This window comes from Sphingomonas sp. PAMC 26617, from assembly GCF_000242835.1.
In the GTDB taxonomy this organism is placed as follows: Bacteria; Pseudomonadota; Alphaproteobacteria; order Sphingomonadales; family Sphingomonadaceae; genus Sphingomonas.
On record NZ_JH594425.1, the window covers coordinates 1,584,286 to 1,697,749 of the forward strand.

Here is a 113,464-nt window from a genome sequence, read left to right on the forward strand (position 1 = left end):
TAGCAGCGCGACTGGACGCGCGCCTGATAGTAACCGGCCAAGGAGATCCGCCAGTCCAGCTGTCCGGCCTTGAGCAGATCAAGATCGGTCGGCCGAGCCTTGCGCTTAAGCAACGGATCGCGGGTGTCGGAGAGCTTCACGGTGGCGCTGTTCTGGAGGCGCTCAAAGCGGTCGGCAACGGGTACGAGGCCGCAGTGATTGGGTCGATCGCAGGGAAGGTCGAGCATAACCAATCTCGCCAAAGCCTTTTGGACATGTTCGTCCGCGAGCGGCTCGGCGAGCAGGCGAGGCCTGGCGCGCTCGGTCTCCGCCGACTTGCAGCGAATTTTCATTCAGTTTTGGCCTTCTCAATCTCCGAAAGCGCGTTTGATGAGCTAATGCTGGAGCATGTTGTCCCTGAGGCCGCGAGCTCCGCCCTGTTCGCGTCGGGCCTGCTAGTGCGCCATTCCGGGCGCGTTTCCTTTGCCCATGAAATACTCCAGCATGCCTGCGCCGCCCATGGCCTGGCGATATCTGTCGCGCGCGATCCGGCGACGTGGTCCGTACTCCTTGACACTCCGCCGTTTGAGGACATCGCTGGCGACGTCCTGTCGGTCGTTGAACATGCTGATGTTACGGGCGCCATTCTCAAGGCTTCAAGCCGGCCGGCGATGCTGCGCGCAGCCATGCTTGGCCTACACGGCGACATTGCGCAGGCAACGGCAGAATCGCTTCTCAATTTCGTCTATCAAGACTGTTTGGACGAGATTGGCGGTCTCTCGCTGGTCGTCCTACCAGGAGACAAAGTCAAAATCGACTGGGACCCGGACAGCTTGCGAGGCTGGACGTGTGAGGAGCAGGCAAGGCTCACGGCGCTAGGTCTCGACTTCTGTACCGATCGCGGCGTGGCGCGTCATCTCGCGCTCTGCAGCGCCATGGACTCGCGGCTCTATGGGGAGCGGCAACGCGTCTTCGAGGACGCCAAGGCTGCTGGTTGCCGCCGGCTGCGGAGCGCGGCGTTCGAACTGGCTTATTATGGTTTCGGCATGGAGACCGGGTTCGGTTGTATCTGCCGCGCTGTCCAACACGATATCGGCGACCCGCCCGAGGAGATTCGCCAGCGGCAGTTCGATGTTACCAGCCTCACCTCCGGCCAGCTGCTCTTCTATCTCGAGAAGCGTCATTCGCTGGTGCCGAAAAGCGGGCAAGAAGCCTTTGCCGAGCAACTAATTTACTGCCTTGAGCAGCGCTTCGCGATGGAGCCTTATCATGTCAGGCTGGCGATCCTGACCACCGCAGGGTTCGCACGCACAGCATCCGACGAGCTGACGAACCGCCTAATCAGCGCAGTTCAGGCGCTTGAAGTGGCTTTGGGCGACTTCGGGATAAATTCGGCTGTTGTTGAGGCCCTGCAGTTCCTTGGCGCGCTCGACGATCCGAGTGACGAATATCGCCACCAGGTCCAAGCGGAGATCATGTTTGCGATTGGCGGACAAGCCACGGCGGATTCCTGCGAAAAGGCGCTGATGCTAGCCGGGGCGCAATTCGACCATCCCTATGGCGAGATCTACTACGCCGAGATCGAAAAATTGCCCGAGGAGCAGCGCCGGTCACTCTATCGGCGCGCGCTGGCGGCCGACACGCGATATTGCGGCAATCTCGCCTGGATGGTGCGCCAAGTTGCCTCTTGGGGCGAAGTCACCGACGCGCCCCGTATGCAGGTGCTGGCTCAGCTCCCCGATTCTACCAATGTCATGCCGCAAGAAGAATGGAGTGCCTTTGTCGACGCGGTCCGGTTCTTGGGCCGCCACGCTATCCCACTGGAAGATGTTTGTGTCGAAAGCGATGCCGAGCAGTGCCTGGCCCAGGTTCGCGCACTGGTGCACGCCGCCGAGGATCGTGCGAACGGTGGCGCTGCTTCGGCGTCGGCCTGGTCAGTCCTGCGGAGAATGCCTGTTGGGCATGCGATAGGGGCGCTTGGCGAAGTCCAACGCGCGCTTCTCGACGCGCACTGGAGCGAGCACGTCCAGTCATTCGAGCATCTCGACCTCATCAAAACCTATCCCCAGCAGACTCTTCAGCTAGCGCGAGCGTTTCTGGATGCGAAAGCCGATGCAACCTACGCGCACCGAGTCGCCTTCCACGAGGTGGGACCGCAATTCGCCTTCAATTCGATCGCGAGCGGAGGAAATCGCAGCGATCTGGAGCGGTTGCGGGCGCACAGTTTCGGACCGCAGGCGCGCATTGCGATCGCGGCGCTGAAGAAGCTGGATCTTGTTGCCGCCTAAGAGCGCTCTTGGTCGCGAGGAGGTCGGGTTGGATTAGCCCTCAGTCGGTGGTGCCGGGCGGACTGCTCGATAGAGCGACATGCCGCTCTCAGTCGGGGTGAGATCCGTCGTAGTGCTCAGCTCCTCCTTGCCTCTGAAATCTGTCTCGCGGGCGACTGTATCGACTCGCCGCTCCAACATGCCGAGCGCCATCAGATGCTCGATTGACAGCCAGGCATCGTCGCCAAGTTCGGCGCGGACCGTTTTCCAGACGTCGTGCTCGGGCGTATATTTTGTGGTGCCTGGTCGTTCTTGGGCGAAATACCATTCAAAAACTTCGGCATCCTTGGGAGTGAAGCGCGACAGGGTTTCAAGATGCCTGCGATCGGCAGCGTCCTGGTCACCGGCGGCGGCGCGAACGAGGAGCCGGGCGAATAGCTGCTGGATCTCAGGCTCGTCCTGTTTGGTCGCTTCCTCAAACCATACAAGGGCATAGCGCTCGGGAATTCTGACGTGGTCGACATTTGGCCCGAAGGCCCCGATTTCGGCACTCACGGCCTTCTGGATCGTGGCGGCGTTGTCGATCCGCCACGCTGTGGCCCGATCACCGATAAGTGCCGTCCAACTTTCGCTAAGCGCCGCGCTAATTGTAGCCGGCGACAGTCGCGCAGGCGCTACGATGCCGGTTACATCCAGACCCCCGCCGGGCGGAAGCGCCGAGATGCTCGCCCTTGGCTTGAAGATAACGTCGGCGAAGCCCGCATTCAGTACCTGACCATAGTCTATCGGCAGCAAATCCATCCAGCTGATGACGTGCAGTAACGTAAGCAGACCAAGGCCGATGGCCGCGCCCTCGACATGTTCATCGCGCAAATAAGGGAAAAAGAAGGAACTGTAGAACAAGGATGCCTTAATACCGTCCGCATCCAACAGCGCCGATGGCGTGAACAGCAGATCGTCGCCGAGGATCACCAGATCAGGCGCAAAATCGCCGCCGATCTGAATGCCTCCCGCCTTGGTTGCGCCTTTTGCGAAAGCCGACTGCCGGGCGAAAACCACCCCAAAGAGTTCGTTTTTCAATTCGGGCAGGTAAGCTGGCAGGTGATCCCATTTCGGCCGCTGAAAGCGCTGCTGTTCCTTGTAATTCGGGTTTGGATTGGATCGCCGCTTTGCCGCGAGTGCCTTGGCGGCTCTGACCTGTTCGACCGCCTTAGCGAGCGCCGCGGACTTCTGTAGCGTCGCGCCGATTTCTACACGGTGTTTGCATTCGATGTACGCAAAGGCGGCCTCTACCGGCACCTTCTCCTTGATGGCGAAGTTGGGCGAAATGGAGGACCGCAAGGTAGGGAATGCCATGCGGTCGTAAATGATTAGGTCATCGCCCGCCTGTTCGCCCTCGAAAGTGACGAGCGAACCGCGACACACGCCGTAACGCGCTGGCAATATATCGGCCAGCACCTCGCACAGTGCGACCTCGTATTCGTCGCCAAGGTCGAAATTATATTGCGCCTCGATCATGGAAAGACGCGCAGTCACTTTCCGGCTCAGCTTCCCGGCAAAATCGTCATAGGCCTTGCCCACGCCTCGCTCCTTTTCGGCTCGTCTATTCAGTGGCTCATGCCTCAGTACGGATGCTCACAGCCTGAGAGGTTCTACTGCAGCGGCTGGCGCTTGCCAGAGCTGCAGGCGATTTGATTACCGCCGAAGCTCTTCACAGGGCGCAGCGACCATCGGCAGTCTGTTTCACCCTCACCTCGCTAGGAAGGCTCAGCGGGTGGAATGAGAGCCCGCAAATGCCCGAACGCCAGATGTGCGTCGATCGACCGTAGGATGGTCTGGAAATCGGCACCCATCTGATCCGGCCGATTGGCAATGCGCTCGGCATAGGAGCGGTGCATGATGACGCGCGAGCGGATTGTCGTCGACCGATGCGCGAACGCGACCTTGTCGGGGGAATCGAGCCCTTTGCGGATCGCAACCGAGAGAATTTCGAGCACAGCGGGATTGGCCGAGACCTTTTCGGCTTCCTCCAGGGCATGTTGGACCAACGCTGTAAGCGCGCCCGTGATCATGTAAAAACGCCGGTTCATCAGCCGAAGCACGAAGTCGCGCGACCGTTTGCAGGTTCTGATCCTGGCTTGGGTAACGCCGAGCGAAGCTTCGATCGACGCGAAAGGCGCGCCGGTCAGCCAGCCGCGCAGCGCTGGCTTGAGCAACGCCATTTCGGCGTCCGTGCTGTCACCGCCGGTCTTCTTGCCGCGCGTGACGGCCTTGACCGTCTCCACGTCGCCACCGAACAGCAGTCCATAACTGGCGCGGTCAGCAATCAGAAAGTCTACCAGCCAGTCGCACCATTCGATAACCGTCGTCGGCAATGCGTCGATCTCGGCCGCGATCTTGGCGGCGAGCGCGGTCAGCGGCTCCAATTGCATGCCGCTGAACGCGGCGATCTTTACAGTTACGACCTCGGCGGCCTGAGCGTCGGCGTCTAGCGCGCCCTTGAGCGATGCGAGCTTGGCGTCTAAAGCAACCTCGGCGCCGATCTTACGGGCTTGGAAGGCGGCGAAGGACCGGTTCATCATCTGGATCGGCCGTTCGGGATCGGCATCCTCGCCCTCGCCGGCCCGAAGTCGGCTGAGGAAATAGCGAACATCCGGGCTGCCGATATCGCCGAGCTGAATTCGATCGAGCAGCGCCGTCAGCGGATCGTCGATCATGACGCATTGGTCATTAGCGGGCAGGACTTTTGAAAGCATGGCGAACGCTTCGCCCGTCGGTGTCCAGTCCATCTTAAAGGATACTGGCGGCTCCGGAATGAGGAGGACGGTGCCGTTAGCGAGATGGCCGGCACGGCCCGCTCGGCCAGCGGCGTTCAGGATTTCGTGGCCCTTGAGCGGCTCGCGCCCGTCCTCGTCGTGGCGCATCGTGCCAGCAAGGATTGCAACCTCGGCCGGCAGGTTCATGCCTTGGGCGAGTGTCGGTGTTGCGACGATCACACTGGCGCCGTCACGCCGGCGGAACAGCGACTCGGCCAATCGGCGCTCGATCGAAATCATGTCGCCATTATGGGGCAGAGCAGGCGCAGTCGGATCGAGCAGCGAATGCTGCCCCCCTCCTAGCTCAGCGATGATGTCCTGCCAGAAGTCGTTCTCGATTTCAGTCAGCGCGCCAACGGCCGGGATCCCGGCCTTTATCTTCTTCGCGGTGGTCGGTGCGTGATCGGCCTGGTTGACGAACATGATCGTCTTGAGACCGGCGCGTGCCGCGCTCGCAGCAAAGGACGCGCCGACCGTGTTGGAGTTGGGCGTTGCACCGGTGAGGCCATAATTGAGCGGCACGGTGCCGTCAGAGAGCCGAATGATCCGGCGATCCGCCGGTGCGTTGCGCACCCAGGTGTTTTGCAGGCCAAACAAGGCGAAAGGCGTCAGATCGAGCGACGGCTTATTGGCCGGTAGGTCGTTCCGCTCCGCAAAGTTGGCTGCGCGGACAGTCGTGTGAGCCCAGTCGAGCTGATTCTTGGCGTAGATCACGACGCCGCGCGCCTGACGGCTAGGCTTCCACGGATCGAGGAAGCTGAGACAGCGCCGGCCGGAAAGCTGTTCGAGCCATTCGGCGACATCAGGGGCGTTCTGCAGCATCGCCGAGAGGAGCAAATAGTCGGCCTGCGGGGCACGGCGAAGCGCGTGGAGCAGGCATAACATGGCATCGACGCTACGCGCGCCGCCCCCTGCGGGGCTCAACAGGTGACATTCGTCAAAGACGATAAGACCGAGTTCGGAGACATCGGCGTCGGCGAAGCTGAGCACTGCTAGCAGGCGTTCGGGCGTCATCACCTCAATTGCGCCGAGTTCGGGGCCGGAGATGAACGCGACAAGGTCGCCATCGGCCGAAATCTCATAATTGGCGAGGCTTTTGGGGAAGCTGTCGGATAAATCGTCGCGAAGCTGGTCGACAAGCGCGAGCGTCGGCACGAGAAAGATCACCTTGCGGCCGGCGCTGAGAGTCGCAGCGATCTTGAGTTCCGAGAGAGTAGTCTTCCCCGCCCCTGTCGGAAGCACCAGCACCGCCGAGGTTCCGGCGTCGAGGAAGCCGGTCGCCACTGCCTCCCGGTGGTTGGGCCACAGCGTGGGCTTGGTCAGGGCGCGATGGCGTAGCCAGCGCCGCCAAGCGGGTTCCGCCGCTCCCGCTGGCGCTGACAGGTTCGCGATGCCGGCTCCTTCCAGGCCGTCGGCGACATGGCGCAGCAGGCGCGCAAGGTGGCGCGGGCCGGCATAGGCTGAGACCAGCCTCGCGCCGGCTCCGGCTGGCGCGACATCGGCAGTGGCTAGTTGGGTGACGCGGTCGAACAGCGCCTGCGGCGTCTCACGCAACGGATAGGCGAGCGCCGGTGGCGGCTGATCCAGCAAGCGGGCGACAAGGTGGATGAGACCCGCCCAGCAAAGGCCATACAGCCCCTGGGTCGCCTGTTCGGTCAGATCATCGTCGGGAGACGGCTGTAGCCGGCCAAGTCGCTCGGCGCGTTCGAGGATCGAAGTGAACCGTTCCTGCGCAAGGTCCTGGATGCTTTCGAGGAGGGCGCCACGATGGATATCCTCGAGACGGCCGACACCAAGCCCCCGAGCCGCTTCCCGGGCGTCGGGGCTTTGCTCGGCGATTAGAAACAGCAAGGGCGCGGCGATGCGTGGATGGATGGCGCCCGCGCTCAGGAAAGCAGCGCGATCAGGAGCGACCGGCATGACGCGGCCGAGGATCTGATATGCGGTGCCGGCAACGAAAGCAGCGGCCCGGCGGGTATCGCCCTCGATCGTGTCGTCGACCTGCGCCTCGTAGACTGCCGCAATCCGTGCGAGCCGTTCGACTTGGGCGAGGTAGTCGGGCGCGTCCGCGAGCTGGGTGGCGCGCAGGCGGAGGCCGGCGAGCTCGGCATAGATGGCGGTGAGTTCCTGCGGCAGGAACTGCGGGTCAACGCCGCGGAGCGGCGGTGCGGAGCGAATTAGTGCGGCGGTTTCAGCGTCGAACATCGAATGCCTCGATCTTCGCCCAGACGAGGGCGGCGAACCCCGCGAACCAGCTACGGACATCGTCGAGGGGCATCGTATTGCCGCCGCGCGTGACGATGTCGCCCGCGATCGCGTCATAGCCGGTGAAGAGCGCCAGTCGCTCGGCGGCGCCAAAGCCACTTGGTGCCACGGTCAGCGACGCCTGGAAGGCGAGAGGTCGGGCGCGAATCAACTGATCATAGGCGGCATTACGCTCGTCGCTGGTGAAGCCGAGTTCGATCAGCAGAGTGATGGCCGCTTGTGCGAGCTGATTGTCGCGTTCGCCCGAGACATATTCTCGGAAAGCCGCGAGCACGTCCTGGGAAAAGAGCTGTCGCCAGTTGGTGGTGCACTTATATTCATAAACGGTCGCACGAGTGAGCGTGCGCGTGATCGGGTCGACGGTCACCTTGAGACAATCGGTGCCCTGATTGGTCGCCTTCAGGTGGGGATCGGAGATGGCATCGTTGGGCGTAGCAGTCAGGCGTGCGGCAACCCAGCTGATGATCTCGAAGAGCAGCCCGTCGCGATGGTAGATCTTCGGATTGCTCACCGGATGGAGCTCGATCCGCAATTTCTCCTTGAGCGCGGCGCTAATAATCGGCGGTGTGCCGACCGGGTGGGAGCCGTCGAGGATCATGGCGGCATGGAGCGCACGACCGATCATGATCTGCGCACAGACCTCGGCGAGCGCATCGCCGTCGGCGACCATCCAGTCCGTGCCAAGGCATTGTGGGGGTGTCGCTGTGGGCAGGACTGTCAGTGTCATTCGCAGGCCTTGTCGGAGGGCGGCTGTTTGCGGCGACGCGCTGCCACCGCATCATCGACCAAATTGTTCAGGTTCACGCCGAGGCCAGCGATGTTCGGTTGGACCATGAACCAGCGCGACAGCGAGCTGATCCAGTCGAGCAGGCGGCTCGATTTGGGAACCGGGGTTCCAGCCGTGATCGCCGCCCGGGCACGTTCGATGGCGAGCTGGTATTTCACATTCTCAAGCGCGAAATATTGGCGGGCCGGTGTGACCGCCTTGAGCTTGGCGGCGGCATCGTCGAGCCGCGCGCCGTCGCGCAGCGCTATGGCGATCGCTGCATAAGCGATGGCGAAGTCGGCGCGCTCGGGCGGGTTCAGCACATCGAATTCGATCGATTCGATGGTCGCGAGCGCCTCCTCCTTTCGGCCCTGCATCAGGCGGCAGCTGGCCTCAAAGATCTGGTTGGCGGGATCACAGTCAAGTGCGAAGCCGGCGGCATAGGCCAGGGCGCCCTCTTCCCACTGCCCGCTGAGACGCAGAACGTCGCCGAGGCACCGGTAGAGATGACCGACGCCAGCGGGTGTAAAGTGATCAGTTCGCATCACGAGCGTTTTCAGGCGCCTCGCAGCTTCGACGAAGCACTCGCGGTCCGGTCGCGCGATCCCTGCCACTTCGAGCAATTTGCAGAACCACAATTCGACGTTCGGGCCGAAGGGTCGCTCATCTTCAGATTCCCGTCCGATCCGCAGCGCGGCATCGGTAGTCGCGATGGCGCCGGCTTTATCGCCGGCCAGCGTGAGCTCGACGCCCTTGGCCGCAGCATATTGAAAGCGCGCGCTGCGGGACTCGGTCAGCTCGAGAACGCGGTCATAGAGCTTGAGCTTGTCGACCAGCGCGATGGTCTCACCATTGAGGTCGATGTGCAGTTGCAGGAGTTCGAGGTCAGTCTCTTCCGAAGTGATCGAACCGAGCTTGGCGAGGTCACGGCGCGCGCCGGCGGTGTCGTCGAGCAGATGCGCCGTCATCGCCTGCTGGTAGGTCAGTTTCCGCTGCCAGCGAGGATCGTCGACGTTGGCGCGCAGCCGCTCGATCACCTGCGGAAATTCCGCAAGCCTTCCCAGCCGTGAATAGATGGCACTGAGGTGCTCAACCGAGTCGTTGAGAGCCTCGATGTCGATGCTCAGGATTTGGATTTGCTCGGGCGGGAGTCGGCGCATCATCGGCACCGTGTTGGTACGGTGATAGATTGTATATTGCGTCAGGTCAGCGCGAAGAGCGCGAAGCACCTTAGGCCATTGCTCCTTGCGCGCGGGTTCGCGCCAAGCGTCACCCATATCGTGACCCGGCAGATGGTCGCGACAGCATTCGCGAAACAACTTGCCCGATCCGCATAAGCACGGGTCGGTTCGGCGAGGGAGGGCAAGCCCCCGTGATCCTAGTGACGTCATATTCTCAATCGCCGCCGCCCTAGCTCGTCCACAGTTCGAACGCCGCCTGCACCTGGTCTACCCTCACGGACGCTTTCCTTCGATCCTCGACAGGCGCGTAAGTGATGGCCACCCCATTCATGGATTCTGGCTCGGCGGGAGCGGCGAGGAGCGTGACTTCCATCCACTGGCCATCGTCCGACACGCCATTTATAGTTTCGACGCCGAGGATGTCTCCAGAGGCAATCAGGAGTCCGAACCCCCAAACATCATTCGCCATTCGATCGATATACCAGACCGGCAGAATTTCAGTCATTCGGGCAGGGTCTGAGACCATGCCGATTTTTCGCTGCACCAACGCCAGCTGCTTACGCGACGTTTCGGTCGCGACCCATGCAATGCGCCCGCTCACGATCGCCACGATCAGCGAGGCTCCCGCAATTGCCAGAGTGACTATTTCATTGCCGGTCATTTCGGAGGTTTAATGGCTTTCTCAAGCCTGTAGTAGTCGTGATTTTTATGCAGCCTCCCTTTTTGAACATGCTCGCGACGGAACGAGTAAAACCGCGCCATCGCATTTGGCAGCCGCTTCCTCGGTGGAATGCGTGGCGGCACGCCACTATGGTCTGTTCATGAACTCAGAGACCATCGCCAAGCTCGCGATCGCGGAGCAATTATGACCCGACTCGCCCTCGGGGCGGCCGCGTCCCTTTGATTCAGCTTTTGGAGTTCTGGCATCGTTGATCGATCGTGGTTAGGCTTGGAGCGTGAACCCTGACGATGAAGCGAGAGCCTATCAAATCGCGCGCGAGCTGATCGCGAAGCATGGCGACGAAGTCGCGGCCGTTCTGCAAGCAAAGATCGACGAGCTGATGGCGTTGAAAGATCTTGAACAGCTGTCAGCCTGGTTTGTGATCAGAAACGCCGTCGCCCTCACTCTGGTATCTGACACGACGGTTCACTAGGTTAGGTGCTGATGATCGGATTGGACGCGTTCGCCTCCAGCAGCAAATCTGGAGACGGACATGAAATTCATTTTCGCTTGCGACGAATCCGGCGCCAAAGGTTATGCGGACCAGGATGAGCAATACCCAGGACAGGTCGGGGTATTCGCTGGACTGCTCGTCCCAGAGTCCGTCCTCGCCCAGACCGAAACTGCATTGGAAGCGGCGATCGCGCCGAACCGCGGGACCGACGGCAAGCTCCATATCACCGGCCTGCAGGCGGCAGCCCAAGCGGCCTTGCGGCACGATCTTTATGACGCGATCCGCCGGTGCCAACTGCCGTGCTTCTGGTATGCTATCCACGTCGCCGGCTTTCACGCCCATCACAACTGGATGGTGGGATTGCTCGATGATGCGGCCGAGCAGGCCCGCACCCTGGGGAACGGTGTGAAGACGGGATCGTCGCGCGAGAAGCCGGATTCCCTTCATGTCGAGCTGTTCCGGGCTCTATACGGGCATATGGTCGCCTTCATTGAGGAACGCTCTCCGGGTGAAGTCGAGATTGAGGCGCGCACCGATCGCGTGGATACGCCGATCGCGAAATCTTTCCGTCGCGAAGCTGACCGACTGCTCGACACGGCTCCGCGGAAGACTGTCGCCAGTGGGTTCGATCCCGTCGCGAACAAGGTCATCAAGCGCGAAATTCATTTCGACACGCATTGGCCAGAGGAGCTGCGTATCACCACGCAGGTGAAGTCTCTTGACCTCAAGATCGTCAGCGACACCGACCCCGTCGTGGTGGCGGCCGATGTGCTCGCGAACAGCCTTTACCACCACTTTCGCAATCGCGGACCCGATGAACTCTATGCGGAGCTCAATCGGCCGATCGCCGTGGCAGGCCATCCGCTAGCGGAGAGCCTGGATGCGTTTTGTAACTGGGGCGGCGGCGATCTGATCGGCGATCGAATGTTCCGGCATCCGAAGGCGAAACCAATTGCCGACTGAACGTCCGCAGGCTCAGGCTGCCGCCTCGGTCGAGAGCGATATGGGAAGCACCCAATCCTCGCCGACATAGGCGCCATACTTCCTGAGGATCGCGCGGACGATTCGAGACGTATCCCACACCAGCTTGTCGCCAGACAACACGCCGTTGAAATAGGTGCTGATCGCAGCGAGCTGCATGTCGATGACATCGTTGACCCGAAGATGCTCGGCCCGGCCGGTTTGGCGACCCTGCTGAACCCAGAGAATATAGTAGACCATCATGCACAGAGAGTAGCGGAAGCCGAACATCCCCCTCGCTTCGGTGACCTTTATACCCTTCCGATTGAGCGGCGCGTGATTATCCACGCAAAATCTGGCCGTCGTCTCTTTCAGCAGCCGAAAAAGCGTTTGCTGCGTGTCTTCGCTGACACCTTCGCCGGTCCGCAGCTGCTTGATCTGCAGCTGCTTAAACTCCCTGGTCATGCTGACCAGCGCATCTTCGAGGCCCTCCATCTGCTTCCCAAGCTCCGCGATCACATTGACCGCCTCCTCTTCGAGTTCGGTCATGCGCGCCTTCAGCCGATCGGGCGGCGGTAGCCTCATGAGGTCAGCCGAAATTTGGTCGAGCTCTATGCCGGCGTCATAGTCGAACAGCCGATCGACATCCGCGCTCGAGGTGATGTTCAACTCCAAAATTTCGTACGTCTTTTTCAAGACGAACACTTGAGTAGGGAACTGGGACGTTATCTGGAGAGACTCTCGCGAGGTAGAAACAGCGTTCCTCTTCCGCATCTCGATCAGGGTAAGGTCTGATAGCGCGATATGATGGTCGCGCGACGCGCGCAGATAAGCCTTGAGGTCGGGATTTCGTAGCGCGTTCGAGTCAGCGAGCAACATTGCCATGCGTCACCCGTAGAGGCTGCCGAACAAATTTGAAGCCGAGACCGGTCCCGCTCTATCCTACTCCGCCCATGGTGAGGTTTGACCAATCCGGGAAACGACCCCGGGCGGCGATCGCCTTGAGGATTTGGGCGACGAGCTTGTCGGCGTCGTTGAGATCGACCTTCGACTTCTTCGGCAATGTTCCTTCGTGCACGGCTTTTGACCGCGCATGGTAAAGCGCCTTGATGTCGCCGAAGATGGCGGCGCGCGCTTCAGCATCGTCGCCGAGCAGCCAGGCCGCCCGGCTGCCGATCTTGTGAGTGGTCTCAGTGTTGCTGGAACTGTCGCCGTGCATCAGCGCGATTTCGGCGGCGATCCCGAGTTCGAGTGCCTGATCGACGGGACTGCGCGCCATGCGGGCGCGGCCCAGCCGATCAATGGCGCGGACCAGGCTTTCGCTATCGGCGAAGCTGGCGAGTTGATCAAAGGCCAGCTTCACGGAAGCGGCCTCGGTCGGAAAGGAAACGACCGGATAGGCTGCAATCGGACGGGACGCGATATTTCCATCGCCACCGACGAACAGGGATCGGCGGTCGGGAACCTGCATGGAGATTGGGAGCGCGACCTCTCCCGTGCCAGCCAGCAGGCAGGCGAGTCTGACCTGCTGACGGATGTTGTCTCGGTCAGTCGCGGCCGGGCTGGTGGCCCCGGTCTTGTCGTTCACCGCGCGCTGCGTTCGGGTATCGAAAGCAGGTTCTACCCGGTAGGTTTGCGCGAGATAGGAGGTACCGGTGGGCAGGTTGGGAAGCGCCATCCAGCGGTGGATTGGATGCGGTTCCCACCATGGCGAGACCTCCGACGCGGGAACGATTCTGATGCCGTCGGCGAGTTCGCATTCGGCATCGATGTCCACGCCGAAGATTGGTGAAACGTCGAGATAGGTCGCCGAATTGCGCGCCGTCTCATCGTGGAGCGCCGCCAATATTGCATCGGGCATTTCGCCGGCCACGAGACGATCGACCGCCCAATCTCCAAAGCGTGTACTCGCAATAAGGCTGCCGCCATCACCGCTAAAAATGCGGGTTTCGGCATAGGCGTCGAAGGGAGGCAATGCGGAGAGCCCGCTCTCCAGACGCTGTACTGCATCCGGGCGCCACTGTGCGAAATGCTTTCCCCGATGGATGTCGCCCAATTCCTGGCGGATCGTCTCGAGCAGTTCGATTGCGGCAGTGCTAGTCACCATACCCCCAGACGTCGTTAATTCAGTCGACCGTGATAGCGAAATCGTACGCGTTATGCTCGTATCGTCGACGAGGGGCGGCGCTGATGCGACATCGTGCCCTAATGGTCATTGAATGGGATGTGGGAGTGAATGTGGGAGAGGCTAAAGTCCGGCGCGAGCAGTTGCGTCAAAAGATGCTGGTGGAGCTCGATCGGTGGATGACGCCGTCCTTGCCCGAGGAAGATGCGCTCAACGATGAGATCAGAAATCTTCGCTTTTACCGGGTCAATCGCGCCCCGCCGGACCAGCTCGCTTACATGCGGATGGAGCCACAGCAATGCCATCAGAATGCGGGAGCTTATGTGCGTCTCGATCCATCAGGGGAGAGCCGCCACGTGTCGGGATGGTGGAAGCGGGGCGCCATATTCTTCTTCCACTCGGTGATTCTGACGCAAACGAAATTGTTCTGCGTAACTCCGCATCATGACTCTTCACCGCTCGAGTTCGCGCCCGACTTCGAGATTGCGTGGATCGAAGCGGACGGCGTGATGAATTCAAACCGTCGGGGAAAGCCCGTGCCCTTTCTTGTGCGCGACTTTCCCGAACAGGTCATTCGCGAAGCGACCGCCGCTCGCGAGTCGCTTGTTGCGGGTGCTGACCCGCGGTCCATCAAGCTATTGATGTAACTGGCGCTTGCTGATGGATCGCGGCGCGGATTGCCACCAGCGTTCTCAACCAGGAACGGCGCCGCCTCAGCCAGCTGCCCGATGACATCCATTTCCACCTGTCGCCGGATTTTGCGCGGTCAGCGCGAGCGCTTCCGTCATGGCAGGTGAAAATTGGCGACGCGGTCCTCCGCTACACCGCTGGCGGGGTGACGGTATCCGACGGCCGATCACTCGATGCCATGCCATAATAAGCCGTCGTTGGAATGGACTGCTCGTCGGAGAGATGTTCGACCAGATTAAAGGGCTGCGGTCGACCATAACGCTTGGGTTCGATCGGTTCACTCATGCTGCAGCCGGTCCCATGCCGCGCTGTCTGATCGGCACATAGAGGTAGCGGGAGCGTCCGCCGGCACCGCCCAGATCGGAATAGTCCTGCCAGCGCAGGTCGTAGCTGCCCGACACGATCAGCGGTTCGGCGCGTCCCTTTGTTGTGCCGGCCCCTGCCGCCGCTGCCCAGCTGAGGGTGCCGGTCAGATTGGTGAGATCGGACAGAGCGAACGCGGCATCGATCGTGTCCGCCCGGCGCCGGCTCGACCAGTATGCGGGGTCGTTGGTCAGAACCAGAACTGCGGCGGGTGCGCCGAACCGCGCGGCGAAGCGCTCCATCCTGACGATGTCCTTGACGACGTCGTAGCGGCGGATGTCGTGCGCGCTCTGGTGCTTGAGCGCGAAGATTTCGTCGTCGATCGTCGTCTGCACCGAACGGCAGAGATATTTGAGCTCGAGGCCGAATTGCGCGGCGCCCTTGCGCAGCAGGATGTCGAGACTGGCGCGGCTGTCGATACCGATCGGATATTCGAGCCGCAGCGCAAGATCGGAATCATGCGCGCGGATTTCGTGCGCCAGCTCATGCTGGAGATCGGCCTCGCTGTGGAAGATCGGGCGGCGTTTACCGAGCGACGCCAGCACCGGTTCGATGGTGATCATGCTGGGCGTACTCCATCCACAAGCTTGGTCCTGCGGCGCCAGCGCGCGCTAACCAATCGCGATGCCGCACGGTAGAACACTAGCGCCGACGCCCCGACTTTAGCGCCCGCCGCTTTCGGGCAAGGGAGGTTTCGGGACCGTTAGGATAGAGCCGGTCGAAGATCGCACGGATCCCATCCCACCGCCCAACGGTCCGGAGGTGATCAATCGTTTCCGCCAAGCTGGTAGCGCGCGCCTTGTAGCGACCGACCAGTTGGGTCCGGACCATGGTGCCCGCGTCCAGCTTCGCGGGACAGGAGACAGGCGGATCGGCGGAGAAGCACCAATACGCAGCCATTGCGGCGAGTCCGGGCGGACCAAGCAGCGTGATCAGCTGGCGATCGAGCAGCATTGCGCAGCGATAGTAGACGTCCGATGCCAGGATCGCGTGACGCGGCCGCCAGTCCACGGTCCTGCCTTCGTTGACGGCGGGAAGAGAAACCTTCCATCGACCGACACGCTTGGGCCAGCGGTCGAGCGTGTCCATTAACGCCGCATCGGCGCGGAGAGCCGCAAGCTGTGCGTTCGCACGATTGGAGCGGTGCACGACGCAGTTCCGCGCGACATTGAAGAATTGCGCCATGCGGGCGAGGTCGACGATTGCGGTCGGGGCGATGCCGAAGATCGCGTCGAGACCATCCATGGCCGATGTGCCGTCGGCCGTCGCACCCTGCGCAGCGAGTCCCCCGCGGTCGAACTCCGCCCTTGCCCCGGTCAGAAAGTCCTCGAACGCGGCCGTGGCGCGCACCAAGCCTAGCTCGGCGAGAAAGCCGGCGGCGTCCTTGACCGGCGCCTCGAGGTTACGCCAGCGCGTTTCGCTGCCCCATGGCTAGCCGCCCGTCGGCAAGGCGAGCACGTCGCCAGCCGCGCCCGTCAGGGCTCGCTGGGAGACGGATTCGAGCGCGCCGAAGCTGATCTTGACGTTGCGGTTGAATGCGTTGTGAAATTCAACCAAGCGAACCGCGGGTTCGCTCAATGCATTGTCGATTTCCATCCATCCCCCCAATTGCCGAACGAGCGATCAGTTCGCCGACTGATAATATTCGAAACGGGCCGCCAGTCGGTCTCGATCCGGTCGATCGATGATGCGGCCCGGCATCAACAGCGTTTTACCGCGCATTGCCTTGATGCCCTGCTCGAGCATCGGCCCATCGTTCATCGCGAACAACTGTTCGGAAACGTGAATGCGATAGTCGGCGTCGATGCCGATCAGGTTGGCGTCGAACGCGGCATGATGCACTTTGGAAAGCGGTAGCCCATTGGCGACAATCGGTTGCCCGAGCGTTTCATCGCCGTCAGCGATGATATGCGCGGCATCGAGCAACCGGCGCTCTGGGAGCCGCGATATCGCGCAGCGGCCGTCATAGGCGGTCAACACCGCCTCGCGGAATGTTGCCTGGTGCAATCGTTGACTGACCAGTCGCAGTGCGTATCGACGCTCGGGCGCTGGCGGGAGCGCCGTTGCCGATGCTGCGATCGGCATGCCGAACCCGATCTTGGCGATCAGTTCGGATGCCGACCAACCCGCGATAAAGCTCGGGTAAATGGCGGTGTACCGGCCCGGTGCAATCCCCAGAAAGTACAGCACGGGAATCTGCGCTTCCATGGCTTCCTTTAACCATCGGTTGTCGGCAGCATCCGGATTGGTGCCCATAAAGGCATAGTCGACCAGTTCTTCACCGCGGTGGATCTGATCGTGCACGCGCCGCTGATCATCGTACCAGACCCGCGCGCCGGTACGGGGATAGACCGTCCGGATGCTGAGCAAATGCCGCATGACGCGCGGCTTGAAAATCCCACGCTGTGGATTGACGAGCGGGATGCGCTCGCCGCGAAAGAGGAAACCTGCGGCGAGATCCTCGGAACTGAGCGGCCGGCCGGCAGCGAGCCGATCGAGCTGAGCAACCGCGGCCTGTCGCATGGCGGCATCGACAGAATCGTCCCCGCTCATTCGAGACCCGGCGTCTTACGTTGCCACGGACAAACAACGAACCTGGGGCCGTCTTGGCAGTCACTCCTCGCGCTCGCGTCTTCCGCCCGAGGCACGGGCGTTCCGTGAATTGTGGCGCAGGAGGCGAGAACAATGGACACCGGGTTAGCTTCCACGGTGCGCCTCGCGAGAGCAAGCGCTGTTCTCCTGCGCTATCGAAATACTAATCGTCCGTGCTTGCCGCCAAATTGTTCTAATCGAACGAACGTCGGCGCGGTCAGGTGTCGAGGTTGCCCCATTCGTCGCCCAGAACCCAGCGGATCGCGCTCAGTTTTCCGCTCAGCTCGCCCCATTCGTAGTCCGACCACGGCCCCAGATTCTCGATGCCGATTTCCTCTTCTGTCCGTCGCGCAGCCTCGAGCGCGCCCGCCCAGATGGTGTCGAGAATTTCGTCCGGCTTGTAGGGGTCCCGAGAATACTCGCCTTCCGGCAAGACCTTGATGCGGCCGTCTTCGATGCGGTGCTGACGGCTTGTATGGCGGGTGTACCAGATTTGCCGTTCGAGCCGGGCTTCTGCTGCAAGCAGCTCCGACAGCTTGCGGGGTTCCCCCTCGTCCTCGAATTCCGCTCGGAGTTCTTCCAGCCAATCGGGCGCGATTTCGTTCAAGAGCGTCACGAGGTTGATCGCGTAGGTCGACCGGTCGCCATCGAAAAGTTCGGCGATATCGGCATGCGGTGCACGGTCGTCGCCACTGGCCGCGCTGAAATCGTGCTTATTGTGCGTGACGAATGCAAAAGCATCTTCTTCGCTCTCAGCACTGGCGAGGGCGTTGGCATAGAGTTCGATGATTACCGCGTCAGCCATGCTGTTCTTCGACTTGTGAAAAGGTGCCCGCTTGTCGATCGCGCGCTGCGCAGCGGCGATCAGCGCGGTGTCGTCGGCAGGCAAGACCTCGGCGCCCGCAAACAGCGCCTCGATGCGGCCGACCATCTCGTTCACCGCCTCGCCGAGGATTGCGATACGATGATCGACATCGCCGAGTTGCGCTAGGGCGGCATCCTTGCCTTCGGGCTTGCCGAACTGGTCGACCGCATCACGGACCCGGCGAAAGGTCGATGCGAGGCTTTGTCCGCTCTCGCGGATAATACGCTCCTTGTTGCGCGCAAATTCCGTGACGATCTGCTCTGGGATGAGGAGGTGAACGACGTCAGCCTTGATCAGCTCCTCAAGTGCCGCGATCGTGGGCCGTTGGCGATAGTCTTTCGCCAGATCGAACCACACGCAGGTGTCGATGAGCAACTTCAGCGTCCAGCTTTCTTCCGCTTGTGGCTCATCCTCGCCGATATCCATTGCCGTACGCCTGTTCCACATCATGCCTGTGTTGGGCTGCCTATCATCGATGCCGGCGCTGAGGAATCGCGGACGCCGCAACCATGCTCAACTTATCGCGTCGCGATCAATGACCGATCGGGCGGCAAAAGGCTGCCGATATGGAGGGCGGTTGGTCTGGCAATCATCGACCCAGCACTTGCTGCAGACTGACGCTCGATCCTACGCTAGCTTCAAAAACTATATCGAAGTCTGGCTCATGCTTGCCGCAGATTCTGGAGGGGGAATATCATGGCTTTGACTGCCGCGGCAGTGGCCGATCTGCGTTTCGGCCTGAGGTTCGTCGTCAATCGATACCGCAGCTACGCTAGGATGGAGGATGCGGCCGACAATGCCGGCTTATACATGACGCTCGCCGCTGAGCGGCAGGACGATGCGGACCTGGTCGATCGCGCGGCCAATGGAAGCGGACTGGCCCCGGGCGACCCGACGATCGGTGAGGATACGGCCGGACCACTGCTGGGGATGGGCGTGGGGGATCCCTATTCGCCCGCTTCCGCTGCCTATCGTGTTCAACGCGCCGAAAACACGCTGGAGCGCATGGCCGCGCAACTGCGGTCACTTGCGCCGAACGGGCGATTACGCGACGCCCTGACAAGCGTCCGCGACCATATCGACCGCCGCCGGGACGGCGTCCGCGCTGCACGCTATCGTGCCCAGATGCTCGACCGGGGCGGCCACGGTTTCGCGCGCATGATGGGTTCTGCCCCCGCCGACCTACAAGAGGTCGACGTCTGGTTCGGGACGAACCGCCAGCGCAACGCCCGCGGCCAATTTCCCGGCGAACGGTCGGACGATGTCACTTATGGCCGATGCCGTGTTTTCGTTCCCGAAGATCGGGCGATGGGATCGCTGGGCCGCGGCCTGTTCGGTCGCCTCACTAAAGGCGACAACCGAGTCAAGCTCCAGCACGTCGATGTGATCAGCGAACGCCAATTTTGGTCCCTTCTGGCGAATACGGTGACTACGCTCGATCCCGGCGACCAGCAGGGTCTGGTTTTCCTGCACGGGTTCAACACCAAGTTTGAGGACGCCGCGCGCCGGACAGCGCAGCTCAAGGTCGATCTCGCGCACAAAGGCCCGGCCGCGTTTTTTTCCTGGCCGTCGCTCGGCTATGGTGCGGGCTATGGCGGCGACGAGTCCGCGATCGATGGGAGCGAGCCGGCGATCCGCGCCTTCCTCGTCGATTTCGCTCAGCACTCGGGAGCGAGCGCGATGCATATCATCGCACATTCGATGGGCAATCGAGGCTTGTTGCGCGCGATGGACGCGATTGCCAGCGCCGCAGCATCGGCGGCACCGATCCGGTTCGGCCAGGTGTTTCTCGCCGCCCCGGACGTGGATGCGCAAGTCTTCCGCAATCTCGCGGCCGCCTACGGCCAGCTGTCCACTCGCACCACGCTGTACGTCACCAATAACGACAAGGCGATTGGGCTTTCACGCGAATTGCATCGTTACGCGCGGATCGGTCTCTCGCCCCCAGTCGCCGTGGTCCCCGGCGTCGATACGGTCGATGCTAGTCGCGTCAATCTTGGCCTGATAGGGCATGGTTATGCGGCGGAGATGCGCCCCGTGCTCGCCGACATTCACGAGCTGATCCAGGGCGATACTGCGCCTGACCGCCGCTTTGGTTTGCGCAAGGCGCTGGGTGGAACGGCCGACTATTGGGAGTTCAAGCGATGACGCCGAGACTGGCGCGCACGCGACTTGGCAGGGTTCGTTCGTCCGGCAGTGCTTGGAGGATAGGGCATGCGCCACGATGATATCCCCGACGACCTCAAGCGCCTGGCGTTCGATTTCTTCTATTGGTTCTCGCGCTTCGAATTCGCGCTGAAGGAAGCGCGGTACCTCAAATCGACGGACGAAGGCACGAAGGCCGAGGTGAGCTGGGACCGGTTCATCGAAAAGCACCGCGAAGCCTATCACCTTACGCCCGCCGGGCAGGCTCTGATCGACGCGAAGCCGCAGCGCCAGATCGTCGGCGATGGCGAACTCGCTTTCCGCGATGTCGGCTTCAATGCCGGTGCAACCGACCTTGAACGGGTGGTGCGGCTCGCGAACACCGTCCGCAATAACCTATTCCACGGCGGCAAGCATGGTAGCGACTATTGGGACGAGCCAGATCGTATGCGCGATTTGCTGACGACGACGATTAAGGCGGTCGACGACCTCGCTGCCCAAGCCGGGCTGCAGGGCGATTACGAACGATACTATTAGGGCGGCGGCGACGATGGCGAAAACACCGCGTGTGCCCGCACCGCCCTTCATCCCCGATCCCGATCGGCCCGCGGAACTGCCGCTTGACGACATGCATCTGCGGCTTGAGGAAGCGATCGAGAAGCTTAATCCGCCGCGCGTCCGGCATGCCTGCCGCAGCGCGCTTAATCACCTGCGCAAGGCATGGACGCTGCATCCGATTGACGCCGAAATGTCGCTGTTCCGCGCGATCACGGCCGAGGAGGAAGCGGCGACTGCGGTGATCCGTGCGCTCAATGTGCGAAAATATCCCAACGCCGAACGGCTGAAGGAGCGTCAGCATCCGCACAAGGCGGCGATCTGGCCGTTCATCACGGCGATCGCAGACAAGCTTGCCGAGAAGAACATCGCGATGCCGACCATGTCTCTGCGGGTCGAAGGCGAGCCGCGGATCGAGCTATCGATCGACATCGCCGGACAGGCGGGACTCGACCAGCCATTTTGGGGCACGCCCGATGAGCCGTTCAACTGGACATTCTGGTCGGATCGAACGGGACCGTTTAAGCCGCATGATTTTTCGGAGGAATTGGCCGCGCTCGCCAGTGAAAAGGGTGCTCGCGACATCGAGGCCTATATCGCGGATGAAGCCAATCGGCGGAACCAGCTGCTTTATGCCTCCGACCAGGGCATCCCGTCAGTGGCGTTTGCCGACAGCCTGTTGATTGGTCGGCGGCAACGCGTGACGGTGATGCTGGTGGTCACGATCGCGATCCTGCAGACGAAAATGCATCAGCTATTTCTCGTCCAATGTCTCGATGCGCTATTGCGGACGATCGCTCGCTTCGACGGTGACCCGCTTGATATGCCGACGCTCGATTCGACAGTGCCGCGTCTCGAGTTGGCCGAACAGCCCGATGGCTCAATGAAAGCGTCGATCATCCGGCCGGTGACGGGTTATGGCTTTCGCTAGTCGATCCGCCGCGAGGCGAGACCGCCAGTCTCCGTTCTCGAAAAGATCAACCTCTCGACTCCAAGCTATCGGGCAGTTGGCTATCCGCCGAGGCGGTCATTACCCGCCGTTGTCGAAAATGGCGGACGAGTCCCATTAACGGAAGTCGCGCGTTTTGACCTTGATCCCCTCGGTTGGCTGGCCGGGGATGATCCCCGAGCCCAGGCGCAGGTCAGGAATGTAAATCGTCCTGGCGTCGCGACCGAGATGCCGGTTCTCCGGATCACGCGGGTCGGGCGACATTGGACTCTTTACCACGTCGGCCCGGCTGACCCGGTAGATGTCGGCCACGTCGGCGCGCCGGCCCACACTCGTCAGCAAGCCCGAGAGATCGTCCAGGCGCTGGGCGACAATGTGGATGACATCGCCTTCGCGCTGCACCTGGCCGCGGACGCCCATCATGGAGGCGCCGAGAACAGTGCGCCGGTTCTTTTCAAAAACATTAGTCCAGACGACGAGATTGGCGACGTCGGTTTCGTCCTCCAGCGTGATGAACATAACCCCCTTTGCACTGCCCGGCTTCTGGCGGACGAGGACGAGGCCGGCGAGCTCTACCCATCGGCCATCTCGGATTGTCCTGAGCGCCTCGCAGGCAATCATCTTGCGCACCTTCAGCTCATCGCGAAGGAAGGCGAGCGGATGGGCACGCAGCGACAATCCTGACGCGCGGTAATCTTCGACCACCTCGGCGCCTTCGCCCATCGGCGTCAGCATGACAGTCGGTTCGAGGGCCTCCTGCCGCAATTTGCCGTCGCGCTGGTCGGCGGCCGCAAACAGCGGCAATGCTGCCGCCCCGAGACCTTTGACCTCCCACAGTCCAGCCCGTCGGTCCGCGCCTATCGATCCGAAGCCGTCGGCATCGCCGATACGGTCGAGTGCACCGCGGCCGACGCCGGCCCGACGCTGGATTTCCTCGATGCTCGTGAAGGGCAACTCACCTCGCGCTGTGACGATCGCGGCGCCATCGGCGTTCGAGAGATCACGCGCCATGCGCAGCCCAAGTCGCACGGCCTTGTGGCAGCCGCGGGCGGGTTCGAGCGTGCAATCCCAGCGACTGGCGTTCACGTCGATCGGCCGGACCTCGACGCCATGCTGGCGCGCGTCGCGCACGATCTGCGCCGGGGCATAGAACCCCATTGGCTGCGCGTTTAGGAGGGCGGCGCAGAAAGCATCGGGATGATGGCATTTCATCCAGCTGCTGGCGTACGCGATCAGCGCGAAGCTGGCCGCGTGGCTTTCGGGAAAACCGTAGGAGCCGAACCCTTCGATCTGCTTGAAGGTCTTTTCGGCAAACTCGTGATCGTAACCGCGATCGACCATGCCGTTGATGAGTTTATCGCGAAAATGCGAGACGCCGCCAGTCAATTTGAACGTCGCCATCGCGCGGCGCAGCAGGTCGGCTTCGCTTGCCGTGAACCCGGCGCATTCGATCGCGACCCGCATCGCCTGCTCCTGGAAGAGCGGCACGCCGAGCGTCTTTTCCAGAACGCGGCGGAGCTCCTCGGTCGGATAGGTGACGGCCTCTTCGCGGTTACGTCGCCGCCGATAGGGGTGAACCATATCGCCCTGGATCGGCCCCGGCCGCACTATCGCGACCTGGATGACGAGATCGTAGAAAGTCTTCGGCGCCATCAGCGGGATCGACGCCATTTGCGCGCGGGATTCGATCTGGAAGACACCGAGCGTGTCGGCCTTGCGGATCATCGCGTAGGTTGCGGGATCCTCGGCCGGGATCGTCGCGAGGTCGTGCTTGATGCCCTTGTCGTTCTCAAGAAACTCGAACGCCCGTCGCATGCAGCTGAGCATGCCGAGTGCCAAGATGTCGACTTTCATGAAGCCCAAGGCGTCTATGTCGTCCTTATCCCATTCGATCACCTGGCGATCGTCCATCGCGGCGGGCTCGATCGGGACAAGTCCGTCGAGCCGATCACGGGTCAGCACGAAGCCGCCAGGATGCTGGGACAGATGGCGAGGCGTGTTGATCAGGGTCCGCGCCAGTTCGAGCGTCAGCGCGAGCCGCTTATCGCCGAGGTCCAGATTGAGTTCCTCCGCGTGCTTCTCCTCAACTCCTTCCCGGCTGTAACCCCAGACGGCACCGGCCAGGCCAGCGGTAATGTCCTCGGACAACCCCAGCGCCTTCCCAACCTCGCGAACCGCGCCGCGCGAGCGATAGCGGGTGACGACGGCGGTGAGCGCCGAATGGGTACGGCCGTAGGTCTCGTAGATCCACTGGATCACTTCTTCGCGCCGCTCATGTTCGAAATCGACGTCGATATCGGGCGGCTCGCGCCGCTCCGCCGAGACGAAGCGCTCGAAGAGCAGCTCGGATCGTACTGGATCGATCGAGGTGACGCCGAGCACGTAGCAGACCGCGCTGTTCGCGGCCGATCCACGGCCCTGACAGAGAATCTCTCGCCGCCGGGCTTCGGCGACGATGGAATGCACGGTCAGAAAATATGGCGCATATTCCAGCTGGGCGATGAGGCGCAGCTCATGTTCGAGCTGCTCGCGCACCTTGCCATCGATCCCGTCTGGATAGCGTTCCGGCGCCTTCTCCCATGTCAGCCGCTCAAGTTCCTCCTGAGGGGTTCGGCCGGGCACCTTAATCTCGTCCGGATATTGATATTTAAGCTCGTCGAGGCTGAAGGTGCAGCGCGCGGCCAATTCGACGCTGCGCCAAACCGGACTTGGATCCTTGAGATAGCGGCGGAAAAGCCGCTCCGTTTCCTCGCCGGTCTTCAGATAGCGATCGGCGAAACGCTCGCGGGCGTTGCCGAGCGTATCGACGGTGCATTTCTCTCGGATGCACGTCACCACATCCTGCAACAGCCGCCGCTCGGGTGCATGATAGAGGACGTCGTTGGTCGCCACCGTCGGGACGCGCGCGGTGGCCGCGATTGCCGCGAGGTCGCGCAGGCGAATGGCGTCCCTCGGCCGGCGCCGGACGGACAGCGCCATATAGGCGCGGTCGCCGAAGATCCGCTTCACGCGCGCGAGCGCAGCCTGCGTCACATCGTCGGCACGATCGGGCACGAGCATCGCGATCAGGCCCTCATTCCACTCTTCGACATCGGCCCAGTCGAGATGGCAGGCGCCTTTGCCAGCCCGCTTCTTGCCGACGCTGAGCAGTCGGCACATCCTGCCATAGGCGGCCTTGTCGATCGGGTAGACCAGCAGCGCGGTGCCGTCGGTCAGATCGAGGCGACAGCCAACGATCGAGCGAACGCCCGTTGTTTTCTCTCCATCCCAAGCGCGCACGATGCCGGCGACCGAGTTGCGATCGACGATACCGAGCGCGGGCAGGCCCATCCGGGCCGCAGCGACGAACAATTCCTCGGGGCTGGACGCGCCGCGCAGGAAGCTGAAATGCGTGGTGACCTGGAGTTCAACGTAGATAGGTGCCGACTCGCTCATGCGAAGGCGCCATGAATGAACCAGCGCATCGATCCGGTTGACGGGTTTTCGCCATCGCCTGCCCGGAACAGCCAGTAGCGACCACCACTCACCGTCTCGACCTGATAATAGTCACGGACCGTGAACGGCTGCTCGCCTTCCACACCCGCATCCCGCCACCATTCGCCGTGCAGCCGTTCGGGGCCGTCTCCCTGGGTGACGCGGAAACGCTTGCCCCGCCAGACGAAGAGCCGAGGCGCGTCATCTGGCAGCAGCGCTATCACCTCGATCGGCTCGGGCCGCGCGAGCATCCGCGCCGGTCGCGGCAGATCGTCATCCCAACCAGCGCCGCGTGCTGTGACGAGCGCCGGCGACATCGCTGCAGACCGTTCCGGCATGATGCTGGCTTGCGGCGCCAGGCGGTGCAGGTTGCGCGCACCGAACCGATTGGCGAGCGCATCGACCAAAGCGGCAAGGTCCGGCCCACGGTTGCCGAGGCTTTCGAGGCTCTCTCCCTGCCGCGCCGCCATCGGCTCGATCAGCGACACCACGAGCGTCATCGCCTCGATCCCCAGCCCCGGCTCGACGGTTTCGATCTTCGCTGACAGCAGCTTCGACAAATGTTTGGTCTCGCGCGAGGGCGCTGCGGTCCCGACGCGAATGACCTGCGACTGCCCATCGACGCGATGGAAGTAGCAATCGAGCCGACGAGCGCCTTTGCCGACTCGGCCAAGCTGATCGACAGCATCGCTTACGAGATCACCGATCACCTGTGCGAACGCCTCGGGCGTCGCAATTGGCTCCATGAATCCGCGCCGCGCACGCGGCAGATGTTCCGGAAAAACGGGCTCGATCGGTTCGGGCGCATGTCCCAGCGCCTGGTCGAGCCGTCGATGGAGCGCACGCCCGAACCGCTTGGCGAGCGGACCGCGTGGCGTCCCGATCAGCTGCTCGATGCGCTCGAAGCCCAGTTTCTGCAGGCCGTCGACAATGCCGGCCTCGAGCCGCAGCGCGGCGATCGGCAATAGCGCGATCGCCTTGCGATGATCACCAGGTTCGATCGTGACCGGCCGGCCGGCCGGGACATGGCGCGCAACCGCGTGGGCGCAACCCGCCGTGTCGGCGACCGCGATCTGAACCGACACACCGAACGCGGCGACACGCCGGTGGAGATCCTTGAGCAACGCAGCCTCGGTGCTGAAGAGCGCAGCGCAGCCGGTGATATCCAGCCAGAGGCCATCGGGCGCGTTTGCGGCAACGATTGGCGAGTAGCGCTGGCCCGCCCACAGCGCGAGACGACGCAAGCCCTCGAAATCGGCGTCGGGTTGAGCATCGATAACGGCAAGCTCTGGCGCGAACGTCCGCGCCTTGGTGATTGTCATACCAGGCCTGATACCGAGCGCGCGCGCACCGGCATCGACCGCTGCAACGATGCGGCGCCCATGATCGGGGATCGCCGTCACCAACGGCGCCGTCGGGGAGAGAGCGTCGCCGCCGTCAGGCGGCGACTTGGCGGTCTTCCGCCGCAGCCGGTCGGTCGACCAGTGCGGAAGATAGACCGAGGCGACCCGTCGCATCGCACCCCTCCACGATCCAAGCGTGCGGGTTGCCGCCGCGTACCCTCTCCAAAGCTACTTGCCAGCGCGGTCGACCAAGGCTCGGAATGCCGAGATCCTCGCTCGGGCTCGCCGTTATGCGCCAGCGCGTCATTGCCGCCGTGCCTTCGACCGACTGCTCGGCCTTAGAAGCTCTACGAAAGACAAATGCCGCGACGCCTGACCCTTCGGCCGCGAGCTGCAGGCGCTTTGAGGCAGTCGTCGAATATTTGCCAATCTCACCGACCACGCCGCCGAGGCCCGGATGGCGCAGGCATTCCTCCATAGCGAGCATCACATTGGCATCGCTGCCCGCCTCGACGTATATCACGCGATCAGCGTGTAGCCCGGCGAGGTGAAGCGCTGGGGCGAACAGGTCACGCCAGCGCAGGCACCAGAAGACCGGACCGTCGATCCGGGCGAGAACACCCGCCAGGAAAATCGTGGCGCTGGCGTCGTCGGCAAGGTCGGGACTTCCCGCGACCTCATGTAGTGCGCCGGCAGCCAAGCCCCCTCCCGGAAGCCGCTGATCGATCGCATCCACGCCGAAGGGCAACACCGAATGGCGCACCCCAACGCCCTCGATCTCCGCAATTTGCGCACGCAGATTTTGAAGGACGACGGACTCACGCATAGCATTCAGGAGACTCGCAAATTGCCGAAAGGACCGTCTTGTTCGTCCCTATCGGGAGCCTGAGTCAATGACTTTGTTCGCTATATGTTCCGTGGTATAGTCTGGGCTCACCCGAGTCGGTTCGAGCGTTTGCCATGTCACGATCGCACAGCATCCAGGCGAGCATCACCGAGATTGCGAAGCATTTTGGCGTCGAGCCGGTTCCGGATCTCGAAGCCGCCAGCGAGATCGTGGAGGGTCTGCACGGGCTGGTGGTCATGGCCAAGGACGGGCGTCGGCTCCTCAAGTCGATGACATGGGGCTTCCCCCGACATACCCATGAGAGCCAGTTACGCGGCGAAACGCCGCAGCGGCTTGGCTTGGTCGCCAATCTTATCAACCCCATGTGGGACAAGCTGGTGGTCGATCCGCGCTATCGCTGCCTCATCGTACTCACCCATTTCGGCAATCCGGATGGCGACGAAGGATCGAAGACACGAACCTGGTTTTCGGTGAAGGACCAGCCGATCATTGCTTGGGCCGGCTTTTGCCGAAACACGCCTGAGTTCGGACCTTTTTATGCTGGCATGACGATGACGGCGAACGCGGCGATCCCGCCAACCAACGACCGCATGCCAGTTCTGCTCGGCCCACATGAATATGATCTTTGGCTGCAGGGTTCGATCCGGGACGTCATTCGCTTCCAGCACCGCGAACCTTTTGCCGCCGACCGAATGATAGTGGACCGGACCGAGGATCGGTGGCGCAGCGGTGCCGCACCGACCAAGCTCGCGCCGCAACTGGCACTCCTGTGACAATGGAAACTGCGTTGGCGCGCCCGATAAGGCCGGGTACGACCGATATCGTCATGACCGCCCGAACCCACTCAGCTTCCCGGACGATTCTCGCAACGCCGCGAGCGATCTTCCGGGCATTTGTGGATCCTGAGGTGGTCCCGAAATGGCGCGCGCCGGTCAACATGGAAGCCAGGCTCCTCTCGTTCGATCCGCGTGTCGGCGGCGGTTACCGAATGGAGCTCGTCTATCGCGATCCCGCGAATAGCGATCCCAAATCGACGGAGACGAGCGACATCGTCGAGGCAAGCTTCGTCGAATTGTTTCCCGATGAAAGGATCATTGAGACCGCTAAGTTCGAAAGCGACGATCCGCGCTTCGCCGGCACGATGACCCTCACCACGAATTTGAAGCCCGTGGCGGGCGGCACCAAGGTGAGATTCCTCGCCGAGAACGTGCCATCAGGGATCAGCGAAGCCGATCATGTCACGGGCATGGAGTCCACGCTCAAGAGTCTTGCCGATCTGCTCGAATAAATCGCTATGCGTGTTAGGATCGGGGCATGTGCAATCTGTATACGGAGAGGCTGAGTGCCGCAGAGGTCGCCGCCCATTTTGGCGCCGACAATCCGGTAGCCTCGAACGCCGGCGAAGAGGTTTATCCCGGCGCTGCCGGCTTGGTGGTCCGGGAGGTCGAAGGCCGTCGCATCATGCAGACGATGACTTGGGGCTGGCCTATGAAGTTCAAGGGCATGTCGGAGGCGGCGAAGCCGAAGCCCGTCAACAACATCGCCGACCTTCGCAAGTCGACTTGGATCGGCAACGCGCGGAAACCAGAATGGCGTTGCCTGATTCCGCTCACGGCCTTCGCTGAGGCCGAGGGGCCGAAGGGCGGAAAGACGCGAATTTGGTTCAACGTGAAGGACCAGCCGATCTTCGCCTGGGCGGGGCTATGGCGTGAGGATATGCAATATGGTTGGGGGCCGGTCTATTCGGGCGTGATGACCGACTGCAACGAGGCGATCCGGCCGGTTCATGACCGGATGCCCGTGCTTCTGCATCCTGACGAATATGATCAGTGGCTGCACGGCAGCTTTGACGAGGCGCTATCCTTCCAGCTGCGGTGCTATCCTAACGAACTCATCGAGATGACCCGGACCGACGAATATTGGGATAAGCGCAAGGGGCGGGTTGGCGATAGCGTTGTGTCTCCCTGATGTGGCGCCCTGTCCCGAAAACCGGAGACGCCGCCATTGGCGCTGTCATTTTGATCACCGGGGCTTGACTGCGCAAACGCCCTAGGCCTGGCTCCGTGTCAGCCACATTAACGAAAATTTGCTGCCGCCGGAGTCTTCCCGGCAGGGCTATTTAAGCTTCTGTGCAGCCGCGTTCAGCTTCTCACGATCGTTGCCGACCCGTTGGATGAGGCCATGCGCCTGATCTTTGATGATGCCGTGTTTCCGGACAAAGTAATTCACCTCATAGCCTTCGCCGCCCGCGACTTGGCGCCGATCAGCTGCGCCACGTTTCGATTTGTTGTCCGCCAATTCAGATCTTCCATACGAACAAAATCGGCAATGGCCAGTAGGGTTCCGCCAAAGGGCGTTGATCACATGCTCGGCGCGAATCGGTACGTCGGTTTCCCGCCGTAGCAGCGCGGTAACCGCACGGACGCCGCTGGCCAGCTGGCCTTTAGTCCAAGGCCGACCCACCCTTATCTAACCCGCTGCATCCGGTCCTACGATGGGCTCCGAAAGCTGTTGTTCCGGGCCGAAATTGCCATTCTTTACCTGTCTCCGAGGCCGTCGAAGCGGCTTCATCTCAGGAGACGGCCTCAGTGACCCAGCCTTCAGTCATTGTCCAAGCACGCGGCACGGCAATGCTGCGCAGCGCGTTGGGACCGGCGATCGGCGCGTGGCTTGACGATCCGCAAATTGCCGAAGTCATGCTCAATGCGGATGGCCGCCTTTGGGTCGATCGATTGTCGACGGGCATGGTCGAGACGCAAGAACGGTTGTCGGCGCCGCAAGCCGAGCGGATCATCAGGCTGGTCGCGCACCATGTCGGTGCTGAGGTCCATACGGCGAGCCCTCGTGTGTCGGCCGAGCTGCCCGAAAGTGGTGAGCGGTTCGAGGGGCTGCTGCCGCCGGTTGTGACGGCACCGATCTTCTCGATCCGGCGACCCGCAAGCCTGCCGCTGGCGCTGGCCGACTATGTCACGGCCGGCACGATGACCGCGACACAGGCAGCCTACCTCGCCGGTGGGGTCATGAACCGTGATAACATTTTGGTCGCGGGCGGTACGTCCACCGGCAAGACCACGCTCACCAACGCACTCCTCGCGGTTGCGGCCACGACCAACGACCGCATCATCCTGATCGAGGATACGCGTGAGCTGCGCTGTAACGCAGCCAATGTGCTGTATCTGAGGACCGCGCCCGGCATCACCATGGGTGATCTAGTGCGGTCGAGCTTGCGTCTGCGGCCCGACCGTATTCCGGTCGGGGAGGTACGTGGTGCCGAGGCGCTCGACCTTTTGAAGGCATGGGGCACCGGCCATCCCGGCGGAATCGGCACCATCCATGCTGGCTCGGCGATTGGTGCACTGCACCGACTCGAGCAACTGATCCTCGAAGCTGTCCCGAGCGTGCCCCGACCGCTGATCGCAGAGACCATCAACGTCATCGCCGTTCTGTCAGGCCGCGGCGCTCAGCGCCGCCTGTCTGAACTCGCGCGCGTCCAAGGGCTTCGCCCCAACGGTAGTTACGACCTCGTCCCCCTCACCAATCCGATCGGAGAATGATCATGCGCCTTTCCAAAGTCCGTCTGCTCGCCACCACCACGCACGATCGCCTGTGCGTCGCGGCTCTCGGAGCGTCAGCCACACTTCTTGCGGGCCCGGCCTACGCCGCAGGCTCCTCGATGCCGTGGGAGACGCCGCTTCAGTCGATCCTCGACTCGGTGCAAGGCCCGGTCGCCAAGGTGGTCGGCGTCATCATCATCGTGGTGACCGGCCTGACGCTCGCATTCGGCGACTCCAGCGGCGGCTTCCGACGGTTGGTTCAGATCGTGTTCGGACTATCGATCGCGTTCGCTGCTTCGAGCTTCTTCCTGTCGTTCTTCTCGTTCGGCGGTGGGGCATTGGTCTGATGGACCAGGATTTGCCCGGCTTCGTGGCGCCGGTTTACCGGGCGCTCGCAGAGCCGATCCTCCTTGCCGGAGCCCCGCGGGCACTCGCCATCGTCAACGGCACGCTTGCCGCTGCCGTCGGCATTGGCCTGCGCTTGTGGATCGTCGGCGTGACGATGGCGGTCGTCGGCCACGGCATCGCCGTGATCGTTGCCCGCCGCGACCCCCAGATCCTTCCCGTAGCGCGGCGCCATCTGGCGCTGCCGCACCGCTTCGAAAGCTGATCCCATGCTCTTTCTCGCCGAACATCGTTCTCGCGCCGCACGCCTATCCGATTATCTGCCCTGGGCGGCGATGGTCGCGCCCGGTGTCATCCTCAACAAGGACGGTAGCTTCCAGCGGACCGCGCGGTTCCGCGGCCCTGATCTCGATAGTGCAACGCAAGCCGAACTGATTGCGGTTTCCGCGCGGCTGAATTCCGCGCTCAAGCGGCTCGGCAGCGGTTGGGTGATCTATGTCGAGGCGCAGCGCCGGCCATCGCCGGGCTATCCGACCTCGGACGGCTTTGCCGATCGGCTGTCGATGCTGATCGACGAAGAGCGCCGCGATATGTTCGATGGCGACGGCAATATCGCCGAGCCTCACCTTACCAGCGGCTATTATCTGACGCTGCAATGGCTGCCGCCAGCTGACGATGCATCGCGCGCGCGCAGCTGGTTCTACGAAGGCGGCGCAGAAGGGATCGCGGCGGCGGCCGATCACTTGAGCGACTTCGAGCGTGACACCGGGCGTGTGCTTGACCTGATTGGCGGGGTGATGCCCGAGGCCAAGTGGCTCGGCGACACCGATACGCTGACCTACCTGCACTCAACCGTATCGACCCACGAACAGCGCATCGCGTTGCCGGCCGTGCCGATGCATCTTGATGCCCTGCTGGCCGACCAGTCGCTGATCGGCGGATTGGCACCTGAACTGGGCGGCCAGCATCTGCGTTCCTTGAGCGTTACGGGATTTCCCGCGGCGACGACGCCCGGCATGCTCGATGAGCTCAACCGGCTCGGATTTGCTTATCGCTGGACGACGCGCGCGATCTGCCTCGACAAGGTCTCGGCGCAGCGCATGCTGGTCCGCATCCGCCGCCTGTGGTTCGCCAAGCGCAAGAGCCTCGCTGCAATCGTCAAGGAAGTGATGACCAACGAGGCAAGCGTGCTCGTCGATACCGACGCCACGAACAAGTCGGCCGAGGCCGATCTGGCATTGCAGGATCTCGGTGCCGATCTCGCCGGCTTCGCCTATGTCACGACGACGATCACGGTCCTGGGCGATAGCCCACGCGATGCCGATCTGCGGCTTGCCGCGATCGAGAAGATTGTGCGCGGCCGTGACTTCGCCTGCATCGCCGAAGGGCTGAACGGGGTGGAGGCCTGGCTTGGCTCGCTTCCCGGCAATGCCTACGCCAATGTCCGACAGCCGCCGGTCTCGACGCTCAACCTTTCGCATATGATGCCGGTGTCGGCGGTCTGGGCCGGGCCCGACCGCGACCCGCATTTTTCCGCGGCACCGCTATTTCATGCGCGTACCGAAGGCTCGACTCCGTTCCGGTTCTCGCTCCACGTCGGCGATGTCGGCCACTGCCTGGTGGTCGGGCCGACGGGTGCGGGCAAGAGCGTGCTGCTGGCACTGATCGCGCTCCAGTTCCGGCGTTACGAGGGCGCGCAGATCTTTGCGTTCGATCACGGCGGCTCGATCCGAGCGGCGACGCTCGGGGTCGGCGGCGAATGGCACGATCTCGGCGGCGGCCTATCGGGCGACGCGCCGGCGATGGCGCTCCAGCCACTTGCGCGGATCGACCAGCCTGATGAACGCGCCTGGGCATCCGACTGGCTGGCCGCGATCCTGGCGCGCGAAGGCTTCGCGATCACGCCCGAGGTGAAGGAGTATCTCTGGACCGCGCTTGGCAGCTTGGCTGACGCGCCGGTCGAACAGCGCACGCTTTCCGGGCTCGCGGTGCTGATCCAGGCATCGGGACTGAAACGGGCCCTCGCGCCCTATACGCTCGCCGGCCCCTATGGCCGTCTGCTCGACGGCGACCATGAGGGGTTCGGAACGAGTGACGCGCAGGCGTTCGAGACCGAAGGGCTGATCGGTACAGCAGCGGCTCCCGCCGTGCTCGCCTATCTGTTCCACCGGATCGGCCGGCGGCTGGATGGCCGGCCGACCCTCATCCTGATCGATGAAGGCTGGCTTGCGCTCGACGATCCGATGTTCGGCCGCCAGCTCAAGGAATGGCTGAAGACGCTGCGCAAGAAGAATGCGAGCGTGGTGTTCGCGACCCAAAGTCTCGCCGATATCGAGGGATCGGCGATCGCACCGGCAATCATCGAGAGCTGCCCCACCCGCATCTTCCTCGCCAATGAGCGCGCGCTCGAGCCGCAGATCAGCGGGATCTATCGCCGCTTCGGGCTGAACGACCGCCAGATCGAGATTATCGCCTCGGCGACGCCGAAGCGGGATTATTACTGCCAGTCGGCGCTCGGCAACCGGCTGTTTGACCTTGGCCTGGGGCCGCTCGCGCTCGCGTTCACCGCGGCATCGTCTCGAACCGACATGACAGCGATCACCGCGCTTGTTGCCGAGCATGGCGCGGAAGGTTTCGCCGCCGCCTGGGCACGCCATCGGGGCCTCGATTGGGCCGCCGAGCTGCTCCGACCTGCAACCGATCTCACCCCCGAAGCAGAGGAAATGCTGCCATGATTCGTATCCGCTTATTGTCGCTCGTGACGGGCATGACCGCGCTGGCACTCGTCACCGCAACGCCAGCCGAAGCCCAGTTCGGCGGGATCGTCTATGATCCCACCAACTATGCCCAGAATGTGCTGACCGCGACCCGTTCGCTTCAGCAGATCAACAATCAGATCACCCAAATTCAGAACCAGGCGCAGAGCCTGATCAATCAGGCGCGCAACCTCGCCAACTTGCCCACGAACGTGCTCGCGCCTATCCAGCAGGACATCGATCGCACGCGCCAGCTGATCGGGCAGGCGCAGCAGATCGCCTACAAGGTCGAGAATATCGATCAGGTGTTCAGGCAGCGCTACCCTTCCGGATCGCTCGCCGGCACGAGCAACGGTGCGCTGGTCGGCAATGCCCAGACTCGCTGGACCGATGCGCTCGCCGCCTATCAGGATACGCTTCGTATCGGTGCGACCGCGACTGGCAACATTGATGGCACGCGCAATCAGATGGGCACATTGGTGACCGCGAGCCAGAGCGCGACCGGTGCCCTGCAGGCCGCGCAGGCTGGCAATCAGCTGATCGCGCTCGAAACCCGCCAGCTCGCCGACCTGACCGCGCTGGTGGCCGCGCAGTCACGCGCGCAAAGCATCGAATCCGCCCGCGCCGCTTCCGACGAGGCGCAAGGGCGCGAACAGACCCGCCGCTTTCTCACGCCCGGCAGCGGCTATTCGGCGCAGAGCGTGGCCCTGTTCCATGACTGAGCGCAGCGAAGAGGAAACGGCGGCAGCCGATGTGGGGGCGGACAGCCGGCGACCGGCCTCGTTCTGGGCGGGCAGCGGCCCGCGCAGTCTCGCGCTCGCTACGGCCATGCTCATTGGCGGAACCGCCGCGATCGTGGCGCTGCATGGGAACGCGTCGGAGGCGCCGCGCTACCGCGCGGTCGATGTGACGGGGTCGGAACAGCAGGCGAGCGCCGACCCGCTCATGGCAGAGCTGATCCGCTGCCGGGCACTGCCGCCGCAGGCGAGTGACCCATCGTGCCAGCGTGCGTGGGACGAGAACCGTCAGCGCTTCTTCGGCGAGGCTCGCGCGACCCCCTTCCCGGGCAATCCACTGCCCGGATTTGCCCCGATCCCGGCGCCCCCACCGGCGAACGCGTCAACGCTGTTCGCAACTGCACCGGCGTCGCCCGTGACGGAGGACCATTGAGCCATGGAAACCACCGGGGTCATCGACCGCTTCCTCGACCTGTTCTCGCGCTATATCGATTCAGGCTTCGGCCTGATCCGCGGCGATGTCGGGTTCCTCGCCAGCACGCTGATTGTCATCGATGTGACGCTGGCGTTCTTGTTCTATGCCTGGGGCGACGGCGACGACATCCTCGCCCGGCTGGTCAAGAAGACGCTGCAGGTAGGGTTCTTCGCGTTCCTGCTCTCCAACTGGAACGGCCTCGCCAAGATCATTTATCTGAGTTTCTCGGGGCTCGGTCTGAAGACGGCGGGCGCCGGCAGTGCCGATGACCTGCTGCATCCAGGCAAGATCGCGCAACTGGGGCTCGACGCGGGCAAACCCTTGCTCGATCAGGCGGCGGCGCTGATGGGATTCACCAGCTTCTTCGCCAATTTCGTGCAGATCGCAGTGCTGATGCTCGCCTGGGTGATCGTGTTGATCGCCTTCTTCATTATCGCGATCCAGATCTTCGTCACGCTGATCGAGTTCAAGCTCGTGACGCTCGCCGGCTTCGTGCTCGTGCCGTTCGGTTTGTTCGGACGCACCGCCTATCTCGCCGAACGCGTCCTCGGCAACATCGTCTCGACCGGCGTCAAGGTGCTGGTGCTCGCAATCATCATCGGCATCGGCACGACCATCTTTCGCGATTTCGTGGTCGATTTCGGCGCGACGCCGCCGACGCTCGAACAGGTCGCCTCGATCGCGCTGGCGAGCCTCACCCTGCTCGGCCTCGCCATCTTTGGCCCCGGCATCGCCAACGGCATCGTCTCGGGCGGCCCACAGCTTGGTGCGGGTGCCGCGATCGGCACCGGCGTTGCTGCTGCCGGTCTCGGTGTCGCGGCCGGTGCCGGTCTCGCCAGCGCCGCCGGCCTTGCCGCGCGCGGCGGGTCGGCCGCTGCTGCCATGCTCTCCCGATCCGCCGCTTCCCCCGGTGGTGGATCGTCCGGTGGACCGACTGCTCCCCTTGGTTCCACCGGCGGTGCGCCGTCCGCCCCTGGCGGCGCCCCGGGAGGCGGGAGTGGCGGTGGCAGTGCGTCCGCAGCCGGCGCGCCCGCCTGGGCCAAGCGCCTGCGGCGCCAGCAAGCCATGACCCAGGGCGCGACCATGGCCGCCCACAGCGTTCGCGCCGCCGACGGTGGTGGCGGTGCGACCCACGTTTCCTTGAGTGAGGACAAATGACATGAACCCGTTCCGCCGCAGTTCGCCGCGCTTCAGCCGCGAACCTCAACCCGAAACCCCCTACCAGCGCGCCGGCCAGGCATGGGACGACCGCATCGGCTCCGCCCGCGTGCAGGCCCGAAGCTGGCGCTATATGGCCTTCGGCGCCTCCACGCTGCTGGCGCTGAGCGTCACCGACAACCTGCGCTTGCGCTTCGGCACTCATATCGTGCCGTATGTCGTCGAGGTCGATCGGCTCGGGGCCGCGCGCAGCGTCGCGCCTGCGCTTGGTGGCTATCAGCCGACCGACCCGCAGATCGCGTGGCACCTCGCGCATTTCATCGAGAATATCCGCTCACGGCCAGCTGATCCGATCGTGCTCCGGCAGAATCTCGAAAGCGCCTACGCTTTTACGAGCGAACAGGGTGCCGCCGTGCTCAACGACTATGCGCGCGGCGCCGACCCGTTCGCGCATCTCGCCGACACGCAGGTCGCGGTCGATGTCCGCAATGTCGTGCGTGCATCCGCCGACAGCTTCCGCATCGCCTGGGATGAGCGGCGCTACGATCACGGCCAACTCGCGGGCACGACGCACTGGAGCGCCATCCTGACGATCGTCGTGCGCACGCCGACCGACGCGGCGACGCTCAGCCGCAACCCGCTCGGGCTCTATGTCCACAGTATCAACTGGTCCCAAAATCTCGGAGAATGATCATGCGTACATTTCTTCTCGCCACCGCGCTTGTCGCACCCGGTGCGGCTTCGGCGCATAGCCGGCCGGCAGTCAGGCCGGTCGCCGTCGCCACCGACGCTGCCCGGATCAGTCCGCGTCTCGCAGGCTGGCAGGGCGCGACCCAATTGTTCGTCTATGCGCCAGGCGGCCTCTATGTCGTGACCGCTGCGGTCGGCCAAGTCACCGACATCATGCTGCAGGAAGGCGAGATGCTGTCCGATACTGGCGCGGTGGCCGCCGGCGACACAGTACGGTGGGTCGTAGGGGAGGCCGCAAGCGGCGAAGGTCTCGCTCGCCGCACGCACATCCTGGTCAAGCCGACTGATCCGAGTCTCGCGACCAATCTCGTGATCAATACGAACAAGCGGACCTACCATGTCGAGCTCCGCTCGACCCCAAGCGTCTACATGGCGAGCGTCGGCTGGTCCTATCCGCAAGATGAGCTGATCGCGATCCAGCGTGCGCGCGACGCCGCGACTGCCAAGGCCGAAACCCAGGTACAGACCGGGATCAATCCGGCCCTGCTCGACTTTGCCTATCGGCTGTCTGGACCCGATGTCGCGTGGAAGCCGGCGCAGGTCTTTGATGACGGCGCCAAGACCTATGTGCTGATGCCGGCCGGCATCGCCCAGACCGAGCTTCCACCGCTTTTCTTACTCGGCGAGAAGAACAAGGCCGAGCTGGTCAATTATCGTGTCTCAGGCCGCTATCTGATCGTCGATCGGCTGTTCACGGTCGCCGAGCTTCGGCTCGGTGCCAAAAAGCAGCAAGTCGTTCGGATCACCCGCATGGCCAGCCGGGAGCGGCATTCGTGAGCGCCGTCGATATGGAGGCGGTCGAGCCAGCTGGTCCGCCGGTAGAGGCACGACTTGCCACGCGCGCCAAGCCGCCAACGCCGCGCCGCCTGTCGCGTCGCGTGCTTGCGCTGTCAGCGGGCGTAGGAGCCATCGCATTGGCAAGCGCGCTGGGGTTCGCGTTGACGTCGAGCAGTCATCACAGCAGCGATCCGGAGCCAGTCGCGGTCAACAATCGTCAGCTGAGCGATGCGCTTGCCACGGCGCCGAAAGATTATAGCGCCGCTCGGCTGGCCGAAGCGGCGAAGCTGCCGCCGCCGGGTCCAGCGTCCGCCAGCGTCGCGCCGACACCTTTGTCGGCGACGCCACAGCCGGCCGACCGAGATCCCGCACTTCAACAACGGCATCAGCGTCAGGAGAGTGCGCGGGCAAGCAAGCTGTTTGCGAGCGACACCAGCCGCGTAGCGCCGGCTGCAGAGGGGGTCGGCGGAACATCGACGCCGCAGCCAAATGCTGGCAGCGCCCCAGCGGCCCCTTCCAGCGCAGACGCTCAGGATCGTAAAGCCGCCTTCGTCACGGGAGGCAGCGGGACGACGCAGACCGTGAACAGCGGACGGCTTATGGCCCCCGCTGGCCGCTACACTTTGCAGGCTGGCGCAACGATCGCCGCAGCGCTGATCACAGGGTTGTCGTCGGACCTTCCCGGCGAGGTAGTGGCGCAGGTCACCGAGGACGTGTTCGATAGCGCGACGGGGCAGGCGCTGCTTGTACCGCAAGGCTCGCGCCTGATCGGCAGCTACGATGCGCATGTCAGTTTCGGCCAATCACGCGCGCTCGTGGCCTGGACGCGGCTGATCCTGCCGGATGGACGCAGTCTGGACCTGGATCGGTTGGTCGGCACCGACGGTTCCGGGCAATCTGGGTTTGCCGACCGCATGGATCATCATACCGGCAAACTGCTTGAGGCCGGGCTGCTCTCGACGTTGTTAGGGCTCGGCAGCAATCTCACGACCTCCGGCGGTGGCGCTAACAACGATATCGCCTTTGCTATCCGGGATAGCGCCGGTCAGTCGATCGAGCGGACCGGCGATAAGCTCGTTGGGCACCAACTTGATGTCCAGCCGACGATCACGATCCGCCCGGGCGCGCGAGTGCGCGTACTGGTCAGCCGCGATCTGATCCTGGCGCCATCGGCACAACCGGGGAAGTGATGCTCTGGGCAGCCTCGGCTTGACGGCGAAGGTGAAGGATCAGGCGGTGGCGCAAGGGATTGCTGTCCCCCGCCATCCAAAACGCCTCGACTGTCGCGCTTGCCTCGCGGTCACGGATGGGTCGGAACACAAGATCAGGATGTTGCACCATCGCGGACTCGAACATGATCGCGGCGCCGAGGCCAAGTCCGACCATCGCCAGGATCGCCTCTCGAGAGACCACGTGCTGCTCGCAATCGAGAGTCCGTCGCCCGATCCGCGATAATACGGCGCGGTACACGCTGTTCTCGCCCTGCCATGTTCGCATGAGGAGCTTCAGGGACGCAACTTCCGCCCAGCCAAGCGAACGACGATCGGCAAGAAGATGCGTCGCGGGCATCGCGACAAATAACCGTTCCTCCCAGAGCGGCAGGCGTACTATTGCGTCTGCGGTGTTGCGCGGCATGAAGGACGCAACCATCACATCGAGCGTGCCTTCATTGAGCTGACGGTGAAGCTCGCCCGGCAGCCCCTCGACCAGCTGCAATTCCACTCCCGGACTCTCCGCAAGGAACGCGCGCAATCCGTTCCGTAGAGGACCCGTTGTGATCCCGAGATAGAAGCCAATGGCGAGCCGACCGGCTCGGCTTTGTGCAGTGTCGATGGCGCGGCGCAGCTGTGTATCCACGGTCGCAAGCAGGTCGATCGCATACGGCTCGACGGAAGCCCCGATCGGTGTGAGCGCGAGCCGACGACCATGACCGCGCACGAACAGGTCACCGCCGAACACTTCCTCGAGCCGGGCGATCGTTTGGCTGACCGCCGGCTGGCTGCAGCCGAGCAACCGTGCCGCGCCGGTAAAGCTGCGTGCCTCTACGACCTTAAGAAACGTTTCGAGCTGGTGCAACTCGGGTCGTAGCACCCGAAGCCCTTTAGGTTGTTCTATCGGATCAAAGCGCATCGACCGTAGTCGATGCGCGGACGTTAGCGGACCGAACTACGGCGCGACCGAATACTGCTTCGGTGCTCCCCAGACGGGTACGTCGCCACTCTGTCGGCAACGGCGGCGATACCGCCACGTACCTGCGATCAGCAGTGCCAGCATGGGATAGCTCCACATGGCGAGCATCACGGCATAGGTGACACGGATCATATCGAGGTCGAGTAGGCGCGCGACGTGAGCGCCAACGGTGTCCAACTGAAGTGCTGCCAGGCCCATGGGCCAGCCGCGGTCGGCCTTGACGGCGACCGCGACCAGCACGATTAGCAAGAGTAGATCGACCACCAGCACGCCGGTTTCGACCTGAGCAAAGCGCGATGCTAACTGGCTGTAGCTCGCCAGCGTCGCCAAATAGGCCAGTGCCATCGCCAAGCCTGCAACGCGCTCCGCTCGACCGCCCCGCCACAATGCGTAACCGCAGGTGATGAGAAGCAGCGCGTCGAACGTAAAAATGCGCGTCATAGGGCGTGCACAGCGGCTGTGGGGCGCGCATCGCTATAAAGCCTCAAGCGGCGCGCTCGAACGGCACGATATCGCCGGTGACTGTGGTTGGCGGGCATGGCGAGCCATCGCCGAACATCCGCTCCAAGCCCAGTTCCTTGACGAGAGCAGGCGTCAGCGCATGCGCTTCGATGAAGAGTCTGCGCGCAGCTACGTTGGCGGTAAGCGCGGCGACAAGCTTGTCGAGCATGTCTTGGCCTGCTGCGATGGGTAGCTGCGCTTCCTGCCGAACGCGCAGCATCTCCGCGATGAGAGCCGCCGCATCCGCTGCAGCCTGGTCTGTGCCGGCTTCCGCCGTGCGGAATAGCGGTTGAATGGTGTAGAACGCTTGTTTCCTTTGGTGTCGCATCATCGTGTCTCCTTGTCCCGCGCGATGAGGCGCGTGGGATCATTGTCGGTGAGCTGAATCGGAGAGGTCGATATGCCGGGTTTGGAGCAGGCGCGTGATCACATCCGACACCTCGATCAAGGCGCCGGTGGCCGCCGCGACGCCGAACGCCAAGGCAACGATGATTCCGAGCCGGGCTAACGCACCCAGATGGTAGCGACTTCTTCGAACGACAACCGCCTCCTCAGACGGCGTCGCCTCAATACCTTCGGCGTGTTGGGACGTGGTTTCGATCCCGATTGGCTCGGTCCCAACTCGATTGGAATGTTCGTGCTTGGCAAGAAGCCGTGCGGCTTCCATTGTTCGCGCGACGCCGAGCGATCGTCGGGCAGCTCGCATGTGATCGTTGACCGTATGCGGCGAGATATGAAGCATCTGCGCAATCTGCTTGGCTTCGTAATTTTGATAAACGAGTCGAAGGATCTCCTTCTGACGCTCCGGCAAACGATCCACCGGCAACTTACTCATCTCTGGCGGCCGCTAGAGCCACGTCTGCGGCTTTGGCGCGCAGTCAGCGCAGGACAATAGAAGCTCAGCCGAAAGATTCATGACTTCCGACTTAGAGCCGCAACTGCCGGCGGACGATTGGCATTCGCTTGACTGACATAAGCGAGGACGCCGTGTAGAGACCATCTAAAGACCGGCAAAATTTTGGCGCACCCAGGTTATAAATTGCCTGCTGGCTTCGCGTGTCGACTGGACCGAAGAAAGGTATTCTGGATTTTCCGTGTCGATAGCAACGATGGGCCATGACGCCTGATGCAGCGCGATTGCAGATCGCAATTTCGAGAATTGGCTTCGGAATTCGCTATATTGAGGCGTATCCCGAAACGTCTCGTCGCCGGCTCTCGATATTTCGGCGTGCAGGGCGGTGATCTTTCGCCGAAGGTCCACGGCCTGCCTGCGGTTCTTGACGAGCCAGTCGTTGCCGAGCCGCGCCGCGTTGTTATGCAACGTTTCGAGCAGATTGACTGCTTCGAGCAGCGGGGTGCCAATCAAGACGCGACAGCAGCCGTAACAAGTATTTCGACGAGGACGTCGTCGGCCCCCATCTCGCACTGCGCGGTGGCGCGGGCGGGCCCGTGCTCATGGTCAATCCAGCCATCCCATTCGGCGTTCATGGACGCAAAGTCGCGGCCAATGTCCTTGAGCCATATTTGAACCGACAGCAGATGCTGGCGATCCGATCCGGCTTCGGCAAGAACCTTGTCGATGTTGGCAAGGATTTGGCGGGTCTGTCCGGCCGCATCCTGACTACGATCGGCCGCCGCCTGTCCGCCGATAAAGACGGTTCCGTTATGGACGATAGCTCGACCCCGACGAGGGTTCGTAACAATCCGCTTGATATCTACCATTTATACCCCTTCAGGGCGCCCCGGCGGGCACTTGTTTATCGTGAAGGGGTAGTGACGCGACCGGTTGTGGTCCAAGTCGGATGTCGAAGCAGTTTATTCCCAGGGGTTATCGTTTTTGCAAACCTGCTCCCAGCTCATGCAGCAGGTGGAACGGACTGCGCTAACATCACCGCGTTCGAGATCGCGCTGGCCTTCTCGCGCAGCACCTCAACGAAGGCCTCGACGATATGCGCGTTGCGGCTGTCGGCGCTTCGGCAAAGCTGAAAGCTATAGAGGATTTCCGGTTCGAACCGACGGATCGCGAGCCGTTGCTCAAGACCGCTGACCATCAGCGGGTGGATCAGCGAAAGTCCGAGCCCTGCCGCCACGAACTCGCAGACCGTCGGAGCCGCGTTAGTGACCAGCACGGTTTGCGGATTGATCCTATAGCGTTCAAACATGTTGGATACGATGTGGCTGACGTAGATGTCGGAATCGAACGCGACGAAGGGCATCCCGTCGAGATCGTCGGGCTTGATGAGGGACTTCTCTGCTAGCGGATGGTCGAGCGGCATGATGCAGGCCAACGGCTGTTCCATGAGCGGTTCCAGCGTCAGATAGGGATTATCTACCCGCGGACTTACCAGTCCCACATCCAGCTTGCGTGCGATCAGCCACTCAACGATCCATTGTGACCCCAAAGCCTGGACGGAACAAAAAACGTTGCGACGCTCCTGCAGGAAGCCCGTCGTGACGCGCTGGATGAATGTGTTCGCCAGCGCGGGAAGCACGCCGATCGATAGCCGACCCTGCTCTTCCCGTCGGATCGCATCGACCGCATTTTCGACCTGACGCACGCCGGAGAAAATCCGCCCGACCTCGCCATATAATCTCATGCCATGCTCAGTTGGTGCGAGCCGACCCTTCACGCGGTCGAATAACCGGAGCCCCGTGTCGAACTCGAGATGAGCGATCAATTTGCTGAGCGCGGGCTGCGAGACGTTCAGAATTTCGGATGCCCGGCTGACCGTACCGTTCTCGATCACAGCCTTGAATGCCTCGATCTGGCGAAGGTTGATATGACGGGGCATTCCATAACTTCCACAAATAGGCGGCGCGATTTTTCCTCTTGGACGAATAGCACAGGCGCACCTAGCATCAAGGGTCAACGCTCGCGCTCGGGTCGGACATCCCCAGGCTGGTCACGTGTTCTCGGGAAGGATGAGAAAATGACGGATCAAGGTTCAGGTGGCGGCAAGCGCCTGCATCTTCACCCTATCCTGATCGTCGTCTCGATGCTGCTGCTGGCCGCCGCCCTTACCCACATCCTTCCAGCGGGCAAGTATGAGCGCCACGGCAAGCAGATCGTCGCGGGCAGCTACCACGAGGTTTCGAAGGAGAACGGGTTAGCGGCGATCGTCACAGCGATACCACCCTCGGAGGCGGACATGCCCGCGCGCGCCGCCGGCGTCGTCGGCCTTCTCAAGTCGATCCCGGCGGGCATGACTCAGGCCGCCAGCCTCATCTTCATGATCATGTTCGTGGGCGGCATGTTCGGCATCCTGCGCACGACCGGCGTGATCGATGCCGGCGTCGACCGCTTGCTTCAATTGACCGCCGGCAACGTCTATCTGCTCGGGTGCGGGCTCTTGTTGGTGCTGTCATGCGGCAGCACATTTCTCGGCTTCAGTTCCGAATATATCGCGATCATTCCGATCGTGATGGATCTGGCCCGTCGGCTTGGCCTTCCTAACATCTTCGCGGTCGCCGTCGTCGCGACGGCTGACTTCATCGGATACAATGCCTCGGTCACCAATCCGATTGCCCTGGCCGTCGCACAGCCGCTGGCCGGCGTGCCGCTCTACAGCGGCATCGCGCCGCGCCTCGCGATCTTCACGCTCATGATCGTGGTTGCGATGGCCTATCTCGCTTTTTATCTGCGTCGCTTTCCGCGCATCGCCCACATTCCCGATCCCCGCCGGCTGAGCCTGCGCCAGGTAGCGATTCTGCTCACGCTCGTCGTCGGCGCCGCCGGTCTCGTTCTCGGAACGGGCTTATGGTCGTGGCATACCCCCGAACTGGGTACGGCGTTCCTAGCGCTCTCAATCGCACTTGCAGCGATAGCGGGCCTTGCTCCTGCTATTGCGGCTGATGCGTTCCTCGAGGGGATGAAGGGCATGCTACTCCCCACCTTCCTCATCGGACTCGCCGGCGGGATCGGCATTATGCTCCAAACGAGCCAGGTGCTCGACACGGTCGTCGAAGGCATCTCGACAATTCTTGCCGGCCACTCGCCGGCGCTTGTCGCCTCAAGCTTGATGTTCGCCGAAATGGTATTCGGCATCCTGATGCCTTCGGTTTCGGCCAAGGCTGCGGTCAGCATGCCAATAATGGCGCCCATCGCCCAATTCTCCGGCGTGAGCGGGCAAGTGTCGGTCACTGCCCTCGTGCTTGGATCCGGCGTCGTGAACATGATCACGCCGACCAACCCCCTCCTGCTGGCGTTCTTGGCCGCCGCCAAGGTCGACTATGCCGAATGGGCGCGGTTCATCCTGCCATTGTTCCTAGCCTGCTGCGGCATCGGCTTCGCCGCACTCTATTTGCTGGGCGCCCTGGGGTTCTAAGCCTCCATAGCGCCAGTCGAGAATGGCCGAACACGGTCGCGTGCGGCTGCCTTTCGATGCGCCCGCCGCGATCGCGGCAAGTTGATCACGATACAACTCAGCCGGACATGGAAAGCATAACTCCCAGGAATATCACCATCAGAAAGCGGCCTTTGACGTTCTGCAGCGCGTCCGACACTAATTTACTCAAAGGGTGAAACCACAGATGTTCCGCAAGCTGAATGCCAAAAATTTCGGGAGAGGTTCAGTCATCATCGTCATTGACGGCAAGCCGATCGTCGCAGACGAGGGTGAGGCTGTGGCCGCGGTGCTGTTGCGCACTTCTCCCTTTACCTCCCGCACGACCCCAGTGAGCGGCGCGTTACGCGCACCATTTTGCATGATGGGCGCCTGCTTCGATTGCCTCGTCGAAATCGATGGTCACAGTTCGAAGCGGAGTTGCATGGCAATGGTCCGTGATGGCATGGTCGTAAGGCGCCAATCGGGGCGACCCGATCCGGCAAGCGACGCTGCCGCATGAGCGATGTACTGGTCATCGGCGCCGGCCCTGCCGGCATGTCCGCCGCGCTTGAGCTGCGATCATACGATTTCAGTGTGACCGTCATCGACGATCAACCGGCACCAGGAGGTCGGATCTACGCTGCGATCGAACAGCGTGACGTGCATGGTGCAGAGGACCAGGCGGGGGCAGATCTCGTTACACGGTTCAGACAGGCCGGCATCGACTATCAGCCAGGCGCGGAAACCTGGGGGATTGAGGCATCCGGACGGGTGTTCGTGACCCGCAATGGACAAGCGACGTTGCTCGAGCCGAAGTTCATTGTGCTCGCAACGGGTGCGCAGGAACGCCCCATGGCCTTCCCCGGCTGGCAGTTGCCCGGTGTGATGACGGTGGGAGCCGCGCAGATCCTGTTGAAGACGGCAAAGGAAATTCCGGACGAGCCGGTCTGGTTGGCCGGCTCAGGACCGCTCCTCCTCCTTTACGTACGGCAACTGATAGCTGCCGGTGGCAAGGTGGCGGGTATCCTCGACACGACCCCGCCTGGCCGAAAGATTGCCGCGGCTTCGCTGGTTCCGGGAGCCTTGCCCTACGGCTGGTACGATCTGCTTCGCGGGCTCGGCTGGCTTACCAAGATGCGGAGCATCAGAATCATTCGTGGGGTGTCGTCGCTCGCGGCTGAGGGTGGATCCGCGCTGCAGGTAGTGCGCTACGGCACGCGCGATGGGGCAAGCGGCTCCATACCCACGCGCCTGTTGCTCATCCATGACGGAGTCGTCCCATCCGTTCACGCAACTATGGCGGCGGGCTGCGACCACCGCTGGAACCCCCTTCAACAATCGTTTGAACCTGTGCTCGATGCGTATCGCCGCAGTTCAAATCCGGCGATCTACATTGCGGGCGATGCCGGATCGATCGTGGGTGCCCGCGCCGCCTTTCTGTCCGGCAGACTCGCCGCCATCGGCGTTGCATTGGGAAGCGGTCGGATCTCGCCAGTCCGGGCGAAATCCGCGGCGCGTCCGCTTCAGCGCGCCTTGTCCTCGGCCGCGGGCTTCCGGCAGCTGGTCGACACGCTCTATCCGCCCGCCGATCTCGCCATTCCTGACGAGACCATGATCTGCCGCTGTGAGGAGGTCACCGCTGGCCGCGTTCGCGCTGTCTTGCGCGACCGGCCCAAGCTTGGGCCGGACGGCGTGAAGATCGAGACCCGTGCCGGCATGGGGCCCTGTCAGGGTCGTCAGTGCGGACTGACTCTTAGCCGTCTCGTGCGCGAAGTGCATGACATCGACCCGGAAGCTGCCGGGTTCCTGCGAATTAGGTCGCCGCTCAAGCCGCTCACGCTGGGAGAGCTCGCAACGCTGGAAACCCTGTCATGACGACGACCGCAGATGCAATTGTTATCGGTGGTGGCTTGCATGGCCTCTCGGCAGCGCTGCAACTCGCGCGTCGGCAAGTCAAGGTCGTCCTCTTGGAACGTTCGCGGGTCGGCCGGCATTCGTCGGGAGCATCGGCCGCCGGAGTTCGGACGCTCAACCGCGCGCGCGCCGAACTGAAGCTGGCGATCGTCGCAATGGACATGTGGCACCACATGGAAGAGCTAGTCGGCGACAATTGCGGTTTCCGCCCTTATGGGCAGTTGCAGCTCGCCGAGAACGATGAAGAACTCCAAATCCTGAAGGCGCGGGTCGACGGCTTGAACCGCGACGGCTTTACAAATGAAGAGATCGTGAGTGCCGACGAAGTCCGCTCGTTGGTGCCGGCACTTGCACCGGTCTACATCGCGGCAGCGTTGGCGCGGAACGACGGCGCGGCCGATCCACACCAGACTTTGATGGCATTTCGCCGCGCCGCGGTCGAAGCCGGCGTCACCATTCTCGAGGGTGTCGGCGTTCGGTCGCTGCACCGCGAGGGTCACGTCTGGCGGGCGAGCGACGGCAGCGAGACGTTCGAGGCGCCGTTGCTCGTTAACGCGGCCGGGGCTTGGGCCGGGCAAATCGCGGCGTGGGCCGGAGACGACATTCCGATCGCAACCAAGGCGTCGATGATGATCGTGACGGAGCGCGTCGCTCCCTTCATCCGGCCGACCGTGATCTCAATGAAGCGCAAATTATCGTTTAAGCAGAGCAATCAGGGAACGCTTTTGATCGGTGGCGGCCAGCAGGGTCTCCCCGATCTCGAGGCCGAGCGATCCGAAGTCGATGCCCGGCTGCTCGCCAAATCGGCCGCAGCCGCCATTTCGCTGTTTCCGGCGGTCAAAGACTTGCGGATCGTGCGAAGCTGGGCAGGCCTCGAAGCTAAGACGCGGGACGATATCGCGATCGCCGGTCTGTCGCCCTCTGCGCCTAGCCTTATGCACCTGTTTGGGTTCAGTGGACACGGCTTCCAATTGGTGCCAGCGCTTGGCGTGGCCACGGCTGAGCTATTACTCGACGGCCGGAGCACTGTCGATCTGAGTGGATTGCAACCCGGCCGCCTGATGGCCGGGGCTAAGCCCGACAAGCGCAAGGTGGACGAACATCAGGGCGTCAGCGAGTAGTTACCGTTTTGACGGCTCCGGTCGATTCTTGACGATGGGGCATGGATTGTTGGGACTGGCGCCCTCGGCGCCCTCCCCGTCCAGTCGTAGGTTGCTCCGCTGCACTCCTCGCGCTTGAAAACCCCTTCGACAGACGAAACCGCGAGGTGCTGCCGGTCCTGCGCTCAGGACGAAGATCTTAGCTAGCTTCTACTCGCGGTTCGTCGATTGTGGCGAGAAACAGCAGGCAGATCAAAGATGACCCTGCAAGAAATAAGAACACGACATTCCAGTTCGAGGCGTCGAGGATAAGGCCGGCGATGTATGGGAAGAAAGCCGCGCCAAGTGCTGCTCCTGTCGCGAGCGCGCCATAGGCGATCGGATACACCTCCCGACTGGTCAGGCTCATTGGATAGGTTGTGAAGTGGGGGTAGCCCAAACCGACGACAAAGCCCGTCGCGACCAACAGCGCGCCCAAGAGAAACACGCTTGCCGGCGCAAATAGCAGACTCGTGATGGCAATCGTCGTGCACAAAGCGCCTGCCATCATCAACGGTTTGCGCCGCTGGCCCAGCAATCTGTCGGAGATCCAGCCGCCGGCGAAATTTCCAGCGACCGCGCCTGCAAATAACGTCGATGCGAGCACGCCGGATGTCGCCAGCGGCAGATGCTTCGCGTTGAGCAGATAGGATGGAATCCAGGCCAGGAAAACATTGAAGATTCCGACCATGAAAATCGTCGCCAAAGCGACCCCGATCAAGTTCCATGACCGAAGGACGCCGCCCGCGGTGTCGATGAGCTTGACCGTTCGCAGGCGGATGACTCGGTCGAGCCAGGCCGGGACCGCGCGGGCCTCCCTGACGTTCGCCTTTGTGCTGGTGGCGGGTTCGGCGTCGCGGATTTGGCGCAATTCCGCAGACGATACGAACCGCGATTCCTCAGGTTTGCTACGCACGAAAAAGAACCAGATGATGGCAGCAACGAGAACCGGGACTGCGAAGATCTGGAAGATCGCGCGCCATCCCAATGATTGGAGGATGACAACCGCGATGGGCGGACAGATCACAGGGCCGAGTTTCGACGACCCCCAATAAAAGCCGGCGGCGGTACCGCGTTCGCGCGTCGAGAACCATTGGTTGATCGTCGTCATGCAACAGATCGAGATAGCAGCTTCCGCGACGCCCAGAAGAGATCGGAACACCTTTATCTGAGCAGGCGAGGTGCTGGTGCCGATCAGGAAGGAGGCGAGTGCGGCAACGACGAGCCCGCCAATCATGAGGAAGCGTGGGCCATAGCGTCGCGTGACGATGCTTGACGGGAGATTCGATACAGCGAAGCAAACGAACATCAGCGTTGCGAACAGCCCGGCTTCAGCATTGCTTATCCGGAACTCGGCCTTGATCGCCGGGATCGCGACGCCGAGGTTGGCCCGATCGGCAGCGACCAGCATGTAGATGAAGCAGACGAGCGCGAGGATGATCCAGCGCATCCCTGATCGACGTCCATCGTCTACCACGATGCCCAGCTTCTGGCTCGTGCGGGCGCCTGCCCGCTGCGCTTCAACGGTCATACCACTCTCTTTTCTGCTCTTATTGACCTCGGTCGATCTGTTCATTGGGCATTTACGAGTGCTTCGCGCGTCCGCGTTTCGCCATAATCGCGCTCAGCCGCCGCCCGGCTGACGGTCCCATCGCGCAGATCGATTGCGATTAGCGCCACCGGTCGATCGGCGGGCGCTCCGAAGCCGCCGCCGCCTGGTGTCTCGATGCGGATGCTCTCGCCGGCACCCAGCACGAAATCGGCCACCTTGGAGGGCAGCGCCATGGCGCTCGAACGACCGGCATTGTGAATGACCGCGCTCAGGCTGCCATCGCTACCGCCGTCGATACCGGCGGCACCGTGGATGTAGCTGTCTGAGCGTGCGGAGAAGACGGTTTGATCTTCGAGCGCGCGCAGCTGGCGGGCAATGCCGAGGCCGCCGCGATGACGCCCCGCCCCGCCTGAATCCGTTACCAGTGAATATTCCTCGCATAGGATCGGAAACTCGTTTTCCAACGCTTCGGTGGGCATATTGAGGCTGTTGGTGATGTGGACGTGTACCGCGTCCATCCCGTCATGATCGTACATGGCGCCGGTGCCACCGCCAATCGTCTCGCCGATCACATAGAAGCGACCGGTCTCGGGATGCGACCCCGACAGCATGATCGACGGCAGCAAGTCGTTACTCGACGCAACAAGGCGCTCACGCGGCAGCACGTCGCGGAACGCGCCGAACACCGCGCCTGCGATCTTCTGGCAAGTATTGCTGCGGACGCCGCATGCAGCCGGAAAGCGCGGGTTGGCGATTGAACCGAGCGGGGCCGATATATCGACGCCGGCGAACATCCCGTCATTGGGCATCAGGTCGGGATCAAGCAGCGCTTTCACGCAATAATAGATAGTCGCGCGGAGCGCGCTTCGCGGTACGTTAAAGGCGCCTTTCGCCTGCGCTCCCGTTCCCTCGAGATCGACCAGAAGCGTGTCGCCACCAATCACCACCGTTGCCACGATCGGCACGGGTTCGCTGCCGCTTCCGTCATCATCGAGCCAAGTCGTGAAACTGTGTTTGCCGGCGGGTAACGCTGCCAGGCGCCGGCGAAGGCGTTCGGAAGTGTACGCGAACAGGTCAGCGATGGTCGCGCGCGTTTGGTCGAGCCCCATACGCAGGAACAGTTCGCGTGTCTCGTCGCCGCCGCGCTGGTTGACCGCGATCTGCACCTTGAGATCGAGGCGGCGCTCCTCGGCCAACCGCGAATTGCTCGCGATCAAGTTGAGTAAGTCGTCATCAACGACACCCGCGCGTGCGATCCGAATGATCGGGATGCGCAGGCCCTCTTCGAAGATGGAACGCGCAGCCGGTGAGACCGACCCTGGATAGGCCCCGCCAAGATCCGAATGATGTCCGATGTTCGCCGCAAAGGCGACGACCTGGCCATCAAGGAACACCGGGGAGACGATCGACACGTCGGGGATGTGCGTCCCACCCGCCAGATAGGGGTCGTTGCAGATGAAAGCGTCGCCCTCGGCCATGTCGGTAACCGCGTACCGTTCGAGCAATGCCTCCATCGCGCCAAGCAGCGATCCGAGATGGATCGGGATGTGCGTTCCCTGAGCAATCAAGCGGCCCTCGGCATCAAAGATGCCTACCGAGAAATCCCGACGCTCCTTGATCTGTGACGAATAGGATGAGCGCATCATGTTCAGCGCCATGCTCTCGGTAATGGACAGCATGCGGTTGCTGAAAATCTCCATGGCGATGGCGTCAAATTGACGACCGCCATGAGCTTTGGTGTTGGATTCGATGTCAGCCATGTCGCTTCTCGTTCAATTGGTAATAATGATGTTGCCGAACGCGTCGATCGACGCGGTCTGATCGGCGAGGACGACCGTTGTGGAGCTCATTTCCTCAATGACGGCGGGACCGCTGATCGGCTCGCCGACCGGCAGCGCTCCGCGACGATAGATAGGGGTCCGCCGCCAGCCTTCGGTAGGACCGAAATAGACGCTGCGCTCGTCGATCCGCGCCTCGGCTACACTCGCGCCCCCAACATGAGATGGCGACACAGTCTTGGGAATATAGCCGATGGCGCGCACGCGGCAGCTGACGATGAAGACTGGCTGATCGGGGTGGTCGTATCCGTAGGTCGCGCGGTGGACGCTGGCGAATTTTACCAGAAAAGCGCCGAAACCATTCTCGTCCGGCTCGTCGACGCCAACACGAATTTCGTGGCTCTGGCCGGCATAATGGGCATCGATCGTGAGTTCGAAGCTGCGGCGGTCTTCCGGCATCCTTTCGGAAGCTAGCCAGTTATTCCCTTCCGCGATCATTTCCCTCAGCGCGCGACACGCCTCGAGCCAGCTTTCGGGCGTGACCTTGGCAAGCTGCATGCGGACGAAATCAAGGCTGACGTCGGACAGGAGAACGCCGCGCGCGCACATCGTGCCCGGCTCCTGCGGCACGATAATCTTGCCGATACCGGCTTCGCGAGCGACCTCGGATGCATGAAGCGGCCCCGCCCCCCCGAACGCGAACAACGCAATCTCGGCTACGTTATAACCCTGTTCGGTCGTCACGGCCCGGATCGCCCGGCTCATATTGGCCGCCGCGACCTGGATGAGACCGTAAGCGGCCTGTTCCACCGAGATATGGAGCGGCCGTGCGATCTTCTCTTCGAGCGCGGAGAGCGCCGCTGCGCGATCGACCGGCATGCGCCCGTCGAGCAAGGTCACCGGATTGAGGCGATTGAGGCAGATGTTGGCGTCGGTGAGCGTCGGCTCGGTACCACCGCGCGCATAGGCGACAGGCCCAGGCGACGCCCCGGCGCTGCGCGGTCCAAGTTTAAGCGCGTTCGCGTCGTCGATGTGCGCGATGCTGCCGCCGCCTGCGCCGATGACATGAATATCGATCATGGGCAATTTGACCGGATATCCGGCGACCTCGCGACTGGAGGCGAGCTTGGGCTTGCCGTCGACGATCAGAGACACGTCGGTGCTCGTTCCTCCGACATCGAAGGTCACGAGATTGGGAAAGCCGGCGGCAACGCCGACAACAGCCGCACCCATGACGCCAGCGGCCGGACCGGACAAGCACGTCGTGACGGGAAGGCGTTTGGCCGTCTCGATCGACAGCAAGCCGCCATTTGAATGGACGATCATCGGCTCGACTGTGATATCGAGGTCGGCGATCTTGCGGCTCAGCCGATCGAAATAGGCGTCCATCTCCGGGCCGACATAGGCATTCAGGACTGTCGTCGAGGTGCGCTCGAACTCGCGGAATTCCGGCAGCACGCGCGACGAAGTACTGACAAAGACACCCGGCACGGTGTCGGCAACGATCCGCGCCGCCCGCTCTTCGTGTTCGGGATTTCTGTAGGAATGGAGGAACGAGATCGCGATAGCCTCGACGCCGGTCTTTGCGAGCGCCTCAGCCGCTTGTGCGACCTCAGCTTCGTTGAGCGGCTCAAGACATTCACCACGCGCGTTGAGGCGCTCGGTGACTTCAAACCTACGATATCGTTCGACCAGCGGATCGGGCTTCCGGATCGCCATATCATAGAGCGCGGGCCGCGTCTGGCGGCCAATCGCAAGCACGTCGCGAAAACCCTTGGTGGTAATCAGCCCGGTCACGACACCGCGACGCTCGATAATCATGTTGGTCGCAACGGTCGTCCCGTGGCCAATATAGGAGATTGCGCCCGGCGCGATTTTGAAGATGTCCAGGATCTGCGAAATTCCGTTCACGATCGCGTCGGACGGATCCGCGGGCGTCGAGGAAAGTTTGAAGTAGAGATTGTCGCCGTTCTCGGCATTCGTGATCGTGAAATCTGTAAAGGTTCCGCCAACGTCGACGCCAATGCGATACATGGTGTTCTCATCTCCAGGGCTCGCCCATCAGCATGGGGGGCGGGGCGTAGTTGAACCGATCGATCCACTCGACGATCGCCGCATCTTCAGTCTCACCAACCCTGTCGTCAACGCGGCAAAGATCGCATGTGCTATTCTACTGGGTTATAGAAATTCGTGATCAAACACATCGCTTGCGAGGCGAGTATCATACCAGAGGCGAGCAGCCGATGGCGTAGGCAGGCTGACGCGCAAACAAAAAAAGACCCCGCCGCCGGAGCAGCGAGGTCCGTTCCCCCCGAGGGAAGGTTTGCAAGAGAGGGCCGCAATTAGAATTGGAAACGCACACCCCAGCGGAAGGTACGGCCGAGGATATCGTAGGCCGACCCATTAACGCTGAGCGGCGCCGCACCAATGGCCGGACCATAGGCGATCATGACGGGATCAGTGTTAAAGACGTTGTTCACCGACATGAAAAGATCGACTTGCTTGCGCAGTTTGTAGTGAATGTCGGCATCCATATAAAAGGCGCCGGGGATACGATTGTTTTCGATCGTCATATTGGCCGTGGTCGAAGTCGGGCAGTTGGACGAACACTCGATGAACGACGTATTGTAGACGCCCGAGCCAATACCGCGTCCCGTGAGCAATACTGAGAACGGCCCGTTATCGTAACCGAGCTCTGCAAGATATCGCCACTTAGGCAGCGATAGCAGTGCCGACCCGTTGTTGCTGTTCGTGCCGACATTGTCGGTTGCCGGTGTCGCTTTGTTGTTGATGTAATTTTCGAGGAACCGGGTCGCCAAGGCACGCACTGTGATGGTTCCGCCCAAAAGCGGCCGACGATAGCTTGCTTCGAAGTCGATGCCGCGAGCGATCTGCGTCGCCACGTTCTGCGGAGACACGTTGATAGAGGTAATTGCCGTCGTCCCAACCGTGCGCGTTATCAGGGGACAAAAAGCCGTGCCGCCTGACGAGCAGAGATTCACAATCTGCTGACTGGTAAACGTGGTGATCGCGTCGGAGATGTGGATCCGGTAGTAATCTACCGAAGCCGCAAAGCCGGGCAGAAACGTAGGCGTGAACACAGCTCCGAGGCCGAGGGTGTCGGCGACTTCCGGTTTTAGGTTGACGTTGCCGGAGGTCACCTGGAAGGCCGAATAACTCGGCGGTGTCGCCAGCCCCAACGGATTGACTGTATCAACGACGACGTTGACCCCGGTCTGTGCAGCGTTGAACAATTCAGCGAGGTTGGGGGCGCGGATGTCTCGCGATCGGGTGAAGCGGAACCGAATATCGCTTACCGGTGCGTATGTCAGACCGGCCTTCCACGTCGTGACATAGCCGGAGGTGCTGTAGCTCGTCCCGCGCACGGCGCCATTGAATTCCAAACTTTTCGCGAACGGAAGGTCTTTGGCGAAAGGAATAACGGTCTCAAGATAGCCTTCGGTAACATTGTAGCTTCCGGTCGAAGCGTGGAAGTTGCCGACGAAATATGAGTTCGTGGTCGACAGCGGGTCGTTCGTACCGGTGACCGATTCACGACGGTATTCGAGGCCAGCGGCAACCGAAACCGGGCCAGCCCACGTGGAGAAGGGATTGCCGCGAATGTTGAAGGCTTCATTGTTCTGCTTGAGCGTGCTGCGGCCCCAGGCAGTGCCCTTCACATAATTGAGGGCGGCCGCATCGTTCACGCCGGTGCCGAAAATGTCGTAGGGCACGCAGCCGCTGCTCGGATTGGTGAGCGTGACCCGACACACTATCTGACCATTCGCATTTCGTACGGAATCGATGCCGTTCTTATAATTGGCAGTGATCGTCGTATCGACAGCGGTGTAAATCTTGGTGACCGTTTCCTGCGCATGAAAATCGTAGGTCCAGTTAGACCCCAGCGCGTTGAAATCGCCACTGAACCCACCAACGAAGCGGAAATTCTTGCGGTTTGTGGAGTTGGTGATCGGCCCCAAATCCTGGTTGAACGAACCGATCGTGAGCGGCGCCGTAACCTTGGACGCAATACTCGCGGGAATGAATGCGTTGTCTGGCTGAACCGTAATGTTGGCAAAGTTGAACTGCACCAGCGCGTTGGCAAACGTCGTTGCTTCAGCATATGACGCCTGGCCAAATATCTGGAAGTGATCGCTGACGTCGAAACTGGTTCGGAAGAACACGTTTTTCCGAGTGAGTTCGGTGTCGAGATCGGCGGCGTTGGCGATGCTGGAATAGGCCGACTGGCCACCCTGCATGAAGTTGCCGCTGACGATAGGTCCGTAATTGTACTGGAGCGCCACACCGCCCGGACCGAAATAGGTACCCTTCAGCGCGCCAGCGGTAATGATGCCGCCGGGCGTAGCGGTCGCAAAGCCGCTACCCGACCGAACCAGGAGGAATGGCTGGCCATTCGTCGCCGTGTAGTTGGGATTGTTGAAAAGGAGTTTTTCGTTCGCGTTAGTCGCCCAGGGACGCGGCACGAAATTGATACCGTCGGTATGCGCGTACTCGCCTGAGAGGATTACATGACCGCGACCGCCAGCAAAGGCAGTACCGGCTGCCAGCGAGACCTTATAGTTGCCGTCGTCGCCATAGGTCGTGAGGCCGCCTGATACTTCACCCTTGATCCCGGTGAACTTGTCGTCGAGCACGAAATTGACAACACCGGCCACGGCATCCGACCCGTAGTCGGCAGACGCGCCACCCGTGACCACGTCGACACGCTTCACCAACTGCTCGGGAAACTGGTTGATATCCACAAGCCCAGTCAAGGTCGATGCGCCGACGCGCTGACCGTCGAGAAGAACGAGCGTCCGATTGCCGCCGATCGCGCGCAAGTTGAGCGCATTGATGCCGCTGAGCCCGGAACTGACCTGATTGTTGTAATTTTGCGGCGTTGCGCTGTTCGCGAGTGCTGGCAGCGTGTTAACCAGTGTTGCGAGGTTCGCGGGCGCCTTGGCGTTGATTTCTTCCCCACCTATTACAGAGACCGGCGTTGGGGCCTGAAAGCCGTTTCGGACGATGCGGCTGCCGGTGACGACGATGTCGGAGTTCTTCTCTGGCACTGCGGCATGCGCGGCCGCATCGGGAGTTGCCTGCGGCGCGGGCGCACTTGCACCAGCCGGTGCTGTTTGAGCGTAAGCAGTACCAGAACCCAAAAGACCTGCGATGATCGAAATGGTCGATGCAGCTTTCAGCATCCGGTTTCTATAGTCGCTCGTGCTCCGCACCATCATATACCCCTATGAGATTGGTTGTTGCACGGACTGACGCCGAGCTTGGCCCAAGGCATATTTGCAACAAAACCGTCACTCAAAGACCGAATTTCGCGTAGCTTATTCTCCAGGGTTATACATATTCGCCTGTCCGAAAGGCTGTCGTCCGCCGCCGCCACAAATGACACGAAATGGCGAGACTGCCTTCAACGACGATCGAGCGGCGCTATAGAGGGAGTGCCGTTGTGTACTTGGTCAATGAGAGGGCAAAGTGCGAAGATGCACCTCCCACCGAAGGATGCTCGAGTAGGGTGTGCATCAAAAAGCGTTCGTAGCCGGAAACATCGGCCGCTACGATCCGAAGTAGGTAGTCCCAATCTCCCGACATTGAAAAACATTCTAGGATCTCGGGCCGCTCCCCAACGAAGGTTTCAAAGGCGTTGCGAACGTCCCGGGCGTGGCTGCGAACGCGGATGTTGCAGAGCACGTTAACACCGTATCCAAGGGTGTGCTGATCAAGCAGCCTGACCGATTGTCTGAGCAGACCACTAGCTTCCATGGCTTTTATCCGTCGCCAAACCGATGCCGTAGAACTGCCGACGCGCTCGGCGAGGTCGCCATTGCTGATTCCGGCATCAGCCTGCAATTCAGAAAGGATGCGTCGATCGATATCGTCGAGGCTGTGCATACTTTTCATAATCTTTGATATTTCCAAGTTTTCTGCTCATAATATCGCATAATAGCGCTAAGATTGAAAAACAAATCCGATCGTTTGGTGCAAGAATGCTCGCATGGCAAACGCACACATTGATCGTCCGGCAGGCACTGCTGAGGACTGGACCATTCCCCAAGGCTGGGACCGCTATAGCGCGGCCGAACACGCCATGTGGGATCAGCTTTTTGAGCGACAGGCGAAAATGCTGCCTGGCCGCGTCGCGTCGGAATTCATGGATGGGCTCGACGTGTTGCGCCTGTCCAAGCCCGGCATTCCGGATTTTGAGGAACTGTCCGAGCGGCTGATGAAGGCGACTGGCTGGCAGGTCGTGGCGGTACCGGGCCTGATCCCTGATGACGTGTTTTTCGATCACCTCGCGAACCGGCGCTTCGTGTCGGGCAATTTCATCCGCACGCCCGAGCAACTCGACTATCTCCAAGAACCGGACATTTTCCATGATGTCTTCGGCCATGTCCCGCTGCTCGCAAACCCAGTCTTCGCCGATTACATGCAGGCCTATGGCGTCGGCGGACAGCGGGCGGCGGGCGCCGGCGTGATCGAGCGACTTTCGCGTCTCTATTGGTACACGGTCGAGTTCGGCCTGATCCGCGACGCCTCCGACGGCCTGAAAATCTACGGTGCGGGCATCGTGTCGTCTTATGGTGAGTCCCTGTTCTCGCTCGACGATCCCTCGCCGAACCGGCTCGGTTTTGACGTTCGGCGGCTGATGCGGACCAAGTACCGGATCGACGATTATCAGCAGAACTATTTCGTCATCGACAGCTTCGAAGATTTGCTCAAGCAGACGCTCGAGACCGACTTCGGCCCGATCTACGCAGAGCTCGCGGGTGCCCCGGACATCGAGATCGAAACGATCCTACCGACCGATACCGTCTATACTCACGGAACCCAGGCGTATGCCCGAGAGCAGGCACTCGCATGATTGTTGCCGTAGAAACGCGGCCGCTGACATCAGCGCGCATCCCTCTATTTGGCACGCTGGAGCGACAGCCCGCCGATGCCTTGCTCGGCCTAATCGGTCTGTGCCGGCGGGATCCGCGCCCCGACAAGATCGACCTCGGGGTTGGCGTCTATCGCAACGATGCAGGCGAAACGCCGGTCCTGCGCGCAATCAAGGACGCTGAACACCGGCTCGCCGACACACAAGCCACCAAGGCGTATCTCGGGGCCGAGGGCGACGCGCGCTTCGTGGAATTGCTCGCGCCGATCGTGTTCGGCGCGGCGCAAGCGGCGGAACCGTGCCTTACCGGTGTCCAGACGCCGGGCGGGACGGGCGCACTGCGCCTGGGTGCCGAACTCGTCGCGCGGGGTTCACGACAGCCGACCGTCTGGATTGGCACACCCACCTGGCCAAATCACGCTCCGATCTTTCGGGAAGCCGGCCTCGAAGTGCGCGCGCATCCTTTTTTCGATGCGGTGACCGGCACCGTTGATTTCTCCGCGATGGTCGGCGCGCTCGAGCAGGCGACGGCCGGTGACGTCGTGCTGCTGCATGGCTGTTGCCACAATCCGACCGGTGCTGAGCTAACGCAGGCACAATGGGCGGACTTGATTGCACTGCTCACGAAGCGGCAGCTCACGCCCTTTATCGATCTCGCCTATCAGGGGCTCGGTCGCGGTCTTGATTCGGATGCCGCGGCAACCCGCGCACTGCTTGCGGCAATGCCCGAAGCGATCGTGGCCTATAGCTGCGACAAGAATTTCGGCCTGTACCGCGACCGCGTGGGCGCGCTCTGGGTCAAGGCCGCCGATGGCGCCGCGATCGCGGCGGTGCGCGACAATCTGCTCGTGCTCGCTCGCAGCCTGTGGTCGATGCCGCCGGACCATGGCGCCGCTGCCGTGCGCGAAATTCTCGAAGACGCGGCGCTCACAGGTCTGTGGAAGACCGAGCTGGAGGATATGCGCGCGCGCATCGCCGGCCTGCGCGCTGCGCTGGCTCATGCCGAGCCGCGGCTTTCGGCGCTGGGCGATCAGGGTGGCATGTTCGCCATGCTGCCGCTGACGCACGAGGCCGTGCTGGAGCTGCGCACCGACCACGGCATCTACATGGCCGATTCCGGCCGGATCAACATTGCGGGCCTGCGCAGCGAGACGGTAGCCCCGTTCGTGGCCGCCATAGCCCCCCATCTGCAACGCTAGACGGAGAACACCACCGTGTCCGTATCTGACAATCCTCTCGGCCTCGACGGCTTCGCCTTTGCCGAATTCACCTCGCCCGATCCCGCGCTCATGGCGGCGCAGCTGGTCCAGCTGGGCTTCACGGCGGCGGCTGTTTCGCCTGGCCGGGACATGACGCTCTATCGGCAAGGCCGGATCGCACTTGTCGTGAATGCCCGGGCGGACGGGCAGGCAGCAGCCTTCCGCGCCGCGCATGGCCCCTCGGCCAATGGCATGGGCTTCAACGTCGCGGATGCGGCGACCGCCTACAACTTGGCGCTGGGACGCGGCGCTAAAGCGGCGGATTCCGCCGGCAGCGCGCTGCCGAGCGCGCGCGTGATCGAGGGGATCGGCGGGTCGCTGCTGTATCTCGTCGAGGGCGACCCGTTTGCCGCTTGGGAGGAGATCGCTGGCTGGCGCGAGGCGGCGGTACAAGCCAGCGTCGGCCTCGATATCCTCGATCACCTCACGCACAACGTGAAGCGCGGTGAGATGCGGACCTGGTCGGCTTTCTACGCGAAGATCTTCGGCTTCGAAGAACAGAAATATTTCGACATCAAGGGCAAGGCGACGGGCCTGTTCAGTCAGGCGATGATCGCGCCCGACCGCGCGATCCGCATTCCGCTGAACGAAAGCCAGGACGACAAGAGCCAGATCGAGGAGTTCATCCGCGATTACAATGGCGAGGGTATCCAGCATCTCGCCCTCACCACCGACAATATCTACGAAACGGTCGAAAAGCTCCGCGCGAACGGGGTGAAACTGCAGGACACGATCGAGACATATTACGAACTGGTCGACAAACGCGTCCCCGGTCACGCCGAGGATCTCGACCGGCTCAAGCGCAACCGTATCCTGATCGATGGCGACGTCGAACAGGAAGGCATCCTGCTTCAGATCTTCACCGAGAATATGTTCGGCCCGATCTTCTTCGAGATCATCCAGCGCAAGGGCAACGAAGGGTTCGGCAACGGCAACTTCCAGGCGCTGTATGAATCGATCGAGCTCGACCAGATCCGCCGCGGCGTGATCACGGTCGACGCCTGAGCGACTGGCGCGAAAGAGAGCGGATATGACTGCGCAAACCATCCCAGCACCGGTCCATGGTGACATTGCCGCCACGGCAGGCGCGCCGATGCTGGTCGGCTTCGGCAACCATTTTGCGACCGAGGCGGTGACGGGCGCTTTGCCGGTGGGACAAAACTCGCCGCAGCGTGTTCCGTTCGGTCTCTATGCCGAGCAGGTTTCGGGCACGGCCTTCACCGCGCCACGGGCAGAGAACCGGCGGAGCTGGCTCTACCGCTTGCGGCCGACCGCCAGCCATCCACCGTTTGCGCCGTATGACGGCGGCTCGCGGATGCGCAGCGCGCCGTTCGCCGAAGTGCCGGCATCGCCCAATCGCCTGCGCTGGGATCCTTTGCCGCGACCCGATGCGCCTACCGATTTCGTCGACGGGCTGATGACCTATGGCGGCAACGGCGATGTAGCGAATGGCAGCGGGATCGGCATCCACCTCTTTGCCGCGAACCGGTCGATGACCGATCGTGCGTTCCAGAATGCCGACGGCGAAATGCTGATCGTGCCGCATGCAGGAACCCTGCGGCTGGTCACTGAATTCGGCGTGTTGACGGTCGCACCTTTGTCGGTTGCGCTCATCCCGCGCGGCGTACGTTTCCGGGTGGAACTGCCGGATGGGCCGGCACATGGCTACGTCTGCGAGAATTACGGCGCGCATTTCCGCTTGCCGGACCTAGGGCCGATCGGGTCCAACGGACTGGCCAATCCGCGCGATTTCGAGACGCCGGCGGCGGCATTTGAAGATTTGGACACGCCCACGCAGATCGTCCAGAAATTCCTCGGCGGGCTGTTCACCACGACGATCGATCATTCCCCTTTCGACGTGGTCGCTTGGCACGGGAACCTCGCGCCGTGCCGGTACGATCTGCGACGGTTCAATACGATCAACACGGTCAGTTTCGACCATCCCGACCCGTCAATTTTCACTGTCCTGACCAGCCCGAGCGATATACCCGGCACCGCCAATTGCGATTTCGTCATATTTCCACCTCGCTGGATGGTGGCGGAAGCGACCTTCCGGCCGCCCTGGTTTCACCGCAACATCATGAGCGAGTTCATGGGCCTGATCGAGGGCGTCTATGACGCCAAGGCGGGCGGTTTCGCGCCGGGCGGCGCAAGCCTGCACAATTGCATGTCCGGTCACGGACCCGATCGCGCCAGTTACGACAAGGCCGTCGCAGCGAACCTCGCCCCGCACCGGATCGAGCACAGCATGGCCTTCATGTTCGAGAGCCGCCACGTCATCCGCCCGACCCGCTTTGCGACCGAAAGTCCGCTTTGCCAACTCGACTATGACGATTGCTGGTCCGATTTTCAGAAAGCGCAACTGCCCCGATGAGCCTCCCGCAGATCGATCACACCCATCAGGCCTCCACGACCAGTTGGGTCGAAAGCTCGAACGGTCATTCCGATTTCCCGGTTCAGAACCTGCCATTCGGCGTATTCAGCCGGGCTGGCGGAGCAGCGCAGCTCGGCGTCGCGATTGGCGACTATATACTCGATCTTGCGGGCGCGGCGCGCGCGCAACTCCTGCCCGGGGTGAACGCAAGCCGACTCATGGGTTCCAACCTCAACACGCTGATGGCTTTCGCGCCAGAGCAGCGCTTGACGCTGCGCCACACCGTGTTTGACCTGCTGACTGACGAACAACACCGCGCCGCAACCATGCCGCATCTGATGCCGGCCGAGGCGTGCGAGCTGCATCTGCCCGCGGCGATAGGCGACTATACCGATTTCTATGTAGGCATTCACCACGCAAACAATGTCGGCGCCCTGTTCCGGCCAGATAATCCGCTGCTTCCAAACTATAAATATGTGCCGATCGGCTATCATGGCCGCGCCTCTTCGATCCGTCCATCGGGCATTCCGGTGCGACGGCCCAACGGGCAGCGCAAGATGCCCGAGCAGGACGCGCCGCTCTTCGGCCCTGCGACCCGGCTCGATTACGAGGTCGAGCTGGGCGTCTGGATTGGCCGGGGAAATACGCTTGGCGAGCCAATCGCGATCGGCGACGCCGGTCGCCACATCGCGGGGTTTTGCCTTCTGAACGACTGGTCGGCGCGGGATTTCCAGGCGTGGGAGTATCAGCCACTCGGCCCGTTCCTGGCCAAGAATTTTCAGTCGACGATTTCGCCCTGGGTGATCTCGCCCGAGGCGCTGGCCCCGTTTCGGATTGCCCAGCCGGCCCGCCCGCAAGGCGACCCGGCGCCACTGCCCTATCTCCTCGACGCAACGGACCAGACGGTGGGCGCGCTCGCGATCACACTGTCGGCTCGGATCTCGACCGCCAAGATGCGGGACGAAGGCCGAGCGCCACACCGACTGAGCGAGAGCGCCGCGTCGAACATGTACTGGACTGCCGCGCAGATCGTGACCCACCACGCCTCGAATGGGTGCGATCTCAATCCAGGCGATCTGCTGGGGACCGGCACGATCTCCGCGCCTTCAGTAGACGGCTATGGCAGCCTGCTCGAGATCAGCAATGGCGGGAAGACCCCGATCGCCCTGCCGTCTGGGGAAACGCGCACCTTCCTCGAGGATGGCGACGAGATTCTCCTCACGGCGACGGCGCAAGCCGAGGGGTTCATCTCGATCGGCTTTGGGGAATGCAGAGCGATCGTTGTGCCGGCATCATGAGCGCGAGCCTTATCCTGCATGGCTATTGGCGATCGAGCGCAGCCTACCGCGTAAGGATCGCGCTCAATTTCAAAGGACTGGCCTACGACCAGGTCAATCACGACCTGCGAACCGGCGCCCAGCATGCCGCCGATTATCGCACGATCGCACCACACGGCCTGGTCCCTGCTCTGGTCGACGGGGGCAACGCTTTCATACAAAGCCCTGCAATCCTCGAATGGCTTGAGGAGCGCTATCCCTTACCGGCGTTGCTGCCTGCCGATATCGACGACCGAGCAATCGTGCGATCGATGATCTCCATCGTCGCCTGCGACATTCATCCGCTCAACAATCTGCGCGTGCTCGAGAAGTTACGTGGCACGTTTGGCGCTGACGCTGACGCGATCAAGAGCTGGATCGCCGGATGGATATCTGAAGGATTCTCCGTCGTGGAAGAGCTCGTCAGGCGCCATGGAGAAGGATATTGCTTCGGTGCCGCGCCGACGCTTGCCGACTGCACCTTGGTGCCTCAGTTGTATTCTGCGGAGCGCTTCGGCGTCGATCTGTCTCCATATCCCGCGCTCATGACGGCAGGCGAGGCGGCGCGGGCGCTACCCGCCTTCATCGCCGCCCATCCACACCGCCAGCCGGATGCCGATAGCCCGTGAACGAGGAGCGTCTCACAGCGACCCCGCCCGGCGTGAAGCTTTGCAGGGCGGAGGACATTGCCCATGGTCGGGCGCGAAACTTTGTCGTGCAGACCCGTACCGGCCGCTTTCACGGCTTTATCGTTCGGCGACACGAGCTGGTCCACGGCTACGTTGATCGCTGCCCGCATGCGGGCGTGCCGCTCGCACGTGTTCTGGACGATTACCTGACGCCCGATGGAAACATGATCGCCTGCAGCTGGCACGGCGCTCTTTTCACGCCGGATGATGGGCTTTGCGTTGGTGGTCCATGTCTGGGGCAAAGGCTCGCTGCCTGGCCAGTGTGCATCGAAGAAGGATGGATCAAGACCGGCGCTGTGCCGGCATTTTCAGGGGCAAATGAATGAGAGTGATCATTTCCGGCGCTGCAGGCGTGCTGGGCGAGGCTGTGCGAGACACCTTCGTCAAAGAGGGGGCGATGGTCTCCTGTATCGCAATTGGACGTGAGGGCAGCGACGACGACGGAGCGGCATGGTTCGCGTGTGCGGATCTCGCCGACGAACTTGCGACCAGTTCGGCCGTGGGCAGGGCATTGGCCTGGATGGGCGGGATCGATGCTCTTGTTCATGTTGCTGGTGCGTTTGAATGGAAGAAGGTCGAGGATAGCAGCGTCGCTGACTGGCGCGCCCTCTATGCCTCGAACGTCGAAACAACCCTTGTGACCATCAAGGCGTGCCTCCCCTCAATGCGCGCAGGTGCGTCGCTCGTCGCGGTGGGCGCAGCTTCGGCGCAACCGGCCGGTGTTGGAATGGCAGCCTACGGTGCGGCCAAGTCCGGCGTGGGACGGCTCATTGAGGCGCTTGCGCAGGAGATCGCTCCTCGCGGGATCCGTGCCAATGCAGTGTTGCCGTCGATCATCGATACGCCGCGCAATCGCACCGATATGCCTGATGTCGACCCCGCGACGTGGGCAAGCCCCGCGGCCGTCGCCGACGTCATTCGTTTCCTCGCGCAGCCGGGATCCCGAGCGATTTCGGGGGCGCTCATTCCTGTGACGCACAATGGATAACCGCGACATGATCGTAGCACTAACCCCCGCCGAACGTGACGACGCGCTGAAAAGCCTTTCCGGGTGGAGCTTTGACGAAGCTCGGGGCGCTCTATTCCGACGCATCGAATTCTCCGATTTCTCCGAAGCCTTCGGAACGATGACCCGCATCGCGATCGAAGCAGAGAGGCGTGATCACCATCCCGAGTGGTCTAACGTCTACAATCAGCTGGAGATTTGGTTGACTACTCACGATGCTGGCAACGCTGTTTCGGCGCTCGATGTCGAGCTGGCAGCAAAGATCAGCACATTTATAATGTGACACGAAAGCCTGCAGCTCGTCGGAGAGCCGAAGTATCTTAACTAAACGCGTCGCCCGATGGTTGATTTGCGGTGCGCCGGATGCTTGATCGCACATTGTCGCCGAAGCGGGCAAGCTCCAGAAGAGCATGATCAAGATTCGCCTTAATCACCTGCTCGCGCTCCCCTGTGAGGAGGTCGCGAGCCAGCTCGACGAGGCGTGCAGCTTCAATCTGTCGGCTTTCGTCGTCAGAGAGCAAATCCTCGATCGGCACCCGTTACGTCCAATTTTGGTTATAAGCTGCTAGCGCCGCTCGGTGGCGCCGCCATCACAGCAGTTTACATCAAGTTGGTGTAAAACCAAGAGCCAAGCACGGTCCTCACATCAAATTGATGTGAGGGACTGTGGCGCGAGGCATCCACGATAGTCGTTATCGCTGGGTGATCGAACGCCTGGTCGACGCAAGGAAGCGAGAGGGTCTATCGCAGGAAGCTGTGGCTCAGCGCCTTGGCAAGCCGCAACAATATGTCTCGCGCTACGAGACGGGCGAACGCCGCCTCGACATCTTCGAATATCTCGATGCCGCGCGTGTTCTGTCGGTGGATGGCTTGGCGCTCGCGAGCGAGGCAGACGTGCAACCAAGCTGACGGTCATCGTACTACCTGCAAATTGCTAGATGCCTCGAACGCGGCAATGCGTTCAGGATAATCGACGTAGGGAAACCGCACCCGCCACCAATCGGGTGCCGTCGCGCGCTTCACAAATCCTTCGCGATTGGCGAGTTGCATGATCTCGCTGGCGAGCGCGACGTCCTCGACGCTCCGCTTGCTCTGCATCGACGTCGACCTTGACGTGAATCGTCCACGCGTTCGTGATCGACTGACATCGTCACGCTCCACCCCGCGATTGCCGATCAGCTCGGATGCAAGTTCGGCCGTCCCGCCCCCCTCGCTAAGGCCACAGCGGAGCAGCAGCAGATTGCCACAATTCTCGATGATCGTGTGGGCGCCCTCGCCGTAGATCTGTTTGACCTGAGCAAAGCTCTGAAAGCCTATCGCGACGCGACCACCGAACTTGCGGAGCCGTGCTTGCGCGTCCTTCAGTCCTTCGATGCGACCGAGCGCGTCGAGCTCGTCGCCATGAAACCAGATACGACGTTCGCTCGACGGGGCCAGCGACAACGTCTCCATGATGGCGAGACTCATCCAGCAGGAGATGAGGCCACGCAGCGCCGCGATCTGATTGGCTGCGTAGGGCATCCAGAGCGATCCTTCACCTTCCCGCACCCAGCGCCGGATCGAGAATCCTCGCCCCGCTTGAACGCCGAAGATGCGCAGACTGGCGACCGCCGGCGTAATCGTGCCAAGAATGCTCGCAAGCATGCGTTCGCCGCCCTCCTCGAAATAGCGAGCGGCTGGGGTGCCGTCGCACAATGCCTTCAGCTGCGCCCTGTTGGCCTGGGTGAGCGCGGCGACGAATTCGGCCGAGCTGCCCATCGCGTTCGCGACCCAACTTTCCATAGCGCTGCTCAGGAACTGTTGAGCATAGCTGATCCATTGGTCGTGATCGCCATGGCCGAGATGCGGGAGCAGCGACTGCGCCACCATCGCGAAGTCGCCGACCTGCTCGATCTCGCTGAGCAGATCCCAGTGGGCGCACCGCGCATCGAACGGGTTGAGGATGATGTCACCGGGCTGGTGGAAGACACTCATCGCGGTGCCATCGGGATCGGCAACGACCTGACGGTCTCCACGCCGCGTCGCACTGGCGATGATCGCGCGGAGCGCCGTCGATTTGCCAGACCCCGTCGTGCCGATCGCTGCGACGTGCATCGTTTCATCTTCGGGCGTGAGTGGTACGCCTGCCAGTGCAACGCGGTCGGTAAGGCCGGTGAACAATCGGCTGCGCAGCCGATTGGCGGTTCCGCGCATCCTGGTGCCGCGCAGATGGATGACCTTGCGCGGCCACGCGTCGATGCGCGCGGCGACCGCTCCGCCGAGATAGGCAAAGACCGCCGGCAGCATCACCGCGAGCGTCGGGGTGTCGGTGAGGAAGCTTGTATAGAGCCACAAACCGATCAGCAGCCCGCAACCCCAGCCAACGGGGGCGGACAGCAAGGCCCATGGCGTGCGCCGATCAACGGCCTGGACCACGCCGATCGCAATCGTGCCGGGGAGCACTGCCCCTGCGAACCAGAAATAATACCGATGCAGCGCGAGCCATAGCCAGCGCTGGTCGAGCCAGGGCTCGAGGTGATCGCGATGACGCCAATGTTCGAGAACAAGATCGCGCCACGCGAACCGCACATCCATGGGAATGAAATGCGCCACGATCGGCCAGCCAATACCAATCGCGACAACAGAAAGAAGAAAGGCGATTTGGTGGACGATCGGATCCGAGCCGGACCTTTGACCCCCACCCGCTGCGCCGCCACCCTGATTCACCGTTCTGCTCCGTAGTCGCGATCCTTACCGGGCGTCGGCGCTGCCTTGGCTGCGGCGGCGAATGCCGCGCGGGTTTGCTCGGCCGAGCGCGGTGGCGCGTTGCCGAGTGCAGCAAACGTTTCGCGCAGTTGCCGCGCACGTTCCTGCTCCAAGCTGGCCTTCGATCCGCCCGGGTCCTTTCCAGCCGCTCCGCGCGCCTGCGCATTCGCGGCCGTCTGTGCCGGTTGCGGCGCGGGATTCCCGTCGGCCGCGCCGCGCACGCTGTTGAGGGCAGTACGGTTCGTGCGCGGCGGCGGTGCGCCCTCACGCTCATAGTCGAGCGCCATGTCCTTCGGACGCTCACGCCCGAGGGTGCGACGCAATTGTCCCTCATCGGCGAAATCGTCCCGGCCGTAGTGGAGCGCAGTTCCGGTCCGGTGGCGCGACAGGGCGACATAACTCGAATGCGCATCCATACCGGGTGTCGCCAGCACATGGGTGCGATCGACCGTCATGCCCTGCGTCTTGTGCACGGTCGCGGCATAGCCATGATCGACATGGGCGTAGCTCTTCAGGTCGACCTCGACCTTGCGGCCGTCGTCCAGTCGCACGGCCAGCGTATCGCGACCTGCGCGTTCGATGGTGCCGAGCGACCCGTTCTTCACCCCGAGTTCGCGCTCATTTTTCAGAAACAGGATGCGATCGTTCTCGGCGAACTGCCGTTCGCCGCGCTCGGTCTGCACATTTACGTCGCGGCCGAGCTCGCCTTGTACCTGCAGCCGCTCACGCGCCACCTGATTCAACATCGCAACCTCCTTGTTCATATGGGTGAGAATGATGCGAGAGTCGGTCGGCGCTGCCCGCCGGTCGATGTCCCAGCGGTCGATCAGCGCGTTGCGCGCGGCGTCGCGCGTGTCTGCGGCGTGGACCATGTCGGCCTGGCTATAGGCGGCGATCGCTTCACCGGTTCGGCCCGTTGCGAACATCCGCGTCGCATCCCGCATCCATTGCTCGGCCTGCCGGCGCACCTCGCCGATCTCGGCCGCGCCGTGGCGTTCAGCGAGCAAGCGGAACGCAGCACCGGCCTCGATCGACTGGAGCTGCTGAACGTCGCCGACCATTACGACCTTGGCGCCCGCGCCCGCGGCTTCTGCCAACACCCGCTGCAATTGCCGCGTGCCGACCATGCCGGCCTCATCGACCACCAGTACATCGCGCGCTGTCAGTCGGTCGCGATCGCGCGCCCAGGCATGTTCGAAACTGGCTATGGTGCGAGAGGCGATTCCCGAGCCGCCTTCAAGATTCTCGGCAGCGATGCCCGATAGCGCGGCGCCCCGAACGGTATATCCGGCGGTTTCCCAAGCCTCGCGCGCCACCCCAAGCATCGCCGATTTCCCGGCACCAGCATAGCCGACGACCAGACTGAGCCCCGGCGATTTGGCGACATGGTCGAGGGCAGCGCGCTGATCGCGTCCAAGCACCAGGCCGCCATCCGCTGCCGTAGCAACCGCACGCTCGACATCGTGCCGACCGACCGCATGTCTCGAGGCCGCAAGCGTAGTCGCGTTACGTGTCAGCGCTTCTTCTGCGCTCAACATCGAGACGGTGGTGAAGCGCTCCTCGCCGCGCCCGTCACGGCCGAGCGCAAGAATCTGATCCGAGCCGCGCATCGCGGCGAGCACGCGATCGTATTGCTCCTGCCCGTCGGAGTGGCGATGCGCGAACATCGCCATGTCGCGGCGCGTGAACGTCGCTTGGCTGTGCGCCAGCGCATCGAGGCCGATTTCCGGCTGGGCGATGATGGTCGCGCCATTGGTGCGCGCGATACGGATATGCTCGTCGGCACGCTCGGCATCCTCGCCGCGCTCCAACCGCCGCGCGCCGGCCGCGCCGATCTTGTGCTGCGGCTCGAGATCAATCCCCTGCGTGTCGTAGCTGCGGTGATCAATACGGGCTTCGATGCCGAGCGATGTCAGTCGGTCGTTGACGTGCTCGGCCCAGCGTTCGCGCCATTGCTGGAGCAGCGCTGTCGCGTTCCACTCGCGCACCTTGGCGCCGAACCCGTCCGGTCCGATCTCGCGTGTAGCGAGCATGACATGGGCATGGGGTTTGGCCTGGCCGTCGGCGCCGACGTCCCAGTGGATGTTGAGATCGGCGACCATGCCGCGGCCGACGAACTCCTTGGCCACGAACTCGCGGGCGAGCGCGACGCCCTGCGCTTGCGTCAGTTCACGCGGGATCGCGAATTCCACTTCGCGGGCAAGCTGGGCGTCCTTGCGCTTCTCGGTCGCCTCGGCCTCGTTCCACAGCGTTTCGCGATCCCGCAACCGCTCGGGCGCGCCTTCGGGCAGCATCACTTCGGAGTGGACGACGCCCGACTTGTTGGTGAAGTCGTGATGGCGATCGAGCCGCTCGTCATGGAGCCTGGACGCCGAGCGATAGGCAGCGGACGCCACTGCACTCGAGCCGCCGGCGCGGCCGATGATCTTGGCGGAGAAGTGGTAGATGGCCATTATGGCCAACCAATTACGCCTGATCTCGCGACGTCGGTACGACGTATAAGCGCGCTCTCCTACGCTAGAGCGCGCATGAGAGATTTGACGCGTTGAACCGGGCCTCACGCTGCCCAGCTAGAGCGCATCGACCAGCGAGATGGAGATGCGACGATGCGGAAGGTGCGGGATTTCGATGCGGAATTGAAGGCGCTGGGCGACCGGGCAAAGCTGCTCAGGGTGCGCAAGATCCAGCAATTCGGCGAGCTGATCGAGGCGACCGGCGCCGATGCGTTGGAGCCCGATCTTCTTGCCGGTGCGCTGCTGGCAGCGGTGGCGGAAAAGGAGGGCGCCACGACCAAGGCATGGGCGGCACGCGGTGCGCAGTTCTTTCGCGAAACGAGCCGGAAATCCTCGCGCCGCGCTCGTGGCAGCAGCGAGGGCGGCAAAGCGGCTGCGGGCGGCGCGGAACCGGCTTGAGGCGGTAATCGCACGAACCGACAGGAGGGCATGGGTAGTGGCACGACGGACCCGAACGCGGCACCTGATCGAACTCGGCGGCCTCGTGCAAAAGGCCGGTCTGGTCGACCTCGCCGCCGACGATCGGCAAGTGTTGTACGGTGCCTTTCTCGACATTGCGATGCGGATGCGAAGCGATGAGGCTGCCCACGCGACCGCGCTGTTCAAGCGACGCGGGGCGCGGGCGTTTGCCGACGAAGCGGAACAAGCGGCTGAGGCGGATCGCGAGAAGGTGCGAGCGGCATTCCGCCAGCGCAGCGATGCGGAATAGACTCTATCCAACGGGGCCGGCCGCGCAGCGCGCAGGCCAGCCCCGAGAACAGCATTATCAGCGGCGCAGGGCGACATTCCGGGCGCCCAACGGGAACATCGGATCGAGGCGAACGGTCGGCACGGAATCGTTCGGTGCGGCAGCGCGATCCGCGACACCATCGTTCGTGCCGGCAGCCGTTGGCAGCGCGACGCCGGCTGGTTTCGGCGTGCTGGCGGGTCTCGCCACGAACAATACCGCTTCTTGCCACCGCGCCTGGGCGTCGGCCTTGATGATCGGGGCGCCGGCACCACCGAGACGCGCGGCATAGGCGACCGTTTCGGCAGGGAGCGGCACGCCGCTGACGGCGAAGCGCTCATAGCGGTTCGGTCCTGCATTATAGGCGGCGTAGGCGCCGGGAATGCCGAACCGCGTGCGCAACTCGGCCAGATAGAGCGCACCACCGATCATGTTCATGCGCGCATCGAACGGATCGGCCCCGAGCCCGAAGCGCGCGGACAATGTCGCCCAGGTCGCCGGCATGATCTGCATGCAGCCCATCGCTCCCTTGAGCGACACCGCACGAGGATTACCGCCGCTTTCGGCATGCATCACGCGCAGGATCATATCGAGAGGAAGATCGGAGCGCATCGCCGCTTCCGGCGCATGTACCGCGCAAGTGTCGGACGGTTGCGATCTGGCCAGCGCCGGGAACGCCGTAAAGGCGAGGCATGTCATGCCGAGGCCAGCGCCGCGCAGGAGACGATTCCCGCTCATGGCCATACCCAGAGCGGCGTTGCCCGCCCGATCACGCTGGCGGCTGCGACCGGCCCGAAATAGCGGCTGTCGAACGATGCGCGGACGTTGCGTGCGAGCAGGAAATAGTCGCTGGCGCCAAGTCCGCGGCAGCCGGACCAGCGCGGCAGATCGCGGCCGAAGCGATCATGGTCGAGCACAGAAGCGACCAGCAATCCGTCGATCGTCACCTTGTGACCATGACGGCAAACGCGCGCGCCGGTGACGGCCGCTACGGGTTTCACCAGCAGGGCGCCCTGTTCGACATAATGGCGATCTGCCATCAGCCGCGCGAGCGCCGGCGACGGGCGCACCGCGGCCAGTTCGCCGACCAGCGGGTGACGGCCCGGCTCGATGCGATAGAGGCCCAGCGGCACGCTCGCCGACACGTTCCAGACCAGGCGCAGATTGGGCTGTGCGATCGACGGCATCGTCAACGCTGCGAGCGCAACAGCGGACGCTGCGATGATCGCCCGACGGCCGGAAAGCGACCATGCGCCGTGTCGCGGACGTCGCGCCGATGAGACAATCGGGTCCTGCACGTTCTGTATGTCCGCCATCACGGTTGCCCCCCGGTGGCACCGTTACGGTCCTCGGGACGGCGAACCGCAGGGAGCACGTTCGCGTTGTTCGGATCGGACGTGGAGGCGCACGCGCCACGGTCCGCCCAGGCGCGCAGTTCCTCCAATGTGTAGACGACGCGACCGCCGATTTTCCGGTAGGCGGGACCAGTGCCATAGGTTCGGTGCTTTTCGAGCGTGCGCGCGGACAGGCCGACATAATGGGCGGCCTCCTTGGTGCGCAGGTAGCGCGTGTCCTTGATGATATCGGGCATGGTAATCTCCATTTGGGGGCATCGCGGGCGCCCGGCGGGCAACTCGCGATGTCGGAGATCATCGGCGTTCGAAGGCGGTCATGGGTGGCCGGAAAGAGGGGGCCATGACTTCGGCCACATTGGGAACAAGCGTATTGTCGCGCAGATCGGCTGCCGTGCTCGCTTCCTTCGGCGCAGGCTCAATGCACCTGATGGAATCGGACCCTGATGGACGCTAATAAGCGGCGTGGATAGCATCGACGACGCCAGAGCGTTTCTCATCGCCCGAGAGCTGATCGAACAGCATGGGGACGATGTCGGGCGTTTCCTGCAGGACAAGATCGATGCGCTCATGGCCTCGGCCGACTTGGAGCAACTGTCGGCATGGTTCGTCATCCGCAATGCTGTCGCGCTCTCCCTCCAGTCTGATGCGACACTTCACTAGCGGCTGGGCGGATAGCGCTAGCCCGGGGAAGAGTGAGCTCGAATCGACGTGCTCCGGCCGCTTAGCAGCGACAGATATCCCCCCGTTCTCATCCAGAGACCCGTGTCCTGCAATCGACGCAGATCGGATCGCTCGGAACTCGTTCGCCAGTCGTCGGGCATGAGAGGAAGCAGGGTGGCGGCGATGTCACGGAGCGTCATGCCGTCGGCCGCCGCATCGTGGATCGCGAGCATAGCCGCCTGGCGGGGTGCATCACGGTATGGCGCAAAGCGGAGCGGCGGGCCCATTCCGATCGCGCGGCGGAACCGCGCGACGGCAGCGACCCGGGCGGCGTGATGATGGTCGGGATGAACATAGATCCCGAACGGCTCGCCTTCGCTCGGCTCCAGGTCGGCAGGCAACCAGAGCGCCAGCTCTGGCGCGCCGTGGCGGCGGATCAGCAAATGTGCGCCGCCTTCCGCTTCAAGCCGATACGCTCGGCCCCAGCGCGCCGGCTCGAAGCGTAATGCACCGAGCGGGCGAGCCCAGGTGACGGGGCGGACGACGGTGACCGTGTCGGCGAGACGCTCAGGCGCCCACCCGATCAGTGGCCGGTCGGTCGCCGGCACTTCGGGTGGAACCGGGAAAGGTGAGGCCCAGATGGGCCGACCTCCTTCCCAGCGGGTGCTGGCGCAAGGTTGTAGTGACCCCGGCGTTTCGCCGGGCCGACGCCCTGGCCTGCGCCGAAGCGCGCATCGCGTCGGCGGGCGCAGTCGCCCAAAGCGCGCGGTACTCGGGATTGCGCCGAAGCCATTCCCAAGCGAAGCTGGCCGGTGAAAGTTCGAGCAATGCCCTATATTCGTCGGGCAGACGCAACGTGTGGTAACCTGGCATCGCTTCCTCCTCGATGCTGTTTTCCCGCCATCGAAGAGATTGATTGAGACCGATTTTCGGCTCAAGCGGCCGAGGGCTTATGCAGATATAAGGGCGACCTTATGGTGCCGCGCGCGCTCAGCGTACGAGCATAGCGAAAGCCCGCCCGGACCAGGTCCGGACGGGGCTTCGTCGATCCGATCAGTCCCCGTTGCGCTTGGCGGGGCGCGACCAGATCAGGCTGTATGTGTCGCCGTCCTCGTCGTCGAAGAGATTGGCGTAGATCGGGCCGGTGAAGCTGGGATCGTCGAGTTTGAGGCCGAGATATTCGCGACCCTCGTTCGACTGCTTGGTCCAGCCCGCGCCGATCTCAGCCCGGCCGACCATTACCCGGTGCGAGGGAGCGGCATCGCTGGAGCGGTTGGTCTCGGGGACGATGCGCACGCCCTTGGCCTGCACGCTGAGGGTCACGATCTCGCCGCTGAAGCCGTCCGAGGTCTTCCTGAAGGTGCCGATGGTTGCCATGATGAAAACTCCTGTCTTGATCTTCGAACCCGCGCCCATCGCGGCCTCGATGGCTTGCCCGGTGACCGGGACTGCCGCCGCCGCAGCCGACAGGCCCGAAGCAAAGCGGAGGACGGGGGAAGGCGCGCTATTTTGCCTCGCGAGGAATGGATCCCGTCTGGGTCCAGGGGAAAATAGCGCGCCAGCCCTCGTTGCGGCTCAGGCGGCAGAGGCGAAGCCGGTTTCGGTCATCAAAGCCATCTGAGAGAGGCCGTGTGGGACCGGGTCCGTGATCCGCCAGACAAGGACATGGCACACCTCCCGTCGCAAAAAAGAGCTCGGCGCCGGGTGTCGTGCGATCGGAGAATCCCGGCTACGAACTGGCAGGGCTGACGATCATCCAATGACCTCGCACCAGCTGCCCCCTTGTCACCCATGCGATCGGCCTAGCAATTCTGCTACGGGTTATCTCCGCGTCAACGGGGTCACGTCCGCACTCAAGCACAAACCGCCGCCACCGGTCCGATGCGCTCCTGACGACAAGACCCGACACAAACCGGTATCGTCATCCTTCCCGGGCCTTCTGCACTGTCGAAAGATGAAGCCCGCCCGGATTGGAAGCCGGCGGGCTGAGCAAGGAGCGTCTGCAGTCCGGTCGATAGAAGCCTAGGACACGGGTCGTGCAATGCGCGTCGTGGCGGCAAGGCCCGTGAGCGTCGCCGCGATGGCGGCGAGGAACCATGCCGACAGACCCGATAGGCCGGCGAGCCCGCCGCCGAGCTGGTAGCCCGCAATCGCGGCTGGGATCGCCAATGCGGCAGCGAAGACGATACGAGCCGGAAGAGGAGCTGTGAGCGCGATGAAGCGGACAAGCCCCGTCACGAGCATAAAACCGATGACCCCGACCAGCAGCGCGACGGGTATCGATGCGCCGACATGCGCACAGGCGAGCGCGGCGGCGACCGCGATCGCCAGCGGCAGTGCATGACTTGCCGCATTGAACAGAAAATAGATGAAGGCGCCGATGCCTATCAGCGACAGGGGCAGGAGAATCATCATGGCGAACGCGTCCTTCCATTCGGTTGGGGACGCGCCTCCACCATCCACCACGGCGCATCGGGATAATAGCAGATCGAAGCGCCCGCCGAAACCGGCGGACGCGGGGCATTCAATGCGATCCGTCGCTGATTATGCAGCGAATACATCATATTCGCGCACCACCTGTTCGACGTCCCCGTCATAGTCGTCGCTCGGCATCGCCTGATACCCTTCCGGAGTCTCGATGAGGATGATGATCACCTTGAGTGTGCAGGCGAGGTTCCAGGCGAGACGCTGTGCGGTTTCGAGGGACATGGACTGGCTCCTGTCGATGGAGCGGGGCCACTCCCCGCTCGACAGGCGCCGACGCATCCGGCCGACGGCCTCACGTCACCGCGTCGGGGCGCAGCCCAAGCGGCCGCATGCAAAGCATAGCGGACCCTTTACGGGTTGATCGTGAGGAGGCCGACGGGTGGGGAGGAATAGCGCCTCAAAGAGCGGGGAGTGGGTCCGCGGCGGTGGCCGACGCTATCCTTGGTGTATGCCGCTCTATCATCGAGGATTTGCAATCCGGCTGATGGTCACGTGCGCGATGGCCTGATATCTAATCCGCAGTATCGACAGTTGGATACGGACGATGGCTGAGTTCAGCGGGCGTGATCTCCATCTGGTGAAGAAGGCACTCGCAATCGCGGTGCTGGTGATCGAGCGTATGCCCGGCCCATTTCAGAGCGGATCGGACATGACCGATATGAAGGGGCTCCTCGATCAACTGATCGAGTCTGATGTGGAGCTCGAGCATTACGCGGTCGCCGCCCATATCGCCGTTTCAGGTGAGGCACCTCAACGATAGGCGGAGCCGGCGATAGAATTCTTTTCCATGCCGCTATGTGCCCAAGTTTTGCGCTTAACCAGTCTGTTGCGCAATCCCAGTAGCTGTCGTCGGTTGGTCTTCCGTCGCCGGGAGGAATGTCAAATCCTGGGACGAAGCTGTCGTTTGCCGGCGCAGCACCGAACGTCAGCTTCAGCCAGAATCGGACTTACAAGAGCCTCTACTAGCTGCATCCGTTACTCGGAATGGTCGCCATGTATGTTCACGACAGTAATCGATTCCTATGATTGAAATTGCGCGGTCAGAAGCAGACTCGGGTGAATATGGCGCTTGCCCGTCGTTTCCTATTGTCGCGGCGGCGGAATGAATGGCCAGGAGGACAATTAGATGGGCGAACGGCCCTCGGAAACTGAGTTTGAAGAGGCGACCTCTGAGATCGTACCACCGCCCCCGCGTAGCTGGGAGAATTGGAAGAAATTTTTAGAGGGTCTGGGTGCGCTACAGATTTCCGAACTGCGCCTCTACACGGATGTCGATTTCGTCGCGGAAGCCTATAATTTCGGTCCATACAGCTTCCTGAACGCGCTCGCGCATTCTCGAAAAGACCCGGGCGCGTTGAGACCCGGAATCGTCCTACGCGTCGAATGGCATCTAATGGCCGACATGCGTGTTCCGATGGAGACGAACGACGACCACTATCATGGTGGCGACCTTTTCGACGAGTTGACCGCCCTGGCCTCGCTCCTGCTCGATGCGAGGATCATGGCTGGTCCGGTGGATCGAGAGTTTCGGCCTGGTGAGGATCCGATGGGGCGACCGCGGGGGTATGACGCCAGCTATTTGCCTGCCCTCCCACAGTCGAACCAACGACCGCAACTCCCATATTTGACCGGGTCGCGCGACCTGCGCGATCTTGCGGATCTGGGATCGTTGCCTCATCTCACGCCGGGGGCGGCGGCGGCCTTGATCAAGGCGGCTAGGCTATTCCAGAATGCTCTTTGGGTCGCCGATACTTCGCCTGAAAATGCTTGGCTGCTGCTCGTATCTGCGATTGAGACCGCGGCGGCGCATTGGGACAGCGATAAGCGCACGCCCGAAGAGCGCTTCGCGCTCTCCTACGGGGGCGTGATCAACATGCTTAAAAAGGCCAATGTCGAGAAGCTAATCCCCAAGATGGCAAGAGCCTTCAACGGAGTCATCGGTGCCACGTCGAAATTTGTCGGATTTTTGGAGGCGTTCTCTCCTGGAGAGCCCGAGAAGCGGCCGATGTTCGACAAGCTCAATTATTCCCAGCAACCTATGACGGCTGCCTTCAAATGCATCTATGCGCTCCGATCGCGTGCGCTTCACGCCGGTGTGCCATTCCCGTATCCGATGTGCATTCCGCCGGAGCGGTTTGACGAAGGCCCTTACGGCGAAGTCCCGGGGGGTCTCGCCGCATCTGCAAGGGGGGCAACGTGGAACCGCGATGACACGCCGATGCTGCTCCACACCTTTGCTTATCTCGCGCGCGGGGCGCTCCTAGCTTGGTGGCGCACCCTGATTCCGGAAGAAATTCAGGAAAGACGTCCGATATTTTCGGAACGCCTGACCGCTCTCGGCCCGGTCTCTGACCGCTTCCGGCCGTTCGCGCCTGATCCGCAGCGAGGGACCGGGTTTTCCGACGAGGCGGGGTGAAACCACGTCTGCGGCTCGCAACATGCAATCGAAAGAGAACATCCGCGCTCTCCTTGTTACCCTTCAAGAAACAGTCGGCGAGCTGTTGGCGGGGGGAAGCAATCCGCTACGTCCATCTGCTAAATCGCCCGTGAAGGTCTGCACCGAAAGTCGATCCATGAGATCACTAGGCGGATCGCTGTTCTCAAGGATGATAAACTGCGCGCGCCCACTAAGGCTCGCTAGATGAAGGTAGAAATGCTCGTATAGCGTAGTCGCGGCGAGCTTTTTCTCGTCGGCAGCCAGCGCACCGTGGCGTGGCACCCGGATCGGCTCTCGGTAGGTAAGAAGCGGCGTATCAAGCGCCAACACGCCTGGATGAAACAGGCCCTTGTCCTGACAGTAGAGCAAAACCGCGACCTTGAATGCTGAGTGGAGGATAGCGCGGACGCCCTTTCCGTTTGCCCCGCGCTCCTTGCCGTCCAGACGTATATCCTGGGTCTGACTGTCGAACGATACGGTCGGATTTCCTGGAAACTTCCAAGCCTGGAGCACCTCAGACACCTTGCTGGCAAATTCGTGGCCAGTTGGCCCGTCAATGCCGACAGTGAGTTTCGGCTTGGCCGCAGTTGGGGCCGTCGTGACCTGAGACAATTGCACAGCGAGGCGATCCCGCTCTTCAAACAGCTTTAGGCGTTCGCGAACGGTGTCCCGCGCTTCGATTCTCTGTTCGTATTCGTCGCGTAGGCCCGATTCCTCCGGGCGAAGGACGCCGAGAATCCGCTCTGCCGCTGCCATTCGCCGCCGCAGCCGTTCCGACGTTGCGAGATTCGTGGCGAAATCCGTCTCAAGCCCGTTCATCGTGGCGACCAGATCCCGGCGTTCCCGATCGATCCGCGCAATCTCGACGCGGGCCGCTACCCGTGAACGCTCGACATCCTGCCGCCCATGATGGTGCTGATGATCAACCTCGGCCCCGCATAGGGGGCAAGGGCGGTCGAGCCGCGCAAGAAGCAGATGGCCACCCTGCTCCAGGGCCTCAAGGCGTTCGACATCGGATTCATACACTTCCATGAGCCTCGCGAATCGCGCCAGGGTCAACTCTATCTCTCGGGCTTGGGCGGTCACCCGATCCGCTTCATCGACCATGCGTCGCCGTTCGCGTGTGACCTCATCGATCCGGCGCTGGCGTTTGGCGAGATCGCCCTGGATGGTGGTCAGCGAGGCTTCGATCCGCTTGCTTTGATCGTCGAGTTGCTGGCGAGGGATGCCGATTGCGTCGATTTGCGCATCCAGCGCCGCGATCCATTCCTCCAGCAGTTCCTTCTGGCCTTCTTGGCGGGCTTTTCGGATCTTGGGCGGGACCACCGCTACGATCGCGGAGTCGTCCCGCCCAGTCAAAAGTAGGCGAAAGAGGTTCTTTTCGGCTGTCGCGCTGGTGTATTGGCCGGACAGGATCGGGCTGCGCGCATCTATGATCGAGCCCTCGTCCACGAAAGTGAAGGGATCGAGCGAGCGGAGCGTGACGCTGTTCTTCTCGCCATTTTCATTCTTGACGACAAACTTTCCGCTTAGGCCCAGCGCGCCTAGGATCACGCTGGTGATATTCTCCGTGCGGGCGTCGTATTCGGCATCCAGCACCCGAAAGGGAACGTCCTGCGGCGCTTCGTGATGCAGCCCTTCGTATAGTCTGAACCCTGCACCCTGAATGCCGCGATAGAGGGTGACAGGCCCCATCGAGGGGACGTCGAGACCCAGCAAGACGGCCTCATAGCCGTCTAGCTGCTCGATCGCCGGAAGCGGCGTCGACTTTCCCAACATGAATTGCAGAGCGGCGAGCGTGAAGGACTTGCCGGTGTTCGAGGCACCGTAGATGACGTTGGTGCCGTCGACGAACGGGAGCGTGCTCACCGTTTTCGCGGTGCCAATGAACGACAGGTGCCGGAATATCAGGCGCCCGTTCATGCCGACGGCTCGTAGAGTGTGCCTTCGGCTTGGAACTCAAGCGTCCACCGTCCGAGCCGCTGATGAATGATGGTTCTCAGCTCCTCTTCTGGGAGGGCGCCAAACCGGTCCGCGAGCCATTCCGCACGCACTTTCAGGCGCGTGCTGTAGGAGGCTTCCATTAACTCGATGAATGACGGAGCCTCGTCCCCGGCGACGTATCGTACCCCGTCCGCTCCATCAACAAGGGTAGCGAGACCGGCGTTCAGCAGCAAATGAACACCCTCGTCTATCAACTGGCGGCGGACGAGCAGCTCGCCCCCGCGTGACGGCAGATCGGGGTGCAGACTGTCGGGGCCTTCCACATCGGCCGTGTGCACCACAAGATGATCGAACCACGTCAGCTCGCTGACGGTGCAGGGCCGAGGATAGAAGGCGTCGAGCACGACCAGGGTCCGCAAGCCCGTTTCCAGCGGACTGTTGAACAAGGGCACATCGTCCTGCACCGGCACGATCACTTCACCCACGGGAGAACACCGTCGTTGGCGAAGTGATGACAGACGCCCTGCTTCACCGGAACTCTCGCATATTTGCCGAGGACGCCTGAGACTGAGACGCTCTTGGCTTCGCTCATGACGGCCGCGATCTTTGCCATGGTGTCGGCGTGAGAGAGTCCATGGGTGTCGTACACGCCATGGAAGATGTCCTTCTCGAATGTTGCGAGCACGGCTGGCTCGGTGCTGTCCCTGTAGTAGCGCTTGAAAGAAGCGGCATCGAAGAATCGCTCTCGTTGGACACGAAAATGCGGGCCGAACTTGGCATCAGAAAGTGCTTCGTCACCAATGGTGTAGGACGGCGCGCCTTGTTCCTGATAGGCGGCGAGAAGCTGTGCGACGTAAGCGGCCTCCTCCGGCTGCATTGTATCAGGAACGCTCCCGACCGGGGCCTCGCCGGGGTCCGCGTCAAACCATTTGACTAGCACGGGTGTCATCTCGTCTGTTCGCACGAGCTTGCCCGCTTCAAGCAGCGATACATTCTGGAAGTCAAAAGCGTCGATGAGCGTGCGTACCTCGTCCGATAGCGGATGATGTTCGCCCTCTACCAGGTCGTCGGCACACCAGGTGTCCCATTGCTCGATCAGGCGCGGCCCGATCTTGCTGGGATGACCTATGAGGTTTCGATTGGCCCGAACCGCTCCCCTCGGAGCGACGAAGTAGAAGTGCACGGGGACGCGGAAATGCCCGGCAGCGCTATGGAAAAATATCTTACCCAGCTCACGGATTAATTCCGGCTCGCCCAGGGCTTTCCTGAGTTGCTTGCACTGATAATTGTCCCACGGACCATCGAAGCGAGCCGCCGTGCGATAGCCCACGACGTCGCGCCCCATGTCTCCTGCACCGGAGAAACGGTCGCTGTCAGGATAGCGCGACCGCATCGAAGCGACCCAGTCGTCCGTCAGCCGCTCTAAATCCGCGTCATTCAGCGCATATATTCGCGCTGCATAGTCCGTTGCACCTGCCCCCAAGGATCGCACTCCCCCCAAGGGAACGATTGCCTGCTACCGCACAGATTTTCAATCCTTACTATGGGCTTCTTCCCCGCGGTCAGGGGGAAGCCTTACCCTGATGGCGAGCCAGAGCTGGCCCATCGGTGAGGGTTCAGCAAAAGCGCGGCGCTGAGAGAGGGACACGGCGGCATCCTGTGGCTGGACCATTCACGCCATTTCGTGTCCAACCGGGCGCATGGGCGATGCGAGCGAAGACATTGATGACTTGCCGCCGCCCACTGCGCCGGAATCGATTCCGTTCAGTATGCGCAACTTCGCGACTGAAGAGGGCGCGAACCACACCGCCAACAAGCTCGCTTCTTACATCCGACTGATCAGCAGATCCTTGGATCTTAGCCGATTGAATGGAGTGACCGTTGCTTACGACTACGACGCGGCCCTTGCGGAGCTGGATCGCGGTGTCGAAGGCCTGCGGCCGCTAAGCCGTTCGAACGATGATCAATTGATTGGGGTCGGCATGGCGCCTGCGGTGGTCCGCGACGGCGTAGTGAAAGTCCACATCGTCTTGAACGCCCCCTATGTCGAGGACATCGAGAAGGACGAAGGAGACGAACCCGATGAGGAGTTCTGGGCCGCTCTATATCTTCTCGCCCATGAGTGCGGGCATGTCCAAGTCACCAGCGACAAGGATCGCGCGTTCCCCGGCATGATCCTTCAGCATGCCGTCTCCAGCTATGAGGAGGCGATCTTCATGCAGGTTAACGAGGCCTGCTGGGAGGAATATGCAGCCTGTCGCCTGACCGCGGTCTTCGGGCGCGGGCGCCTCCTGCTGTATGAGGAAGGCCTGCGCGGAGTGCTGAGTGTGGCGCGAGAGCGTGCTGCAGATGCACGAGAAGACTTTTGGCAGCATCGCGATCTCAACCGGGCGGTCACCGAGGTTGCCCCGCCCTTGGTGGAACCACTTCGGCTGGCCTCCTATGTACTGGGCCACATCGACGGTTTGGGCGATGGCACTTCGATCTCGGAGGAGACCAAGCAGGCGATCGCGGATGCTGGATATACCGACCTAGTCGACGATCTTGCTTCGGCGTTGCGCTCCCTATGGGACGTTAGGCGCGAGTGGACCCATATTAGCCAGTTCGACATCATCGGCGACGTCGCTCGTGACGCGCTCTGGTCGGGAGGTCTTACCATCCGACCCGCGGCAGACGATGGCGCGACGATCAACGTGTGGGAGCCAGATGAAGTCGATCCCGCCGTAGATATGGGGCTTGAGAAGACTTGGCTGGCGACGGGCGATCGCAACTCCGAAACGGCTTAGATATGTAGCAGCTCTGTGCTCATTGATGCAGGCAACGAACTGATTGCGTCGAGAAGCGGACTGAGATTGGCGCTCAGCCGTCCCGCCGCAGGTCTGCATGCGAATGGCCGTTTTGGGCGTGAGCAGACATCCGAGCATCGACCGTGGAATGTCTTGAGCTGGCCCGGAAGGAGACTGGCAGGTTTCCGTCGAATGCGGAGGATAGCAGCCATTTCAGAGATTGCGGGGATGGACCGACGAAAAACCGATCGCGTTCGCCCCACGCCTGCTGAATTGGCTGCTCGCCCACCGCCCTTCTGCGACCAATAGCGCGCGTGAAGACCGATCGGGCAGCGAGTGTCAGGGCTTGACGAACCGATAGACGAAGCGATCCGTCACGCCTTTGATCGCCGGATCGAACACCTTGATCGCGTGCGTATCGTCCGCTTTGGCGAGCATGTCACTTTGCGCGTCCAGCACGAAGCCAGCGGCCCGCACTTCCTCGGCAACCGACGCGGGGTCGATCCGATGCAGTGCCGGTGTGTCGGTGGTGCCCGACCCGCTCGCCGCGGCGTGATCGACGATGATGTACCGTCCGCCGGAATTCAAACTTGCGAAGACGGCCCGGTTGAACGCGGCCGCCGTCGCACCCTTGGCCTGGATCAGCGGCGTGTGAAGATCGTGATAGAACAAGTGCATCCACACGACGTCTGCGGCCGGGATGGCCTCCGCGATCGCGGCAACGTCGGCCGAGACGGCGTTGACATTCTCGCGGCCCAACTCCTGCGCGAGCGTTCGCATAAGCCCGACTGGGTCGTTCTTGAAGTGCGCGACTTCGCCCGGTACGAAGCTGTAAACCCGCCCTTCGGGTCCCACGACGTCGGAGAAGATCCGGGTCCAGTCGCCATTGCCGGGGTAGACGTCGATGACCGTGGTGCCCGCCGTGACGGTCGCGAACCTGATCAGCTCGGCTTGCTTGGCTTGATCGTACATCGGAATGTTCCTTATGGTTAAGGGCCGACAGGCGCAGGACGTCGAGGAGCGATCCCGGTTTGGCGTGTCGGCGTGCCTTATGAGGCGCGTTGTGCCGCCCCCATATCACCGGGCTCACTTGTAACGCCGGCGTCTCCATTGGCGGCGAATGCCAATGCTTGCGTGTCGACATATTCGCGGATGCTCGCCAGCTTCCCGTGCCGGATCGTGATTGCGAAGACCCAGTCGTCGACGAACAGCTTATTCGTGGCCCTGACCTTGCCGGTGGCGACACCGGCCACCAGGACACGATCCTCCTGGGCAATGAACTCATGAGGTTCCGTCGACGTCTCCAACGACCGAGACGCGGTCTCGAGCAAGTTGACGAGGCCCGCATGGCCACGGTGCGTTCCGGCCAGCGGCCAATCCCGCCCCGGAATGATCCATTCAATGTCTTCGGCGACCAGCGCCAGGAGAGCCTCCCGGTCACCGCGGCCGATCGCGGCGAAGAAGTTCTTCACGGTCTGAATGTTTTGCTCGGTGGTCATGAGAGGCTCTCCGATTGGCGATTCGGTACGGTCAGACCTGGGCCATGCCGCCATCGACGGCGAGATCGATGCCGGTGACGTAGGAGCTTTCGTCGGAGGCGAGGAACAACACGGCTGCCGCAACTTCCTCGGCCTTACCCCGCCGACCGAGCGGCACCTGCGAGGCGAAATGAGCCACCGCTTGTTCGACCTGTTCGGTGGTAAGCCCGACCTTCTCCAGAGCCGGAGTCTCGATTGGGCCAGGGCTCATCGAATTCACGCGGATCTTTCGATCCTTGAGTTCCACCGTCCAGCCGCGAGCAAAGGTGCGCACAGCTGCCTTGGCAGCGGCGTAGGCGCTGAACGCCGGATCTCCCCTGACGTTTGCCACCGACGCGGTCAGTATGATCGAGCCGCCGTCCTTGAAGAGCGGAAGGGACTTCTGAACCGTGAAGAACGTGCCCTTCGCATTCAGGTCGAACGTCTTGTCGAAATGCTCCTCGGTCGCCACCTCGAGCGGTGCAAGCTCGCCCCAGCCCGCATTCGCGAAGAGCACATCGATGTGACCGTGCTTTTCCTTCACGACGGCGTAGAGTCGGTCCAGATCATCGAGGCGCGTCACGTCGCCTGTCACCGTCGTGACGTTGCTCCCGATGGCGGCGGCGGCCTCCTGGAGCTCCTTCTCGCGTCGCCCGGTGATGACGACATGCGCGCCTTCCGCGACGAACCGCTTGGCGGTGGCCAAGCCGATGCCGCTGTTTCCGCCGGTGATGACAGCGACCTTGCCTTCGAGTCTTTTCATTTCGTCCATCCTTCAATGTGCTGGGGGAAATCCCCTGAGCGCTTCCAGATGGGTCGGCGTCGGTCGCTTCGTCAGTGTGGAATGGCGCATATCGGTGGTGCGTAGATGCACCAACGGCGAGCACAGCGTTTCCGGGGATACCCACTCCGCAGCTCGGTGTCGGCAAATTGCGGTTGGGACGCTGCCTTATCGGTGCGATAACGCACCATGATCGACTGGGACGATGTTCGATACTTCCTCGCCGCCGCCCGCGGCGGCTCGGTGCGCGCTGCCGCCAAAGGATTGGCGGTGAACCACGCAACGGTGCTCAGACGTATATCCCAGCTCGAGGAGCGGCTCGGCGCCCGAATGTTCGAGCGGCTACCTTCGGGCTATCGCCTGACGGACGCGGGCGAGGAGGTGCTGGACCTCGCGATCCAGATGGAAGCGTCGTCGCACCAGCTGGAAACGCGCATCCTGGGGCGCGACCAAAGCGTGCGCGGTCTGTTGCGCGTAACGTTGACGCCTATCCTCGCGACGCACCTGCTGATGCCGGATTTCGCCGATTTCGCGCGTCTCTATCCCGATATCGAAATGGAGATCTTGTCGTCGGGTGAGTTGGCGAACCTCACCAACCGGGAAGCAGATGTCGCGATCCGCGTCGTCTACGACCGCAAGACGCTGCCGCTCAATCTGCACGGCTTGAAGGGTCCGGAGGTATTCGGCGGCGTCTATGTGGCGCGCGATCGGCTCGTCGCGTGGCGCTCCGGCGCTGGCGAGCCGCTGCGGTGGATCGTCATTGCCACGCACGGCGTTCCCGATTGGGCGAGCGAAGGTGCGGTGCGCACCGCGGGGGTGCCGTTCAAAGTCACCGACGCCGCAGCGGAGATCGCCGCCGTCCGAGAGGGGCTCGGGATCGCGACGCTACCGTGCTTCGTCGGCGATGCCGATCCGCAGCTCGAACGTGTGCCGGGTACCGACCTTCACATGTATGGGACGCTCTGGATTCTCACCCAAGGCGAAACGCGCAAAACCAAGCGCATTCGATTGTTCACGGAGTTCATATCCGAAAGGATCTCCGGGTATGGGCAACGTCTTACCAGTCAGTGACCAACGGGAAATCGGTCAGCTGGCCAAGTTCAAACCTATAATGAACCTACAGCGTGGGTGATCATTCGCCAGTTCGGGTCACTGCAAATGGCAGGTATCGGGAGCGCTACTCGGCACCTCGAACGGCGACAACTGGGGCGCGTGCCGATCGTCCGCTTCGATCAGCCCGATCGGCAGCTTTCGCCGCGACCGGACGGTCGCTGGAGGTGCATTGAACGGCCGGCTTTGGGCCGACAGCGGGCGCTCAAACTGATCCGAGGGAGAGGCCGCTACCTCGCTGGTGCCGAGAACCCGCCAAGCGGAGGCTAACCGAATTGAGTCATCAATCGCCCTCGGCTTTCAATCGAACTTCCAGACCGGGATGCCCATCTTCCGAGCTTTATCTGCGAGATTGGCGCTGATCCCAGTGCCGGGGAAAACCAGCACGCCAATCGGCATCGCTTCGAGCATCAAATCGTTACGCTTGAACGGTGCGGCCTTGGCGTGACGGCTCCAGTCGGGTTTGAATGCGATTTGCGTCACCTTGCGATTGTCAGCCCAGCATGCAGCGATTCGTTCCACGCCGCTGGGCGTGCCGCCATGCAGCAGGACCATGTCCGGATGCTTCGCGTGAACCCGGTCGAGGGCATCCCAGATCGTGCGGTGATTCAGATAATCGGCCCCGCCGGTAATCGCGATCCTGGTGCCGGTGGGGAGAAGCACTTCGCGAGTGGCGCGCTTCCGCGCGTTGATGAAGTCGCGGCTGTCGATCATGCTGCTGGTAAGCGCCTTGCGATTGACCAGTGAACCGCTGTGCGGCGTCCAGGCATGCTTGGTGTGCAGCCGGAATTGGTCGGCGCAGGCGTCGCGGAAGAACTCCATGGCGTCGCGACGTTCGATCAGGGTCGTGCCCTCGCGTAGCAACCGTTCGAGTTCGACCGATTTGACCTCGGAGCCATCCTGCTCGCGCTGCGATCGCTGCTGGGCCACTTCATTGTCGTCCAACTCGCGTTCGATCCGTTCGGCCGCGCGGTGAAAGATGTTGCCGATGCCCCAGAGCAGGGGTTCGAGATCCGGCTCGAGCCGTGTGTCCTGAAGGGTCGAGATCATCGCATCGAACATGTCGGCAATGGCACCGCCGGCAATTCTCGCTTCCGGGAGCGGTCGGGGATCGGGTTCGTCGTCGAACGGGCGATAGCCGAACAAGGCCAGCTCTTCGAGCATGTGGGCAGTGGTCGAGCTTTCTGGTTCTTGGTCTGTGGCTGGGTCGATGGTCATGATGATCTCCTCGTCGGAGCCGCGCGCCTCGCGGCCTTCCTGGGCGATCATCCGGGCGGCAGGTAGATGGCGGCCGCACCCATGGGTTCTCATGTTTTAATGCCGAAGTATCGCATTGGGCCGAAGCGAAGCGGAGGACGGCCGGAGGCGGCTATTTTGGCTCGCGATGCAAAGCTTGGGGATCGGTACGATCCTCAAGCGGCGGAAAATAGCCGCCTCCGGCCGTTGCGGGCGCCATCTTCCTGCCGCCAGAGCGCCCCTCTCGAAGGCCGGCGCGCGGCCCTCGCGGGGCAACATGCTCGTGTCAGGCACCGATCTGGTAGCGCTCGATGTCTTCCGATCTCAGCTGGGGTGCGAGTTCGGACAGGAGTCGATTGCGCCCGAGCGCCATCAGACCGTCGTTGAGGTCGTTGCCGGTGGGGCTGACTATGGGAATGAGCTCGACGCCCCGCGCTCCGGCTCGATCGTCGAGTTGTATCCAAGCAGCGTCGCCTGCTGCGTCATCGTCGCGGACGACGTAGAGGCGCTGGACGTCGGTCGGCCATTCGAGTGCTGCGAGATGTGCAGCGGAAAGCGTCGCAATCGTCGGCATCGTGGGAAGCATCATGCGCCAGGACAGCATCGTCTCGAGTCCTTCACCGATCGCCATGACGGGGCCGGCATTGCCGAGGCGGACGCCGTGCCCGAGCATGTCGCCCATTGCTCGACGCGGCGTGGCGATGTCCGCCTTGTCGCGTCGGGCCGGATCAAGCCAGGTGCGGTGGATGCCGGTGATCGTTCCCGCATCATCGGTGACGGCTGCGATCAGCGCCGGGAATGCGTTGGCGGTGCCAGGCGGATCGTCCTCGGACGGCCGGTACCAGCAATGTGGATGAAAGCGGAGCCAGCGCTCGGTCCGCAGATGATGGAGTTGCCGCCCGCCTAGATAGGATTCAGCAGGCGTGCTGGCGATCAAACTGCACGCCGCGAAGAGGCGTTGAGCGGCCTTGCGCGATCCGGCTGGCGCGCGGACCATGTCGCGGTCGTGATGGTCGGCGACCTTGGGAAGAGCGAGATAGCGCCGGGCCTCGTCGAGCGTCGCGCTCAATTGATCGTGGCCGAGATTAAGTGCGATCAGGTCGAGCAGGTCACCATGCTCGCCGGTCGCAGCGTCGGTCCATTTGCCGGCGGCACCCTTGCCACGGTCGCCGCCCTTCAGACGGACATAGAGGCTGCGCCCCTTTGAACCTTGGACGTCGCCGGCGAGCCAGTAATGGCCTTCGCGGTGCCCGGCGGGGAGATAGGTGCGGCAGACCCGCTCGGCGTCGTGCGCGAGTTTGCGGGCAATATCGCCGACGGTCTCAGGCATGATGGCCTCCGTGACAAAGAAGGGGGCCCGCCTCGTCGGCGAACCCCCAGGGCTGAGGCGGACGCTATTCGGCGGCGATCGCCAGCGGTTCCTCCTCCAAGTCCGAAGGATCATGAATGCCGGCGTCGCTGTCGATGGCCGGTACGGCGCCGACGCTATCCGGGGCTTCGCCATCCGGCTCGATGGCTGCCGGCGTGCGCAGCGGCTCGGCCAGCCAGCCGCTGCCCTCAAGCAGGCGTTCGGCCTCCTTTGCCATGTCGCCCTTCTTCATCGCGGCGATGCGGTTGGCGACCTCACTGCCCTTGGCCTTGTCGACCGCAGCCAATATCTGGGCCTTGGTGACGCGGCCCAGATAGTTGTCGACGCCTGCGCTCCAGCCGGCGGCAACCATGTCGAGGTCGGCCGCACGCGCGACGATATGGCTGTGCGCGATCCGGCGCTCGATTTTATGCGGCGAGACGCGGCCGTCATTGTAGCGATTGCCCGGCTCCCACACCGCATTGATGCCGAACGAGGCGCAATGCGCGAACAGCGCCGCCTGGTCGTCGCCATCGAACGCGATAAGCGCGTCCCAGAGCTGCTCCGCATCATCGGGCAGGCGCTCTTTCCACGCATCGTGCCGCCGCTCGATCGCCTGTGCCGAGATGCTGTCGTTGAGGCCGGGAGCATGAACCGACAGGCTGCCGCCCCGGATCGACACCTCCATGCAGCTCTCGACCTGCGTGTAGCGATAGAAGGTCTCGAGTGCGAAGGCATGCAGAACCGCCGCGAACGCCACCGTGGGATGCGCCGCGACGGCATCGCGCAGCGCCAGCGTGCGGTGGGTGGTTAGTTCAGTCATCAGTCGGTCCGGGAGCGGTTTGAGCAAGTCCTCCTGCTCATACTCCTCCTCGACCATGGATGCCGCCGCACCGCCGATGTTGATGACGGTACGCTGCGGTTGGTCGTTGTCGAGTTCACCGGGAAGGTCGTCGCCGTCCGCCGCGCTGGCCTCCTCGTCGTTGCCGGTCTCATCGGCCGGTTCGTCTTCAGGTCGGACGAACCCGCGCTCGATATAGAGCGAACCATCGCCATCAATGCTGATGAACACGCCGGCCCGCGCGACCTCGGACGGATCGTAGATCAGCGGGCGCGACACCAGCCCGGCGATTTCCTCGTCGATCGCGGTGACGCGTGCTTCGATCTCCTCGGGCACATCGCCGCTGCCCGCCCATTCATCTTCGAGGGCGTCGGCCTCGGCGCGAAGGGAAGCCAGCTTTGCCTCGTCATCCTCGGTCAGGTCCGGCTGGCCCCCCTGCAACTCGCGCAGGTCATGGTCATAGCCGTACGAGAAGTCGACCGCGACCGCGATCCACTTCCAGCCCTCTTCGCCGATGCGGGCGGCCTCGGTCTGGAGCTTCTCGGCCACCAGCCGGTCGAGCAGAGCGACATCCTGCAGCCAGCCGCCATCGTCGGTCTCGAACAGGTCGCGCAGCACATAGCCGCCGGCCGCCACATAGGCATCAAGCCCGACGAAGTTGACGCGCTTGTCGGAGGCGCGCACCGCATCTTCGGTGAGCTTCGACCGAATGAAGTAGGGCTGCTTGTTGTAGCTCGTCTGAAGCAGACCCCACACCTGCTCCTGCCGCGCATGGTCCTCCGACACCGAGAAGGCCATGAGTTGTTCGAGGCTCATACCGTCCTCGGCATAGATTTCGTGCAGCCTGGGCGAGACAGAGGCGAGCTTCAGCCGCTGCTTCACCACCGCGGGCGTCACCATAAAGGTGGCGGCCACCGTCTCAATGTCGGTGCCGCCCTGGACGAGCTGCTGCATCGCGCGGAATTGGTCGAGCGGATGCAGGGCCTCGCGGTGGGTGTTTTCAGCGAGCGAGTCTTCCTCGGCGCTGATCTCGGCATCGTCGCGCACGATGCACGGAACAGGCTGGGTTTTCACCATCCGCTTGCCCTTCACGAGCTGCTGAAGGGCTCGAAAACGGCGGCCGCCGGCCGGGACCTCGAACAGCCCCGTCTCGTTGCCCTCGGCGTCACGCTGCGGGCGAACGCTGAGGCTCTGAAGCAGGCCGCGGCGCGCAATGTCTGCGGCGAGCGTGTCGATCGACACGCCAGCCTTTACGCGCCGGACGTTGGCCTGGCTCAGCACGAGCTGGCTGAACGGGATGTCGCGGGACACATTGAGCGCGATCTTCACTTGGCTAGTCATGGGTCTTCTCCATGACGGGCGGCCGTGAGACTCTCTCTCGACCCTCAACCCGTCATGGAGCCGGCGCAGCCCTCTCCCTCTAAAAGGGGGAGGACCACGCCAACTCAGGCGGGACGGACGTGGATCAGCGCGCGGCTGCCATCAGCTTGGCCGCTTTGCCCTCAAGTTCGAGCCTGGCGTCCTGATGCGGCTTGTCCCGCGCCAGTGCGGTGATCCCCTGGACGAAGTCGAAAATCGAGGCCGGGGGCTGGCCTTCCTCATCGAGAACGGTCGCGATGATCTTCTCGGTCTCGGGCCGTGAGAAACCGCGCTGGCGCAGGAAGCCCGTACGATCTTCATCGGTGCGCGCCACGACGCGTTCGCGTGCCGCCTTGATGCCCGTGATGAACGGCATCGGCGAAGAGGTCGCGAAGGACTCCAGTGCAGGCGCCGCCTCGTGCGCGAAGCGGTTGGCGGCGAACTTGCTGTGCCGGATGCTGATTTCCTCGAACCCCTCGGCGCCCCAGATATTACGGTTCATGCAGACGGCGCGAAGATAGAAGGAGGCCATGCCGAGCGTCTTCGATCCGACCTCGCTGTTCCAACAGTAGAAGCCGCGAAAATACAGGTCAGGGTCGCCGTTTGGCAGGCGGCCAGCCTCTATCGGATGGGCGTCGTCGACCAGAAACAAGAAGACGTCACGGTCGGATGCATAGAGCGTCGTTGTGTCCTTGGTGATCTCGACGAAGGGCTTGTGCGTCATCGTCGACCAGTCGAGGACGCCCGGTACCTTCCAGCGCGTGTCGCCGGTCCCGTTGCCCGCGATCTTCATCACCGCCGCGACCAGCTCGTGATCCCAGATGCGGCCATAGTCTGGACCCGTGACCGCGCGCAGCTCGACACGGCCATCTTCGGTTTCTAGCGTCTTCATGAGCTCGGCCCGGTGGGACAGCAGTCCATGCTGCATGTTGATCCCGGCGAGCGGTCCCGGAAGTTGGCGCAGATAGCCCGATGGCGCGCCGACCAGGCTGCAGAGCTGGCCGAACGACCAATGGGTTGGCGCGATAGGCTGGTCCCGACCCGGCAGGACCAGCGCGAGGTTCTCGACATCGTCGCGGCTCGCCTCGACTCGGACCTCCCGCGTCTCCACGGTGCGTGCGGTCGCGCGCTCGGCGCGGCGCCGGACTGCGTCGTGGAGCGCCGACAGCGATAGATACCGCTCATCATCGGGACGCGAGAACCACTCGGACGAGACGCGGCCGATTCGCTCGCCGCGCGAGATGTCGACCTTGTACCCGCCGGGCTGGGCCGCGCGCGGCGCACTTGAAGCGCGCGGATCGGAAAGGATAGTCGCCATGGGAAATCTCCATGACGGGCGCCGAGAGCCTCTCTCTCAACCTAACCCGTCACGGCAATCGCCGAACTCCTCTTCCTCTCGGGGCGTTGCGGGGCCTCCCGCAGAAGGGGGCCGGCGAGACGCGGCTCGCCGGCAGGGGAAGGCTTTCCCCTCTTCGACCCACAATTTTACGCCGAAAGCACTACGCCGGCATCTGATTACGCGGTTATTACGTTAGCCCACAGCGGCTCCCGCGTAAGGCCTAGCTTGCGCCCCTTTCGGGGAAGTTTTTGTGCTAAATCAGGGGGAAGCTGGTGCTGCCGGTGAGGATTGAACTCACGACCTCAGCCTTACCAAGGATGCGCTCTACCACTGAGCTACGGCAGCAATTCCACTTTGCAGCGGAAGCGGCGTAAGAGACGGCTGAGCAGCGAATGTCAAGGAGCACATGCACAATGGCCGATACAAAAGACGAAAAGACCGAACGGCTGGCAGCGGCGCTTCGCGAAAATCTGAAGCGGCGCAAGGCGCAAGCAAGGGCGGCGGAGCCCGTATCGACCGATTTGCCGCCGCCCGACGCCATCACGCGATAGGCGCGCATTTCTCCGCCAGCCACGCGCGTTCGTCGGCGTCGAACGCGGGGCTGAGCACGGCGAGCACCTCGGCGTGATAGGCGTCGAGCCAGGCGCGCTCGGCGGTGCTGAGCAGTTCCGGGAGAATCAGGCTGCGCTCGATCGGGCAGAAGGTCAGCGTCTCGAACCCGAGGAAGGGCGCGCCGTCCGAGAAGCTGCGCTCCTCCACCAGCACGAGATTCTCGATCCGGATGCCGTATTCCCCCGCCTTGTAATAGCCCGGCTCGTTCGAGAGGATCATGCCCGCGCGGAGCGGCTCGGCCGGGCCGCCGCCCGGATAGAAGGGCTGGGCGATTCGCGCCGGGCCTTCGTGGACCGACAGATACGCGCCGACGCCGTGGCCGGTGCCATGCGCGTAATCGAGCCCGACCTGCCACAAGGGGCGGCGCGCGAAGCCGTCGAGCTGCCCGCCGGTCGTCCCCACCGGGAACACCGCGGTCGCAAGCGCGATGTGGCCCTGCAGCACGCGGGTGAAACGGTCGCGCATCTCCGCGGTCGGCGTGCCGATCGGCAGCACGCGCGTCACGTCGGTCGTGCCGTCGGCATATTGGCCACCCGAATCGACCAGATAGAGCTGCCCCAGTTCGAGCGGCGCGTTCGATTCGGGGGTCGAATGGTAATGCGGGCTCGCGCCGTGCGCGCCGGTCGCCGAGATCGTGTCGAACGACGTGTCGAGCAACACGCCGGTCGCCTCGCGGAACTGCTGGAGCTTGGCGACGCAATCGAGCTCGGTCAGCCCGCCCTTGGGCGCCTCCGCCTCGACCCAGCGCAGGAAGCGTGCGAGCGCCGCGCCGTCGCGGACCGAGGCGGCGCGGTGCCCGGCGATCTCGACCGGATTCTTGGTCGCCTTGGCGAGCAGCACGGGGTCGCGGCGCGGCAGCACGGTCGCGCCGCCGGCCTCGAGCGTGTCGAAGATCGCTGCGACCGCGCCGTTCGGGTCGGCGGCGATCGTCTTGCCGGCATGGCCGCGCAACGCCTCGGCAAAGGCGTCGCGCGGGTGGAGCCGGATCGCGTTGCCGAGATGCTGGCGGACCGCGTCGGTTAGCTTGTCGGGGGCGATGAACAGGTCGGCGGTGCCGTCCGCCGCGACGATCGCGTAAGCGAGCGCGACCGGGGTGTGCGCGACGTCGCGGCCCCGCACGTTGAGCAGCCACGCCATCGAATCGAGCGCGGTCAGCACGACGGCATCGGCGTGCTCGGCGGCGATCCAGTCCGCGACCTGCGCGCGCTTAGCGGCCGACGTCGCGCCGGCCTGCGCGTCGTCCTGCACCGTCAGCGGGGCGGGCGAGGGCAGCGGGCGATCGGGCCAGACGGCGTCGACCGGGTTGGTATCGACCGCGACCAGCTCGGCACCGCGCGCCGCCAGCTTGGCGCGCGCTTCCTCGACCCAGGCACGGGTGTGAAGCCACGGATCGTAGCCGATCCGCGCGCCGTTCGCGGCATGGTCGCCGAGCCATGCCGCGACGCTCGTCTGCGGCACCGCGACGAACTGCCAGTCGTCCGCCGAGACCTGCTCGCGTACCTGCAGCGTGTAGCGCCCGTCGGTGAAGATCGCCGCTGCCTCGGGGAGGACGACTGCATTCCCGGCGGAGCCCTGGAACCCGGTCAGCCAGGCAAGCCGCTGCGCATAGCCGCCGACATATTCGGACATATGCTCGTCGGTCAGCGGGACGACGAAGCCATCGAGCCGATCGCGGCGGAGTTGGTCGCGCAGGGCAGCGAGGCGGGCGGCGTGGGTGGACATCGGCGAGGGCTTTCCGGCTGTGCTGGGTATTGAGCAGGCGAGAATAGGCCAGCCGCGGGCAGGTTGCGAGGGGAACCTCGGGGGCGGTGGCAGGCCCGTCGTCGAGACGGTCAGCCCGGTTGGGGGATACTCTCCACCGCCGTCATGCTGAACGCGTTTCAGCATCCACCATGCTGCGGGCACGGACTGGATTTGGGCGGCGTGGACCCTGAAACGGGTCCAGGGTGACGCCGGCTTCAGAGTTCGCCGACCCGGTCGGGAATCGTCAGTACGCTGGTGGTGCCACCGCCGCTTGCGGGCAGCACGTCGAACGTGCCCTCGAGCTGCCGTGCGAGCGCAAGCGCGATCTTGAGGCCGAGGCTGGTGCTGCCCGCGACCGCGAAGCCTGCGGGCAGCCCCGCACCGTTATCGGTGATGCGCAGGATCACGCCACCCGAGCCATGGTCGAGCGCGATCCGGATCACCCCTGTCGCGCAATCGGCAAAGCCATGCTCGGTCGCATTGGCGACCGCCTCGGCAAGGATGAGCGCGAACGGGATGAGGGCATCGGGGTGCAGCACGATTCCGGGTGCGACCGCGACATCGTAGCGGATGCCGACGCGGCCGTCGGACTCGGCGAGATCGTTGACCAGCGCCTGCACGAACGCCGCGAGATCGGTATGCTTGCCGTCGATGTCGTACAATTGCCGCTGGATCCGCCCGATCAGCCCGATCCGCGCGGCGGCGTCGTCGAGCGCCCGCTTGGCCAGAGCATGGTCGACCCCGCGGCGGTGCAGCGTCAGTATCGCGCCGACCGTCTGGATGTTGTTCGAGACGCGGTGCTGGAGTTCGCGGAACAGCAGCTCGTTGCGTTCGGCCAGCCGCGCGCTGGTGTCGGCGAGCGCATGGCTGCGCTTGCGTTCGCGGCGCAGCCGGTGGTTGGCGTTCTGCATCCAGTGGACCAGCGTGATGTCCACCACCACCACCGCCACATAAAAACCAAGCGCGGTGGTCGTCCCCTGGCCGATATTGAAACTGTAAAAGGGCGGGATGAAATAATACCACGCCATCAACCCGCACAGGATCGCCGAAAGAATCCCCGGACCGCGCCCGAGCACGAAGGCGGACAGGATGACCGCGGGGAAGAAGGTGAGAAACGGGAAGCCCGGCGGAAACCACGGGTCGAGCCCGCTGCGCAAGCCGCACGCGCCGACCGACAGCGCCGCCGCCAGCGTATAGCGAACGATCGGCCGTGTCCCGAGCAGCGGGAGTTTTTCGAAGAACGTCGCGCGCCTATCGGGCATCGCGACCCGCCGCAGCACAGGAGACGGGCGATCGACTGGGCTGGCTGATGAGCAAATCCTCGAGGCACTGGGGGACGGATCGGGGTACTAGCACGATCCTGCGTCACCCCACAGGCCATGCCAGGCCGCATCGTTGCCCGATCGTAACCAAGACGTCGCCAACCCATGTCAACCGCAACCGGCTTGAGGATCGTTCGGTTCGCAGGGCTTCGACAAGCCGCACCGGCATGCTTAAGAGACGGGAATGACCCAGAGCCCATCGCCCTCCACCCTCCCGACGCCCCCCGTTGCCGAGCAGCGTCCGCACAGCTTCACCGCGCACGGCATCACGATCGAGGACCCCTATGCGTGGATCAAGGACCCGGGCTATCCCGAGGTGACCGATCCCGACGTGCTCGCCTATCTGGCGGCGGAAAACGCCTATTTCGAAAGCGTGATGGCACCGCATCGGCCGCTGGTCGACCGGCTGTACGAAGAAATGAAGGGGCGGATCAAGGAAGACGATTCGTCGGTCCCGCAGAAGGATGGCGAGTGGGTCTACTGGACCGCGTTCGAGACCGGCGGGCAGTATCGCAAATGGTGGCGGCGTCCGGTCGCGGCGGGCGACGACAAGACGAAGGACGACCTGATCCTCGACGAGCCGGTGCTGGCGGAGGGCAAGGAATATTTCCGCCTGGGCGCCTTCTCGATCAGCAATGACGGGCGGTTGCTCGCCTATGCGATCGACGACAATGGCTCGGAGCGGTTCGAGATTCGCGTCAAGGATTTGACCACCGGCGAGCATCTGCCCGACGTGATCCCGGGCATGCTGTCCGAGATCGTCTGGACCGCGGACGACAAGGGCTTCCTCTACGGCCTCGCCAACGACCAGTGGCGTACCGACAACGCCCGGCTCCACTGGCTCGGTACGCCGATCGCGGACGATATCGAGCTGTTCAAGGAAGCCGACGAAGGCTTCCGCGTGGGGGTGAGCGAGACGAGCGACCGCAAGTGGATCGTGCTGTCGAGCGGCGACCATGTCACGAGCGAAATCTATTTGCTCCCCGCGACCGACCCGCTCGCGACGCCGCTGCTGGTGTCGGCGCGCCAGGTGGGACGTGAATATGACGTCGACATGCACGGCGACACGCTGTTCATCCACACCAACGACACCGACCCCAATTTCCGGCTGTGCACAGCGCACATCTCGGCACCGGGCGAGTGGGTCGAGAAGATCGCGCCGTCGCGGCATTTCTACATGACCGGGATCGACTGTTTCCGCGACTTCTTCATCGTCGACGGGCGCGAGGACGGGCTCGATCAGATCGAGATCCATCGCTACGACGACGGGATCGCGCCGCAGCGCATCCGTTTTCCCGAAGCAAGCTACGACGCGGGGCTCGGCAACAACCCCGAATATGCGATGGACGTGCTGCGCGTCGGCTATGAATCGATGGTCACGCCGGGGACCGAGTACGACTATGACGTCGCGACCGGCGAGCTGACCACGCTCAAGGTCCAGGAAATTCCGTCGGGCTATCAGGCGGCCAAATATCGCACCGAACGCCTCAAGATCACCGCGCGCGACGGGACCGAGGTGCCGGTCTCGATCGTCTATCCCGCCGACTTCCCCAAGGACGGGTCGCGGCCATTGTTCCTTTATGCCTACGGTGCGTACGGCTATGCGATCCCGCCGGGTTTCTCGACCGGGCGGCTGTCGCTGCTCGATCGCGGTTTTGCCTATGCGATCGCGCATATTCGCGGCGGGGACGATCTCGGGCAGCAATGGTATCTCGACGGCAAGCTCGAGAAGCGCGCCAACACGTTCAACGATTTCGTCGATGTCGCGAAGGGGCTGGTCGCGGACGGCTGGACCGCGGCGGGCAAGATCGCGATCGCGGGACGTTCGGCGGGCGGCGAGTTGATGGGCGCGGTGGTCAATTCCGATCCCGAACTGTGGGGCGCGGTGATCGCGGATGTGCCGTTCGTCGACGTGCTCAACACGATGATGGATGCCGAGCTGCCGCTGACACCGGGGGAATGGCCCGAATGGGGCAATCCGATCGAGGACAAGGCGGCGTTCGAGCTGATCCGCGGCTATTCGCCGTACGATCAGGTGACCGCGCAGGCCTATCCGCCGATGTTCATCTCGGGCGGACTCAACGACCCCCGCGTGACCTATTGGGAGCCCGCGAAATGGGCGGCCAAGCTCCGCGCGACCAAGACCGACGACAATGTGCTGCTGCTCAAGACCAACATGGGCGCTGGGCATGGCGGCAAGTCGGGGCGGTTCGAATCGCTGCGTGAGGGCGCGGAGGAACATGCGTTCGTGCTGTGGCAGCTCGGCATCGAGGGGTAAGCGAGACGACCGTTGCCCGTTTTCTCGCGAAGGCGGGAATCCAGGGTAACGGGCGCGGCGCGCTTTGCTCTGGGCCCCGGCCTTCGCCGGGGAACATCGGGGCGCGAACGGATTTAAGCCGCGCATGACGATCGAATCCATCATCCAGCATTACGGCCTCATCGCCTTGTTCGCAGGCGCCGGGATTGAGGGCGAGACCGTCGTCGTCGCGGGCGGGTTGCTCGCGCACAAGGGGCTGTTCCCTTTGCCCGGCGCGATGGCGTCGGCGGCGGCGGGGTCGTTCGTCGCGGACCAGATCTTCTTCTCGCTCGGCCGCTGGTTCCGCGACAAGCCGTGGGTTCGGCGTGCGCGCGAGAAGCCGATCTTCGAGCGCGCGCTGGGAATGCTCGAACGCTATCCGATCGGCTTTATCTTCGCGTTCCGCTTCATCTACGGCTTCCGCACGATCAGCCCGATCGCGATCGGGACGACCAAGGTTTCGACCAAGCTGTTCGTCGTGATCAACCTGGTTGCGGCGATCGTCTGGGGAATTGTGTTCACCGGGATCGGCTATCTGTTCGGGCACAGTTTCGAGAAACTGATCGAGCGGTTCCTTCCGGACAAGCATGCAATCCTGATCCTCGGCGGCGTGGTCGTCGCGATCGCGGTGCTGCTCGGCCTCTGGCATTGGTGGCGCAGCCGGCGCACACAGGCGGCATGACGCGCTTCACGCTTTCGATCACCGCGACGCCCGACGACATCGACGAACTGGGCCACGTCAACAATGCGGTGTGGGTCCGCTGGATCCAGCAGATCGCGGTCGCGCATTGGGAAGCGGTCGCGCCGCCCGAGCAGCAGGCGGCCTATGTCTGGGTCGTGACCCGGCACGAGATCGATTATCGCGGCAACGTCGCGGCAGGCGAGACGGTGACCGGCGAGACGTGGGTTCCGGCGCCGCCGGCCGGCGCTCGGTTCGACCGGCATGTCCGCTTCCTCGGCGCGGACGGAAAAGTGAAGGTGCAGGCGGTGACGACCTGGGCGCTGATCGACCGCGCGACCGGGCGGTTGCTGCGGGTGCGGGACGACATCGCCGCGCCGTTTTTATCCGCCTGACGGAACCGCTTGGGGCCGCGGGGGCTTGAAGCTCCAGGTTTCAAGGATTGACGCGATGCTCGAACATCTTCCCCACTGGCTCGGTGCCGCCTTGCGCAACGTCCGCGCGGGCGCGGACAAGCTGATCATCGCGGAGCCGGTGCTCGGGCGCGATTACGCGACGATCGAGGTGACCAGCCCGGCCTTAGCGAACGAGGGCCGGATTCCGCCGCGCTTTACCGCCGACGGCGACGGCGTCTCGCCGCCGCTGACCTGGGGCGCGGTGCCGGCGGGGACGCTGAGTGTCGCGCTGGTGGTCGAGGATGCCGATTCACCGATGCCCGCGCCCTTTGTCCACGCGATCCTGTGGGGCTTGCCAGCCGACGCCGGACGCATCGACGAAGGTGCGATCGTCGCCGACGCGCATCCCGATGGCAGCGGGGTAGGGCGCAACTCCTATCTCTCGCAGGGCTGGCTCGCGCCCGATCCGCCCACCGGGCATGGCGACCATCGCTATGTCTTCCAGGTGTTCGCGCTCGATTGCGTGGCGGAGGATCTTGGCGACGGACCGGGGCGTGGTGCGGTGCTCAACGCGATCGCGGGGCATGTGATTGGCGCGGGCGTGTTGGTCGGACTGTATGCGCGGGGCGAACCTGCCGGTGTGGTGCCGGACGATGGCGCGCCGGTCATCGCCTGACGCTGCACGCGGGGTGGGAAATCGCGTTATCCCCCCCTTACCTCCCCGGCGAAGGCCGGGGCCCAGTAGTAAGACCGGCGTTGCAGTCGTGCGCGCGTCGTTACCTCGACCATCGCAACTGGGCCCCGGCCTTCGCCGGGGAAGCAGAAATAGGAACGTAGAAACAGGGTGAGGGGACGAACCCTTAACCGCTGTTGCGCAGCGCCGTCGCGATCGCGTTGATCGATAGCAGGATGCCTTCGCCGATCCGTTCGTCCGCATCGCCTGCGCGGCGGCGCTTGATCAGTTCGATCTGCAACAGGTTGAGCGGCTCGATATAGGGCAGCCGCAACCGGATCGACGTCTCGAGCGCGGGATGCGCCTCCAACAAGCGCGACTGTCCCGTCACCGTCAGCAGCCCGTCATGCGCCTGCCGCCACCCCGCCTCGATCCGCGGGAAGATCGCGTCCGCGAGGCTGCGGTCCTCGACCAGCGCGGCGTAGCGCGCGGCGATCGCCATGTCGGACTTGGCGATGACCTGCTCCATATTGGCGAGCGTCGCTGCGAAGAACGGCCAGCCCTGCGCCATGTCGCGGAGCAACCCCTTGTCCTCGAACGAGTCGAGCGCCTGCCCGACGCCATACCAGCCCGGCAGCATCACGCGTGCCTGCGCCCAGCTGAACACCCAGGGGATCGCGCGCAGATCCTCGATCCGGGCGCTCTTGGTCCGGCTCGCGGGGCGCGAGCCGATCTTGAGGCCGGAGATTTCCGCGATCGGGGTCATCTCGCGGAAGAAGGTGCGGAACCCCTCGGTGCCGTAGACGAGGCCACGATACGCCTCGAACGCGCTTGCCGAGAGCCGGTCCATCGCCTCGGCGAACCGCTGCGTGTCCGCCGCGGACAGCTGATCGGGCTCGAGGCTGGCGAGCAACGTTGCCGACGCCATCGCCTCGAGATTGGTCATCGCACTATCGCGCGTGCCATATTTGCCCGCGATCACTTCGCCCTGTTCGGTGATGCGGATTCGCCCCTGCACCGTGCCGAACGGCTGCGCGCGGATCGCCGCGAACGCCGAGCCGCCGCCGCGCCCGACTGCGCCGCCGCGTCCGTGGAACAGCTGCATGCCAACGCCCGCATCTGCGAACACGCCCTTCAGCGCGGTCGATGCCTTGGACAGGCTCCAGGTCGAGGTGAGATAGCCGCCGTCCTTGTTCGAATCGGAATAGCCGATCATCACTTCCTGATAGCCGCGCGTCGCGGTGACGCCGCGGACCTCTGGAAGCGAGAACCACTCGCCCATGATCTCGGGCGCGGCTTCCAGATCGCCGATCGTCTCGAACAACGGCACCGCCATGATTGCGGCGGTCGGGGTCTCCCCGTGCGGGCGATACAGGCCGACTTCCTTCAGCAGCACGTTGAGCTCGAGCAGGTCCGACACCGATTGCGCCATCGACACGATATGCTGGACGATGCACGCCGGCCCATAAGTCGCGTGCGCGGTGGCGGCGGCGCGCAGGATCGCGAGTTCGGATTGCGTCTCGTCCGAATAGTCGGCGAACGCGCTCCCCAGCGGTCGCGCGTTCGACAGTTCGTGGCGGAGCAGCGACACGCGCTGCGATTCGCCAAGCGCGAGATAATCGTCCTCGACTCCTGCGACCTTGAGCAGTTCGGCCACGACGCGTTCCAGCACCGCGCTGTTCTGCCGCAAATCGAGCGTTGCGAGGTGGAAACCGAACGTCTCGACCGCGCGGATTAGCCGCCCGAGCGCGCCACCCGACGACAAGGCCCCGCCGCCGCCCGCGGCAAGCGCGCGCGCGATGACGACGAGATCGGCGCGGAACGCCTGCGGATCGGCGTAGCGGTCGCCCTTGAGGGGGCCGGGACGCGGCGCGGGCTTGCCCGTCAGCGCGAGATGCGTCGCGGCGAGTCGGGCGTAGATGCCGGAGAGCGCGCGGCGATACGGTTCGTCGCTGCGGCTCTCCGCGCCGTCGCCGCTCGCATCAGCAAGCGCGACGACCGCGGTATCGGCGGGGGTGAGATCGGTCGAGATCGACAGCTCTGCGCCAAGCGCATGAACCGCGTCGAGATAATAGACGAGCACCGCCTCGCTCGCCTTGCCGAGCGCGGCGCGCAGGCTGTCGGCGGTGACGAACGGATTGCCGTCGCGGTCCCCGCCGATCCAGCTCCCGGGCTTGAGGAAACCGGGGGTGCGTTCGCCGAGCGCGCGGTCCCAGCGCTGGTACAGCGCAGGCAGGGCGGGGAGGAAGACGTCGCGCAGGTAGCTGAGCGCGGTCTCGACCTCGTCGGTAACGTAGAGCCGCTCGCGCCGGAGCACGCGCGTCTGCCACAGAAGCGCGATCTGGCGGAGGATCGCTTCCTCGATATCGTCGCCCTCGGGCGTCGCGGTCGCGCCGCCGTCGCGCAGCAGCATCAGCGCAGCGATGCGGTTGCGATGGTCGATCATCGACTTGCGCCGCACTTCGGTCGGGTGCGCAGTCAGCACCGGGGCGAGCAGCGCGTTCTGGAGCAAGGCGATCGCCTGCGGCTTGTCGATCCCTTCCTGGGCGAGCCGGTCGAGCGCCGAGGCGAGATCCGCGCCGCCGTCCGCGGTCACGCCCTGCCTGTCCTCCGCAAGGTTGGCGAGCATCGAGAACAGCATGAACCCGCGGACGAAATCGAGCGTCTCGTCGAGATCGAGCCGGTCGAGCTCGAGGTCGACCCCGTCCTGCTCGCCCGCGCCGCGGTGTCGTTCGACCGAGGCGGTGCGGATCGCTTCGGTCCGTTCATACAGGGCATCGCCGCCATAGGCGCGGATCACGTCGCCGAGCAATTTGCCCAGGAAGCGGATGTCGGGATTGTTGGTAATCGAGGGGAGGTCGGCCATGTGCGGATGCTGCAACGCAACACCCGCGCGGTCAACCGTCACTGGACCGTCGTCGCAGGCGGAATCGTCTTTGGCGTCGGGGTCGCGGCGGCGGCGGCGCGCGCGGCGTCCTGTTCCTTGTTGGTCACCATCTTGTCGCCATTCGCGTCGGCCTTGTCGAATCGCGCCAGCCCGTGCGCGATAAATTCGTCATGACTGATCGCGCCGTCCTGATCGACATCAGCGCCCGCGATCCGGTCCGCCCGGGTGTTGCCGAGCTCGACGCGGGTCAGCCGCCGGTCGCCATCGACGTCGCGGTCGGCGAAGCGCTTTTCGAGCCAGGCGCGGACTTCCTCGCGCTTCACCAGCGTCGGCGGGACGAATTCGGCGAGCGCGTCGTCGCTTGGTGTCGAGCGGTTGCACCCCGTCGTCGTCAGTAGAAGCGTGGCCAGGCTTGTCATCAACATACGCTGCATCGTCGTCTCCCGTACCGAGGGGCTCGGCGAATATGCGATGCCCGTCAAGCTTCGAGCTCAACGTCCCAATAGAGCCAGTCGTGCCACGTATCGTGCAGGAAATTCGGCGGATAGCGCCGGCCATGTTCCTGCAGCTGCCAGCTCGTCGGCCGGATCGCGTCGATATGGAGCGGCATGCCCGCCTGTTTGGGCGTCCGCCCGCCCTTCTTGAGGTTGCACGGCGAACAGGCGGTCGCGACATTCTCCCACGTCGTCCGTCCGCCCTGCGCGCGCGGGACGATGTGGTCGAAGGTCAGTTCGTGGCCCGCACCGCAATATTGGCAGGTGAACTTGTCGCGCAGGAACAGGTTGAATCGCGTGAAGGCGGGGAAGGCGCTCGGCCGGACATATTGTTTGAGCGCGATCACCGAAGGCAGCTTGATGCGTTGGGTGGGGCTGCGCACCTCGCGCTCATATTCCGCGACGATGTCGACCCGGTCGAGGAACACCGCCTTGATCGCGGTCTGCCACGGCCAGACCGAAAGCGGATAATAGCTGAGCGGGGTGTAATCCGCGTTGAGCACGAGCGCGGGACAGCCATCGGGGTGGCGGATGAGATCGGGATGGTACATGCGAGCCCCCCTATTCCTCAGTCGAGTGGCACTTCCTGCGCGGCTTCTTGCCGTTTAGGATGACGCTGTGATGACAGCGACGCCTTTCGTTAACAAGTTCAGCACAGCGCCCGACTCGCGGTCAAGGGGGAGCGTGCCGATTTGCAACCAAGGATCGACCCCGACGCAGCGGTTTGGGCCCCGAACATGAGCGCGCCGACGACCAGTCGCTTCGCCCCCAGCCCGACCGGGCGGCTGCATCTCGGCCACGCTTTTTCCGCGATCCAGGCGCACGATCGGGCGCGCTCCGCGGGCGGGCGGTTCCTGCTGCGGATCGAGGATATCGACGGCACGCGTAGCCGGCCCGAGCATGTCGACGCGATCCTCGCCGACCTGCGCTGGCTCGGGGTGGAATGGGATGGGCCGGTGCTGTTCCAGTCGGCGCGGCTCGACGTCTATGCCGGTGCGCTCGAACGGTTGCGCGGGATGGCACTACTCTACCCGTGCTTCTGCACCCGCGCCGAAATCGCCGCGAGCCTGTCCGCGCCGCATGGCCTGGATACGGTCTATCCCGGAATGTGCCGCCACCTCGACCCCGCCGATCGCGCGGCGCGGATCGACGCGGGCGTCGCGCATGCGTGGCGGATCGACATGATGGCGGCAGCGGAACGTGCCGGGCCGCTCGAATGGACCGACGAAATCGCGGGCAACGTGGTCGCGCACCCCGAGCGGCACGGCGATGTCGTCCTCGCGCGCAAGGATGCCCCCGCGAGCTATCATCTCGCGGTGACGGTGGACGATGCGGCGCAGGGCGTGACGCATGTGGTGCGCGGGGTCGATCTGTTCGCGGCGACCGACGTGCACCGGTTGCTGCAGGCGCTGCTCGGGCTGCCGACTCCGGTCTATCGGCATCACGAATTGCTGACCGACGCGGACGGCGCGCGACTCGCCAAGCGCAACGATTCGCCGACGCTCGAACGCTTGCGCCTGCGCGGCGACGACGGGCGCGCGCTGGCGGCGCTGTTGCGCGCGGGGCGGCTGCCCTCGGACATTCTGACCACTGGCTTTCTGGCGGCAAGCGCCTAAGTTGAAGGCATGAGCACTTTCCTGACAATCCTGCTGATTGCGGCGATGATCGCCACGGTCGTCGTCCTGGTCCGCGGACTGGTCGTTTTCCTGCTCGGCGCGAGCCAGCAGGCGCGCGACGGGACGGGGAGTGCGGACGGGGTCAGCCCGTCGGCGGTCAAGTCGAACAAGATGATGCAATATCGCATCATGTTCCAGGCGGTGGCGATCTTCCTGGTCGTGCTGCTGATGTGGCTCGCGGGCAAGAGCTGAGCCTGCCATATAACCGCCGGTCCGGGGCAGGACCGGACCTGGGGACGAAACGTGGTCAAGCTCAATCGTATCTACACGCGCACCGGCGACGATGGCTCGACCGGGCTGGTCGATGGCTCGCGCGTCGCCAAGGATGACGCGCGGATGGCCGCGATCGGCGATGTCGACGAGTCGAACAGTTTGATCGGTGTCGCCGCAGTGGCGTTGAAGGACGCCGGCGTGTCGGTGTTCTGGCTCGTCGCGTTGCTCGAACGCGTTCAGAACGACCTGTTCGATCTCGGCGCGGATCTCGCGACTCCGGGCGAGGATTTCGCGCCGTCGGACATGGTGCTGCGGATCGTCGCCGCGCAGGTCGAGCGGCTCGAAACCGAAATCGACCGGATGAACGCCGACCTCGCGCCGCTGACGAGCTTCATCCTCCCCGGCGGAACGCGCGGTGCGGCAGCGTTGCACGTCGCGCGCGCGACCGTCCGGCGGGCGGAGCGGACCGCGGTCGGCGCGGCGCGGCACGTCGCGCTCAATCCGCTGGCGCTCGCCTATCTCAACAGATTGTCTGATTATCTGTTCGTTGCCGCGCGGGTGGTGAACCAAAATGCCGGTGGCGACGTTTTGTGGCGACCGGGTGCAACCCGCTGATACGGTTCAGCGGGGGATAGCCCCGAAGATCTCCCCCCGGTGGGGCAGAAGACTTCCGGAACGGACGAGGCGATGGCGACACGGACTGCCCCCAGGACTGACGCCTCCGCGCTCGCTGCGCGTTTCCAGGCGGTGCGCGACCTGACCGTCGCGCTGGTCGCGCCGCTGTCGGACGCGGATGCGACCGCGCAGTCGATGGACGACGCGTCGCCCGCCAAATGGCATCTGGCGCACACCAGCTGGTTCCTCGAAACCTTCATCCTGCGTGATTTCGTTAGCGGTTACCGGCTGTACGACGAACGCTTCCCGTTCCTGTTCAACAGCTATTACGAGGCCGAGGGGCAGCGCCACGCGCGCAACCGGCGCGGGATGGTGACCCGTCCGGCGCTCGATGAAGTGCTGGCCTATCGCGCGCACGTCGATGCGGAGGTGCTCGCGGCGCTTCCCGACCTGCCCGAGGCGGCGCAGGAGCTGATTGCGCTGGGGTGCCATCATGAGGAGCAGCATCAGGAGCTGCTCGTCACCGACATCCTGCACCTGATGGCGCAAAATCCGGTCGAGCCCGCGATCTGGCCCGCCGCGCGCAAGGTGCCGGTGGAAATGCCGCGCCCGGCGGGCTGGATCGAGCAGGCCGCCGGGATCGTCGAAATCGGCCATGACGGCGATGGGTTCTCGTTCGATTGTGAGGGGCCGCGCCACCAGGCGTTGCTCAGCGCGCATGCGATCGCGGATCGCACCGTGACCAACGGCGAATGGGCAGCCTTCATCGCGGATGGCGGATATACCGAGCCTCGCCACTGGCTGTCCGACGGCTGGGCGTGGGTGAAGCGCGAGCGGATCGTCGCGCCGTTGTATTGGGAGCAGCGCGACGGAGCGTGGACTCGCTTCGGGCTCGACGGGCGCCGCGCGATCGATCCGGCGGCACCCGTGACTCACGTCAGCTTCTTCGAGGCGGATGCCTATGCGAGCTGGGCGGGTGCGCGGCTGCCGACCGAGGCGGAGTGGGAAGCGGCGGCGGCCGACCACGATCCGCTTGGCGGCAACCAGCTCGACACCGCCGGTGCGGTCGAGCCGCGGCCATCGACGGGCGGCCCGGCCTTCTTCGGCGACGTGTGGGAATGGACCGGGAGCGCCTATCGCCCATACCCGGGCTTTCGCGCGGTCGAGGGTGCGGTCGGCGAGTATAATGGCAAGTTCATGAGCGGGCAGTGTGTCCTGCGCGGCGGATCCTGCGCGACCCCGCGCGGCCATGCGCGCGCCTCGTACCGCAACTTCTTCTATCCCCATCAACGCTGGCAGTTCACCGGCGTCCGGCTCGCCAAGGATCTGTAATGCTGAAACCCGAAATCGAGGACGGGCAGGCGAGCCTCGCCGACCCCGCGTTCCGCAACGATGTTCTGCGTGGCTTTGGCTTGCGTCCGCGCGCGATCCCGGCGCGTTGGTTCTACGACCGGCGCGGGTCGGAGCTGTTCGAGAAGATCACCGATCTGCCCGAATATTATCCGACGCGGACCGAGACCGCGATCCTGCGCGCGTGCTGCGGCGACGTCGCGCGGATCGCGGGCAAGGGCCGCGCGGTGGTCGAGTTCGGCTCGGGCTCGTCGACCAAGACGCCGATCCTGCTCGAAGCGGTCGACCCGGCGGCGTACGTGCCGATCGATATCTCGGGCGATTTCCTGCGCGAATCCTCGGCGGTGCTGGCGAATGCCTTCCCCGGCCTGTCCGTGCTCCCGGTCGAGGCGGATTTCATGCACCCGATTTCGCTCCCCGCGCAGGTTGCCGACACGCCCAAGCTCGGCTTCTTCCCGGGCTCGACGATCGGCAACATGATCCCACATTCCAGCACCGACCTGTTGCGCGCGATGAAGGAGTCACTTGGGGAAGGCGCGATGCTGTTGATCGGGATGGACCGGATCAAGGACCAGGCGACGCTGGAAGCCGCTTATGACGATGCGCAGGGGGTGACCGCGGCGTTCAACCTCAACCTGCTCGAACGGATCAACCGCGAGCTGGGCGCAACGATCCCGCTCGACGCCTTCCGTCATCGCGCGATCTGGAACGACGATCGCGCGCGGATCGAGATGCATCTCGAAGCGACCCGCGACGTGACCTTCACGGTCGAGGGCCGGCCGTTCGAGATGGCGGCGGGCGAGACGATCCACACCGAGAACAGCCACAAGTTCGGGCCACGCGACGCACGCATCCTGCTGCGCGCGGGCGGGTGGACTCCGGTCGGCGAATGGACCGACCCCGAGGGCCGGTTCGCGGTGTTGCTCGCGGAGGCACAGCCCGCCCGCCTCGCGCCGTGACACCGCTGCATCCGGTCGCGGCGACCGGGTTCGATCGGGCGGCAGGCGTCTATGCGGCAAGCCGCCCGGGCTATCCCGATGCGATCGTGGACTGGATGCGCAATCGGCTGGGGATCGTTCCGGGCCGGACGGTGCTGGAGATTGGGGCAGGGACGGGCAAGTTCACGGAATCGCTCGTCAGGACCGGGGCGGATATCCTCGCGCTTGAGCCGATCGCGGCCATGCTCGACCACCTCGTTGCCGACTTTCCTGAGGTGCGGCCGCTGGTCGGGCAGGCGGAGGCAATCCCGCTGCCTGACGGAAGCATCGACTCGGTGGTCTGCGCGACCGCCTTCCACTGGTTCGCGACTCCCGCGGTGATGGCGGAAATTCGGCGCGTACTGAAGGTTGGCGGGACGCTCGGGCTGGTGTGGAACTTGCGAGACGAATCGGTCGGCTGGGTCGAGCAGCTATCCGTGCTGACCAATGCGCATCAGGGCACCGCCCTGCGCGAACGGGCCGATGCGTGGCGCGACGTCTTTCCGGCTGACGGCTTCTCACCGCTCGAGGAAAGCGAATGGCCGTATGCGCACCATGGTGCGGTGGAGGATGTCGTGGTCGGGCGCACGCTGTCGACCAGCTTCATCGCCACCTTGCCCGCGGCGGCGCGCGCGGACGTCGTCACGCAGGTCCGCGCCCTGATTGCCGCGACGCCCGCGCTTGAGCATGATCCGGTCGCTTTTCCCTATGTCACCAAGGGCTATGATTGCCGCCGCATCGCCTGATCCCTAAGGCTGCGGCAAAACGCAGCAAAGGACAGGATATGCAGACGGTAGGTGTCATCGGCGCGGGCCAGATGGGCGCGGGGATCGCACAGGTTGCGGCGCAGGCGGGGTTCCACGTGCTGCTCAGCGACGTGTCGAAGGACCGTGCGGACGCAGGCAAGGCGGGGATCGCCAAGGCGCTCGACCGTCTCGTCACCAAGGAGAAGATGACTGCAGAGGCGTGCGATGCGGCGCTTGGCCTGATCGAGCCGGTCGAGGGATTGTCCGCGATGGTGCCCGCGTTCCTCGTGATCGAGGCGGCGACCGAGCGCGAGGAGATCAAGCGCGCGATCTTCGCCGAGGTCGGCAAGGTGCTCGCCTCGGACGCGATCCTCGCCTCGAACACCTCGTCGATCCCGATCACGCGGCTGGCGCAGGCATCGCCCGATCCGGCGCGGTTCATGGGGGTGCATTTCTTCAACCCCGTGCCCGTGATGGGGCTGATCGAGCTGATCCGCGGCCTCGCGACGTCCGACGCGACGGTGGCGGCGGTCGAGGCGTTCGGGCGCAAGCTCGGCAAGGAGATCGTCCACGCCAATGATGCGCCGGGGTTCATCGTCAACCGGGTGCTGATGCCGATGCTCAACGAAGCGTGCTTCGCCTTGGGCGAGGGCGTAGCGACGGTGCGCGATATCGACGTCGCGTGCCAGCTCGGGCTCAACCATCCGATGGGGCCGCTGACGCTCGCCGATTTCATCGGGCTCGATACGTGTCTCGAGATCACGCGCGTGCTGTTCGAGGGGACGGGCGATCCCAAGTTCCGGCCCGCGCCGCTGCTGGTGAAGTACGTCGAGGCGGGCTGGTTCGGGCGCAAGACCAAGCGTGGGTTCTATGATTATTCGGGCGCGGAGCCCGTGCCGACGCGGTAACGGTCGTGGGCTCCGGCGCAGGCCGGAGCCCAGGGTTACCGAGCGCGGCGTTCGTAACCCTTGGGTTCCCGCTCTCGCGGGAAAACGCCCGGAGGGGCAGGGACGCCTAGGGCCGCATCACCGGCAGCACCAGCTTCGATCCGGCGCATACCGTCTGCGTCGCGCTCTTGAAATCCGCAGGCTTCGCGCGCGCGATGTTGGGGACGAAAGTCTGCGGGTTGCGGTCGATCACCGGGAACCAGCTCGACTGGACCTGCACCATCAGGCGGTGGCCCTTGAGGAAGACATGGTCGTGCTCGCGTAACGGGACGTCCCAGCGCGTCACCTTGCCCGGCACCAGCGGCTGCGGCGTCGTATCGCTCGCGAGGAAGCGCCCGCGGCGGACGTCCATCGCGATCGGCAACTGGTAGCCGTTGCGCGCGCGCGCATAGTCGCCGGGCTTGGGGCGGCCGGTCGGCTTCGCGGCATCTTCGGGATAGACGTCGATCAGCTTGACGACGAAATCGCCGTCGGTCCCGGTGGTCGCCGCGGCGAGTTCGGCGGCGACATGCCCGGTCACGGTCAGGTCGGCGTCGAGCGGCGCGCTGGTGTAGCTGAGCACGTCGGGCCGCCCCTGCAGGAACCGCTGGTCCGCCGCCTCCCACCACTGCCAGTCGGGGGACAGATAGGTCCCCGACATCGGGCGCTGGCGGAACGGCACCGGGTTGGCCGGGTCGGACACATAGGCGCGACACGCTTCCCCCGCCGCGGGCGCGGTGAACGACAGCGATCCGTCGGCGTGGAGATAGAGGTCGGTCGGCTTTACCCCCGCGGCCGGCCAGGCGGCGTAGCTCTTCCACGTCCATGACCCGCTCTGGAAGCTCTTGATCCCGGTGGTCGGCCGCGTGCCCGCGCCGTGGAGCCAATAGGCGAAGAACGGTGCCTGGATCTGCTCCTGGAACTGCAGCCCGCTCGGCACGCCGTACGGGATCGGGCCGAGCGAATCGGTCGGGCGCTGCCACCAGCCGTGCGCCCACGGCCCCGCGACCATCGTCGCGAGATGATCGGGGTCGTTCTGCGCCTGCTTGAAGTAGATCTGCCACGAACCCCAGGGGTCCTCCTGGTCCCAATAGCCCGCGACGTTGAGCGTCGGCACCGTCGTCCGGCCGAGCCGGTCGCTCCAGCGCTGGTCGGTGTAGAAGGCGTCGTGGTTCGGATGGTCGAGCAACGCGGTGAACATCGGCACCTTGCCCTTGAAATGCTGGCGGTCGATCTCTTCGACCGAACCCGCTTTCAGGAACCAGTCGTAGGTATCGTAGCGGTCGTAGACGAAGGTCGTATCCTGCGTCTTGTCGAGCTGGAGCATCGCCAGCCAGTCGGTCGCATAGCTCAGCCGCAGCGCACCGTTGCGGTGGAGATCGTCCGACTGCCAGTAATCGATCCACGCCGCCTGCGGGCTGACCGCCTTGAGCGCGGGATGCGGCCCGATCAGCGCGATCGCGGCGGCGAAACCGGGGTAGGAGACGCCCCACATCCCCACCTTTCCGCTGTTGCCCGTCACGTGCTTCACCAGCCAGTCGATGCTGTCATAAGCGTCGGTGGACTCGTCGGTCGCCTTGCGGTCGCCCGGGTGGACCGCGGTCGACAGGGTGAACACGCCGTCCGACTTGAACCGCCCGCGCATCGACTGGATGACGTAGATATACCCGTCCTTGTCGAGCGCGACCTGATTGTCGGGGACGCTGTCGGGCGCGGCATCGGGAACGCCATAAGGGGTCCGCTGGAACAGGATCGGAAGTGGACCGGTCCGCCCGCGCGGACGCAGGATGACGGTCTGAAGCCGTGCGCCGTCGCGCATCGGGACCATCACGTCTTCGAAGGTGTAGGGGGATTGCGGAGTGGTTGCGGGCGCCTGGACCGGGTTGGCCGCAATCGGCACGGACAGACTCGCGGTCGTCAGCGCGAGAAGTATCGCAAGCCTCTTCATAATGCCCCCCATCCGTCACCCCGGCGTTGCGCCGGGGGCGACCGTGCCACCGATTCCCTGCGACGAGTGTGCGGCACGGTGGATGCCGGGACAAGCCCGGCATGACGATGGGGGATTTGCCATACTGGCTAGAACTGGAGCTCCCCTCCCCTTCAGGGGAGGGGCTGGGGGTGGGGCCGTGCAGATTGCCGGCATTGGTTCTGCTGGACTGCCCCACCCCAACCCCTCCCCCGAGGGGGAGGGGCTTTGAGAGCGTTAAATCCGGTGTTCGCCCTTCACCCAGCGCACCGTGCCCGAGCTGGCGCGCATCACGACGCTCTCGGTCGTCATGATCTTGCCTTTGCGCTTGACGCCCGCGAGCAGCGAGCCGTCGGTGACACCCGTCGCCGCGAAGATGCAGTCGCCGCGCGCGAGTTCGGTCAGGTCGTATTGCTTGTCGAGATCGGTCACGCCCCACTTCGCCGCCCGCGCGCGCTCGTCGTCGTTGCGGAACAGCAGCCGCCCCTTGAACTGCCCGCCGACGCAGCGCAGCGCCGCCGCCGCGAGCACGCCTTCCGGCGCGCCGCCCGCACCCATGTAGATGTCGATCGTCGTATCGGGGTTGGTCGTCGCGATCACGCCCGCGACGTCGCCGTCACCGATCAGCATGATCCCGCAGCCCAGTTCGCGCAGCTCGGCGATGAGCTTCTGGTGGCGCGGGCGATCGAGCACGCAGGCGATGATGTCCTTGGGCTCGACGCCCTTCGCCGCCGCGAGCGCGCGGACGTTCTCGCTGGGCGACTTGTCGAGGTCGATGATCCCCTCGGGATAGCCCGGGCCGCATGCGATCTTGTCCATATAGACGTCGGGGGCGTTGAGCAGCCCGCCTTCCTCGGCGATCGCGAGCACGGCAAGGCTGTTGGGGCCGGCGGTCGCGCAGATCGTCGTGCCTTCGAGCGGATCGAGCGCGATGTCGATCTTCGGGCCCTTGCCGATCGCCGAGCCGACCTTTTCGCCGATGAACAGCATCGGCGCCTCGTCGCGCTCGCCTTCGCCGATCACGACGGTACCGTCCATGTAGAGTTCGTTAAGCGCGGCGCGCATCGCCTCGACCGCGGCGGCATCCGCTGCCTTTTCGTCGCCACGTCCGGTGAGGGTGGAGGCGGCAACCGCCGCCGCCTCGGTCACGCGGACCATTTCGAGCACGAGCACGCGGTCGAGCGTCTTGGAGCGGGTAGCTGCGGTCATCGGGTATCCTCTTTGTCGTTTGTCGAGTGGACTAAGCGGGGAGGCAAAGGATGTCGAGGTTGGGGAGGGTGCTCCCTCTCAGGGGGGCTGCCTTCTTAAGCCCCTCCCCTTCAGGGGAGGGGTTGGGGGTGGGGCTGTGCCTCGCAGAGAGGTTCACTCTGCTGGACTGCCCCACCCCAACCCCTCCCCTGAAGGGGAGGGGCTAGGAAATTAGTCGCGCAGCAGCTCGTTGATGCTCGTCTTCGAGCGCGTCTGCGCGTCGACGCGCTTGACGATCACTGCGCAATACAGGCTCGGTTTGCCGTCGCCGCCGCCCATGCTGCCGGGGACGACCACTGCGTACGGCGGCACCTCGCCGCGGAACACCTCCCCGGTCGCGCGGTCGACGATCTTGGTCGACGCGCCGAGATAGACGCCCATCGACAGCACCGCGCCTTCACCGACGCGAACGCCCTCGGCGACTTCGCTGCGTGCGCCGATGAACGCGCCGTCGCCGATGATGACCGGGTCGGCCTGAAGCGGCTCGAGCACGCCGCCGATCCCGGCACCGCCCGAGATATGGACGCCCTTGCCGATCTGCGCGCAGCTGCCGACCGTCGCCCAGGTGTCGATCATCGAATTCTCGCCGACATAGGCACCTAGGTTGACGAAGC

General features: G+C 63.5%; 112 protein-coding genes, 1 tRNA gene and 1 pseudogene (1 of these 114 cut by a window edge). 53 read left to right on the forward strand and 61 right to left on the reverse strand.

Annotated elements, in window-relative coordinates:
* A partial coding sequence (locus RH91_RS23060; protein WP_010161895.1) for a hypothetical protein occupies positions 1–332 on the reverse strand: 332 nt, incomplete at its 3' end.
* A 45-nt stretch (positions 333–377) separates the two neighbouring features.
* On the opposite strand from RH91_RS23060, the gene RH91_RS06900 reads away from it, so the two are divergent.
* Entirely contained in the window at positions 378–2,267 is a 1,890-nt protein-coding gene (locus tag RH91_RS06900; protein ID WP_232283428.1) for a hypothetical protein, read from the forward strand.
* A gap of 33 nt (positions 2,268–2,300) precedes the next feature.
* On the opposite strand, the gene RH91_RS22810 is transcribed toward RH91_RS06900, so the two are convergent.
* The 6 genes and pseudogenes from RH91_RS22810 to RH91_RS06925 form a co-directional block, all read right to left on the reverse strand.
* Positions 2,301–3,827 (reverse strand): DUF6602 domain-containing protein, encoded by a 1,527-nt coding sequence (locus RH91_RS22810; protein ID WP_198283235.1) that lies wholly within the window; start codon positions 3,825–3,827, stop codon positions 2,301–2,303.
* 176 nt (positions 3,828–4,003) lie between these two features.
* Positions 4,004–7,267: a DEAD/DEAH box helicase gene (locus RH91_RS06910; protein WP_010161898.1), complete on the reverse strand. Its 3,264-nt coding sequence runs from the start codon at positions 7,265–7,267 to the stop codon at positions 4,004–4,006.
* Complete coding sequence (locus tag RH91_RS06915; RefSeq protein ID WP_010161899.1) at positions 7,254–7,997, reverse strand: hypothetical protein; 744 nt, start codon at positions 7,995–7,997, stop codon at positions 7,254–7,256. Before RH91_RS06915 ends, RH91_RS06910 begins: the two co-directional genes overlap by 14 nt.
* Positions 7,998–8,050: 53 nt before the next feature.
* Complete coding sequence (locus RH91_RS06920; RefSeq protein WP_010161900.1) at positions 8,051–9,370, reverse strand: hypothetical protein; 1,320 nt, start codon at positions 9,368–9,370, stop codon at positions 8,051–8,053.
* Between the two features lie 21 nt (positions 9,371–9,391).
* Positions 9,392–9,484 (reverse strand): annotated as a pseudogene (locus RH91_RS23580) (SEC-C metal-binding domain-containing protein); the annotation flags it as partial.
* Between the two features lie 19 nt (positions 9,485–9,503).
* Positions 9,504–9,935 (reverse strand): hypothetical protein, encoded by a 432-nt coding sequence (locus RH91_RS06925; protein ID WP_010161901.1) that lies wholly within the window; start codon positions 9,933–9,935, stop codon positions 9,504–9,506.
* Positions 9,936–10,230: 295 nt separating this feature from the next.
* Between RH91_RS06925 and RH91_RS06930 the strand changes: the two genes are divergently transcribed.
* Together RH91_RS06930 and RH91_RS06935 are read left to right on the forward strand one after the other, a co-directional pair.
* On the forward strand, positions 10,231–10,428 hold the full coding sequence (locus RH91_RS06930; RefSeq protein WP_010161902.1) for a hypothetical protein: 198 nt from the start codon (positions 10,231–10,233) through the stop codon (positions 10,426–10,428).
* A gap of 60 nt (positions 10,429–10,488) precedes the next feature.
* Positions 10,489–11,412, forward strand: coding sequence for a hypothetical protein (locus RH91_RS06935; RefSeq protein WP_010161903.1), 924 nt, complete (start codon positions 10,489–10,491; stop codon positions 11,410–11,412).
* Between the two features lie 12 nt (positions 11,413–11,424).
* Here RH91_RS06935 and RH91_RS06940 read toward each other — a convergent pair whose 3' ends face one another.
* Together RH91_RS06940 and RH91_RS06945 are read right to left on the reverse strand one after the other, a co-directional pair.
* The gene (locus tag RH91_RS06940; RefSeq protein WP_010161904.1) at positions 11,425–12,294 is read right to left on the reverse strand and encodes a hypothetical protein; all 870 of its coding nucleotides are present in this window, start codon (positions 12,292–12,294) and stop codon (positions 11,425–11,427) included.
* 52 nt (positions 12,295–12,346) lie between these two features.
* Positions 12,347–13,516, reverse strand: a complete 1,170-nt coding sequence (locus tag RH91_RS06945; RefSeq protein WP_010161905.1) for a HEPN domain-containing protein — start codon at positions 13,514–13,516, stop codon at positions 12,347–12,349.
* A 101-nt stretch (positions 13,517–13,617) separates the two neighbouring features.
* Here RH91_RS06945 and RH91_RS06950 point away from each other — a divergent pair, with 101 nt between their 5' ends.
* Positions 13,618–14,181 carry a hypothetical protein gene (locus tag RH91_RS06950; protein ID WP_010161907.1) on the forward strand — a complete coding sequence of 188 codons (564 nt, stop codon included), beginning with the start codon at positions 13,618–13,620 and terminating at the stop codon, positions 14,179–14,181.
* Between the two features lie 172 nt (positions 14,182–14,353).
* Here the strand turns inward: RH91_RS06950 and RH91_RS22290 are convergent, their stop codons facing one another.
* The 6 genes from RH91_RS22290 to RH91_RS06970 form a co-directional block, all read right to left on the reverse strand.
* Positions 14,354–14,509 (reverse strand): hypothetical protein, encoded by a 156-nt coding sequence (locus RH91_RS22290; protein ID WP_157136872.1) that lies wholly within the window; start codon positions 14,507–14,509, stop codon positions 14,354–14,356.
* Positions 14,506–15,150 carry a hypothetical protein gene (locus RH91_RS06955; protein ID WP_010161908.1) on the reverse strand — a complete coding sequence of 215 codons (645 nt, stop codon included), beginning with the start codon at positions 15,148–15,150 and terminating at the stop codon, positions 14,506–14,508. The genes RH91_RS22290 and RH91_RS06955 overlap by 4 nt, the downstream gene beginning before the upstream one ends.
* Before the next feature lie 79 nt (positions 15,151–15,229).
* Positions 15,230–15,940: a hypothetical protein gene (locus RH91_RS06960; protein ID WP_010161909.1), complete on the reverse strand. Its 711-nt coding sequence runs from the start codon at positions 15,938–15,940 to the stop codon at positions 15,230–15,232.
* 78 nt (positions 15,941–16,018) lie between these two features.
* Positions 16,019–16,183 carry a hypothetical protein gene (locus RH91_RS22295; RefSeq protein WP_157136873.1) on the reverse strand — a complete coding sequence of 55 codons (165 nt, stop codon included), beginning with the start codon at positions 16,181–16,183 and terminating at the stop codon, positions 16,019–16,021.
* A gap of 27 nt (positions 16,184–16,210) precedes the next feature.
* Positions 16,211–17,140: an HNH endonuclease gene (locus RH91_RS06965; RefSeq protein WP_010161910.1), complete on the reverse strand. Its 930-nt coding sequence runs from the start codon at positions 17,138–17,140 to the stop codon at positions 16,211–16,213.
* A gap of 256 nt (positions 17,141–17,396) precedes the next feature.
* Positions 17,397–18,470, reverse strand: coding sequence for a PIN domain-containing protein (locus RH91_RS06970; protein WP_010161911.1), 1,074 nt, complete (start codon positions 18,468–18,470; stop codon positions 17,397–17,399).
* A gap of 270 nt (positions 18,471–18,740) precedes the next feature.
* Here RH91_RS06970 and RH91_RS21240 point away from each other — a divergent pair, with 270 nt between their 5' ends.
* The 3 genes from RH91_RS21240 (at position 18,741) to RH91_RS06985 (ending at position 21,675) form a co-directional block, all read left to right on the forward strand.
* On the forward strand, positions 18,741–20,192 hold the full coding sequence (locus tag RH91_RS21240) for an alpha/beta hydrolase (protein ID WP_081469515.1): 1,452 nt from the start codon (positions 18,741–18,743) through the stop codon (positions 20,190–20,192).
* 66 nt (positions 20,193–20,258) lie between these two features.
* Positions 20,259–20,726, forward strand: a complete 468-nt coding sequence (locus RH91_RS06980; protein ID WP_010161913.1) for a hypothetical protein — start codon at positions 20,259–20,261, stop codon at positions 20,724–20,726.
* Positions 20,727–20,937: 211 nt separating this feature from the next.
* A complete protein-coding gene (locus RH91_RS06985; RefSeq protein ID WP_157136874.1) occupies positions 20,938–21,675 on the forward strand; it encodes a hypothetical protein in 738 nt (245 codons plus the stop codon).
* 135 nt (positions 21,676–21,810) lie between these two features.
* Here RH91_RS06985 and RH91_RS06990 read toward each other — a convergent pair whose 3' ends face one another.
* Genes RH91_RS06990 through RH91_RS07000 form a run of 3 tightly spaced genes read right to left on the reverse strand, consistent with a single transcriptional unit; the run spans position 21,811 to position 27,336 of the window.
* Positions 21,811–25,128 (reverse strand): error-prone DNA polymerase, encoded by a 3,318-nt coding sequence (locus RH91_RS06990; RefSeq protein WP_010161915.1) that lies wholly within the window; start codon positions 25,126–25,128, stop codon positions 21,811–21,813.
* Complete coding sequence (locus RH91_RS06995; protein WP_010161916.1) at positions 25,125–26,684, reverse strand: DUF6504 family protein; 1,560 nt, start codon at positions 26,682–26,684, stop codon at positions 25,125–25,127. Before RH91_RS06995 ends, RH91_RS06990 begins: the two co-directional genes overlap by 4 nt.
* On the reverse strand, positions 26,605–27,336 hold the full coding sequence (locus RH91_RS07000) for an ImuA family protein (protein WP_010161917.1): 732 nt from the start codon (positions 27,334–27,336) through the stop codon (positions 26,605–26,607). Before RH91_RS07000 ends, RH91_RS06995 begins: the two co-directional genes overlap by 80 nt.
* A 134-nt stretch (positions 27,337–27,470) precedes the next feature.
* Between RH91_RS07000 and RH91_RS07005 the strand changes: the two genes are divergently transcribed.
* Genes RH91_RS07005 through RH91_RS07015 form a run of 3 tightly spaced genes read left to right on the forward strand, consistent with a single transcriptional unit; the run spans position 27,471 to position 29,325 of the window.
* Positions 27,471–28,130 carry an SOS response-associated peptidase family protein gene (locus tag RH91_RS07005; RefSeq protein ID WP_010161918.1) on the forward strand — a complete coding sequence of 220 codons (660 nt, stop codon included), beginning with the start codon at positions 27,471–27,473 and terminating at the stop codon, positions 28,128–28,130.
* Between the two features lie 14 nt (positions 28,131–28,144).
* On the forward strand, positions 28,145–28,645 hold the full coding sequence (locus RH91_RS07010) for an SRPBCC domain-containing protein (protein WP_232283429.1): 501 nt from the start codon (positions 28,145–28,147) through the stop codon (positions 28,643–28,645).
* 26 nt (positions 28,646–28,671) lie between these two features.
* The gene (locus tag RH91_RS07015) at positions 28,672–29,325 is read left to right on the forward strand and encodes an SOS response-associated peptidase (protein ID WP_010161921.1); all 654 of its coding nucleotides are present in this window, start codon (positions 28,672–28,674) and stop codon (positions 29,323–29,325) included.
* A gap of 147 nt (positions 29,326–29,472) precedes the next feature.
* On the opposite strand, the gene RH91_RS07020 is transcribed toward RH91_RS07015, so the two are convergent.
* A complete protein-coding gene (locus RH91_RS07020; protein WP_010161922.1) occupies positions 29,473–29,655 on the reverse strand; it encodes a DUF3606 domain-containing protein in 183 nt (60 codons plus the stop codon).
* Positions 29,656–29,987: 332 nt separating this feature from the next.
* Between RH91_RS07020 and trbB the strand changes: the two genes are divergently transcribed.
* The 10 genes from trbB (at position 29,988) to RH91_RS07070 (ending at position 39,099) form a co-directional block, all read left to right on the forward strand.
* Positions 29,988–30,911 (forward strand): P-type conjugative transfer ATPase TrbB, encoded by a 924-nt coding sequence (gene trbB / locus RH91_RS07025; RefSeq protein WP_010161923.1) that lies wholly within the window; start codon positions 29,988–29,990, stop codon positions 30,909–30,911.
* Entirely contained in the window at positions 30,908–31,258 is a 351-nt protein-coding gene (locus tag RH91_RS07030; protein WP_010161924.1) for a TrbC/VirB2 family protein, read from the forward strand. Before trbB ends, RH91_RS07030 begins: the two co-directional genes overlap by 4 nt.
* Positions 31,258–31,521 (forward strand): VirB3 family type IV secretion system protein, encoded by a 264-nt coding sequence (locus RH91_RS07035; protein ID WP_010161925.1) that lies wholly within the window; start codon positions 31,258–31,260, stop codon positions 31,519–31,521. Before RH91_RS07030 ends, RH91_RS07035 begins: the two co-directional genes overlap by 1 nt.
* A gap of 4 nt (positions 31,522–31,525) precedes the next feature.
* Positions 31,526–33,991 (forward strand): conjugal transfer protein TrbE, encoded by a 2,466-nt coding sequence (trbE, locus tag RH91_RS07040; protein ID WP_010161926.1) that lies wholly within the window; start codon positions 31,526–31,528, stop codon positions 33,989–33,991.
* Positions 33,988–34,734, forward strand: coding sequence for a P-type conjugative transfer protein TrbJ (gene trbJ, locus RH91_RS07045; RefSeq protein ID WP_010161927.1), 747 nt, complete (start codon positions 33,988–33,990; stop codon positions 34,732–34,734). The genes trbE and trbJ overlap by 4 nt, the downstream gene beginning before the upstream one ends.
* Positions 34,727–35,182 carry a putative entry exclusion protein TrbK-alt gene (gene trbK-alt, locus RH91_RS07050; protein WP_010161929.1) on the forward strand — a complete coding sequence of 152 codons (456 nt, stop codon included), beginning with the start codon at positions 34,727–34,729 and terminating at the stop codon, positions 35,180–35,182. The genes trbJ and trbK-alt overlap by 8 nt, the downstream gene beginning before the upstream one ends.
* A 3-nt stretch (positions 35,183–35,185) precedes the next feature.
* Positions 35,186–36,382 carry a P-type conjugative transfer protein TrbL gene (trbL, locus tag RH91_RS07055; RefSeq protein WP_010161930.1) on the forward strand — a complete coding sequence of 399 codons (1,197 nt, stop codon included), beginning with the start codon at positions 35,186–35,188 and terminating at the stop codon, positions 36,380–36,382.
* Between the two features lies 1 nt (position 36,383).
* On the forward strand, positions 36,384–37,073 hold the full coding sequence (trbF, locus tag RH91_RS07060) for a conjugal transfer protein TrbF (RefSeq protein WP_010161931.1): 690 nt from the start codon (positions 36,384–36,386) through the stop codon (positions 37,071–37,073).
* 2 nt (positions 37,074–37,075) lie between these two features.
* Positions 37,076–37,909 carry a P-type conjugative transfer protein TrbG gene (gene trbG, locus RH91_RS07065; RefSeq protein ID WP_198283237.1) on the forward strand — a complete coding sequence of 278 codons (834 nt, stop codon included), beginning with the start codon at positions 37,076–37,078 and terminating at the stop codon, positions 37,907–37,909.
* A 137-nt stretch (positions 37,910–38,046) separates the two neighbouring features.
* Positions 38,047–39,099, forward strand: coding sequence for a TrbI/VirB10 family protein (locus RH91_RS07070; protein ID WP_010161933.1), 1,053 nt, complete (start codon positions 38,047–38,049; stop codon positions 39,097–39,099).
* Here the strand turns inward: RH91_RS07070 and RH91_RS07075 are convergent.
* The 7 genes from RH91_RS07075 to RH91_RS07105 form a co-directional block, all read right to left on the reverse strand.
* Entirely contained in the window at positions 39,053–40,039 is a 987-nt protein-coding gene (locus RH91_RS07075; RefSeq protein WP_010161934.1) for a LysR family transcriptional regulator, read from the reverse strand. The two genes, RH91_RS07070 and RH91_RS07075, sit on opposite strands and share 47 nt — an antisense overlap.
* Before the next feature lie 36 nt (positions 40,040–40,075).
* On the reverse strand, positions 40,076–40,540 hold the full coding sequence (locus RH91_RS07080; protein WP_010161935.1) for a hypothetical protein: 465 nt from the start codon (positions 40,538–40,540) through the stop codon (positions 40,076–40,078).
* A gap of 43 nt (positions 40,541–40,583) precedes the next feature.
* Entirely contained in the window at positions 40,584–40,931 is a 348-nt protein-coding gene (locus RH91_RS07085; RefSeq protein WP_010161936.1) for a hypothetical protein, read from the reverse strand.
* A 36-nt stretch (positions 40,932–40,967) separates the two neighbouring features.
* Positions 40,968–41,435 carry a response regulator transcription factor gene (locus RH91_RS21245; RefSeq protein ID WP_010161937.1) on the reverse strand — a complete coding sequence of 156 codons (468 nt, stop codon included), beginning with the start codon at positions 41,433–41,435 and terminating at the stop codon, positions 40,968–40,970.
* A gap of 165 nt (positions 41,436–41,600) precedes the next feature.
* The gene (locus RH91_RS07095; RefSeq protein WP_010161938.1) at positions 41,601–41,966 is read right to left on the reverse strand and encodes a hypothetical protein; all 366 of its coding nucleotides are present in this window, start codon (positions 41,964–41,966) and stop codon (positions 41,601–41,603) included.
* On the reverse strand, positions 41,963–42,322 hold the full coding sequence (locus RH91_RS07100; protein WP_010161939.1) for a RidA family protein: 360 nt from the start codon (positions 42,320–42,322) through the stop codon (positions 41,963–41,965). The genes RH91_RS07095 and RH91_RS07100 overlap by 4 nt, the downstream gene beginning before the upstream one ends.
* Positions 42,323–42,456: 134 nt before the next feature.
* The gene (locus RH91_RS07105; protein WP_010161940.1) at positions 42,457–43,392 is read right to left on the reverse strand and encodes a LysR substrate-binding domain-containing protein; all 936 of its coding nucleotides are present in this window, start codon (positions 43,390–43,392) and stop codon (positions 42,457–42,459) included.
* 138 nt (positions 43,393–43,530) lie between these two features.
* Between RH91_RS07105 and RH91_RS07110 the strand changes: the two genes are divergently transcribed.
* The 4 genes from RH91_RS07110 (at position 43,531) to RH91_RS07120 (ending at position 47,960) form a co-directional block, all read left to right on the forward strand.
* Positions 43,531–44,925 carry a YfcC family protein gene (locus tag RH91_RS07110; protein ID WP_010161941.1) on the forward strand — a complete coding sequence of 465 codons (1,395 nt, stop codon included), beginning with the start codon at positions 43,531–43,533 and terminating at the stop codon, positions 44,923–44,925.
* 205 nt (positions 44,926–45,130) lie between these two features.
* On the forward strand, positions 45,131–45,445 hold the full coding sequence (locus RH91_RS21550; protein ID WP_010161943.1) for a (2Fe-2S)-binding protein: 315 nt from the start codon (positions 45,131–45,133) through the stop codon (positions 45,443–45,445).
* Positions 45,442–46,800 carry an NAD(P)/FAD-dependent oxidoreductase gene (locus RH91_RS07115; RefSeq protein WP_010161944.1) on the forward strand — a complete coding sequence of 453 codons (1,359 nt, stop codon included), beginning with the start codon at positions 45,442–45,444 and terminating at the stop codon, positions 46,798–46,800. The genes RH91_RS21550 and RH91_RS07115 overlap by 4 nt, the downstream gene beginning before the upstream one ends.
* Entirely contained in the window at positions 46,797–47,960 is a 1,164-nt protein-coding gene (locus RH91_RS07120; protein ID WP_010161945.1) for an NAD(P)/FAD-dependent oxidoreductase, read from the forward strand. Before RH91_RS07115 ends, RH91_RS07120 begins: the two co-directional genes overlap by 4 nt.
* Before the next feature lie 178 nt (positions 47,961–48,138).
* Here the strand turns inward: RH91_RS07120 and RH91_RS07125 are convergent, their stop codons facing one another.
* The 5 genes from RH91_RS07125 to RH91_RS07145 form a co-directional block, all read right to left on the reverse strand.
* Positions 48,139–49,509 (reverse strand): MFS transporter, encoded by a 1,371-nt coding sequence (locus tag RH91_RS07125; RefSeq protein ID WP_157136876.1) that lies wholly within the window; start codon positions 49,507–49,509, stop codon positions 48,139–48,141.
* A 41-nt stretch (positions 49,510–49,550) separates the two neighbouring features.
* Positions 49,551–51,290, reverse strand: a complete 1,740-nt coding sequence (locus RH91_RS07130; protein ID WP_010161947.1) for a hydantoinase B/oxoprolinase family protein — start codon at positions 51,288–51,290, stop codon at positions 49,551–49,553.
* A 12-nt stretch (positions 51,291–51,302) separates the two neighbouring features.
* Positions 51,303–53,342, reverse strand: a complete 2,040-nt coding sequence (locus RH91_RS07135; protein WP_010161948.1) for a hydantoinase/oxoprolinase family protein — start codon at positions 53,340–53,342, stop codon at positions 51,303–51,305.
* A 308-nt stretch (positions 53,343–53,650) separates the two neighbouring features.
* A complete protein-coding gene (locus RH91_RS07140; protein WP_198283238.1) occupies positions 53,651–56,512 on the reverse strand; it encodes a TonB-dependent receptor plug domain-containing protein in 2,862 nt (953 codons plus the stop codon).
* 241 nt (positions 56,513–56,753) lie between these two features.
* Positions 56,754–57,224: an Lrp/AsnC family transcriptional regulator gene (locus tag RH91_RS07145; RefSeq protein WP_010161950.1), complete on the reverse strand. Its 471-nt coding sequence runs from the start codon at positions 57,222–57,224 to the stop codon at positions 56,754–56,756.
* Between the two features lie 94 nt (positions 57,225–57,318).
* On the opposite strand from RH91_RS07145, the gene phhA reads away from it, so the two are divergent.
* From phhA to RH91_RS07185, 9 genes are all read left to right on the forward strand, one after another.
* Positions 57,319–58,185 carry a phenylalanine 4-monooxygenase gene (gene phhA / locus RH91_RS07150; RefSeq protein ID WP_029623680.1) on the forward strand — a complete coding sequence of 289 codons (867 nt, stop codon included), beginning with the start codon at positions 57,319–57,321 and terminating at the stop codon, positions 58,183–58,185.
* Entirely contained in the window at positions 58,182–59,402 is a 1,221-nt protein-coding gene (locus RH91_RS07155; protein ID WP_051116674.1) for an amino acid aminotransferase, read from the forward strand. Before phhA ends, RH91_RS07155 begins: the two co-directional genes overlap by 4 nt.
* 15 nt (positions 59,403–59,417) lie before the next feature.
* Entirely contained in the window at positions 59,418–60,467 is a 1,050-nt protein-coding gene (gene hppD, locus RH91_RS07160) for a 4-hydroxyphenylpyruvate dioxygenase (RefSeq protein WP_010161954.1), read from the forward strand.
* Between the two features lie 88 nt (positions 60,468–60,555).
* Positions 60,556–61,836, forward strand: a complete 1,281-nt coding sequence (hmgA, locus tag RH91_RS07165; RefSeq protein WP_010161955.1) for a homogentisate 1,2-dioxygenase — start codon at positions 60,556–60,558, stop codon at positions 61,834–61,836.
* Positions 61,833–63,134: a fumarylacetoacetase gene (gene fahA / locus RH91_RS07170; RefSeq protein ID WP_010161956.1), complete on the forward strand. Its 1,302-nt coding sequence runs from the start codon at positions 61,833–61,835 to the stop codon at positions 63,132–63,134. Before hmgA ends, fahA begins: the two co-directional genes overlap by 4 nt.
* Entirely contained in the window at positions 63,104–63,781 is a 678-nt protein-coding gene (gene maiA, locus RH91_RS07175; protein ID WP_232283430.1) for a maleylacetoacetate isomerase, read from the forward strand. Before fahA ends, maiA begins: the two co-directional genes overlap by 31 nt.
* Entirely contained in the window at positions 63,778–64,167 is a 390-nt protein-coding gene (locus tag RH91_RS21555) for a Rieske (2Fe-2S) protein (RefSeq protein ID WP_081469517.1), read from the forward strand. The genes maiA and RH91_RS21555 overlap by 4 nt, the downstream gene beginning before the upstream one ends.
* Positions 64,164–64,829 (forward strand): SDR family oxidoreductase, encoded by a 666-nt coding sequence (locus RH91_RS07180; protein ID WP_029623683.1) that lies wholly within the window; start codon positions 64,164–64,166, stop codon positions 64,827–64,829. Before RH91_RS21555 ends, RH91_RS07180 begins: the two co-directional genes overlap by 4 nt.
* Entirely contained in the window at positions 64,822–65,130 is a 309-nt protein-coding gene (locus RH91_RS07185; protein WP_232283431.1) for a 4a-hydroxytetrahydrobiopterin dehydratase, read from the forward strand. The genes RH91_RS07180 and RH91_RS07185 overlap by 8 nt, the downstream gene beginning before the upstream one ends.
* 37 nt (positions 65,131–65,167) lie before the next feature.
* Here the strand turns inward: RH91_RS07185 and RH91_RS22300 are convergent, their stop codons facing one another.
* On the reverse strand, positions 65,168–65,383 hold the full coding sequence (locus tag RH91_RS22300) for a hypothetical protein (RefSeq protein WP_010161962.1): 216 nt from the start codon (positions 65,381–65,383) through the stop codon (positions 65,168–65,170).
* A 166-nt stretch (positions 65,384–65,549) separates the two neighbouring features.
* Here RH91_RS22300 and RH91_RS23065 point away from each other — a divergent pair, with 166 nt between their 5' ends.
* On the forward strand, positions 65,550–65,756 hold the full coding sequence (locus RH91_RS23065) for a helix-turn-helix domain-containing protein (protein ID WP_269724642.1): 207 nt from the start codon (positions 65,550–65,552) through the stop codon (positions 65,754–65,756).
* A gap of 3 nt (positions 65,757–65,759) precedes the next feature.
* Here RH91_RS23065 and RH91_RS07195 read toward each other — a convergent pair whose 3' ends face one another.
* Complete coding sequence (locus RH91_RS07195) at positions 65,760–67,421, reverse strand: type IV secretion system DNA-binding domain-containing protein (protein WP_010161964.1); 1,662 nt, start codon at positions 67,419–67,421, stop codon at positions 65,760–65,762.
* Between the two features lie 128 nt (positions 67,422–67,549).
* Positions 67,550–70,045 carry a Ti-type conjugative transfer relaxase TraA gene (traA, locus tag RH91_RS07200; protein WP_010161965.1) on the reverse strand — a complete coding sequence of 832 codons (2,496 nt, stop codon included), beginning with the start codon at positions 70,043–70,045 and terminating at the stop codon, positions 67,550–67,552.
* A gap of 153 nt (positions 70,046–70,198) precedes the next feature.
* Between traA and traD the strand changes: the two genes are divergently transcribed.
* Together traD and RH91_RS23075 are read left to right on the forward strand one after the other, a co-directional pair.
* The gene (gene traD, locus RH91_RS23070) at positions 70,199–70,504 is read left to right on the forward strand and encodes a conjugal transfer protein TraD (RefSeq protein WP_010161966.1); all 306 of its coding nucleotides are present in this window, start codon (positions 70,199–70,201) and stop codon (positions 70,502–70,504) included.
* Between the two features lie 37 nt (positions 70,505–70,541).
* Entirely contained in the window at positions 70,542–70,814 is a 273-nt protein-coding gene (locus tag RH91_RS23075) for a conjugal transfer protein TraD (RefSeq protein WP_010161967.1), read from the forward strand.
* A gap of 57 nt (positions 70,815–70,871) precedes the next feature.
* Here the strand turns inward: RH91_RS23075 and RH91_RS07215 are convergent, their stop codons facing one another.
* Genes RH91_RS07215 through RH91_RS07225 form a run of 3 tightly spaced genes read right to left on the reverse strand, consistent with a single transcriptional unit; the run spans position 70,872 to position 72,423 of the window.
* Positions 70,872–71,576, reverse strand: a complete 705-nt coding sequence (locus RH91_RS07215) for a transglycosylase SLT domain-containing protein (protein ID WP_010161968.1) — start codon at positions 71,574–71,576, stop codon at positions 70,872–70,874.
* On the reverse strand, positions 71,567–72,148 hold the full coding sequence (locus tag RH91_RS07220; RefSeq protein ID WP_010161970.1) for a S26 family signal peptidase: 582 nt from the start codon (positions 72,146–72,148) through the stop codon (positions 71,567–71,569). The genes RH91_RS07215 and RH91_RS07220 overlap by 10 nt, the downstream gene beginning before the upstream one ends.
* Positions 72,148–72,423, reverse strand: coding sequence for a helix-turn-helix transcriptional regulator (locus RH91_RS07225; protein ID WP_037479279.1), 276 nt, complete (start codon positions 72,421–72,423; stop codon positions 72,148–72,150). Before RH91_RS07225 ends, RH91_RS07220 begins: the two co-directional genes overlap by 1 nt.
* Before the next feature lie 226 nt (positions 72,424–72,649).
* Between RH91_RS07225 and RH91_RS07230 the strand changes: the two genes are divergently transcribed.
* Positions 72,650–72,847, forward strand: coding sequence for a hypothetical protein (locus RH91_RS07230; protein WP_010161972.1), 198 nt, complete (start codon positions 72,650–72,652; stop codon positions 72,845–72,847).
* A 17-nt stretch (positions 72,848–72,864) separates the two neighbouring features.
* Here RH91_RS07230 and RH91_RS22305 read toward each other — a convergent pair whose 3' ends face one another.
* The 5 genes from RH91_RS22305 to RH91_RS22815 form a co-directional block, all read right to left on the reverse strand.
* Complete coding sequence (locus RH91_RS22305; protein WP_010161973.1) at positions 72,865–73,455, reverse strand: DNA -binding domain-containing protein; 591 nt, start codon at positions 73,453–73,455, stop codon at positions 72,865–72,867.
* Positions 73,415–73,720: a transcriptional regulator domain-containing protein gene (locus RH91_RS23585; protein WP_442852542.1), complete on the reverse strand. Its 306-nt coding sequence runs from the start codon at positions 73,718–73,720 to the stop codon at positions 73,415–73,417. The genes RH91_RS22305 and RH91_RS23585 overlap by 41 nt, the downstream gene beginning before the upstream one ends.
* A 180-nt stretch (positions 73,721–73,900) precedes the next feature.
* Positions 73,901–74,224 carry a DUF736 domain-containing protein gene (locus tag RH91_RS07240; RefSeq protein WP_010161974.1) on the reverse strand — a complete coding sequence of 108 codons (324 nt, stop codon included), beginning with the start codon at positions 74,222–74,224 and terminating at the stop codon, positions 73,901–73,903.
* Between the two features lie 645 nt (positions 74,225–74,869).
* Positions 74,870–75,262, reverse strand: coding sequence for a hypothetical protein (locus RH91_RS07245; RefSeq protein ID WP_051116675.1), 393 nt, complete (start codon positions 75,260–75,262; stop codon positions 74,870–74,872).
* A 129-nt stretch (positions 75,263–75,391) separates the two neighbouring features.
* Positions 75,392–75,556, reverse strand: a complete 165-nt coding sequence (locus RH91_RS22815) for a hypothetical protein (protein ID WP_010161976.1) — start codon at positions 75,554–75,556, stop codon at positions 75,392–75,394.
* A 322-nt stretch (positions 75,557–75,878) separates the two neighbouring features.
* Between RH91_RS22815 and RH91_RS07250 the strand changes: the two genes are divergently transcribed.
* Positions 75,879–76,094, forward strand: a complete 216-nt coding sequence (locus tag RH91_RS07250) for a hypothetical protein (protein ID WP_010161977.1) — start codon at positions 75,879–75,881, stop codon at positions 76,092–76,094.
* 366 nt (positions 76,095–76,460) lie between these two features.
* A complete protein-coding gene (locus tag RH91_RS07255; protein WP_010161979.1) occupies positions 76,461–77,750 on the forward strand; it encodes a hypothetical protein in 1,290 nt (429 codons plus the stop codon).
* 63 nt (positions 77,751–77,813) lie between these two features.
* On the opposite strand, the gene RH91_RS07260 is transcribed toward RH91_RS07255, so the two are convergent.
* Genes RH91_RS07260 through RH91_RS07270 form a run of 3 tightly spaced genes read right to left on the reverse strand, consistent with a single transcriptional unit; the run spans position 77,814 to position 81,198 of the window.
* Positions 77,814–79,694, reverse strand: a complete 1,881-nt coding sequence (locus RH91_RS07260) for a hypothetical protein (protein ID WP_010161980.1) — start codon at positions 79,692–79,694, stop codon at positions 77,814–77,816.
* Positions 79,691–80,200 (reverse strand): ABC-three component system middle component 2, encoded by a 510-nt coding sequence (locus tag RH91_RS07265; RefSeq protein ID WP_198283239.1) that lies wholly within the window; start codon positions 80,198–80,200, stop codon positions 79,691–79,693. The genes RH91_RS07260 and RH91_RS07265 overlap by 4 nt, the downstream gene beginning before the upstream one ends.
* On the reverse strand, positions 80,188–81,198 hold the full coding sequence (locus tag RH91_RS07270) for an ABC-three component system protein (protein ID WP_010161982.1): 1,011 nt from the start codon (positions 81,196–81,198) through the stop codon (positions 80,188–80,190). Before RH91_RS07270 ends, RH91_RS07265 begins: the two co-directional genes overlap by 13 nt.
* A gap of 217 nt (positions 81,199–81,415) precedes the next feature.
* Here RH91_RS07270 and RH91_RS07275 point away from each other — a divergent pair, with 217 nt between their 5' ends.
* Positions 81,416–82,501, forward strand: coding sequence for a hypothetical protein (locus tag RH91_RS07275; protein ID WP_010161983.1), 1,086 nt, complete (start codon positions 81,416–81,418; stop codon positions 82,499–82,501).
* A 339-nt stretch (positions 82,502–82,840) separates the two neighbouring features.
* Here RH91_RS07275 and RH91_RS07280 read toward each other — a convergent pair whose 3' ends face one another.
* From RH91_RS07280 to RH91_RS07290, 3 genes are all read right to left on the reverse strand, one after another.
* Positions 82,841–83,473 carry a class I SAM-dependent methyltransferase gene (locus tag RH91_RS07280; RefSeq protein WP_010161984.1) on the reverse strand — a complete coding sequence of 211 codons (633 nt, stop codon included), beginning with the start codon at positions 83,471–83,473 and terminating at the stop codon, positions 82,841–82,843.
* 77 nt (positions 83,474–83,550) lie between these two features.
* Entirely contained in the window at positions 83,551–84,000 is a 450-nt protein-coding gene (locus RH91_RS07285) for a nuclear transport factor 2 family protein (RefSeq protein WP_051116677.1), read from the reverse strand.
* A 31-nt stretch (positions 84,001–84,031) separates the two neighbouring features.
* A complete protein-coding gene (locus tag RH91_RS07290) occupies positions 84,032–84,781 on the reverse strand; it encodes a glucose 1-dehydrogenase (protein WP_010161987.1) in 750 nt (249 codons plus the stop codon).
* Between the two features lie 207 nt (positions 84,782–84,988).
* Here RH91_RS07290 and RH91_RS07295 point away from each other — a divergent pair, with 207 nt between their 5' ends.
* Positions 84,989–85,870, forward strand: coding sequence for a LysR family transcriptional regulator (locus RH91_RS07295; protein ID WP_010161988.1), 882 nt, complete (start codon positions 84,989–84,991; stop codon positions 85,868–85,870).
* A 339-nt stretch (positions 85,871–86,209) separates the two neighbouring features.
* Here RH91_RS07295 and RH91_RS07300 read toward each other — a convergent pair whose 3' ends face one another.
* The 5 genes from RH91_RS07300 to RH91_RS07320 all read right to left on the reverse strand — a co-directional run bounded on the left by RH91_RS07300 (position 86,210) and on the right by RH91_RS07320 (position 92,377).
* Entirely contained in the window at positions 86,210–87,127 is a 918-nt protein-coding gene (locus RH91_RS07300; RefSeq protein WP_157136996.1) for a DUF2493 domain-containing protein, read from the reverse strand.
* Positions 87,128–87,431: 304 nt separating this feature from the next.
* The gene (locus tag RH91_RS07305) at positions 87,432–88,475 is read right to left on the reverse strand and encodes a DUF7146 domain-containing protein (RefSeq protein WP_010161990.1); all 1,044 of its coding nucleotides are present in this window, start codon (positions 88,473–88,475) and stop codon (positions 87,432–87,434) included.
* 64 nt (positions 88,476–88,539) lie between these two features.
* Positions 88,540–90,675, reverse strand: a complete 2,136-nt coding sequence (locus RH91_RS07310; protein ID WP_029623687.1) for a ParB/RepB/Spo0J family partition protein — start codon at positions 90,673–90,675, stop codon at positions 88,540–88,542.
* 124 nt (positions 90,676–90,799) lie between these two features.
* Positions 90,800–92,011, reverse strand: coding sequence for a hypothetical protein (locus RH91_RS07315; RefSeq protein WP_010161992.1), 1,212 nt, complete (start codon positions 92,009–92,011; stop codon positions 90,800–90,802).
* A gap of 291 nt (positions 92,012–92,302) precedes the next feature.
* Positions 92,303–92,377 (reverse strand) — tRNA-Thr (locus RH91_RS07320).
* 68 nt (positions 92,378–92,445) lie between these two features.
* Here RH91_RS07320 and RH91_RS22820 point away from each other — a divergent pair.
* A complete protein-coding gene (locus tag RH91_RS22820) occupies positions 92,446–92,583 on the forward strand; it encodes a hypothetical protein (RefSeq protein ID WP_198283304.1) in 138 nt (45 codons plus the stop codon).
* Here RH91_RS22820 and RH91_RS07325 read toward each other — a convergent pair.
* Both RH91_RS07325 and RH91_RS07330 read right to left on the reverse strand, forming a co-directional pair.
* Entirely contained in the window at positions 92,573–94,366 is a 1,794-nt protein-coding gene (locus RH91_RS07325) for an aminopeptidase P family protein (RefSeq protein WP_010161993.1), read from the reverse strand. The two genes, RH91_RS22820 and RH91_RS07325, sit on opposite strands and share 11 nt — an antisense overlap.
* A 236-nt stretch (positions 94,367–94,602) precedes the next feature.
* A complete protein-coding gene (locus tag RH91_RS07330) occupies positions 94,603–95,649 on the reverse strand; it encodes a sensor histidine kinase (RefSeq protein ID WP_029623688.1) in 1,047 nt (348 codons plus the stop codon).
* 244 nt (positions 95,650–95,893) lie between these two features.
* Here RH91_RS07330 and RH91_RS07335 point away from each other — a divergent pair, with 244 nt between their 5' ends.
* The 4 genes from RH91_RS07335 (at position 95,894) to RH91_RS07350 (ending at position 99,755) form a co-directional block, all read left to right on the forward strand.
* Positions 95,894–97,987 (forward strand): S9 family peptidase, encoded by a 2,094-nt coding sequence (locus tag RH91_RS07335; RefSeq protein WP_010161995.1) that lies wholly within the window; start codon positions 95,894–95,896, stop codon positions 97,985–97,987.
* Positions 97,988–98,111: 124 nt separating this feature from the next.
* Positions 98,112–98,687, forward strand: coding sequence for a DedA family protein (locus RH91_RS07340; RefSeq protein WP_010161996.1), 576 nt, complete (start codon positions 98,112–98,114; stop codon positions 98,685–98,687).
* On the forward strand, positions 98,684–99,079 hold the full coding sequence (locus RH91_RS07345; protein WP_198283241.1) for an acyl-CoA thioesterase: 396 nt from the start codon (positions 98,684–98,686) through the stop codon (positions 99,077–99,079). The genes RH91_RS07340 and RH91_RS07345 overlap by 4 nt, the downstream gene beginning before the upstream one ends.
* A gap of 55 nt (positions 99,080–99,134) precedes the next feature.
* Positions 99,135–99,755, forward strand: a complete 621-nt coding sequence (locus RH91_RS07350) for a YbhB/YbcL family Raf kinase inhibitor-like protein (protein WP_010161998.1) — start codon at positions 99,135–99,137, stop codon at positions 99,753–99,755.
* A 184-nt stretch (positions 99,756–99,939) separates the two neighbouring features.
* Here the strand turns inward: RH91_RS07350 and ppc are convergent, their stop codons facing one another.
* The 3 genes from ppc to RH91_RS07365 are packed head-to-tail and all read right to left on the reverse strand — an operon-like array spanning position 99,940 to position 103,684.
* A complete protein-coding gene (gene ppc, locus RH91_RS07355; RefSeq protein WP_029623690.1) occupies positions 99,940–102,618 on the reverse strand; it encodes a phosphoenolpyruvate carboxylase in 2,679 nt (892 codons plus the stop codon).
* A gap of 38 nt (positions 102,619–102,656) precedes the next feature.
* Complete coding sequence (locus tag RH91_RS07360) at positions 102,657–103,073, reverse strand: calcium-binding protein (protein WP_232283434.1); 417 nt, start codon at positions 103,071–103,073, stop codon at positions 102,657–102,659.
* Between the two features lie 44 nt (positions 103,074–103,117).
* Complete coding sequence (locus RH91_RS07365) at positions 103,118–103,684, reverse strand: HNH endonuclease (protein ID WP_010162002.1); 567 nt, start codon at positions 103,682–103,684, stop codon at positions 103,118–103,120.
* 186 nt (positions 103,685–103,870) lie between these two features.
* On the opposite strand from RH91_RS07365, the gene gluQRS reads away from it, so the two are divergent.
* From gluQRS to RH91_RS07400, 7 genes are all read left to right on the forward strand, one after another.
* Entirely contained in the window at positions 103,871–104,749 is an 879-nt protein-coding gene (gene gluQRS / locus RH91_RS07370; RefSeq protein ID WP_010162003.1) for a tRNA glutamyl-Q(34) synthetase GluQRS, read from the forward strand.
* A 9-nt stretch (positions 104,750–104,758) separates the two neighbouring features.
* Entirely contained in the window at positions 104,759–105,001 is a 243-nt protein-coding gene (locus RH91_RS07375) for a twin transmembrane helix small protein (RefSeq protein WP_010162004.1), read from the forward strand.
* A gap of 51 nt (positions 105,002–105,052) precedes the next feature.
* The gene (locus RH91_RS07380) at positions 105,053–105,637 is read left to right on the forward strand and encodes a cob(I)yrinic acid a,c-diamide adenosyltransferase (RefSeq protein WP_010162006.1); all 585 of its coding nucleotides are present in this window, start codon (positions 105,053–105,055) and stop codon (positions 105,635–105,637) included.
* A 72-nt stretch (positions 105,638–105,709) separates the two neighbouring features.
* Positions 105,710–106,969 carry an ergothioneine biosynthesis protein EgtB gene (gene egtB, locus RH91_RS07385; RefSeq protein WP_081469575.1) on the forward strand — a complete coding sequence of 420 codons (1,260 nt, stop codon included), beginning with the start codon at positions 105,710–105,712 and terminating at the stop codon, positions 106,967–106,969.
* The gene (egtD, locus tag RH91_RS07390) at positions 106,969–107,946 is read left to right on the forward strand and encodes an L-histidine N(alpha)-methyltransferase (protein WP_010162008.1); all 978 of its coding nucleotides are present in this window, start codon (positions 106,969–106,971) and stop codon (positions 107,944–107,946) included. The genes egtB and egtD overlap by 1 nt, the downstream gene beginning before the upstream one ends.
* Positions 107,943–108,710, forward strand: a complete 768-nt coding sequence (locus tag RH91_RS07395) for a class I SAM-dependent methyltransferase (protein ID WP_010162009.1) — start codon at positions 107,943–107,945, stop codon at positions 108,708–108,710. The genes egtD and RH91_RS07395 overlap by 4 nt, the downstream gene beginning before the upstream one ends.
* A gap of 38 nt (positions 108,711–108,748) precedes the next feature.
* Positions 108,749–109,618 carry a 3-hydroxyacyl-CoA dehydrogenase NAD-binding domain-containing protein gene (locus tag RH91_RS07400; RefSeq protein WP_010162010.1) on the forward strand — a complete coding sequence of 290 codons (870 nt, stop codon included), beginning with the start codon at positions 108,749–108,751 and terminating at the stop codon, positions 109,616–109,618.
* A gap of 106 nt (positions 109,619–109,724) precedes the next feature.
* On the opposite strand, the gene RH91_RS07405 is transcribed toward RH91_RS07400, so the two are convergent.
* The 3 genes from RH91_RS07405 to dapD form a co-directional block, all read right to left on the reverse strand.
* A complete protein-coding gene (locus RH91_RS07405) occupies positions 109,725–111,584 on the reverse strand; it encodes a CocE/NonD family hydrolase (RefSeq protein ID WP_010162011.1) in 1,860 nt (619 codons plus the stop codon).
* A gap of 255 nt (positions 111,585–111,839) precedes the next feature.
* Positions 111,840–112,811 (reverse strand): class II fructose-bisphosphatase, encoded by a 972-nt coding sequence (gene glpX / locus RH91_RS07410; protein ID WP_010162013.1) that lies wholly within the window; start codon positions 112,809–112,811, stop codon positions 111,840–111,842.
* A 210-nt stretch (positions 112,812–113,021) separates the two neighbouring features.
* Positions 113,022–113,464, reverse strand: the 3' portion of a protein-coding gene (gene dapD / locus RH91_RS07415) for a 2,3,4,5-tetrahydropyridine-2,6-dicarboxylate N-succinyltransferase (protein WP_010162014.1). It continues 382 nt past the right edge of the window; 443 of the gene's 825 nt are visible here — the last part of the coding sequence; the start codon falls outside the window, past its right edge — the gene reads right to left on this strand; the stop codon is at positions 113,022–113,024.

Bases quoted from the DNA above. Each gene is read 5' to 3' on its own strand.
- RH91_RS21550 (WP_010161943.1), top strand. From the start codon at position 45,131: ATGTTCCGCAAGCTGAATGCCAAAAATTTCGGGAGAGGTTCAGTCATC.
- RH91_RS07015 (WP_010161921.1), top strand. From the start codon at position 28,672: ATGTGCAATCTGTATACGGAGAGGCTGAGTGCCGCAGAGGTCGCCGCC.
- egtD (WP_010162008.1), top strand. From the start codon at position 106,969: ATGCTGAAACCCGAAATCGAGGACGGGCAGGCGAGCCTCGCCGACCCC.
- RH91_RS07325 (WP_010161993.1), bottom strand. From the start codon at position 94,366: ATGTCCACCCACGCCGCCCGCCTCGCTGCCCTGCGCGACCAACTCCGC.
- RH91_RS07285 (WP_051116677.1), bottom strand. From the start codon at position 84,000: ATGACCACCGAGCAAAACATTCAGACCGTGAAGAACTTCTTCGCCGCG.
- RH91_RS07290 (WP_010161987.1), bottom strand. From the start codon at position 84,781: ATGAAAAGACTCGAAGGCAAGGTCGCTGTCATCACCGGCGGAAACAGC.
- RH91_RS07085 (WP_010161936.1), bottom strand. From the start codon at position 40,931: ATGATGCGACACCAAAGGAAACAAGCGTTCTACACCATTCAACCGCTA.
- RH91_RS06940 (WP_010161904.1), bottom strand. From the start codon at position 12,294: ATGGCAATGTTGCTCGCTGACTCGAACGCGCTACGAAATCCCGACCTC.
- RH91_RS07075 (WP_010161934.1), bottom strand. From the start codon at position 40,039: ATGCGCTTTGATCCGATAGAACAACCTAAAGGGCTTCGGGTGCTACGA.
- RH91_RS06950 (WP_010161907.1), top strand. From the start codon at position 13,618: ATGGTCATTGAATGGGATGTGGGAGTGAATGTGGGAGAGGCTAAAGTC.
- RH91_RS06935 (WP_010161903.1), top strand. From the start codon at position 10,489: ATGAAATTCATTTTCGCTTGCGACGAATCCGGCGCCAAAGGTTATGCG.
- RH91_RS07275 (WP_010161983.1), top strand. From the start codon at position 81,416: ATGGGCGATGCGAGCGAAGACATTGATGACTTGCCGCCGCCCACTGCG.
- phhA (WP_029623680.1), top strand. From the start codon at position 57,319: ATGGCAAACGCACACATTGATCGTCCGGCAGGCACTGCTGAGGACTGG.
- RH91_RS07195 (WP_010161964.1), bottom strand. From the start codon at position 67,421: ATGGATGTGCGGTTCGCGTGGCGCGATCTTGTTCTCGAACATTGGCGT.
- RH91_RS21245 (WP_010161937.1), bottom strand. From the start codon at position 41,435: ATGAGTAAGTTGCCGGTGGATCGTTTGCCGGAGCGTCAGAAGGAGATC.
- RH91_RS07315 (WP_010161992.1), bottom strand. From the start codon at position 92,011: ATGGCGACTATCCTTTCCGATCCGCGCGCTTCAAGTGCGCCGCGCGCG.
- RH91_RS07140 (WP_198283238.1), bottom strand. From the start codon at position 56,512: ATGCTGAAAGCTGCATCGACCATTTCGATCATCGCAGGTCTTTTGGGT.
- RH91_RS07030 (WP_010161924.1), top strand. From the start codon at position 30,908: ATGATCATGCGCCTTTCCAAAGTCCGTCTGCTCGCCACCACCACGCAC.
- trbL (WP_010161930.1), top strand. From the start codon at position 35,186: ATGGAAACCACCGGGGTCATCGACCGCTTCCTCGACCTGTTCTCGCGC.
- RH91_RS07375 (WP_010162004.1), top strand. From the start codon at position 104,759: ATGAGCACTTTCCTGACAATCCTGCTGATTGCGGCGATGATCGCCACG.
- RH91_RS06910 (WP_010161898.1), bottom strand. From the start codon at position 7,267: ATGTTCGACGCTGAAACCGCCGCACTAATTCGCTCCGCACCGCCGCTC.
- RH91_RS07125 (WP_157136876.1), bottom strand. From the start codon at position 49,509: ATGACCGTTGAAGCGCAGCGGGCAGGCGCCCGCACGAGCCAGAAGCTG.
- egtB (WP_081469575.1), top strand. From the start codon at position 105,710: ATGGCGACACGGACTGCCCCCAGGACTGACGCCTCCGCGCTCGCTGCG.
- RH91_RS06900 (WP_232283428.1), top strand. From the start codon at position 378: ATGCTGGAGCATGTTGTCCCTGAGGCCGCGAGCTCCGCCCTGTTCGCG.
- RH91_RS07365 (WP_010162002.1), bottom strand. From the start codon at position 103,684: ATGTACCATCCCGATCTCATCCGCCACCCCGATGGCTGTCCCGCGCTC.
- RH91_RS07185 (WP_232283431.1), top strand. From the start codon at position 64,822: ATGGATAACCGCGACATGATCGTAGCACTAACCCCCGCCGAACGTGAC.
- RH91_RS07240 (WP_010161974.1), bottom strand. From the start codon at position 74,224: ATGGCAACCATCGGCACCTTCAGGAAGACCTCGGACGGCTTCAGCGGC.
- RH91_RS06915 (WP_010161899.1), bottom strand. From the start codon at position 7,997: ATGGTCGCCGACGGCGATGCGCTCGCCGAGGTCTGTGCGCAGATCATG.
- fahA (WP_010161956.1), top strand. From the start codon at position 61,833: ATGAGCCTCCCGCAGATCGATCACACCCATCAGGCCTCCACGACCAGT.
- RH91_RS07155 (WP_051116674.1), top strand. From the start codon at position 58,182: ATGATTGTTGCCGTAGAAACGCGGCCGCTGACATCAGCGCGCATCCCT.
- RH91_RS07035 (WP_010161925.1), top strand. From the start codon at position 31,258: ATGGACCAGGATTTGCCCGGCTTCGTGGCGCCGGTTTACCGGGCGCTC.
- RH91_RS07350 (WP_010161998.1), top strand. From the start codon at position 99,135: ATGCTCGAACATCTTCCCCACTGGCTCGGTGCCGCCTTGCGCAACGTC.
- glpX (WP_010162013.1), bottom strand. From the start codon at position 112,811: ATGACCGCAGCTACCCGCTCCAAGACGCTCGACCGCGTGCTCGTGCTC.
- RH91_RS07405 (WP_010162011.1), bottom strand. From the start codon at position 111,584: ATGAAGAGGCTTGCGATACTTCTCGCGCTGACGACCGCGAGTCTGTCC.
- RH91_RS07280 (WP_010161984.1), bottom strand. From the start codon at position 83,473: ATGTACGATCAAGCCAAGCAAGCCGAGCTGATCAGGTTCGCGACCGTC.
- RH91_RS22290 (WP_157136872.1), bottom strand. From the start codon at position 14,509: ATGAGTGAACCGATCGAACCCAAGCGTTATGGTCGACCGCAGCCCTTT.
- RH91_RS07250 (WP_010161977.1), top strand. From the start codon at position 75,879: ATGGCTGAGTTCAGCGGGCGTGATCTCCATCTGGTGAAGAAGGCACTC.
- RH91_RS06955 (WP_010161908.1), bottom strand. From the start codon at position 15,150: ATGATCACCATCGAACCGGTGCTGGCGTCGCTCGGTAAACGCCGCCCG.
- gluQRS (WP_010162003.1), top strand. From the start codon at position 103,871: ATGAGCGCGCCGACGACCAGTCGCTTCGCCCCCAGCCCGACCGGGCGG.
- RH91_RS07300 (WP_157136996.1), bottom strand. From the start codon at position 87,127: ATGACCATCGACCCAGCCACAGACCAAGAACCAGAAAGCTCGACCACT.
- RH91_RS07145 (WP_010161950.1), bottom strand. From the start codon at position 57,224: ATGAAAAGTATGCACAGCCTCGACGATATCGATCGACGCATCCTTTCT.
- ppc (WP_029623690.1), bottom strand. From the start codon at position 102,618: ATGGCCGACCTCCCCTCGATTACCAACAATCCCGACATCCGCTTCCTG.
- traA (WP_010161965.1), bottom strand. From the start codon at position 70,045: ATGGCCATCTACCACTTCTCCGCCAAGATCATCGGCCGCGCCGGCGGC.
- trbB (WP_010161923.1), top strand. From the start codon at position 29,988: ATGCTGCGCAGCGCGTTGGGACCGGCGATCGGCGCGTGGCTTGACGAT.
- RH91_RS07360 (WP_232283434.1), bottom strand. From the start codon at position 103,073: ATGCAGCGTATGTTGATGACAAGCCTGGCCACGCTTCTACTGACGACG.
- RH91_RS22820 (WP_198283304.1), top strand. From the start codon at position 92,446: ATGGCCGATACAAAAGACGAAAAGACCGAACGGCTGGCAGCGGCGCTT.
- RH91_RS07260 (WP_010161980.1), bottom strand. From the start codon at position 79,694: ATGAACGGGCGCCTGATATTCCGGCACCTGTCGTTCATTGGCACCGCG.
- RH91_RS07215 (WP_010161968.1), bottom strand. From the start codon at position 71,576: ATGGCCATGAGCGGGAATCGTCTCCTGCGCGGCGCTGGCCTCGGCATG.
- RH91_RS06990 (WP_010161915.1), bottom strand. From the start codon at position 25,128: ATGAGCGAGTCGGCACCTATCTACGTTGAACTCCAGGTCACCACGCAT.
- RH91_RS07115 (WP_010161944.1), top strand. From the start codon at position 45,442: ATGAGCGATGTACTGGTCATCGGCGCCGGCCCTGCCGGCATGTCCGCC.
- RH91_RS06985 (WP_157136874.1), top strand. From the start codon at position 20,938: ATGTCGCTGTTCCGCGCGATCACGGCCGAGGAGGAAGCGGCGACTGCG.
- trbE (WP_010161926.1), top strand. From the start codon at position 31,526: ATGCTCTTTCTCGCCGAACATCGTTCTCGCGCCGCACGCCTATCCGAT.
- RH91_RS07180 (WP_029623683.1), top strand. From the start codon at position 64,164: ATGAGAGTGATCATTTCCGGCGCTGCAGGCGTGCTGGGCGAGGCTGTG.
- RH91_RS06980 (WP_010161913.1), top strand. From the start codon at position 20,259: ATGCGCCACGATGATATCCCCGACGACCTCAAGCGCCTGGCGTTCGAT.
- RH91_RS06920 (WP_010161900.1), bottom strand. From the start codon at position 9,370: ATGGGTGACGCTTGGCGCGAACCCGCGCGCAAGGAGCAATGGCCTAAG.
- RH91_RS06965 (WP_010161910.1), bottom strand. From the start codon at position 17,140: ATGAGCGGGGACGATTCTGTCGATGCCGCCATGCGACAGGCCGCGGTT.
- RH91_RS07245 (WP_051116675.1), bottom strand. From the start codon at position 75,262: ATGATGATTCTCCTGCCCCTGTCGCTGATAGGCATCGGCGCCTTCATC.
- trbK-alt (WP_010161929.1), top strand. From the start codon at position 34,727: ATGACTGAGCGCAGCGAAGAGGAAACGGCGGCAGCCGATGTGGGGGCG.
- RH91_RS07225 (WP_037479279.1), bottom strand. From the start codon at position 72,423: ATGCCCGATATCATCAAGGACACGCGCTACCTGCGCACCAAGGAGGCC.
- RH91_RS06970 (WP_010161911.1), bottom strand. From the start codon at position 18,470: ATGGATATCGGCGAGGATGAGCCACAAGCGGAAGAAAGCTGGACGCTG.
- trbF (WP_010161931.1), top strand. From the start codon at position 36,384: ATGAACCCGTTCCGCCGCAGTTCGCCGCGCTTCAGCCGCGAACCTCAA.
- traD (WP_010161966.1), top strand. From the start codon at position 70,199: ATGCGGAAGGTGCGGGATTTCGATGCGGAATTGAAGGCGCTGGGCGAC.
- RH91_RS22815 (WP_010161976.1), bottom strand. From the start codon at position 75,556: ATGTCCCTCGAAACCGCACAGCGTCTCGCCTGGAACCTCGCCTGCACA.
- maiA (WP_232283430.1), top strand. From the start codon at position 63,104: ATGCAGAGCGATCGTTGTGCCGGCATCATGAGCGCGAGCCTTATCCTG.
- RH91_RS07100 (WP_010161939.1), bottom strand. From the start codon at position 42,322: ATGGTAGATATCAAGCGGATTGTTACGAACCCTCGTCGGGGTCGAGCT.
- trbJ (WP_010161927.1), top strand. From the start codon at position 33,988: ATGATTCGTATCCGCTTATTGTCGCTCGTGACGGGCATGACCGCGCTG.
- RH91_RS06925 (WP_010161901.1), bottom strand. From the start codon at position 9,935: ATGACCGGCAATGAAATAGTCACTCTGGCAATTGCGGGAGCCTCGCTG.
- RH91_RS07130 (WP_010161947.1), bottom strand. From the start codon at position 51,290: ATGGCTGACATCGAATCCAACACCAAAGCTCATGGCGGTCGTCAATTT.
- RH91_RS07105 (WP_010161940.1), bottom strand. From the start codon at position 43,392: ATGCCCCGTCATATCAACCTTCGCCAGATCGAGGCATTCAAGGCTGTG.
- RH91_RS07110 (WP_010161941.1), top strand. From the start codon at position 43,531: ATGACGGATCAAGGTTCAGGTGGCGGCAAGCGCCTGCATCTTCACCCT.
- hmgA (WP_010161955.1), top strand. From the start codon at position 60,556: ATGCTGGTCGGCTTCGGCAACCATTTTGCGACCGAGGCGGTGACGGGC.
- RH91_RS07345 (WP_198283241.1), top strand. From the start codon at position 98,684: ATGACGCGCTTCACGCTTTCGATCACCGCGACGCCCGACGACATCGAC.
- trbG (WP_198283237.1), top strand. From the start codon at position 37,076: ATGCGTACATTTCTTCTCGCCACCGCGCTTGTCGCACCCGGTGCGGCT.
- RH91_RS23585 (WP_442852542.1), bottom strand. From the start codon at position 73,720: ATGCCAGGTTACCACACGTTGCGTCTGCCCGACGAATATAGGGCATTG.
- RH91_RS07005 (WP_010161918.1), top strand. From the start codon at position 27,471: ATGTCACGATCGCACAGCATCCAGGCGAGCATCACCGAGATTGCGAAG.
- RH91_RS07000 (WP_010161917.1), bottom strand. From the start codon at position 27,336: ATGCGTGAGTCCGTCGTCCTTCAAAATCTGCGTGCGCAAATTGCGGAG.
- RH91_RS07220 (WP_010161970.1), bottom strand. From the start codon at position 72,148: ATGGCGGACATACAGAACGTGCAGGACCCGATTGTCTCATCGGCGCGA.
- RH91_RS07335 (WP_010161995.1), top strand. From the start codon at position 95,894: ATGACCCAGAGCCCATCGCCCTCCACCCTCCCGACGCCCCCCGTTGCC.
- RH91_RS07310 (WP_029623687.1), bottom strand. From the start codon at position 90,675: ATGACTAGCCAAGTGAAGATCGCGCTCAATGTGTCCCGCGACATCCCG.
- RH91_RS07330 (WP_029623688.1), bottom strand. From the start codon at position 95,649: ATGCCCGATAGGCGCGCGACGTTCTTCGAAAAACTCCCGCTGCTCGGG.
- RH91_RS07135 (WP_010161948.1), bottom strand. From the start codon at position 53,342: ATGTATCGCATTGGCGTCGACGTTGGCGGAACCTTTACAGATTTCACG.
- RH91_RS21240 (WP_081469515.1), top strand. From the start codon at position 18,741: ATGGCTTTGACTGCCGCGGCAGTGGCCGATCTGCGTTTCGGCCTGAGG.
- RH91_RS07255 (WP_010161979.1), top strand. From the start codon at position 76,461: ATGGGCGAACGGCCCTCGGAAACTGAGTTTGAAGAGGCGACCTCTGAG.
- RH91_RS22295 (WP_157136873.1), bottom strand. From the start codon at position 16,183: ATGGAAATCGACAATGCATTGAGCGAACCCGCGGTTCGCTTGGTTGAA.
- RH91_RS07340 (WP_010161996.1), top strand. From the start codon at position 98,112: ATGACGATCGAATCCATCATCCAGCATTACGGCCTCATCGCCTTGTTC.
- RH91_RS07080 (WP_010161935.1), bottom strand. From the start codon at position 40,540: ATGACGCGCATTTTTACGTTCGACGCGCTGCTTCTCATCACCTGCGGT.
- RH91_RS06995 (WP_010161916.1), bottom strand. From the start codon at position 26,684: ATGCGACGGGTCGCCTCGGTCTATCTTCCGCACTGGTCGACCGACCGG.
- RH91_RS06945 (WP_010161905.1), bottom strand. From the start codon at position 13,516: ATGGTGACTAGCACTGCCGCAATCGAACTGCTCGAGACGATCCGCCAG.
- RH91_RS07305 (WP_010161990.1), bottom strand. From the start codon at position 88,475: ATGCCTGAGACCGTCGGCGATATTGCCCGCAAACTCGCGCACGACGCC.
- RH91_RS07400 (WP_010162010.1), top strand. From the start codon at position 108,749: ATGCAGACGGTAGGTGTCATCGGCGCGGGCCAGATGGGCGCGGGGATC.
- RH91_RS07295 (WP_010161988.1), top strand. From the start codon at position 84,989: ATGATCGACTGGGACGATGTTCGATACTTCCTCGCCGCCGCCCGCGGC.
- RH91_RS07120 (WP_010161945.1), top strand. From the start codon at position 46,797: ATGACGACGACCGCAGATGCAATTGTTATCGGTGGTGGCTTGCATGGC.